Here is a 114,734-nt window from a genome sequence, read left to right on the forward strand (position 1 = left end):
TCTCCTCCTAAATCAGCCATTGCTTTACGAAGTGACGCTAAGTCTACAACCGCTGGAACTCCAGTGAAATCTTGAAGAATAACACGAGATGGTTTGAAAGGAACATCGATATCTTTAATATCTTTTGTTCCCCATTTTGCAAGGTTTTCGACGTGTTCTTTTGTAATAACACGGCCATCTACCTGACGAAGAACAGATTCTAATAATACTTTAATTGAATACGGCAGCTTAGATACGTTACCTAAACCTGCTTCCTCTAAAGCTTGTAAGCGGTAATAATTATATGTGCTGCCATTAAGATCGAATGACGAACGAGCGTTAAAAACGTCTTTTTTAGTCATTGCTTTTACCCCCTTAAAATTCTATGTATAAAGGATTTACTTACCCCATCCTCTATTCCCTTCACCATCTATCTTAATATAATATTATACATAAGTAAATAAAAAGAATGTTATTAATTAACATAAGTTTCACTTATAACCTTTTTCCATCTTCCTTTTATTTTTCTAATAATTCATATTTCATTGATTTTTACGCATGCTAGAAACGGAGGTGATTCAACATGGCTAAACGCAAGTCAAACCACGTCATTCCTGGAGCTAACGCGGCTAGCGCTCAAGGAAAAGGAGCGGGTTATAATGAAGAATTTTCAAATGAACCATTAACCGAACAACAGAAACAAAATAATAAAAAACGCAAAAAAAATCAATAAAACACTCTCTTATTGGATATACTAATCACTAGTTAGAAATGCAAAATCGTTTAACTCCATGAAATCTAACGAGGAGGCGTCATTATATATGACGCTTTTTTCCTGTTCCCATTTCCTGTTTTTGTTAAACCTATTTTTAGAAAGGGGAATTTTTCATCGGATAAATTCCCTGTCACTATCCTACCCTAATAAATGAAAGGGAGGCTTTAACTATGAACAAAAATAGCAGCAAAGACATCAGAAGAAATGCACCAAAAAGCAATTCTGGACAGCCCGAACCGCTAAGCGGATCTCATAAAGTAAAAAACCGTAAGCATTCTCGCCAAAAACACAATAGCGGACATGATATGTAAAACAGCGGCAAGCTCTCTACAGAGCTTGCTTTTTTATGCGTAGAAAAGACAGCTAGTACTTCAAGCTTATTCTTTGCGCAGGAGTTCACTAAGTACATAAACGCGCATATGATAGTAAAGTGAAACAGTTTAAATAATGGAGGAACGCAGAAATGAAAAACAAGCGTCTGCCAGCAGACCAAATATTTGTAAAAGGCTTTCAAGAGTTGTTAGAAGTCATGCTTTCAAATCCCTTTATGAGTTATTTAGATTATGATTCCGTTCGTATAGATTTATTTGAAACAGAACAATCATTTATTGTCGAAGCTGAATTATTAGGGTATCACCCCAAGGATATTATCGTTCAGATACAAGCTGACCACTTACAGCTGACAGCCAAAAAATACTGCATTAGAGAATTTCATGATGAAAAGCAAGGAACGCTTGCAAGAGAACAAATGGAAGAAAGCGTTGAACGTACAATCGACTTTCCATTTCCATTGATGAATAAAAAAATTACCGCTACATTTAGTAACGAAATCCTTGAAATTACGATTTCTAAACATGAGACAAATGAATCTAATCAGCAAATAGTCCCTATTGATTTCCAATAAAGCGGCAGATGTTGTCTCTGTAGCTTTATTGGAAATATTTAATTGTTTATTTAGCACATAGTTTTTTAAGAATGTTCTTCTTTTCAAAACAATGGGATATCTAATTTGTTTTACGGCACACTATTAAAAAAGAGTAAAAGGAGAACGTTTATGCTTCATACTGCTTGGAAAGGTAAAATCAGCTTTGGATTAATTGATATCCCTATTAAACTGCACGGAGCAATTGAAGAAAAAGATGTAAAGCTGCGCACGCTACACTCCGTTTGCCATACACCTATTCATCAAGAAAAACATTGCCAAACGTGTGGACGGGAAGTAGAATCCGATGAACTGGTTAAAGGATACGAAACAGCGACCGGTCAGTTTGTTGTACTTTCACAACAGGAAATTGACAGTGTCAAAGAGCCCTTTGCAGCAAACAAAGCTGTTGAATTGTTACACTTTGTTTCGTTAGATGACATTGATCCCCTGTTTTTTGATAAGCCCTACTATATCTCTCCTGGAGAAACGAGCCTAAAAGCTTATTATACTTTATTAAATGCACTTGAAATAACGAATAAAGTCGGTATTGCCAATGTATTTTTATATTCCAAACAGCAAATTGCAATTATTCGTTCCGTTGGCGGCTCTCTTGTTCTTCACACGATGCATTTTGAAGAAGAGCTTCGTTCAGTCACAGATGTGCCTAACTTATCCAGTACTTCTTCCATTAATGAAAGTGATACACAAGTGACGGTGGAATTAATTGATAAGCTATCTACTTCTTTTAATCCATCTATTTACAAAAACAACTACCGAGACGCCTTACAAAACGTCATTCAACAAAAAATAAATCAAGGCGAAGTTACAAAAGGCAGCGGAAGCGAAGAACGAGATATTCGACATTTAATGGAAATGTTAAAAGTGAGCATAGATCCTTCTACTTTACACCCGACAAAATCAACAGCAGAGAAAAAAACTTCATCCTTAAAAAAGAAAGCATAAAAAAGCTAACGAAGAAATTCGTTAGCTTTCATTTGCAACAGAAGTCTTAGGAACAATAGTTCCATATGACGCCGGTATTTTTAAATATTGCGTTACTTGATCATTTTCTACAAAGACAATAAAGTTATCTTTTTTATCTTTTCCAATACCTTTTGCTTTTGCTTCAGACCACGTGAAGCCCAGCTTTTCATTTACCTCACTGCGAGTCGTTTCCGGTCCAAAAACATATACTTTATCCCATCTAAAATCACATAATTCATTAAAATCAAGGATGGAAGCTTCTTCTTTACTTTGATTTGTTTTTTTAATTTCATTGATTACAGTTTGCTGAAGTTGCGCTTGGTTGCGTTCGCTGTATACCCTGTCAATAAAAAAAGTTGCCAATAGCGCTACTAACGTGAATAGTAGAATCTTTTTCACTTCGTTGTCCTCCTGATACGTTCTCTGCACATGATACGACTTCTTTTCGATACGGTTTTATTCTCTACTATTCTAGAAAATTCAACAGGAAAATACAACTAAAATCTCGAAATGTCATCAAAACATAAAAAACTTAACACTATGTCAACGCATAAAAAAAGACTTGTTCACTTTCTACCTATTCACCTACTCAGCGCTGAAAAAATTTGGTTCTACCGTACAAATAGTTTCAATAAATTCTTCTACTAACCCTTCTTCTCCCGGCAAAAAAGGCAGCGCACCAACTCCAACACGTTCAATACTTTTATAAAAATGATGCTGCTTATAGCCTTCTGCTTTCCCTGGAAACAGCACAATCGCTGTTTGTACCGGTTTTATTCCATTTTCCTCTACAATAGCGTCTCGGTAACGATGCATGATATTAATATCTTCTTCTCTAGGAGAGGGCGTATCGTGATTTGGTTTGATACGATACTTAGCGTCAAAAAGATATACACTTTTTTTATCCCCTTGCTTTACTTCAAGCAGCAAGTCTGGCTTTTGAATAACGGTATGAGTATGATGGTATGCTTTCTGATACCATAGCGTGACTTCTGCTTTCCCCACTTGAAAACGATGATAAGACGGCTGCATCCTGACGTTCAACCCTTGTTCTGTCGTTGTCATGATGTTTTGTTCTATCCGCTTGCCGTAAGTTTGCAACTTCTTTAAAAGACTAACATACGTCCAGTATTCGTAGAGAGTTGCGATATCTTTTAATGAAAGGTGGTAAAACTCTCCGTTAAGAGCCAATCCTCGCGTTAAGAACATAAAGTATCTGCTTGCTTCCCGGTAGCGGGGTGCCGTCCGTAGTGTAGAAGGAAGAGTTGAAGCTTGTAGGGTCTTCACCCGTTGCCAAAACACATTATTTAACAGTCTTTTTAATTCGGTATGATTAGTTTCTAGAGCCGACACCGCTTCTTTTTTTACATATCTATCTTCTATTAATTTGTCAATTAGTGTAGTTAGCTTATGGTACAGCTGCATCATCATCCATTTAACACTTTGATTTTCCAGATTATCATAGGTAGACACATGCCTGGTGCCAATCGCTTTTGTGGGTACTACTTTTATATTTCGATTAATTTTAATCCCCCTGCTTGAAGGTGCAAGATAGGTAGGGTGTGTTCGGACAAATGATATAGCACGGTTATCTTGTTTTTTTATTTGATCTCCTCTCATGAGCTCATGTTCAACTTTCACCGATTGAAACGGCTGATTTTCAATCTGACGCACAGAATGAAGAAAGGGTTTCATATAGTGAGAGAGAACATGATAAAATTCCGTCCATGTTGCTTGCTTAGACCAAACAGATTTTGCTTCAATATATGTTTTACGAAGCATATCGTATGCCAAATCATGAATGTATCCGTTCACTTCATCAACCATGTGTACATAATCTGTCTTGTAGCTCATCTTTGATGGGAAAATTTCAAGAGTAAAGGACAGCTCTTTTTCTCTTTCACTGTAAACATGAAACGTAGAATACCCTACTTCATTTTGAAAGCTTATATTTCCCGTCAAAATGTAGGGAAATCCTACGGTTTGAAAACTTTGTTCAACTGCTTTTGAATCGTGGTTAACAAACAGGCTTGTTTCATTTTTAGAAACAACTGTAATTTGATAGGTTTCATTTTCAAAAAATAAAGGCTCAAGCGGCGGTTTTGAAGTCATCATGCCTTTTATTTGATTTAATACTTTTACATGTGTAATTCCTTTTCCTGTACAAGAAAAAAACATCACTTCTTCTGCAGATTTTATTCTTTTCTTATTTTTCCCTTTTATAACCACCGTACATGTGTCGGTTTCAATTTCAACGTACGGTATTAATCCAAAATGACGTGTATCCGTATACTTCAAAACGTCTCATCATCTCCATTATTTTGCGTGCGCTTTTAGGAAATCTCATTCCATCTGCATTTACGACAGCTGTCTCAAATTCATCATCTAACAGTGTATTTGTACAGTAATAATAAAGGTTTTTTAATAAATCAAATGTGTACCCATCGCTTCCTGAAATACGAGGCAAAACTTTTTGCAAAATCTGAAAATCAAACGCCTGATCAAACGTAAACATCCCGCTTTTCACTGCGTAAATTAAATAAAAGCATATTTCGTCGCGTACGCGGTAACCTATTTGTAAATCGACTTCTATAAGCATCTCGTTGACGGTTAGCAGTTCATTTGTTACTTCGTGAATAAGCTCAGCATGTTCAACATACGCATCTTTTAAGTGAACATATTGACTTTGAATTTGTACATTTTGAATGCTGTGCTGAGATGGATCTCTATCATCTAAAAAATCAAAAGAATCTAGTTGAATCTTATTTAACTCAATGGTGTTGGTACGATCTAACAACTTTTGACTAAACCCATGAGTTGTTTCATCCATATTAATTGTACCTATAATGAGAAGATTAGATGGCAAATAAATATCTCGGAACATCTTATGTCCAGGAAATAACGGAGCCGTTTTGATTTTCCCTTTTGACCAGCTCCTGCTTTCCATCACGCTTAAAATATCGCTAAAATAATGTTCAACTCGAGCTAAGTTCATTTCATCCAATATGGCAACATATGTGTAAGCTGGATGCTGAATGGCTTGCTGCATAATCGACAGAAACGATCCTCTGCGAAAATCTCCTCTTAAATCAATATATCCTAATAAATCTGAACTATCGTGCCAATCGGGTCGAACCGGAATGAGCACTTGTCTTCCATTTTCAATCGTGGCACCGATACTATCTGCTAAGAGCTGAGCAAGCTTTGTTTTTCCTGTCCCGCTCATTCCTGATAAAACAATAAACGGTTTGGTCTTTAAAGCAAAGTAGGCGTTGGCTATATCATGTCGTTCATATGTAAATCCAGATTTCCTAATATACTCATGAATATGGACGATGGCGTCTTTGTCCCCAATCATCTCTTTGCTCATTCCGTATGTTTTTATATACTGTTCATGCATACTTAGCAGTAAATGCAAGTCATCTTGAAGCTGATCATTGCTAGGTAAATCTGCTATATTGTAAGGAAGGTAAAGAGCTACTCTATCCTCAAATCTTTTCGCTTCCATGCTTGTACCAATGACAATATGATTATCTTTCAATACGCGGGCATGTTCAGGAGTAAAAAAACGAATGTCTTTCAGATCAGTTCCTTCTTCTGAGTCTGTTCTCATCATGACTAAGTAAATGCGCTGACCGTCTTCACTGAATAAATACGCTACCTTCACGTCACTCTCTATATTCTTATTCTGAAGGGTCACGTAAGGAAATGTTTCAGCGTGGTGTCCCGATATACGCATTTCTTCTCGATTTATATGCTCCAATCGATAAAGAGAAATCGGAAGCCTGCGTGTAAGCATATTTTCTATTTCATGTTTTACAAGTACGTCTCCACCCATTTGTTTATAATGTTCCGCTACATACAGCAGCCGCTCGCGCAAACTCATCGAATTCTCTCCTTTCTGCCTTCACTGCAGTTTGTAAAAATAAAAAGCATCGTCAGCTGACCACGCAAAAGGTTCATTTCTTTTATTATAGACGCTTTCTTCGTATAGTAAGCTATTTTATAACGTTAGAAAACACTCGATTATTCTTTTCTCTACATATATGTTTATGTTCATTTTAATGAAACATGACAGAAAAGAAAAGCGTTAGGGGCTTAATGAATGAAGAGGCAATGATACGAACAGAAAAATAAGCAGCTTGTGTGCCCAGGGATAAAACACCCATTATGCTACATGATTATTTGACGTCTGATGCTTTTGGCTGAGTAAAGAAAAAAATAAAAATAATAAGCGGCAGGGCGATAAGAAAAATACTCGTCTCTGAAGGCCTTACTGTAGGTATATCCGTTAATGACATCTTAATCAGTCCTTTGTAAATTTTTCAACTAAGTCAGGATTTACATAAAAATGTTTTGATACGGTACGATGAAAAAACTGAGAGGATTGATTCAGTTCACTTAATGCAGGTTCTGTTTTAGGAACGCCAAAAATAGGCCCACTTACGTTAATGGTAAACCTTCCAGAAGAAATAAAGGCGCCCGACACATTAATCTGGTTATTAAGCAGCAAAGCCGCAAGAAACACATCAATCATATCAATAATAATATTAATTCCCACATCTCCGTCTTTTCCTTCTATGCGACTGGTTCCCGTAATAGGTCCGCCTACTGAAATACGAAAAGCTCCGGGTGTCACAAATACTCCTATAATTGTTATTTGGCCAGTTAATAATAATATGGCTGTTACTACATCCAGATTTCGTTGAATGGCAAAGATAAGTTCCCTTTCTTTGTCAAAGCCGCTTTTCCATTCCACATTCTCCACACCCTTAGCACATACTATTCTAAACACGTGTAAATGTTATTCTATTTCTTCTTTTTCCTTTCTCACTCGCGCTCCGAAAAGTGTAAAACAGATTTTACTGCGTCTTCAATTTCTTTATACCCTGTACATCTGCATATATTGGAAGCTAACCATTCCTTTATAATATCGTCACTGCCTGAAGGATGGTGTTTAGAAAGCAAATGAGCATTCATGATAAAACCCGATGTGCAATAACCGCACTGAAAAGCAAAATGTTCAATAAAAGCTTTTTGCATAGGTGAGTTCTTCAGTCCTTCTATAGTCATTATTTCTTTCTCTTCTGCTTCCGCCGCTAACATGAGACAGGATTTCATTGGCCGCTGATTTATCCCTACTGTACAAGCTCCGCAGTCTCCATTTAAACAGCCTGGTTTTGCTCCGGTAAGGCCCAGCTTTTCTCTTAATACGTAAAGCAACGTATCTGCTGTTCGGATATCGATCATTTTTTCTTCCCCATTAACCTTTAGCTTAACTGTTATTCTATACCGTTCATCTCTTAGCACATTACGTTCCTCCCAGCTCTTTGAAAATATCAAACAATAAATTTTTAATCACAAATTTGCGATATCGATCCGATCCTTCTCCATCATTTAAAATTGGAGCAGGTATATACTCAAGAGCAGTTTGAATTCGAGCTTCTAATGGAGTGTCTTTATGGTTTAGCACTTTTTCTATTTCAGCTGATCGAAAAGGAAACGAACATACTCCGCTGAAAGCTACTCGAATGGTTCCTTCTGTTTTTAAAGCGGCTACTGTAACTAGTGGATATCCTGTATCCCACTGCTGGCGCTCTTTTATACTCATATACGGCAGGTCAGCATACTTTGTTTCAACAAACACCTGAACAAGCAGCTCTCCTTTTTCCAGCTGCAAACGCCGCTGAAAAAGATCGTGAATCGAATGGAGGTTTATTCCACTGAGATCTGCCACTGCGAGTTGACTATCCGCTAAAAACAGCGGCAATACGGCTTCTCGATAAAAGATATGCCCACAAATATTTCCTCCTAGGGTTATTTTATTTCGAGCCGTGTGATCAGCCACTTCGCTAGCAGACTTACTTAATAAAGGAAATAAGTTTTTCTCTTCCAGTTCAGTCAATGTTACACCTGCACCAAAAATCATCCAGTCTTCATCAGCTTCTGCTTTTTGAAACTCGGGTATATTTTTTATATCAATGACAGCATGGGTAACAAACAAACCCAATCTGCCCAATGTCAGAATTTCAGTGCCTCCAGCATAATAACGCGGCTGTTTGCCTTGATTCTCTAACTCTTGAAATAAGGCAACTGCTTCTGAAACGGTTGCAGGTTTGTGATATTCAAAGTCAAATGAAATCATCAGCATTCCCTTCTTTCATCCTCCAAATCAATTCTGGAATAAGCGGAAGTTGGTTTAATTCTGTTTCTGCTGCCACCGTTAAGCTGTTTCCTAAAGAAGCCGGCATACCAAGCAGCCCGTGTTCTCCGACTCCTCTAGCTCCGTAGGCCGCATCTAATTGAGGCGTATGAACAAAATCTACTACGTACTCTGGATGCTCTCCGTAGCGAAGAGGACGATATTTCCGAAGCTGAGGGTTTAAAATTCGGCCATTTGAATCAAACCAAAATGTTTCTCTGCCTGCAAACGATAGTCCCATACTCATCGCACCCATGACTTGCCCTCTTGCCATTTTCTCGTTTAACACGGTTCCTATGTCAATAACAGAGACAGCTTTTACAATACGGTATCTATACGTTCTAGGGTTATATTCCACTTCAACTCCTTCAGCTGCTACCGTCCATTCAGGACCGGGACGCCCAGCTCCCGTTTCTTTATCCAAGTAGGTCATCCCTCTTAAAATATAATTGCCTCTCCCTATGATTTGCCCTCCAATTGCATTTCCGTTCGGATATTTATAGCCATACACAATTTCTTTAAAGGCCAAGGAGGTTTCAGGCTCATCCCGTAAAAAAACTTTTTCATTTTTTATTTCGATATCTTCCTCAGAAGCTCGAAATATACAAGAAGCTATCTTTTTTAATTGGTTAATCACATCTTCAGCCGCTTCTAAAACCGCTCTTCCTGCCATAAAAGTGCCTCTGCTAGCCACCGTTTTCCAATGTTCAGGAGTCGTTTGAGTATCTACTTCCATTCGCACATGAATACGTTCCACGCGCATCTGCAATTTTTCAGCCAGTATTTGCGCGAGCACTGTTTTTGTCCCCGTACCTAATTCAATAACGCCAGACATTAAATTCACGCTTCCATCAGGGTTGAATGTTAGAATAACACCTGAACCTGCGTTTGTTTCAATAGTGGAGGTTTTCCAGACGCAGCTAATCCCTTTGGCAGTAATAAGGCCGTTTTCATGAACCGTTCTCTGTCCTTCCTCCCATTTCATTAGCTGCTTCAAGCGACGAATACATTCCGGTAAGTTACCAACGCTGCTAGAAGTTAAACGTACTTGCGTAGGCGTAGTATCGCCCGGCAAAATAGCGTTTTTTTCTCTAAACTCCAAAGGGTCTATACCTGCTTTTTTAGCAAGGATGTCCACCGTGCGCTCGAACGCAAATAATAGTTCCGAGTGGCTAAATCCTCGAAAAGGGGAAGCGTAAGGGTGATTTGTATATACACATAATGAATCACAAAGAATATGTTCAAGACGATAAGGTCCCGTACAGTCAGCTGCTGCAGCTTTACTCAAGTCCGTTCCTTTATCCGCATAAGCACCGCTGTCAAACAAATAAAGAATGTCAGCAGCCTGCAAGAGTCCCTCTTTAGAACAACCTAGCTTGATTTTTGCATCTAGACCTACGTGAGCAGGCGAAGTAAGCATATCTTCTTCTCTTGTGTTCAATATTTTAACCAGCCTTCCACCCACAGCTTTTGAAGCTAGATAAGCAAGCAGCTCCAGCTGGACAGCTGCTTTTCCTCCGTATCCTCCTCCTACTAGCGGTGTTTCAACGATCACTTTTCCCGCTTCAATTTCAAAGTACTCACTGATTAATTTTTTCACCATAAAAGGAGCTTGAGAAGAAGTGATAATTTTAACTAATCCAATCGGAAGGATTTCAGCAGCGGCACTTCTTGTTTCCATTGCCGCGTGATCTGAAGGAGATAGAGAAAATGTTTCTTCAACTATTAACTCACTTTTTTCCCAACCTTCTTCTATATTGCCTTTTCGTATTTTGACTCTGTTAGCTACATTGGTCCCTGGCTCTGGATACACCGTTTCATCATGCTTGTAGATGTGCATATTTTCATGCACCAAAGGAGACTCAGACTTAATTGCTTCGCTAGGAGAATGAACCACAGGTAACGGCTCATATTGAATATGAACAGAACTCGCCGCACGCTCAGCGAGTGCAGGGGTTTCTGCTACTACCAGGACTACGGCTTCTCCGTGATACCGCACTTTTTCAAATGCAAGCGGTCGCTTGTCACGAACTCCTTCTCCGGTTAACGGCAAATGCTCACCCGTCACAACCGCGTGAACACCGGGAGTAGCAATCGCCGCTTGGACGTCTATTGCTTGAATTCTTGCATGTGCGTAAGGGCTGACTACTATTTTGGCGTGCAGGGAGCCTTTAAACATGTAATCATTTGTGTATCGAGCCGTACCCGTTACTTTTTCTAATGCATCTTTTCGAATAACGCTTTTTCCAATGACATCCACTCTTTTCACCTCCATCAATCAAAACAGTCGACGTTTCTCTTTGTATATCTTTTTAATGCGTTCATACGCTTGTTTTGTATCAACATCCATAAAAAGGGAAGCGTCGGTACATTCATAAAACATTCCATTTTCAGGCCCGCTTTGTCTTATGATTTTTCTTGCCCCTTGATCTCCTTGCAACTTATCCAAGCTTGAAAACATTTGTTTTGACAATAAAACCGGTGCTCTGGCAATTCCTTGATAAAAAGATGAAATAAATGGAACGGAAAAATATTTTTCAAAAAGAGAAACAAATGTATCTATCAGCACGATACTTATAAGAGGCTGATCTGCCAGCAGCACAATAATAGCATCAGCGTTTAATTCTTTTGCTTTTTTTAATCCGCACTTTAAAGACGCAGACTGACCTTTTAAAGCGCTACTACAAGAAGTATGACTCCACTTCTGCTGATATGCTTCTGAAAAAAGAATAGGGTCAATCCACTCAAGATGATCTCCTTTCTTTGTTACTACTATCGTATGGTTTACTTTTGAAGAAACCGCTTTTCGTAAAGCTTTACTCCCCAAACATCCATTCCCTAAAGGCAGCAACAGCTTATTGCTGCCCATCCTTTTACTAGCTCCCGCGGCAAGATAAACAGCAACAATATTTAACCCGGACATTTTTATCCCTTTTTTTCATCATACATTCGGAGGTTTTGAATTAATTCAGCCAGAATACTAACGGCAATTTCCTGCGGTCCTACCGGGGAATGAATGCGTGAAGAAATATCAGTATTCAATAATCGAAGTGTTCGCTTTTTAGATCCTAAAACTCCTATATACTTTACAGGGTTTGATTTTAATAGCGAGAGAATTTCTTGATCGCGATAAAAATTATGCGTCATGATCACAACAAAATCATCGCTTTGAATGGACAATTGTTTGTCTACTTCCTCTGGAAATCCAATATGTATTTCCTGTGCTAGCGGAAAATGTTCCTTATTACATAAAGCCGGTCTCCAGTCGCATAAGGTAACAAAAAAACCCGTATTGGCAGCAAGTGATACTAAATATTTTGCATCGGCACCTGCTCCCCAGATAACTAGACGAGGCTTGGGTTTATATAGATGAGCATATGTGAGCAGGGAGCAATTTGAAAATTGAATACCGCTCTTTCTCCCATTCCAATCATCTGTTGCAAAAGATGATTCGTCGCTATTTGCACCAAATGTTTCGCCCGTCTTTTCTACATAAAAAGAGGTTGTTTGAATAAAGTTTTTTTCTAATTTTTTAATATGTAAAACAGGATTTCGGTTATCTAAATGACGTTTTACCCGCAAAAGATTTTGCTTCATCCTCGCAGTTACAGGTTCTAGGAGAATATAGAGGATTCCATTGCAGCCTGCTCCTTGTCCCCATCCTGCATCACCTTCTTCTTTTAAATTATACGTAACGGTTAATACGTGCTCAGTGTGGAACAACTCTTTTACGCGCTCAGCAAGATCTGCTTCTACACAACCAGCGCTTAACATCCCAATGTTCTCCCCATTTTCTTGAAACAGCATGGACGTTCCTTCTTTTAAATATGAGGATCCTTCTACATGAACAATCGTTGCCAACACACTTTTTACTGTTGATGTGTTTACAGCATGTAAAATATCGTGCATTTTTATTATTCCCTCCTTTTCCTGTCGAGGTTTTAAAATCTTTTCACGTTTTACACAGAACTACAATACGCTACAGTAGACCACTTCTACTCTCTGAATGAATCCATGTATTATTCATATTTTCAAAGAAGCTACAATAAGCTTTTAAAGACTTAGAAGAACTGTCGCTTTTTAGAAAGGGGAATAGTATGCTATTCGACTCAACAAAAATCAACCTAGGAAAATTGAACATTCGCAGTGCTGATCAAGCAAGCAGTATTTCTATTGGAAATACGTTAAAAGTTACAAGATATGTCACAGCAAAGAAAAATCAGACCTTCGGACAGCAACACGCTGATCAATGTTTTACAGCAGGATCTGCTCAAAAAACTGTAGATAATGATTATGTGGATGCATTTGCAACAAAAAATGATAAATAAGGAGGAAACCATATGATTTTTTCGCCTATGGTCATTAACTTACAAGCCTTCAAAGTGAACGTTTTGGATAATTCATCTGTTTTAAGCATAGGACCTAATCAGCAGCTTGATGTGTTCGTATCTTATAAACGTAATCAAGGACTGGGAGAATCAAACGGAGATTTTTCTCCGAACGTAACTCCGTTCTCATGGATTATAGACTCAGATGTAAACGATTCAAACTCAGTTAAAAATAGCGTAATTTAAATTTCTTCATCTCCTCTACCTCTACTGCACACAACTAGCAGCATATCTTCATCTATTCGTCTATTAGCATTCAATCAGAAGCCTAATAAATATAACCTGCATCTGAACTGGCTATATTTATTAGGCTTTTTCTATGAAATGGGCACTTTTTGAAAAGATGATGGGCTGTCAATTTGATCTCGATCATCGACACAGCTTCTCGTTCCTATAAAGCCGCTATCATCACCAAAATTTTGCCCAAACCCCTGTGTTTTTTTATCTGAATTATTCCAGTCTGCTAGTAAATTCTGTCCGATATTTACTGCAGACGCATTTTCAAAGGAATTTATTTTTAGCATTAAAATATTAATATTTATAGATGCACCTGCCATTTAAACCACCCCCTTTTCAAACTATATTCAAATTCCATCTTTTTATGATGTGTGGTAAGGAGGAAACCATATGGACTTTGATAAACTTATGCAGTGGATGGAATTTGCTAAAAAATATCAAACAAATGATTTTTGGAACGGTGTTTTTGATCAAACTGCTTTTAACGAATTTATGAAAGAAAATATGGATATGAATGCTCCTGATTCATATCAGGCACCTCAGGCTTCTAAAAGTAATTTTCCACCTGTCGACATTTACGTTACCCCACATGAAATCATTATTATCGCTGACTTGCCCGGCTATCTAAAAGAAAATTTGCACGTTTCTGTTTCAGGCAGCCGGCTTCTATTAAAAGGCTCACCGCACCCTCTTATCACAGGACAGCCGGTTGTACAAGAACGACCTTCTGGAGACTTTAACCGAATTGTTGAATTGCCAGAGCCTACGGATGCGCATCATCTGCGGGCGAAATTTGAAAATGGACTGCTTATTCTTTCTTATCACAGGCAGTTTTTCCAAGAAGAACGTATTCACATTGAATAAGGCTTAGTAGTTTTATGAATGAAATTTAATAGTGCACATAAGCATTTATAAACGCAAAGAATTTAACGTTAATTTCCAAACTGGACCAATATATATTTATTTAACTGTTATTACATCGGAAATAAGCCCAAGATGAGGAGAAGCGAAATGTCTATGAAAGGATTTTTCAACCCCAAACAGACTAACCAACATCTTCACACTGAGCTAGCGGACTTCAAACATCAAATCAAGCGCATTAATACGCTTGAAGTTCACATGAACCGTTTTTTAAAACTCGAACCGCAAATGGGTTCTCTTATAATGCTTAAAAAACAGCTAGAAGCTCAGCCCACGCTTTCCAACGATTCTTCATCTTCACAAAGAAGAGCTCACAAAGAGACAGAACAATCATATACAAAAGACATGCAAGAGACTGCTAGGCAGCTTCATTTTTTAAAAGAAAAAGTAGCGCACTTGGAACAAATTATCTCTACACAAAACCCTCGCGATAAAAAGAAAGAAGCTATGTCTTATCCGGATATAACTAGCTTAGTAGAACAATCTGTAGAGAAAAAAATGGCTCCTTATCTCGAAAAAATGACCGAACTAGATGAAAGAGTTTCAGCATTAGAGCGCAGCATGTCGCTTTTAACTGAAGTACAGGTGGACATGCTAAAACGAACGTCTTCCCTTCAAGAAGAAGTAAAAGCGATTCACCAAAGAGCCGCACTCTTAGAAAATGCTCACCCTACTATTCATATTGATAAATTTTTTCTCGATAAATATGAACAAAACAACAATATTGGTCAAGTTGGCATTAAGGAGCTCAGCGGTGCTTTAAACATCGGAGCTACATACGGAAGTGGAGCTATACCAAAGGATTTCACGGACCAAATCCAAAAAGATATGGAAGAGTTAAAAAACGCTAAATCAGATATTTCTTCTGGTAAAACGAAGCCTGCACAAGAGGAAAAAGAGAATTCTTCTTCCGCTTTCGAAAAAGAAGAAACGTATACGGAAGTTCCTATTTTTGATGAAGATGATCCAAAGGAAGAGTCAGTCTAAAAAAGTCATAAAATTATATCTAGTTATGACTAGAATTTTTGCAAGCTATTCTTTACACTATAGGTAATAACTTCAAAAAAGGAGATATGCTGATGCCAAAGCTTTTATGGAGAATAGGTGCTGTCATGTTGCTAATGTGTGGAGGCTTTATCTTTTTATTTATTGCTGCTTCGCAAATGATGGTTCAGCAATACAAACCTTTTTTTAGACGCGAGAGTGCATAACTCTCGCGTTTTTTTATTGAATAGCATCCTGTTTATGGTAATATATATATCAAAAAGATATATGTGGGGAAAGAAATGAAGGAAAATCAAACAAAATATGCAATTTTAGGACTGCTTACTACTGAATGCAGAACTGGTTATGAAATTAAGCAGTTAATGGATCGAAGTTTAAATCATTTTTGGAAAATCAGTTATGGCCAAATTTATCCCACTTTACAAAAGCTTGTGAATGATGAACTAGCAACGGTCAATTCCGTTGCTCAAACTGATAAACCAGATAAAAAAGAGTATGTAATAACAACTAAAGGAAAAGAAGTTCTGCAAGATTGGCTGCGTGAACCTATTAAGCAGCTCCCTTCAGAAAGAAATGAACTTTTGTTAAAACTCTTTTTTAGTAGTCAGCAAGAAAAGCAGCTCACAATTTCGCAGTTAAAAAACGCTCAGCAGAAATTAACTGAACGTTATCACATGTATTGCGGAATAGAAGACAGCATTTCTAACAGCCCTTCTCCTGACCGAACGTATTGGCTTATTACCCTAGACTACGGTAAACGAACAACGTGTGCTTCGATAGAATGGTGCAAAGATACGATTAATAAATTATATGATGAGGAGGCGCATAATTTATGATTCATTCCAATCGTGTGATGGCTAAGCCCGGTCAGGATTTGGTCGTCTTTGTTATAGGAATGCGTATTAATAAATGGACAGCCGTACACAAATGGTTCCCTGTATTTAAAGCAATGCCTCCTATGATTCGCGAATTGTATGCAAATAAAAACCTTGGCTTTTTATCTTTGCAAGGATCTTTTAATTTAAGAACTATCACGCTGATTCAATATTGGGAGTCAGTTGATCAATTAACCTCCTATGCCAAAGGCCCTCAGCACTTAAAAGCTTGGAACTCTTTTTATAAACAGGCTTCAAAAACGAATGCAGTTGGCATTTATCATGAAACGTACGCCATTTCTGCAGGAAATTACGAATCAGTATATGTGAATATGCCTTCGTTCGGCTTAGCTAAAGCGCTTGGATCTGAAACCATAACAAAGCATACTCAAACTGCCAAAAAACGATTGAATGTTAAAAAGCCGCTTTAACTAAAAGCGGCTTTCGCTATATTTGTTATACATATATTTTCAGCATTTGATTGGCACCTTTTTGAAATTCATACGGGACGTCTGCTATTTCTGTTCCTTTTACTAGAGGCGCAATCTCTTCTAACAGCTGCGGCAAATAGGTAGAAATCTTGCCGCTCAAATTCGTTAAAGGAAACAAACGTACTTCCTCTTTTGTAACGCGTATCAGTTCTTTTAAAGCCTCTAAATGAAACGCATAATCTAACCGGTCGCTGTACATAAATAAAAAGTTTGCACAAAGCGTTAAATCAAATTCGTTCTTTTGAAACGGCAGATTAGGAAGTGCTCCGTACTGATAGGCTTCGGGGTTCTTTTTCATATGAGCGATACAATCTTTTAATGCTCTTTTTCGATGTTCAGTTAAATCATCAATAGACGAAAAATACTTCCACACATACTGCTCCTGTACGTGCTGCATTTGATTCATCGTATGAATTAAATCCAGGCTTCCCTTCTTTTCAAGCTCTTCTGCCGTAAATTTATAGGCAATATCACAGCTAGTAGCCGCCGTACCTTGCTGCAAGGCATGAGCAGTAAAAGAACAGGCTCCGCTAGCACAATCTAACACTTTTTTTCCTTTTAAACGCTTTTCATTCAAATTAAACATAGCTCTATACTCTTCAAACGTTCTGCCGATAAAAACAACTCGGTCAATTCCTAACTTTTTCTCTGCTAAACTCAACTCTACTCAGCTCCTATCTTTTACTTAGACTTCTATTTTACAGAAAATTGGATTAAATTCCAATAGCTTATGTATTAATTAGTTTAATCACCATCTTTTGAAGCACTAAAAACATGCCCCAACACATAACTCCTATCGATAAACTCATAAACAAATGAAGGGAGTTTTTTAAACAAATATAGACGACAGCAAGTAGTAAAATAGTGCTTGGCAGTCCATAAAGAACGCCGAGCGTAAACTGACTGACCACTTCCTTTTTTTCTCCTTGCACGGATAACCATACAATACTTAGTAAGCTCACAATTGGAAGGGCAGCCACAATTCCACCGTATGTCGGAAATCTTTTGGCCATTTCTGTTACCCCTGCAATAATAAGAGCCGACATTAAAATTTTGATGATACTATACATGTTTTGCATGCTCGCTCAATAACTGAAAAGCCTGTTGAATCAGCTGTTTTTCAGATGCTGTCATTTCACGTAAAATAGCTGATACTTTTTCTTCATCCAAGCTTGAATTCCGTTTTAATAGGTCTTTTCCTGCTTCTGTTAAATGCAGAATTACTTTTCTTTCATCATGTATATCTCTATTTTTATATACATACCCTTTATCAATATTTCTCTTTACATGTTCAGATGCTGTATTATGTGAAACGTGTAAATAATCCGCAATTTCTTTTATTCCAACTGAAGATGATTTATCTATATGCTGTAAAAGACGTATTGTTTGGTGTGTAATTTTCTCTTGATGCGTATAGTGCAAATGATAATAAATAGACGTCCAATAGCTGTTTAACTCCTCTACTTTCATGATCCTGCTCCTTTATATCGTATTTTCAGTTATTATCGTATTATACGATATATATTACAGGAACGGCAGCCAGGTTTCAATACTACCTTCTTTTTATCTGGCATCTCACATAATAATACGATTTAACAGTTACACTAATCGTACACACTGTGAAAGGCGGTTGTATGACATTGATTCTTCGACTGTTAAAATGGGTTCCGAATCTATTTACGATTGGAAATTTGCTAAGCGGCGTATTTTCCATAGCCTTTAATATGAATAGCTACGAACGCTTAGCTGCTCTTTTTATTTTTCTAGCCGCTTTTTTCGATTTATTTGACGGCAAAATTGCGAGAAAGCTGAAAGTTAACAGTGAGTTTGGTGTAGAGCTAGATTCTTTGGCTGATATTATAAGCTTTGGCGTAGCGCCTGCAATGCTATTTCATACTCTTTCTCCCCACTCTTGGCTAACCGTACTCGCTTTTATGATTTATCCAAGCATGGGCGCATTAAGATTAGCTAAATTTAGTGCAAATCCAACCATAGGTTATTTTATAGGGCTTCCTATTCCTTTTCCAGCTCTAATTATCGCACTGCTTGGCATGTTTTATTACGTAAACCCTTACCTTATGATTATTTTAGCTATTTTGATGGTTAGCCCTATTCGAGTAATGAAAATTTAGATGCAATAAAAGACAGACAAAATGCCTGTCTTTTATAGTGCTGTCCATTCTTCGCACAGCATTTTATGCTTGAATTTCAGCTCATGTTCTCTTTTTTCAAGCTGAGCTTGTAAAGAAAGCCACTCGCTATTATCAGGTGCTGAGCATAATTTTTCTTCAAGGGACAGTAAAGAATCCAGTACGTCTTCAAGCTGAGCAGCAACTTCTCTTTGCTGTTTTATGTTCATTTTTTTCAACAGTAGTTTTTCATTTTTCTTCATTTTTTTCACCTCTTTCTTTTCTTTACCCAATGTTGAGTGTTTTAGTATAAAAAGTATATGGTTAAAAATATTTCTACTGTAGTAAAGATCCTTTAATGGCTTATTTTATTTTTAATGATTATTTAGAACATAGTTTAATAAGATTATTATATCTGATACAATTAGTAATACTTTTACAAACCGTGATATACTAAAAAAAAGAAAGGATGATGAATAGAGAATTATGCTGCAAAAATTTGGTTTTTCTCAGTATGAAAGTCAAGTATATGAAGCGCTGCTTGCGAATGATGGCCCGCTGGATGCTAGTTCGATTGTTACGTATTCGCATGTTCCAAAAGCAAAAATTTATGAAGTGCTTAATCGTTTAATTGATAAAGGCATTGTAGTAAATACATTGTCCGGGAAAAAGAAACTTTATTCAGCGGTAGCCCTTCAAACCGTCATTCAAAAACTTACTGCTGATTTTGAAAATGACATTAATGAATTAAAAACATATAAAATAAAAAAAACGTTTACAGACGATCATGTTTGGAGTTTAAAAGATAAATCCTCTATTTCTGCTCACATTGAACAATTGATTCATGAAGCGGAATCTTCTATTATTTTATCCGCTTGGAATGATGAGTTGGAACATTACCGCTTATTGCTAGAAGAAAAAGAGAAACAAGGCGTAAACGTCGAGGTCTTAACCATAGGAAACTTGCAGACTGCCCTCAAACATTTACATACATTAAATCCAATAGATGATCATAAAAACCTTGAGCCGTCGCAGTTGATTATTGTTGACGATGCTTACCTTTTATTTGCCGGCATTGAACATGACACATGGAAAGCAATAAAAACCATGTCGCAGCCGCTTGTAAAAGTTTTTGCTGATTTCTTTTATCATGACGTCGCACTTACCCATATTACAAAGAAATATCAAGAGCAGCTTCTTCAAGATTCTGAGATCATGGAGCTGCTTACTCGACTGCGATATTAAAAAGGTTACTAATTCATTAGTAACCTTTTTAATATTACCTATTGAAATCCTCTCTGAAAAAGGTTACTATTCTAGTTGTAACTTTTAGAAGAGGGGGTTTTTTGATGAATAAAAAAGTTTACATACTTGCGATTGCTTCCTTTGTTGTTGGAACGGTCGAATTAATTCTAGGAGGCATCTTAGACTTAATTGCCGATGCATTTCATGTATCATTAGCAAAAGCAGGTTATTTAATCTCTATTTATTCGTTTGTTTATGCCTTGTCTGCGCCGATTTTACTAAATGTGACGGCTAAGATAGAGCGTAAAAAAGTTTATATGTGGACATTATTTATTTTCTTATTGAGCAATGTATTTTCAGCCTACAGTTCGGGCTATTATATGCTACTGATTGGACGTATTCTTGCTGCCGCGAGCGGTTCTTTTATCATTGTATTATCTACCACAATGGCTTCTAGAATGGTAAAATCTGAATATCAAGGCAGAGCAATTGGGGTTGTGTTTATGGGGATTAGCGGCTCACTTGTTTTAGGCATTCCTCTTGGTATTTTGATTGGAAATGCGCTTGGCTGGCGTCAAGTATTTGTTATGATTGCAATTTTGACTGCCATTATTATGATTACCGTTTGGTTTACAATGGAGCGTCTAGCTCCTGCTCCAATTGTACCGTTAAAAACTCAGGTAAAAGCTTTACGCAATAAAAAAATGCTCGCTATTCACCTAGCAACATTATTTGTACTTGCGGGGCACTTAACGCTTTATGCGTACTTCACACCATTTTTACAAGAAACGCTAGGATTAAATACAACGATGGTGACCATTATTTATGGTATTTTCGGTCTTGCTGCAGTGGCAGGAGGAGGACTTGGAGGAGCTGTTTCTGATAGATGGAACCCTTCTTCCTCTGTTATCACCATGGTTGCTCTCTTTTTTGTTAGCATGATTGCTATGCCTTTTGGCGTTCATTTGCCATTTGTTGTTTTCTTGCTTCTTATGATTATTTGGAGTGCGCTCAGCTGGGCGGTCTCACCGGCTCAAAGCAATTTAATTATTCATAGTGCACGCGACACGTCGGACATTTTAATCAGCACCAATGCAGCGATTTCACACGTAGGAATTGCGATCGGCTCCTATGTTGGAGGAATTGTCGTTAATCAATACTCTGTTATTTATAACGGCTGGGTCGGTTCTATTTTTGTTTTGCTTGGTCTTTTCTGCTCTCTTTATGCGGTAACACGAACAGAAAGCACAGCAGATACGCTTCACAGTAAATAAGATTTGATAAAAAAGCGTACACACATGGTGTACGCTTTTTTTGATTATGATTGGTCTCCATGCAGTTCAGCTACAAATTGAGATTCGGACATAACGATAAAACCATGCTTTCTTAACAACGCAGTCGTTACCCCTTCACTGGCTATTTTAACATTTGAAAATGCTCCGTTATATATATGTTCACTTCCACATGAAGGGCTGTTTTCTTTTAGTACAATAACAGTAGCTTTTATCTCTCTTGCGATGCTCAGTGCCTTATAGGCCCCGTCTATGTATATATCTGTCACGTCTTTTCCCGATAGTTCAATAACTCGCGCATTTCCGTTTATTACGTCCATTCCCGTTCCTTTTATAATTTCTGCCGGTTCTCTAGGCGTGTGAAATCCACCTAACAGTTCCGGACACATCATCACCGCTTCTTTATTTTTAATGAGCGCTTCAATTTCCTTAACTAAGGCACTGCTTCCATTATATCTGCAAGCTTGACCTGCTAAACAGGAACTAACCAAAATCACAGAATTTTCCCTCCCATAAAAAAACACTTCTCATTCATCATACAAAGAATGTATGATGAATGGAAGTGTTTACCTTTTATATTTTATTCAAGATCACGCTTTGACTCCTGCTCTTTGTCTCGATCCGTTTTCGCTTCAAATTCAGAGCGAGTCATTACGTCCTCTACATGCATATTTACTTCTACTACTTCTAATCCAGTCATATCGTGAACTGATTTTTTTACGTTATTAACAGTTTCAGAGAAAATGGCTGGAACATTTTTTCTGTATTCGACAATTACTTTTAAATCAAGGGCAACTTGCTTTTCTCCTACTTCAGCGTTAATCCCTTTTGTGATATCTTCAGTGCTGCGGAAGCGATCTGTTAACCCGCTCATAAATCCGCCGCTCATTGATAAAATCCCTTTAATTTCATTAGCTGCAATTCCAGCAATTTTTTTAATGACTTGATCTTCAAATGTTAACGTATTTTGATGTGTGTTTTCCTGAGATTTTACTGCTGTATTTGTTTCATTAACTGCCATAACTAACATCTCCCTTAAATTGATTTTCTATCTTCCTCTAGTAAAGAATTCTACCCAAGCATTTATGTCTAAATGACCGTCTCGCCACTTCCCAATTACATAACCAATTCCCATAAAAGCTACGATTAGCAGCGTGGGACCAAAACCAATTGTTAATAGCAAAATTGCCAACACTAAACCTGCCAGAATACCAAGTACTCGGCCACGGTATGGAATCAATTTATCTGGAGTACCCATTATGTCCCTCCTTCATCACACAACACGCTCTTTCTTTCGTGTTTGTGTATCTGTTAAGTCAATACGGACGGAGTGAACGGGAAGCTCGAGTAAGGCCTCCACGGCGCGTTTTGTTTCAAGCTGCATCTCTTTTCCTAGTGTTGGTAGTCCATCTCGTCCAAACAACGAACAGTTGATATACAGACTAACTTTTTCTTTGCGAGAATGAATAGATGCCTGGACTTCAGGAGAGCGTATTCCCTGAAAGCTTCTAATTGCTCGTAAAGCTGTAGATTCGATCGTTGCTTTAGAAATTGTTATTTTGCCTTCACCAGTTACAATTGCTAAATTCTTTTTAGGCGGTCTGCTAAATATGCCTGTTAAAAGAAAAATAATAAAAATAACAGCTAAAAATGCGCTTATTGACAAAATTGTGTAGTAAAACCACTCCTGATGCTGCCACTTTTCTAACCAGTTTGAAAGGTGAGGAACCCTATAAACCATCAGTGCTAACATACCGGAACAAATCAGTCCTGCAATTCCAATAATTGCGATTAAAAACCGATTAAAATTATTCAATTTTCCACCTCATCTCAACGTGAACTCCTACTGCTTTTTTGTTGTGTGTAAAGGAAAGGCAACGAGATATTCAATAGTTACCTGCAATATTTTTTTGATAAACTTTCTAACTGTAAAACTAAATATAAAAAAAACGACTAGGTTTCCCTAGTCATTTTCCGCGCCTCTATACGTTGTCTTGTGAGCTTTGATGAACTTATTACCGTTTATTAAACCGCCAATTAATAAAATAGCGGCCGTTAAATAAAACCAGACCATTAAAATAATAATACTTCCAAGCTGACCATAGATTTGTGAGTAGCTTCCAAACTGGACATAGTATCCAAATCCGGTAGATACAACTTGCCATCCTAGCGTGGAGAAAACAGCTCCTGGAAGTACATCTTTCCACGTTACTCTTGCACTTGGCATCAGTTTGTAAAAAAGAATGAAAAAGCCTAATAAAAATAATGTCCCAATTCCCCATCTAATTGTCGTCCAGCTTTGAAACCATATATCAGGAACATGGACTTTTGTTAGTACCAAATGGCGAATGACCTCTTCAATAATTGGTACAAATAATGAAATAGCTACCACAACCATAAAACCAAAAGTCAAAATTAAATCATTGATTAAACCGCGCAAAAACGTTTGTTTTCTTTGAATATGATACGCGTCATTTAACGAGCGAACCAAAGATTGTATAGCCATAGATGCGAGCCAAAAAGTCGCCAATAAACTAAAAGATAAAACTTTTTTCCCGCTATTGTTAACTGTTTCAATTGACCGTTCAATTACGTCGTAGGCACTTTTAGGCGTAAATGGTTCAATAAATATCAGCAAATTGTTTGTATCAATTGGAAAGAAACTCAGCAGAGAAAAAAGAAAGATAATAAACGGTACAAAAGATAACAAAAAATAGTAGGCTGTTTGAGCAGCCTGATCAAAGAAACGCTCCGTAAAAAAACGAGCGGCAACGGTCTTAGATGTTTGAATCATAACAGCGTTCTCCTTTACTTTCGCTTCACCCTGTAGTGAAATTCATATTCAATTTTTATGTTCAACATGTATTGGATAAGTTTCGGCTTATAAAGCTTTCCTTTTCCATTATCCGCGGTTAACAAAGAATTTAACCTCTAAAATTATACAGCCGGTTCATAAAGAAGATATTATTATAATTACATCTGCCATTACCACCATATCAATAGATCTTCTTTTTCTTTCATAAAACCGTAAATTCTCTGGGACTGCTTTCCCTTTTTTCTTACATCTTAAACTTTTTTACGCTATGTTAAAAAAGTAAAACATAAGAGCGCCGATCAGCATCAGCATAATCATTGAAACAAAAATAACCAAAGCGTGAGAAGATTGATACGTTTGGCTGTTAATTTTTTTGCGGGTTGAAAAATAATGATAGGTTGAGAAGAGAAGCAAACCTGCACTTGCAGCTAAAGAAAAGATGATAACAGCAATAATAAGAGTATCGGCTGCTTCACTTAATTTTTTTCCGGAATTGAAATGTAGGCCGCCTGCAACAAAGCCAATGCCGAGTGTGGCAATAGACGTTCGAATCCACGCTAAATACGTTCGTTCATTCGCTAAATGCTGCTGAATATGAATGGATTCATTTTCTTTTTTAGTCATTTACATACCACCGTCCTTTTATATGTCTTCTATTATAAATAAATGCTCAAACGAAAATAAATTGAGGACGCTTCACGCCACATTATACCCGAAAAGAACGAATCATTACCATCTTCAAGCGGTCAAAAGAGCTTCTTCATAAACTAAAAAAAGCCAACGGGATAACCCCAGTTGGCTTTTTTGATTTATGAAACATTTTCTTTATCTTGATCATGCTAATATTCCTCGTCCCAATAATCAGCTTTTGGAATTCCTAATTTCTCTGGAGAAAAGATAGCGTCTATCCCTAGTTTTCTCTGCTGGCGATAATCTTTTAAAGTTACTAAAGCAGGCTTAGCTAGAACCTATAAAAGCAATAAACCACATCCGAAAAACTGCTCCTGGACCACCGAATGCAATTGCTGTTGCAATTCCCGCAATATTTCCAACTCCTACGCGCCTTGATAAAGCAAGTGTTAACGCTTGGAAAGACGAAACGCCTGATTCAGAACTTTTTCCATTAAACAATAAAGTAACCATATTTAATAAATAGCCAACATTTGCGGAGACAACGTATATTTTGGACACCTTATCTGACACGTTTTTCGATACAGCGTGAGTTCTTTACATATTCCCTACTGTTACAGCATAAGGTAATGAGTGAACCAAGGGTCACTTTATGTTCTAAGCCGAGCGTAAATACAGCACATCTTTCTATTTTCATTTCACGTTAATAGTTCACTAAGTGAATCATTTTATTTTTAAATATTTCTGATATATGGTATAATTTAAACTGATAAAAAGATGCTGCATGTATGCTAAAAGAGCAGGCCGTATGGTTTCGCTCTTTTGTTGTTTTCACGCCATGCGGCACAACGAAAGAAGGAAATAGAATGGAATTATGGAAACGAAACTTGTACATTTGCTGGTTCGGTTCTTTTTGCACCACAGCCGGGATGAGTTTAGTTATTCCGTTTTTACCGCTTTATATTGAAAAGCTGGGAGTTCACGATACAAGCTCCATCAGCAGATGGGCTGGTATTGCATTTGGAGCTACCTTTTTAATGGCGGCTATTGTTTCTCCTTTATGGGGGAGTTTGGCCGATAAATATGGGCGAAAGCTTATGCTCCTTCGCGCAAGCTTGGGTATGGCAATTGTTATGACTTCTATTGGTTTTGTGCAAAATGTCTATCAGCTTGTCGGACTGCGCTTTTTAATGGGGGCCGTTTCCGGCTTCATCTCTGCAGCCATTACGTTAGTAGCGACTCAAACACCTAAAGAGCACAGCGGTAAAGCATTAGGTACGTTGTCTACGGGGGCTGTATCAGGATCTTTATTAGGACCGCTAGTAGGCGGCTATTTAGGAGATACAATTGGGCTACGCCACGTCTTTTTCGTGACGGGTGCATTTATGTTTTTGTCTTTTTTAATTGTAAATTTAATTCAAGAAGACAAAAAAGAGACGGCGAAAACGACGAAAGAATCTAACATTGGGTTACTGTCTCTTAAGAATTCAAAGGCCGTGATTGGTGTATTTGTTACAACTTTTTTACTGCAGCTTGCGGTTATGGCTATTCAGCCAATCGTTACACTGTATGTAAAACAACTGTCTACTCATACCGATCACCTTGCCCTTATTTCAGGCTTTGTCGTGGCGGCAACAGGAATTTCAAATATTTTAGCTGCATCAAGACTTGGCAAAGTCAGCGATCGCGTGGGTCCTCAAAATGTGCTTCAAATATGCTTGCTTATCGTAGCGGTTATTTGCGGCTTGCAGGCCTTTGTGCATAGTACTTGGCAGCTATTCTTACTTCGTTTTTTACTCGGTTTTGCAATGGGAGGATTATTACCTTCTATTAATTCTTATTTAAAGAAAATTGTACCGGACTCTATTACAGGTAAAATGTTTGGCTATAATCAAACAGCGCAATACTTTGGGAATTTAGCCGGTCCAGTCATTGGCGGACAAATTGCCGGAGCTAAAGGAATTCCTTACGTATTCTTAACAACCAGTGTTCTTCTACTATTGAATGCTGGGTGGGTGTATTATCAGCGCCATCACGGACAACAGCTAGACGGTAAAGCCGCATAAAAAAAACTTCCGTTAAAACGGAAGGTTTTTTTATTACCACAAGGGTTCTTCTTCGCTGCTTACTTCATAAGAAAGTGGCATCATAATAACCGCTGCTATGAAGAAAATAAGCTCCGCGACAACAATGGACGGAAAGGAAAAGTCAAATAGTGAGAGAATAAGCCAAATAATAAGGGGTGCAAATGAGTAGATTGATAATCGCTTTTGGGATTTTGCAGAGATATACTGTTGTTTGTCACAGTGTGGGCATTCTAAAACGTTTCTAAATGTTAACAGTTGTTTAAAGGTTGTCCTCCAGTTCCATTTATGATTACAATTTTGACAGGTGGCCATGGGCATCACGCTCCTAAAAAGATTTATGTACATATAAAGTATACGTACAAGTTGGTAAAGAGTTTCATTTTTATGATTAAAAACGTTTTTACTATTATAACATAAAACAAAATAAAAGGCTTTTTACAGGAAAAAGCCTTTTACTTCAATGTTTATTTAGATACAGCTTCATTCGTTTGAGAAGTTGTTTTTACTTTTATAACCATAATAACAAAAGCTAGCAATCCAAGAATCGCTGCTACGAGAAAAGGAGCTTGAGGCGCTACGGCATTGCCGATAACTCCTGATAATAAAGGAGCAAACGCTGCACCTAACCATCTTAAGAAATTATATCCTCCAGATGTAATTCCTCGTTCATAAGGAGATACTTCCATTACATGACTCGTAAATAATGCATTATTAAGTCCTGATACAAGACCTGCTGCCATGATTAAAACAATGCGCAACCATGTTGCATCAAAGGCAAATAAACAAATTAAAATAAGTGAAAAAACAATTAAGCTGACATGTAACACTTGTTTTGGCTGATATCTTTTTTCTAACTGATGTGCTAAAACCGCTGAGCCATAAGCTAAACATAATCCCCATCCAAAGAAAACAAAGCCAATTTGAAGAGCTCCGATCGATAGAATAAGCGGCGTATAAGCTAACACTGTAAAAAATCCGTAGTAATAAAGCATGCCTGATACAGCGCCTTGAGTAAATGGTTTTAATTTATAAAGTTTAACCATGTCTTTAAAACCTGCTGCTTTACGAGGCTTAGTGCTTGTAGGCTGTTTAACAATCGTTAATACTAAAATAAAGGCGATAAAAATTAAAGCACTTGTACCGAAAAACGGCAATCTCCAAGAAGCATTTCCTAACACGCCTCCTACAAGCGGTCCTCCGGCCATTCCCAAACCAATCGCAGCTTCATATAATCCTACTGCTTTTTTTACTTCACCTGATAATGCAATAAGCAGCGTCATAGCTGTTGCAAAGAAAAACGAATTACCAAGTCCCCATCCTGCTCGGAAAATGGAAAGCTGAGGAATATTGTTAGAAAACCCGCATAGGGCTGCAAAAATCGTCACAATGATAAGTCCTGTTATCATCAAACGCTTGTCTCCTACACGTGATGCTAAGATGCCTGCTGGAATCATCATAATAGCCATCATTAACAAATAGGAAGTAAATAACATTTCTACTTGCCAATGAGAAGCTCCAATTTGCTTAGCAATCTCCGGTAAAATCGGATCTACTACCCCGATTCCCATAAATGCTAAAAAAGTAGCTACTACCGTAATAATTTGACCTAATCGGTTATTTGAATGCTGTCCTTCCACTCTTTCATCTCTCCTTTTGTTTTTTCATGTATTTCCATAGCAGATTCTCGCATTTCTTTTAATTCTGTTTTAAATGCCTGCATTTTAACTACTTTAAATTCAATCATCTTGATTTGATTTTCCAGTAAATTTTCTATTTTAGTTATCTCTTTCGCTGATAATCCTTGCTGCTCACTTCTTTCTTCAATCATTCTTTTGAGCGACATAAACTGCTGCAGCTCCTGTAAAGAAAAACCGAGAACTTCTTTTGCTTCTGCTACTTTTCTTAGTTCTTTTACCTCTTCTTCGGAATAAATCCGTGCATTTCCTTTTGTGCGCTGCGGGGGCAAAATGAGTCCAATCTCTTCATAATACCGAAGAGCACGCTTGGTCAAACCGGTCATTTTCGTCACGTCATCGATTAGATACATGCTTTCCCCTTCACCTCCCTTTAACATTAACGTTAACGTCAACTCTGTATTACTATTATAGATTAACGTTAACGTTAATGTCAATGAAATCAAGACATTTTATGTAAATTTAAAAAATATGTGCACAAAACAACCTATTGATAAATCAATAGGTTACATCAATATGTCATATAGCTGCTGTGCTGTTTCTCCTGTTACTTTACCATATACTCCTCTTCTTTTAGAAGTAAGTTCCGCACTCTCGGAGGTGAATCGTACATTGTATACGACGCCTTCATAATTAAGCTGTACATCTGGGTCAAGAGCGATGCTGTAATCAGCTTTTTTCCATTGAATTTGTTTCATAATTGATTCTACAGTTAAAGCATCTTCTGAACTTAACGTTTTATCTCCTGCTTTTATAGGCTTGCCCTCCCTTTTTTTATTAAATTTTAGTTCAGAATGAGAAAATGAAAATTCAAGTTGATTTTTATCATGCGCTATGAAATCTTGGGGTAGTTCTACATAGCGGACAACTTCTCCTTCGTGTACAAACACAAGCATTTGATTAGCAGCAGATATTTTTTTCATCACCTCTTCACTGACCGGTGCGTTTACAAGTTTTTCTACGTCGGCTTTCTTGCTTTTGTTTGTTAATAAATATCCTTTTTCCCATTTAAAATCACTTAACTTCGATACATCCACTGAGCTTACACCTTTTTTTTCAAATGATTGCTGAATATTCTCCCCCATTTCTTTGTCGTTGGTGACTTGGGCATTAGAACTGCACCCTACTAAACAACAGAAAATAATGCCTATTGCTATAAGAGCCTTCACTTTTGCCTTCCTCCTCTCTACCATTCTTTTAGACAATTCCAACTTCGTACCATTTTAACATATAATTCCTATTTTTTCGTGAAAACAAAGAAAGAATACGCTTACATAATTTCACGCATATAAATTTGATTTATTTATAAGTTTTTTCTGAATATTTTAAGAAAATTTTAATATTTTATTTAGTTCGTTTTTAAACTTTATCTTTAGACTAAAAAATAAGTTAAAAATAAATAACGCAGGAGGAAAACAATGACTTGTCTATCTGAAGTTTTAAAGTTTAATGAAAAATTTGTAACAAATAATCAATTTGAGGCTTTTCAAACATCCAAATTTCCTAACAAAAAAATAGTGATCTTAACTTGTATGGATACACGTTTGTTAGAATTACTTCCTAAAGCCATGGGGCTAAAAAATGGAGATGCAAAAATAGTTAAAAATGCCGGAGCTGTTATCTCCCATCCCTTTGGCAGCGTCATGAGAAGTATATTAGTTGCCGTCTACGCTTTGCAAGCTGATGAAGTATGTGTCATCGGTCATCATGAATGTGGAATGACGGGCATGAAAGCTGAAGCTATTTTAGCCTCTGCTGAACAAAGAGGGATTAGCACGGAACAGATTCGTAATCTAAAATATGCTGGTATTGATTTAGAATCATGGCTGACTGGGTTTGAATGTGTAGAAGATAGTGTCGAAAACAGTGTGGATATGATTCGAAATCACCCTTTATTACCGAAAGACGTGCTTGTTTCTGGAATGGTTATTCATCCCTCAACAGGAAAACTTGACGTCGTTGTAAACGGCTATTCCCAAGGCCGAGCTGAAACCGTAAGCTCATGAAGGAGGATTTTATTGAATGCTAAAAGATAACCGATTTCAAGGCTACTCAGCAGGGCATTTACAAAAAGACATTATCGCCGGTTTGGTTGTTGGGGTCGTTGCTATTCCTTTAGCAATGGCCTTTGCCATCGCTTCTGGTGTAAGACCTGAATACGGAATTTATACAACCATTATCGCAGGGATTATGGTTTCAATATTAGGCGGATCGAAATTTCAAATTGCAGGTCCAACAGGTGCATTTGTTCCGGTGCTGCTTGGAGTTGTCATGCAATATGGTTATGAGAACCTCATTATTGCCGGCTTTATGGCTGGAATTATGATTACGCTTCTCGGAATATTTAAGCTAGGGAAATTTATAAAGTTTATTCCGCGCCCTGTGACGATTGGATTTACAGCAGGAATTGCGATTATTATTTTCTCAGGTCAGATCGCTAACTTTTTAGGATTAAAAGGAATTGCAAAACATGAGGAATTTCATTTAAATATGATTGAAATCCTACGAAAAATTGCAACGATTAACATTTACAGCGTCATCATAGCCGCTATTTGTTTAGCTATAGTGATTACAACGCCAAAGTTTTTACCTAAAATTCCCGGTGCTCTTCTAGGTCTTCTTGTCTCCACACTTGTAGCCATTACACTGTTCCCAGGCAAAGTTGCAACGATCGGCTCTACTTACGGTGCCATTCCAAGTAAACTACCATCTTTTAGCTTCCCAGATTTAACATGGGATAACATTGTGATGCTATTTCCGGCTGCCTGCGTAATTGCAATGCTTGGAGGTATTGAATCTTTACTATCGGCTGTTGTTGCTGATAATATGGCCAAAACCAAGCATAATAGCAATAAAGAGCTTGTGAGCCAAGGAATTGCTAATATCGCTACCTCGCTATTTGGCGGAATTCCAGCAACTGGTGCCATTGCCAGAACAGCTACCAATATCAAAAACGGCGCAGCTTCTCCGTTATCAGGAGTCATACACGGCTTAGTTGTTTTATTGGTCCTTGTGATGCTTGCTCCTTATGCATCAAACATTCCGCTGGCAAGTATGGCACCTATTTTAATGTTTGTGGCTTGGAATATGAGTGAGCGTAAAGAATTTGCGCATATTTTAAAAACCAAGTCAGCTGATTCCTTTGTACTTGTAGCTACGTTTTTATTGACTGTTCTAATGGATTTAACGACAGGCGTTGGAGTAGGTTTACTTTTAGCTATCGTGATGTTTGTGAAACGAATGAGCGGATCGCTGAAGATTTCAAAGGTTCTGGCTGATACATCTGAAAAAGCACACAAACCTGAGGTCATGGAATATACCATGCAAGGATCTCTCTTCTTTGGATCTGCCGAAGTGATAGAAGATTCGTTTGATAACATTGTTGAAGCGAAACCAAAAGTTCTGCTTCTTCGAATGAGCCAAGTATCTTTTATTGATACATCTGGAGAAGCTTTACTATCAAAGGTTGTAGAACGTTTGAAAGATTCACATAGCCAAGTCGTTATTTCTGGGTTACAGCATCAGCCGAAAGAAATGTTAAAGTCAACCGGTCTATATGATAAGATTGGTGAAAAAAATATATTTTCTTCCGAACCACCCGTGAGTAAGATTAAGGCTCGTCATAGAATCGCTACTACGTAATAAAAAAAGCGGTTGGGACAAAAGAATTTTAGCTGAAGGAAAATCCGAACGATGAATCGTTCGGATTTTTTATTGTGATGGTGAACGTAGATTTCATATATGGTTACTTCTAGCTGTTGATTGCAAGGCGAAGACTCCTGCGGGAAAAGAGGACTAGGTGAGACCCCGCAGGAGCGGAAAGCGAAATCTTGCACGGAAATCAACAGCGGTGTAACAAGCAGCCCAGCTCATTCATCTAATTTGTTCGTCTTTAGATTGGATTGATGTAGCTCTGTCTCAATCTCTTTTTTTAAATATTGAACCGATACCCTGCTCCCCAAACCGTTTCTAGGTACTGAGGATCTGCTGGGTTTTCTTCTAACTTTTCTCTTAGTTTTCGAATGTGAACTGTTACGGTTGAAATGTCTCCTGAAGAATCAAATCCCCAAATTTTTTCAAATAGATGTTCTTTACTTAATACTTGATTTGGATGAGAAACGATAAACTTCAGCAAATCGAATTCCTTCGCTGTAAAAAACACTTCTTTGTCATTCACAAATACTCTTCTAGCGAGCGTGTCAATCGCTAAGCCATGAATGCGAATCATGCGCTTTTCCTTCTTATCAGAGAGTCTTTCATATCTCGCTAAATGCGCTTTGACTCTGGCGACCAGCTCCCCAGGGCTGAATGGCTTGGTAATATAGTCATCTGCACCTAGCCCGAGCCCTCTAATTTTATCGATTTCTTCTTTTTTAGCTGAAACTAAAATGATTGGAATATCTTTTGCAGCTCGAATTTGCTTGCACACTTCAAATCCACTCACTTTAGGGAGCATAATATCCAAAATAACCAGATCAAAATGTTCATTTAACGCTTTTTCTAATCCCTTATCACCACTATATTGAACGTCTATTTCAAAATCATTAATTTCTAAATAATCTCTTTGCAATTCAGCAATACTTACTTCATCTTCAATTAACAATATCTTCTTCATGTGTATCACCATTTTCATTCATTTTTTGCAAAGAAAAGAAAATACTTGTTCCTTCGCCAAGTTTACTTAGTGCCCAGATGTCTCCCCCGTGGCGTTCAACGATTTGTTTTGCAATGGCTAGTCCAAGTCCACTTCCTCCAGTATTGCTATTGCGGGACTGTTCTGCTCGATAAAACCGGTCAAAAATATGCGCTAATGCTTCCGGTGAAATCCCTGCGCCGTTATCTTTCACTTCAATAATGAGTTCACTTTCGGTAGCAGAAAGAACGATATCGATTCTTCTTCTTTCTTTATCCATAAATTTAATACTGTTGGTTGTTAAATTTATTAAAACTCTTCGCAGCTGCTCAGCATCTGCCTTTGCATACAGTGTCGTTAGAGAATCATTGGAAAATAAAACATCAATATCATGTTCGCTCATTTCAAACTGAAGCTCTTGCACATAACTTTCCATAAATGCAGAAATATTAAGTTTTTTAAACACAAATGGAATTTCGTGCAAATCCAATTTAGAAAATAAAAACAGCTCATCGATTAACGCATTCATGTCTTTTGCTTTCGTTGAAATCGTTAACAAATATTTAGAAAGCTTATCTGGCGTATTAGCTACTCCATCTTGAATTCCTTCTACATATCCTACAATGGAAGTAATAGGAGTTCGTAAATCGTGTGAAATACTTGAAAGCAGCTGCTTTCGGTTATCTTCATATTGAATTTGCAGTTCAACAGAAGATTTTAGTTTTTGCCTCATTTCTTCAAAAGCTTGCGTTAATTCGCCTATTTCATCCTTTGAATTAGCAGAGATCTCAAAGTGAAGATCACCTTGTTTTATTTTTTCAGCCGCTTCTTTTAATTCACGAATGGGTTTAATAATGCTTCTTGAAACAAGATAGTTTAAAAATCCAATAATCACAATTACTAAAATTAATAGTAGAAAGATTAAAAAAGGGAAAATTCGATTAATAATGCCTACATAAGGGCTGATTTTTCGCAAAACGTAAATGCTTCCTTTTTCTTGATTCGAGAAAGGAAAATCAAGGTTGATATATGTAAAGTACTGCTTGCCTATGCGCAGCATATCCTGCTGATACGAATGATTTCCTTTACTTTTTTGATGCTTTGGCAAGTATTTACGAAGGTTTTCTCCTTTAATGGATTCTGAAGCATATACAATCTCTGTGTTTTTTTGAATCACAATATCAATATTTTCAAATTCATATTTTTTAACCGTCTCCGGCCGCAGCAGCTGTTCTGGTTTTTTTTCACTCAATAACTTTAAATCTAAGAATGCATTTTCTTCTTCTGGCGTTAACAATTTATACTCATAGGAGTGACTGTACAGTTTTCTTACAAAATCGGCGTCTCCAGTAATGGAGAAGAAAATGAGAAAGCCCGATAAAAAAAGCAAAATAATAAAGACAAACACAATACTGATATACGTTAAAATAAAACGCAGCTGAATTGACATTACTTACCCTATGCCCCTTTGGCTTTAACAAAACTATTTGATAGACTAGTAAAGGTGAATAACAAATAGATCGTTAGACATTATACATATAGCAAAAATTAAAACAACAAAACAAATGTATATTCTCACTTTACCGTGATAGAGTGAGAATGAACACCACCTTTTTTACCATTTTATGAATTACTGGAAAATTATGATCTATTTTTCATAATATTCTTAGGCTGAAAGTTATACTATATGCCTTAATATTTTAAAAAAGGAGACTTTTTAATGAAAATTATTAAAGCTACTTCCTCTCACATCCCTTCCGTTGCCCGTTTATACGTAGACAGCTGGCGCATTACATACAAAGGGTTAGTACCTGATGCTTATTTAAAAAACTTGTCTTATAAGCAAAGTGAAGAAAAATGGTCCCTTTTTCTTACCGAGCCTTCTCATTTTATTTTGCTCGCTATTGATGAACGAGAAGAGATTGTCGGCTTTTCAGCAGGTAAGCCTCATTTGTCCCGTGCTGAAATATACGCGCTATACGTTTGCAAGAAAGTGCAAAAACAAGGAATTGGCCATCTTCTATTTTCTCATTCAGTAAAAGAATTTGCTGATCAGCAATATACGTCTATGATTATTTGGGCTATGAAGAAAAATAAGAAAGCCGTTCAGTTTTATAAAAAATCAGGCGGCAAAAAAATCTTGAATCGCACAAGTCAGTTTGGAGAAACTAAAGTTGAAGACGAAGCATACGGTTGGGAACGTCTTCCTTCTATATAAATAAACGAGCACACTAGTGTGCTCGTTTATTTAATAGGAACTCCTACCGAAGAATTTTCTGGAGCTTGAGTTCGTTTTAGAAAAAAAGATAAGACGAGGGCAATCGTTCCAACAATAGCAGCAATAAAAAATGCTTGCTGCAATCCGGAAATCAGTCCATTCACTTGTGCTAAAGCTGTATTTGGTTCATTTACCCCTTTTAAGTAACTCTCTTTTCCAGAAGACATAATACTGACAAATAGCGCAGTTCCAATTGCCCCGGACACTTGTTGTAATGTATTCATTATTGCTGTGCCATGGGGATACAGCTGCTTAGGAAGCTGATTTAACCCGGTAGTCTGTGCAGGCATCATCACCATCGAAATACCAATCAACATCATCACGTGCAGCGCAACAACATAAGCTACACCCGTAGAAGCAGAAAGTTGACTAAAAAATCCAAGAGATAGGATAACGAGCACAAGACCTGGAGTGACTAATGCTTTAGGACCAAACTTATCAAATAGCACTCCTGCCACCGGAGATAACAAACCATTAATTAAGCCACCTGGCAACAGCACAAGACCAGCTGCTACTGATGTTAAAAGCAGCGCCCCCTGGAGATACATAGGAAGCAAAATCAACGTAGAAAATAGCGTCATCATCATAATGGTCAGCATAGCAGCAGCTACTGAAAACATTCGGTAGCGAAAAGCTCGAATATCAAGCATAGGTTCTTTCAAACGCAGCTGACGCCAAATAAAAAAGAGTAGCCCCACCAGTCCAATAATAAGGGAATAAATAACCACAGGATTCCCCCACCCTTCTCCTTCACCTGCTGTGCTGAAGCCATACACGACTCCTCCAAAGCCCAAGCTAGACAGGATTATAGATAAAAAATCTACTTTTGGCTTCGTGAGCTCCGATACATTTTTCAAGTAAACAGCGGCAAATATAATGGAAAAGATGACTAGAGGCACCACTAAAAAGAAAAGCCATCTCCACGTAAATGTATCAATAATAATACCTGAAAGTGTAGGTCCCAGTGCAGGGGCGAACATAATGACTAAACCAATCAGCCCCATGGCTCCTCCTCGCTTTTCCGGGGGGTAAATCGCCAAAATGGTATTCATTAAAACTGGAAGCAACAGCCCTGTACCCAAAGCTTGGATAATTCGCCCAACCAGCAGGATCGAAAAAGTAGGCGCAAAGCCACAAATCAACGTTCCAGCTAAAAATAAAATCATCGCACTTAAGAACATTTGTCGAGTGGTAAACCATTGACAAAGAAGCGCTGTGACAGGGACCAATATACCAATCACAAGCATATACGCTGTTGACAGCCACTGTACGCTAGATGGTTCAAGGCTAAACTCTTTCATTAAATCGTTAAACGCAATGGTCAAAAGCGTTTCATTTAAAATAGCTACAAATGCACCTATTACTAGTGATGAAATAATAGGACCTCGTTTTGTTTCTGTACGACTCATCCACATTCTCCCTTTTCATTTTATTTATATAGATGCTTACATCACCTATACTTATCAACAACTCAGACATTAGACAATTGCTATACAATCATACTCATAACCTTTTAGAATGGCTGCGCTGTTCTAGCTTATGATGACTACACAAAAAGCAGAACGATTACACGCTCTGCTTTTAAGTTCGAGAAGATAATATTATTGAGCCGTCGTCTTTTTATCCGTTGAATGAACTTTGCTACAAAGCTCATTCCAGTACCAAAAACAATTCCCTTGACTCACTATAAAACAATCCAGCCATTTCTGAAAATTCATATGTAATACATGTGCATCTTGAAACGATGCGTTCCGCTTTTTTACTATCATATATGCAGGATGCGCTGATTTTTTGGAGTCAATGATAATCTCTTCTTCTCCAACAGACCCAATTGTCATATAGAGACTCTGACTTTTATAAGCTGTTTCTCTTACATCTTCTAAGCTATAAAGATTCCCTGTTATTTTTTTGTCAGCATCAATGAACAAATTACACCCATTTGTTAGCTGCAAAAACTGCTTGTAGTCTTCAGGGAGTGATACATGCATTTCTTCTTCAAAAACATTCAGTTGGTTCTTGCTTACTCCATCAAAAAAAGTACAAGTGGTTCTGTATACTTCTCCTTCATTTTTACACACTTCTATAACATTATTGTTTTCCCACAGCCGCTTTCGAAGTGAATTTATTATTTTTTCAATCATACTCTTCCTCCAAGCGTTGGATTTAAAACGGTTACATTACATTAATTAAACAATAATGTGCTAATTCCTTCTTTCCTACTAAATTATACGATAAACTTTAGAAATTCATGTTTGAATAACATAGAAAAAAGCAGCGAATATCGCTGCTTTACAGGTTATACAGGTGCTTTTTCTTCCTGTTCAGGATGGTGATCGTAATCAATAAGCGCTTTTGGAAGGCCCGTATATTTAGCCCAATAATAAATCCCAATGGATACGACCGCTATGATAATTAAGTCTACAGGCGTATCGATCAAACCCTTCCCTCCGCCGAACGAACCAATATAAGAAATAAAGAGCATGATGATATAATAAGCAACTAACCACCAAGTTGACTTAATCTGCTGACGAAGACTTACTTCTTTTGTAGGCACATATTTAGCAAAAATCAAGTAAATAACAAACATAACCAATTGAGAAGTTAACAGCCATGAAATAGTCTTCCAGCCTGACCAGTAGACAATAAAGGAAGAAAAAATAAAGGATAATGGACCAATTATACTCATTCCTCTTAATTTAAAAGGCTTTTCCAAATCTTTTGCGTTCACCATAAAGGCCGCTGATGAAATTGGTGCAATCGCGTAAGAAAGAATAAGCGCAACAGAGCATACGTTTACGAGTGCATTCCACGAAGGAAATGGCAGCGTCCAAAAAATCGAAAGTCCTAATGAAAGCCATAGAGATGATCGTGGAATCCCTGTTTTTTTATCCACATGAGCAAACGTTTTAAATAGCGTACCGTTACGAGACCAAGCATAGATAAGTCTAGATGTTGTATTCATAAAAATATTACCGTTACCACCCGGTGATAAAATAGCGTCTAAAATAACAAGTGTTGCTAGCCAGCCAAGGCCAAGAACAACAGCGATGTCTTTAAATGGCAGTGAGAATTTATCTTGAATGCCGGACCAACCGCCTTTAATCATGTCAGATGGAATAGCTCCGATAAATAATACTTGTAGAGCAGTATAAATGAGAGCTGCTAGAATGATACAAATTACAAGAGCAATTGGAATATTACGCTGAGGATTTTTCACCTCTCCAGCTACTGATACAATTGGATGAAGGCCTAAGTAAGCAAACATAACCCCGCCTGTGGCAATGGCGGCCTGGATACCATCAAACCCCCCGGGAGCAAACTCTCCCATCGTAAAGTTTCCTGACTTAAAATAAAATGCCAGCGTTACGATTACCGTAAGCGGTACAAAATATTTAAAAATAGAAATAATAATATTCGATTTCGCAAATGCTTTTACACTCCAGTAATTGAGTAAAAAGAATAAGCAAAGCAACACAAATTGTAGAATCCATCCAGATATCGTCGGTGAATCAGATCCAGATTTTGTTAAACCCGGAAACCAGTAGGCCACATACTGTCTCACTGCTGTTACTTCGATAGCGATTAAGCTAGTGTAAGCTACAATAGTAATAAATGAAATCATATAGCCTACAAGATGACCGTGTGAATAAACAGGATATCGGATAATTCCTCCTGTACGAGGCAAGGCAGCCCCTAGCTCAGCGTATACAAGGCCTATTAATAAAATAATAACTCCACCAATAACCCAAGAAAAACTTCCTGCAGGACCTGCTTGCGTAGCGACATTACTAACGGCAAACAGCCAAGCGGAGCCAAAAATAGCCCCTAATCCAATCAATGTTAAATCTAATAGGGATATCGTCTTTTTAAACGGACCTTTATTATCCATAAGCTTCCTCCTTTGGATGAATCATCACTTTTGTTGTTTTTTTTGACAACATTCATATATATTCGATAATATGTGTCAAAATTTTTATTACTATACCCATTCAAAATTACTTTGAACCCCTTTTCTTTATTTCTACAGATTAATTAACAGAAAATTTTAAAAAATTCACTCTTATGTTCAAGACACACTAAAACTTTTTCTTCTCTTCTTTAATAGGTAAAATACTCAATAAATGAAAGGAGTTAGATAAATGACTTTACCAGAGAATTTGCCTGTTGATTTTACAGCTTACAATCACTTAACATTCCTTCCGCTCGGACGCAAGAATAAATCGATTCGGTCCGTAGGAAGTAAACATACTAAAGGGCTACTTGGACGTTTAAATGACTACTTTGAGCGAGCAATGAATGAGTTATCTCAAGAAGATATAGTCCTTTTTCAAACGTTCTTATATGGAAGTTATAGGGGCGGTTTTCCCGTCGCAATTGATAAAAATGAAGACGTTTATCCTCACTTTTGGAAACCAACTTCATTTCTATGGAAAGAATATAATAAGAATCGCGGCATTCCTATTCATCATGATGAGTTTTATTCTCAAGATTTTACGGTTTTGACTAAAAATGAGTTGGAAAATTATCTTGGAAGCATTATGAAAGATTACATGTTTTGCGCTAGAATACATGATTCTTCAAAAGAAGAATGGATTCAACATATTAATAAGTGTTTCTTCAAACATCCGCTCATTTCCCTTTATCATCGAAATGCAGATGTGATTGAAGCAATTGAACAATCAAAAAAATCACCTTTGCTTTTTATTATGAAAAACCCTGAGCAAATTGCTTTTTGGCGCAATCGGATTGAAATCATTATGAGACCTTTTCGCTCTCTTTCTTCCACCGCCTTTGAGAGAGGATTTTCAGATACGGAAGATACGGTATTAACTGTTCACGGAGAAAACGAGATCATTCGCTTAACTTCAGAAAACAGAGGTCTCACCGTAACATATGATGTCACAAATGATGCCATTTCACTCGATGATGAGTATAATGTAGTGCTAGCAGCCAAACGCTTATCTACAACTCAGCGGCAGTTCGAAGAGATTATAGATGAAAATGAAGAAGTGATTCAAAAACTGCTTGTCTTTTTTAAATGGAAAAGTCTTTTAGAGCATCATGAAGTGCACATCAAAGAAATCCAAGATAAATTGTGCAGCCTAACCACTTATCAACTTAATCAAAGACAAGTTTTACAGGAAAACGATCCCTTTCTTTCCTTCATTCAAAACGTATTACAAGTAAAAACACCGAATGCAAATCTCCAAGTTGGTTCCATTCAATGGTTTTCGCAATGGGATTTTCCAGATGTCACCCTGCTGCAGGAAACAAACAAATTTACATGTTATATGGGTCCAAACGAAATAGAAAAGAAACTGACAGAAATAAGCGCTAAGATAGAAAATGAACTTCATAAGCAGCGTCAGGACCTGCTTTCGACTCCGCTAAAAATCGGTCAAATAACTTTTGATTCAAACCAAATGCTACGGTTATTAACACTTATAGATACCTTAAAGAACACGGAAACTCAGCAGAGTTACGTACAAATTTTAGAAGGCGTTTCTACTAACAGTATTCGTCAAAAAAAGCTCGATAAAATACCCGCATTTGGATTGTTAAATTCCGTAAAGCGCAAGCGCATTGTTACGTATTTACAAGAATTACAAAACTATCAGCTGCTTAAAAAAGAGAAAAAAGGATTCCGCCTCACTCCAAAAGGCGAAGCCATCCGACGTCTATTTGAAGAAGAATCACGGAGAATATGAGATTATATCTCGCGTGATTCTTCTTTTTTGATTTTGAAGACTACTTTCTCTATTAAATGCTTATCATAATTAGAAATCTCCATTCATATAATCATTACTAGATTAGCAAAGTCCTTCATACCTATTAGCCTGATGCTGACATAGAGAGGAGATTTCGCCATTGAAATCTAGTAATCGCGCCAATTTTGTAGTGTTAACATATAAGATGGTTCTTGTTATTTTATCCATTGTTTTAATGACATCATCTATCATTGTTCTAGTGAGTTACTCAGCATTTAAAGAACAGTTCAATTCTTCTATTGTCTATCAAACGTTATCGAGGCATAAAGCAGAAAGCCTTTATTATTTGATGAGCCAGGAAAACCATCATTTTTCAACGGCTTTTGATAAAAATTACTCGCCTCCAGGTCTTTCTTCTACACTGCTAGAGTTATCAACAAGTATTCGAGCAGAAGACGCGAGAAGCTTGTTTGGTTCAGAACTTCCTGGATTCAGTATTTACGACTCCAATATTATCATCGCCGGTGAAGGCACAAATTTCACAAACTTCCCTAGAGAATCTGCACCACCGTTAGATGAAACGCTAAAAGAAAGAAATTCTACTACAAAAGTTCAGCAACCTAAAGAAAACAATGGTACGAATGCTCCAAATAATAATACAACTGGCGGAAAAAAGGTATTTTATATTTATCATACGCACAGCTGGGAATCTTACTTGCCTCTGTTAGGACTTGAAGGTGATCCAGATGCTAATAAAGCAGTAGATAGCAAAACAAATATTAATATGGTCGCAAATATGCTAGGAAAAGATTTAGAGGCTCAGGGAATTGGGGCAGAAGTAGATCAAACCAATATTGGACAGAAATTAAAAGAAAAAGGTTGGAACACCAATCAATCGTACGCCATGTCTCGCACAGTAATTGAAACGGCGATGACTGAGAATAGAGATTTAACTTACTTTATCGATTTGCACCGAGATTCGCTTCGAAAAGATAATACAACCATTAAGATTAACAATAAATCGTATGCAAAAGTTGTGTTTGTTTTAGGGAAAGCGAATCAAAACTTTGAACAAAACTTAAAAATGGCAAAAGCGCTTCATGAAGGTCTTGAAAAGAAATATCCTGGGTTAAGCCGCGGAGTTATTGGCAAAAACAAATCCAGCGGTAACGGTGTATATAATCAAGATGTTTCTAAAAATGCCATTTTAATTGAAGTGGGCGGAGTTGATAATAACTTTGATGAACTAGCCAACACAACAAAAGCACTGTCTGATGTCATTAGCCAATTCTACTGGCAAGCTGAAAAAGTAGATGCCCCTGCTCAATAAAAAAAGCCCTCTTCACTGAGGGCTTTTTAAAATTCAATTCCTTTTACAGCAGGAATTCCTTCATCGTAGTAATGTTTATGAGGCTTCATTTCCGTCACAAGATCTGCTGCTTCCATCACTTCTTTTTTTGCAGAACGTCCAGTGATGACCAAATGCATATGCTCAGGACGCTTTTGAATAAGATCAATCACTTCATGTAGCGGTAGCACATCATCAATAGGAAATTTATCGATAGCTAGTGCGTTATTTAACTCGTCTAAAATAACCACATCATATTCATCTGAAAAGACTTTTTCCTTCGTTAGCGCCCAGGCTTTTTTCAAAGCATCACGATGTTCAGGTGGTGTTTTTGTCCATGTAAAGCCGACTCCTGTTTGAATCATTTCAATTCCCATTCTGTCAAACATCAGCTTTTCGCCATATGTACGCTGAGGAGATTTAATAAATTGAATCATTAATACTTTTTGTCCGCGTCCCGTAGCCCGCAAAGCAAGACCTAAAGCAGCAGTTGTTTTCCCTTTTCCGTCTCCGGTATAAACTAACGTAAGACCACGTTTATCTTTCAATCTAAAAACCTCTTTTTCTTCGAATTTCAGTTTACAGCCATGTTGTTTTTTCTGTAAACGGTGTTCTAGCAGGCTCTTTCATTTTTGTAAGAGACTCTTCATTTGGATAGCCTAGAAATACGTTTCCTACTACGACTTTACCTGAAGGCCTGCCGATAAACTCATACAGCCTCTCGTCTCGAACAAGACCAACGCCTCTTGTTCTCCAAACGAACCCAAGACCTAGTTCTTTAGCTGCTAGCCACATGGAATGAATCGCGCATGAAACCGCATATTTATTGTCTTCGGTGGCTTCTTCATCTCCTTCAACTGTATCAGCTGTTACGACGATATGTACAGGCGTATTTTTCACTGCTTTTAACGAACTTTCTACCAAATGAGGCTTTGTAGGAAAGCGCTCCTTTAAATACGCTTCAGCCAGCGCTTCATACTTCTTTTTTGCTTCTCCTTGAATCACATAGAAGCTCCAAGGCTCTCTCATTCGATCATTTGGAGCCCATGTCGCTGCTTCAAGCAGCTGTTCGATTTTCTCTTGCTCCACTTCGCGTGCTTCATGATCTCGTACCGCTCTTCGTTCTTTTAGCTGTGAGATAATCGTCATATTGTCTCCTCCTTTTAATGTTAAAGCAGAATATTTTCCGCTCTTTCTTCGAACCATTTTATTTTTTCTCTAATTGTCACAACTTCACCTACAAGCACGATGGCAGGATGGGCAATTTCTGCTTTTTGTGCTATTTCTTCGATTGTGGCAAGCGTTCCCGTTACGGTGCGCTGATACTTTGTCGTTCCCCACTGAACAAGCGCTACTGGCGTATGTTTATCTCGTCCGTGGTCCATCAACTGCTTGCATATATGAGGTAAATTTCCAACGCCCATATAAAAGGCAATTGTATCTATTCCTTGAGCGAGCGCTGACCAATTTAAGTAATCTTTTCCTTTTTCTTCTCTTCCATGACCCGTTACAATGGCAAAAGAAGTGGCATGATCTCTGTGTGTAACAGGGATCCCCGCATAAGCTGGAGCTGCAATTCCTGACGTGATACCAGGCACTACTTCATAAGGAATTCCTTGATTAGCAAGCACTTCAGCTTCCTCTGCTCCGCGGCCAAACACAAAAGGATCGCCTCCTTTTAAGCGCGTCACTACTTTTCCTTGAAGTGCTTTTTCAACAAGCAGTTCGTGAATACGATCTTGGATGACTCCGTGCTTGCCCGGTAATTTTCCGCAAAAAATAAGCTCCGCGTCTTTTTTAGCATAGTTTAACAACTGTTCATTGGCTAAGCGGTCATATAAAATAACATCCGCTTCTTGAATACACTCCATTCCATATACGGTTATTAGCTTCGGATCTCCTGGTCCGGCTCCTACTAAATATACTTTTCCAACTGTCACACGGCATCTCTTCTTTCTTTTTTTACCGCTTTACACTGTTCCACCCAGTTTTCTACCATCTTTGTAGAAGAGCCGAAATGAAAGTGCGTATAGCCGGCAATTAAATTATGATTCATATAGCCTTCTTCTTTCATTCCTCGCATCCCTTTTGTATCATAGGCAGGCGAAAACTCTTTCTCTGAATGAAAGGTTGAATAATGAAATTCATGGCCTTTAGCTTGTATATCGCCTTTAAATAAAAAATTCCCCGGCTTTCCCGTCACTTCTCGATATCCTAAAGCAGCTAATTTTGTCTGCATTCTTACTTGTCCGGGAATAAGCCCCACCATTTCATGGCATGTATCATCTGTTGTGACAATACCATCTGTTAAAAACATAAAGCCTCCGCACTCAGCAAGTGTAGGCAGCCCTTTTTGGATGGCTGCTCGAACAGAGTTTTTAACGTCGATTTGCTGAGCCAGCGTTTCAGCAAATTCTTCTGGAAATCCGCCTCCTATATAAAGGCCATCAGCATCTTGTGGAACCGTTTCTCCTTTTAAAGGCGAAAATTCTACAAGCTCTGCTCCGTAAGCTTTTAACAATTCGAAATTTTCTTCATAATAAAAGTTAAAAGCGGCATCTCTCGCCACAGCAATTTTCACTTGAGGTACGGACGGCTTTGTAAAGATGGGATTATTAATTTCTATTTTAGGAGCTAAAGCCAGTTCATATACTTTTTCGATATCAATTGTATCATGAACAAGCTTCCCTAACTGTTCAAAAAACGGTGTTAATTCTCCTCGTTCAATCGACGGAATGAGCCCGAGGTGACGTTCAGGAATCGTAAGATCATCGTTTCTTTTCAAGTAGCCTACTACAGGGATATGACATTCCTGCTCAATCGCTGCCTTAACAAGTTTATAATGCCCTTCACTTCCAACTCGGTTAGCAATCACACCGACAATGTTCGCTTCGGGTAAAAATTGCTGAAACCCTTTTACAATCGCCGCTGCACTTCTAGCCATACTAGCACAATTGACAACTAAAAGGACAGGGCTATTGGTGATTAAGCTGATTTCTGCTGTTGTTCCTTCGTTCGTTAACGGATTTTTCCCATCGAAAAATCCCATAACTCCTTCCATGATGGAAATATCAGCATCTTCACTAGCACGAGCGACAATTTCTCTAACCATATCGTGCTCAAGCATCCAGCTGTCTATATTTCGAGACGTTCGTTCTGTAACAGCCGTATGATACGTTGGATCAATATAATCGGGTCCGCATTTAAACCCTTGAACTCTGTAACCAGCTTGTCTTAATGCTGCCATCAGCCCGATTGTAAGTGTTGTTTTCCCTACGCCACTTCCGGTACCGGCAATGACGAGTCTTCTGTTTGACATGTTGTTCTCTCCTTTAGTCATATGGAATAAGTGCCACTGAAATGGTTACATTCCCTGACTTTTTCTTCACAAGTTCAAGCTTATCAGCACCGCTGTATAACATAGCAGCAGGTTCACTAACGCCATATGCACCTGTATATTTAAAGACAGTATCTGAAGGCTGTTGGATACTTATGCTGTTTAGCTCTTGGGGCGAATAATAGACAAACTCCCAGCCGTACTTAGACGCCACTTCTAGTAGCCCTTCTTCATCTTTCTTTAACTCTATTGTACATAATGCTTTTACACTTTTCATTGAAAACTGAAGTTCAGCAAGCGTTTTTTCAATAACGGTTTCAATTTCAGCTGTACTTGTCCCTCGATTGCATCCCATCCCAATCGCTAATACTTTTGGTCGGTATAGAACACCGTTTTCTAAGATTGCTTCTTCCTCTTTTTTTAAATTACGATGCGTTACGACCAAAGCTGCATGTGGCGATGCTTCAAGAGCTGTCTGAATCGATGAATACGTTTTAATGTTAGCTGGAACAGGGTGCTCATAGTGCCACCAGTCCTTTTCACCTGATTCTTGAACCACTGCTATTTCTTCTTCATTCACCACAGAAGCGCTGACAGGCGTTAGTTTTTCTGCTGATTCCCACACCCATCCAAAGCGCTTACCAAATAAATCAACCGGAATTGTTTTTTGCACATCGGATGCCGTTGTAATAACAGGATGAGCTTCAAGAGCTGCCGCAACTTCACGCGTAAGCTCATTTGCTCCTCCGATATGACCTGATAGCACGCTGATGACATTTTCGCCTTTATCATCAATGACAACAACCGCAGGATCCGTTTTCTTATCTTTTAAAATAGGTGCAATCATACGTACAACTGCTCCCAGTGAGATAATAATAATAAGTCCTTTATACGATTCAAAAAGAGAAGGCAAAAGCATCCGAACGCTTCCTGAAAACAGCTGAATGTTCTGCTCTTGTTCGTCTCCTTTTTCAAACTTGCTCATGTAATACACATCAGACTGCTGAAAAGTGCGGCCTAGATTTCTTGCAATTTCTACGCCGTGCTTCGTGATGGCCACGACGGCATAATCCCCGCGCTGTGTAATGAGAGCTTTTTTTCCTTCTTGGAGTTGAATCATTCCGACTTCACTCCTCTTCGAAAGCCATGGGTAAATGTTTTATCATAAAGTTTTGAGCGATAATCTTTGTCATGAATGTGGGGGTCAAGTGCCCAGCCTGCCAAAATCATCGCCTGCTTGCGAATGCCGTTTGTTCGCATAGCATCATCCAGGTCCTTTACCGTCGTGCGAACAATTTTTTCATCTGGCCACGTTGCTTTATAGACTACTACAACCGGCGTGTCTCCACTCCAACCCGCGCTTATAAATTCTTTCATTACTTTTTTTGTGAGCGTCGCGCTTAAAAATAAAGCAATGGTACATTTATGTTTTGCTAAATCAGTTAATTTTTCAAACTCAGGTACAGGCGTTCTTCCTTCAGCACGAGTTAAAATAACTGTTTGAGTCAAATCTGGAATGGTTAATTCTGCTTCAGCCGCTGCAGCAGCAGCGAATACGGAGCTGACGCCCGGAACGATTTCAATATCAACACCTTCTCTTTTTAAAAGTACCATTTGTTCCATAATGGCTCCGTACATAGCTGGATCTCCGGTATGTACCCTCACAACCATTTTTCCTTCACGCATGCGCTCAAGCATAGTACCGACCATTTCTTCTAAATGCATACCCGCTGTTTTTAACACTTCAGCTCCTGGTTTAGACTTAGCAACTAGCTCTTGACTTACTAGTGAGTCAGCGTACAAGACAACATCTGCTTGCTGAAGTAATTTTAAGCCTTTTACTGTAATTAAATCTGGATCTCCGGGTCCAGCTCCGATTATGTATAACTTCATTTTCGCACCACCATTAGCGTTAAGTATTGTAAATCGGCTCCTTCTAGTTCTGAAGCCTTCCAGATAATTTCTTCATCTGACGTTACTTTTGTCACCACTGACGCTTTTTCAAGCAGATCAAGCTCTTTTAAAAGACCGACCATAAAATCGATGACTTTGGCCACTTTAATAAAAATGACGCAGTCGTTTTCCATTAATACTTTTTTCATTGTTTCATAATCTTCACGAGCAGGAACAATTGCTACGTGTTCATCACCGTCTGCTAACGGAATACCTAAACGAGATGCAGCTCCATTAATGGATGAAATACCAGGAATTACTTGAATCGGAGCTTCAGGGTGACGTTCTTGCATCAGACGCATCATGTGAATAAACGTACTGTAAAGCATAGGGTCGCCCTCTGTGACAAATGCTACATCTTTTCCTTCCTGGAGCTTTTCCCATACTCGTTCTACCGTTTCGGTCCATTTTCTTTCCAAAATAGCAGGATCTTTTGTCATTGGAAACACAAGGCCAAGCATATCTTTTTCATTTGCACTGAAATAGACATCAATAATTTTTTGGGCATAGCTTTTGCTTCCTTTTTGCTTTTTCGGATACGCAATAACGGGTGATTCTTTTAATTTACGAAATGCTTTTACTGTAATAAGTTCTGGATCTCCCGGTCCAACTCCAAGTCCGTACAATGTTCCAATCATATTCATTCTCCTCTTTTGGCTGTAATAATATAAATGGGGTTTAAAGCGTCAAATCGTGTTAAATGTAAAATGGGCTTGCTTCTTGAAATTTGTGCAAGGGTAACAGCAGTCTCAAACCCTCGTTCTTTAAAAGCTTTCATCGCTTCTGCTAAATTTTCAATCGTTACGGCATTTAATACGATGCGCCCTCCTGAATTTAATCGGCTGCAGCAAACATCTAAAATTGTTTCCATGCCTCCTGCTGTACCTCCAATAAACACCGCATCAGGATCAGCAAACTCATTGAGTCCTTCCGGTGCTTTTCCGTGCACAGTGTGGGCATCTACTCGAAATTTCGCTAGATTTTCCCTGCAGTTTTCTAAGTCTGCTTCATTTTTTTCCACGGCAAAAATTTGTCCTTCACGCGCAATTTTAGCCGCTTCAATTGCGACTGAACCCGTACATGTTCCGATATCCCATACGACGCTGTCTCTCTTTAGCTGCAGGGCGCTAATACTAAGTGTACGAACTTCTTTTTTGGTAATAAGTCCCTTGTCCGGCTTGCGTTGAATAAATTCATCGTCCTCTATTCCAAGAGGCCAGACTGAGCTTTTGTCTACCTGCTTTAATATCACGACATTAAGCGGAGAAAAGAGTTGATTCGCCGCCTCTTCCAACGAAAGCAGCTGACAGCGCTCCGTTTCTCCACCTAGGTTCTCTGCCACAAACATCTTGTATTCTGTCATGCCGAATGATAATAAGTAGTTTGCCAGAGCACTAGGAGAATTTTGCTCATCGGTTAGAATTGCCACTTTTTTATAGCCGTCAATGCGCTGAGCCAGCCCTTTTATGCTTCTGCCGTGCACGCTTGTAAAATAAGCGTCTTGCCATCGCTCTTTTAGACGTGAGAATGCAAGCTGAATAGAACTTAAATAAGGATATATTTCAACGTCTAGCTTCGTAGAAAGATAGCTCCCAATTCCGTAAAATAACGGGTCGCCTGAGGCTAACACAACCGCATTTCCTTCTTCGTTTTTTAAACGTTCAACAAGAGGAGAAAGCCCCCCTTCAATAGCTACTTTTTCTCCTTCGAAATCTTGAAAAAAATCAAGGTGACGCTTTCCTCCAATTAGCACATCACTTTCATACACCCACTGTTCATACATAGGAAGCAGACTTAACTTCCCATCGTCACCAATTCCAATAATTTTAATTGCCATGTTGCACCGCCTGTCCTAAAAAATCTCCTTTTAATGTGTAAAGAGACGTATCGACATCGATTCCGTCCCCTACTTCCTTTAATGCTGATAAACAGCAGTACTCGCACAGTTTTTCAAAAAACTGATGATGACCGCTTTGCGTCATTAAATCTCCCACTTGAGAAGCTGTGTTTGCACCTTTTATTTCCTCTACCAGTTCAGCAGAAGCGCCTGACTCAGAAGCTGCCTTTGCTAAAAAATTAAAATCAATGGGTGCACTTTTTGAATGAACCATCATAACGCCTTGCGCGACTTTTGAAAACTTTCCCATCATGCCTACGAGCGACACTTTTTTCATTCCTTGCTTTTTACATTGTTTTAAAGTAAATCCAACAAAATCTCCCATTTCGATAAATGCTTCTTCCGGAAGTTCAGGGAACTGTTTCATTCCATACTTTTCGCTTCGGCCCCCTGTAGTAATGACAACGTGCTCGCAATTACTCGCTTTAGCAACGCTGATTGCCTGCACGATACTTGCTTTATAAGCAGCTGTTGAGAACGGAACGACAATCCCCCGCGTCCCCAGTATCGAAATGCCTCCTAAAATACCTAGACGCGCATTTAATGTCTTTTTCGCCATTTCTTCTCCTTCAGGAACCGAGATGACAATCTTAACGCCTTTTTGTATATTGTATTCAGCTAGAAGCTGTTCAGCCGTTTCTTTTAGCATCTTTCTTGGAACAGGGTTAATGGCTGCCTCACCGACAGGAACTGGGAGGCCGGGCTTTGTCACACGGCCTACTCCCACTCCTCCATCAATGATAGTGTCTGCACCATTACACCACGAAACTTCAGAAATAATCAGCGCTCCGTGCGTGGCATCGGGATCGTCTCCAGCATCTTTAATAATGCTAGCTACAGCGCTGCTTGTGCGATACTCGCATTCTTCAAGATGAAACGTAGCAAAGCGGCCGACAGGTAAGTAAATCGTTGACTCATCTTGCACTTCTCCTGAAATTAGCGTAAGCAGAGCTGCTCTCGTAGCTGCCGTTGCACAAGCGCCCGTCGTATAGCCTTCTCTGAGTTTCTTAGGTTCTTTTGGTACTTCCTTCATGCGTTACACCTGATCTGCAAGAATTGAAATTGCATTTAATGCAGCAACCGTTACCGTACTGCCGCCTTTTCGCCCGATGTTTGTAATAAACGGCACGTCAAGTTTTGCAAGTTCTTCTTTAGATTCAGCTGCTGAAACAAATCCTACCGGCAGACCAATAACAAGCCCAGGCTTCGCTTCTCCTTCTTTAATCAAACGAATTAATTCAAGTAAAGCTGTGGGTGCGTTCCCAATTGCAAAAATTCCTCCGTCTGCTTCTTTGATGGCTTTTCGCATAGAAATAATTGCACGCGTTGTATTTAAGCGCTTTGCTTCTTCCATTACGTCCGGATCTGAAATATAAACTTTGATTTCACCGCCGTGTTTTTCAATTCGCTGCTTGTTTGTTCCTACTTGCACCATTTGTACATCTGCAACCACTTGCTTGCCGCTGCGAATGGCTTTAATTCCTGCTTGAATCGCATCCGGATGAAACAACATGCTGCGTCCAAGCTCAAAGTCTGCAGACGCATGAATTACGCGCTGAACAATTGGGTACTGTTCGTCTGTAAACGGATGAGGCCCAAGCTCTTCTGTAATCATTTCAAAACTTTTTCCTTCAATTTGCTGAGGCTGAACAGTTAACGGTTTAAATTCTGTACGAAAATCCATCTCAATCAACTCCTAGTTTGGTTTACTAAAGCATGAACCACTTCTTCAAACGTGGAATACACGGTCCCATACTCAATTTTCGGTCGCCCAATCATAATAATATCTAAGCCTAACTCTTTAGCTGCTTCCACTTTTTCATCCACAGATCCAACTTTTCCGCTTTCTTTTGTGACCATGACTGTCACTCCGTATTGCTTATACAGCGCTCGATCAAACTCTTTTGTAAACGGCCCTTGAATAGCAATAATATTTTTTTGCGGAAATCCTAATTGCTGGCACTTTTCCATATTATCCAGCCTTGGAAGCATACGAGCAACAAGCCGTACATCTGAAAGAGGAAGCAGCTTTTCTGTAAAAACCTGCAGCGTCTTGCTGCCTGTTGTCAGCATAATAACTCCTTTTTTCTCAGCTGCTACTTCTGCTGCTTCTTCATACGTAGAAACCATCGTCATATTATCATAGGTAAAAGCCTGCGAAGCCCGCTCATAGCGTATGTAAGGAATCGCTGTTTCAGCAGCCGCGCCAATAGCATTTTTAGATGCTTCTTCCGCAAAGGGATGACTTGCATCCACAATAGCTTTTACACTATGTTCGTTTACAAAATCCATCATATCTTCTTTTGTGAGACGTCCAATTTTCACTTTCACTTCTGCACGCTGTAATTCGATAGCTGCGTTTTCGGTTACAACCGTTGCCGTAACCTCATGACCTGCTTTTTTCACTTGCACGGCTAATGCACGTGCATCGCTAGTTCCGGCTAACAATAAAATCATTTTAGCTCGCCGACCTTATCTTCACGGTGGTCATGGTCATGATGGTGATGATGGTGATCGTGGTGATGGTGTCCGTGATCATGGTCATGATCGTGATGATGGTGGTGATCAATATGCTCCATAATGCCGAGGCGATATTGACACGTATCGCAGTTCATTTTCACTTCACCTTCTAATCCTTCTTCAGCACGTTCTTTTAAAATTGTCTGCAGTTTTGGATGAAAACCGAAATAGCCGGCTAGCTTAAACTCAATGTTTTCATGCTGCATTTTATACTGCTTCACCATTTCTTCCAAACGCTTAATTAGTACTCCTGTAAATAAGAAATACGGGAGAATAACCACTTTTTTAGCGCCCAATTTCAAACATCGCTCCACGCCTTCATCAATCAATGGAGCGGTCACGCCCATAAAAGAAGTTTCGACGATTTTATAATTTGTTTTTTCCCAAAGAAGGCGCGTAATTTTATATAAATCACTGTTTGCATCAGGATCACTTCCTCCTCGCCCTAAGACAATAACAGCCGTGTCTTCAGCTGGAGTTTCTAAATTCTCTCCTGATTCTTGTAATCTCGTTTTTAAAATTTCAAGGGCTTCTTCATGAACGCCAATGGGACGTCCGTATACGAAGTTTACGTGTGGATATTTTTCCTTAGCTTCATCTATAGCCGCCGGAATATGTATTTTAGAGTGGCCAGCAGGCAAGAGCATAATTGGAATTACAACTACATCTTGTGCTCCTTTTGCCACACATGTATCAATACCTTGACTTACATTTGGGCGTTCAAATTCTAGAAAACACGTTTCTACTAAAATAGATGCGTCCCAATCATGCTTCATAGTCGAAATAAATTCGCGAATTTGATCGTTCCCTTCAGGATCTCTGCTTCCATGACCGACAAATAAAACTGATTTCATATAATGCCCTCCCATTTTTTAATCTCCACACGGAGCTGGTTCTACTTTTATTTTTGGTGTTATATCTTGATAGTCGAATCCATAAACGTTCTTCACACGCTTAAAGAATTTATGAAATCGCTCATTAGGATGACCTTTTTCTTTATATTCATGGATAATGTTCTCCACTATTTCAACAATGTCATCCGCCGCTATGCCTTCCGCCACAATTTGACCTGAATGCGCATTGCGTCCAACCGTTTTAGCTCCTAAAAATAAATCAAACGCACCTTTTCTATAGACAATACCGATATCTTCTTGAACAGCACCATAACAGGCCATACCGCATCCATTAATACCAAGCTTTAGCTCTTTTGGCATGTCCATTCCCCCGAGGCGTTTTTGTAATTCTTCCGTATGTGGAATAGCATCGCTTTTTTCTCCGTCACAAAAATCACACGCTTTGATTGTGAAGACGTCTCCGACCGGAGATAGTAAAAAGGAAGCTGCTTGGAGCTTTTTAATAATCACATCTGGCTGAGCCGTTGGAATTTGCAGTTTGATTTGATGGTCAGGTGTATACTCCATCGTACCTTTTTCACCAACAACTTCTGCTAGTGTTGTCATTTGAACAGGCGTGAATTTCTTATTTGCAAGTCCTGGACTAACCGCCACTTCGAAAATAGACTGTATTGGCTGGTGTACGACCGCAGAAGTGGTTTCACCTAAAATTGCTTGAAGCGCTTCTTCTGCAAGAGCTCGTGAAGTTGCTTTTTCTTCTCTTGTGTTCTGAACTGCTTCAATAGCTGAAGCTGTTTGCTTTACAGTCTCTTCTTGATCGAGAGCCCATGGTTCTGCTTCTTTTCGAAGTCGCTGATGCGGTCTTAGCGGCTGCTCCGTTTGGTTGAGGGTATATTTCCGCTGATATCCTCGCGGTGTAATCATTAAATCGTCGTAAAAGAACGTAGATGAATTTCCGACAACAACGGTAGTCAGCATTCCAATCTCATGGTTTAACATGTCTTTTAAGTTGGTCATTACGACTTCTTCACGGTCACGATAAGCGCTTTTAACAAGACCAACAGGCGTATCAGGGGAACGGTACTTTAATAGAATCCTTTGCGCTTCAACAATTTGTCTTGTTCGTCTTCCGCTTTTTGGGTTGTAAAAAGCCACTACAAAATCTGCTTGTGCAGCTGCTTCAATTCTTCTTTCGATTAGCTCCCAAGGCGTAAGGTGGTCACTTAAACTAATCGTACAAGCATCATGCATCACGGGCGCTCCAAGGAGAGATGCGCATGAATTAATAGCCGAAATGCCAGGAATTACTTCCAGCTCTACGCCCGTTTCTTTTTTCCAGCCCTTTTCAATCAACACTTCATACACAAGGCCTGCCATTCCGTATACTCCTGCATCTCCGCTTGAAATGACAGCTACGGTTTTGCCTGCTTCAGCTTGCTTTACAGCTTCTTGTGCACGGCTTACTTCTTCGGTCATTCCCGTACTAATAATTTGCTGATTCGTTAACAGTCCTTGAATTAATTCCACATAGGTTTTATAACCAATGATCATATCACTTTCTTGAATGGCTTCTCTTGCTCGCTGTGTAATATGTTCAAAGCTTCCTGGCCCAAATCCAATAACTAACAGTTTACCTTTCATGCTAGCTCCTCCTTTATGCGTTACTTTTTACTTTGTCAATTCCTTCTATGGAGTCACTGTTTTCCGGAGAAACGAAACCATTTTGATCATATTCATAAATAAGCGATTCCTTTATACTGCAACCTCCTGCTAAATGCTCTTCGACAATTCGGTGAGCCACGGTTTCAGTGACCTGCTTGTACCAATCTCCTGAAGGGTACACAATAGCTACAGGAGCATCTTTGCATCGTCCGTTACAGCGCGTACGCGTTGTATGAACCCTTTCATCCAAATCCAGTTCCGTCACTTTATTTCGAATAGCTTGCGTGGCTTCTTCTCCACCTTTTCTCATACAGCTGCTTCCATTACAAATCAATACGTGATGTTTTGTTCCATTTAAGTTCCACGTCGTCACACTCATTCGCTCCTTTACTAAAAAAAGCGACTCTATCAATGATAGAGGCGCAGAAAATTCAAACTAAGTTTTTGCACTTCCACCTATATCCCGTAGGGTAAGCTTCGCATTAGAAAAAGGCTGGTTTCCTGACTTCGATTCATCACTTGATTGCGCCTTCCCCAATACAGTGGCATATGCAATCAGCTCCTCTTCACAGTGGCGGGTACCGCGCTGGCTTCACACCAGACTTCCCATTTAACGCAATGTGAACATTGCGCACCTTTTTTGCACGATATGTAGTTTTACGCTACGAGAAAAACCCGCTTCGCTAATATGCGAGCGGGTAAAACGTCAGAATAAGAGTGTACACGAATGCCACTTTAAACCAACGTCTCCCTTCCCGCTCCCCGGAGAAATAGAAACTTCACAATAAAGACAGGTCTCCTGACTTGTGTATCATTCTACTTGAGAACCTTCCCGTGATTTTTTCACAGTGGTTATACTCGTTCGTCCACACTTACAGTTGCGGGGACAGTACTGGCATTTCACCAGTTTCCCTATTAAGCCTTCTTGGCATCTTTACTGTTGCTGTTTGATATATATGAACCTTTTAAACTATCAGAATAATAGAAGTAACTACCATATCATAGCGTACATTTTTTTTTATTTCAACTCTATTCTTTTCGGAAGATACAAGCATCTATAAAAAAACAAGAGCATAAAATCAGCTCTTGTTTTTTCATTATATAGCTACTAATGTTAAATGAGGATCATTATAATACACGACTTCTGAAAGAACTTTACAGCCATTTGTTTTAGCAAAAGCTTCTCTCGCCTGTTTTTCAGTTTCAAATTCAAACATTTTCATTTCTTTTCCAGCATATACCGTCAGTACCCACATGAAAAGATTCGCCTCCGATTATTGTAGTGATCGCTATATCCACATTATGCCGAAACCATTTCCTTTTGAAAACCCATTCTACAAAACTTGTCACAAGAAACTTTTAAAAATTTAAAAACATTTTAACTTCTGTAAATGAACAAAATGTACAAAAGGTTTAAGCAGTATTATACCTCTTTAAAAAAGGTGCTTTTTTAACCAACTGTTGCTTCACCATTAAAAAAATATATAGTATTTATTTTAAAAAAAGAAGCTGGACAGCCGGCTTCTTTTTTAGGAAAGGAAAGTACAGACATCACAATCCCGTCCTGCTCTTTATTTTGCATAAAAATACACTAATTAAATATTCCTTTCTTAAAGCAGAACCATGTTCGACTGCACATAGTGATAAAGAAGCTTATACGTATGGTTCAATGAATCTTGATGCGTTCTCTCAAACGCATGAGAAGAATCAATTCCTGGACCAATTAAGCCGTGTACGATATCGTGTCCGGCACGAATAGCAGCAGAAGCATCTGATCCGTAAAACGGATAAATATCTAATTTGTACTGAATATCATGCTGCTTAGCTAGCTCCACCAAATGCTTTCTCAAACCGTAATGATAAGGGCCACTTGAATCTTTTACACAAATAGACACGGTGTATTCATCGGTAGATTGTCCATCTCCCATAGCACCCATATCAACCGCTAAGTATTCTACTGTTTGGGGCGTAATGTTAGAATTTCCTCCATACCCTATTTCTTCATTGTTTGAAATAAGAAAGTGCGTGGTGTATGGCAATTCTATTTGTTCTTCTTGAATCGTTTTCATGAGCTGAAGCAATAAAGCTACGCTTGCTTTATCATCAAGATGCCGAGATTTAATAAAACCGCTTTTTGTTATTTCTACACGAGGATCAAACGAAACAAAATCGCCGACTTCAATTCCAAGGGCGCGAACATCTTCTGCACTATGTACTTTTTCATCCATTCGAATTTCTATATTTTCTTGATTTCGCTCAGCTTTTCCTGCATCTTTATACACATGAACAGATGTTTGATGCATAAGGATGGTTCCTGTAAATACTTCTCCTGATGAAGTTTCAATTTCACAATATTCTCCTTCAATAGAATTGTAGCGAAATCCTCCAATCAAGTCGATTTTCAGACGTCCACTCGGTTTGATTTCTTTTATCATAGCACCTAATGTATCGACATGAGCCGTCAGCATGCGGTGGTGATCTGTATCTTTACCGGGAATAGTAACGACTAAGCCTCCTTTTCGATTGCGATACGTTTGAATATTTAGCTCTTTTACATAGTCTTCGACAAATGAAATCACCTTTTCTGTATTTCCAGAAGGACTGGGAATCGAAACAAGCTTTTTAATTAACTGAACAGTTTCCGTCATTATGACACTTCCTTTGTCTCTCATTTCTTTTATTTTACCATATGTTTCAAAAAAGATAACAGGCAGCTCCAAACAAAAAAGCCGGGCAGCTGCCCGGCTTTTTTGTTTTAAACTATGTTTGATTTCTTTAATTCATTTGTATAATTTAATGATTTTTGCTTATCAAACTCGCCTTCAGACTTCGACATTACAATTGCAGCTAAAGCATTTCCTACTACGTTAACCGTAGTACGCATCATATCAAGAATGCGGTCAATTCCTGCAATAAATGCCATGCCTTCAAGAGGGAAGCCCATGGATTCAAGTGTAGCAAGTACAACTACAAACGATGCCCCCGGCACGCCAGCCATTCCTTTTGACGTTAACATTAGGACAAGAAGGAGCTGAATTTGATCCATAATGGAAAGGTCGATGCCGTACATTTGAGCAATAAACAGCGATGCCAGCGCCTGATAAATGGTTGAACCATCTAAGTTAAACGTGTAGCCTGTTGGAATGACGAACGATGTAACCGACTTAGAACAACCGAAGTCTTCCATCTTTTTGATAAGAGAAGGTAAAACAGCTTCTGAACTTGCCGTTGTAAAAGCAAGAAGCAGCTCGTCTTTTAACACTTTTATCAGCGTAAACATGCTTGTTCCAGCCATTTTAGCAATAATTCCAAGAACCACAAGCACAAAGAAAATCATGGTGAAGTAAACGGCGAACACTAATTTTCCTAATGGAATAAGTGATCCGACACCAAACTTTATAATATTAACGCCAATAAGCGCAAATACACCTACTGGAGCAAATTTCATCACCAAATTAGTTACCCAAAACATTGCATCCAAGACGCCTTCAAAAAAGGCTAAAACAGGTTTTCCTCTCTCTCCAATCGAAGCTACGCCTACACCAAACAGTACGGAAAATAAAATGATTGGCAAAAGATCGCCTTCTGCTACCGATTGAAAGACATTTGTCGGAACAATATGAAGAAGCTCCTGAGCAATCCCTGTACTTTCAGACGTTTTTGCCGTTGCCTCATATTGAGAAATATCGCTTTTTTCAATATGTCCCATATCAACCCCTGCACCAGGGTGAAATAAGTTGGCGGCAATAATTCCCACTACAATAGCAATCGTTGTAACAATTTCAAAATAAAGAATTGTTTTTCCGCCAAGCTTACCTAATTTTTTGATGTCGCCTACTCCTGCGACCGCTACGATTAATGCTGAAATCACGATCGGTACGACAATCATCTTAATTAAATGAATAAATATGTCTCCAACTGGCTGTAAAATAGAAATGGCCGTATCGCTTCCGTAAAAGATAGCACCTACAGCTACGCCTAAAATCAGTCCAATTAGAATCTGAGTTGCTAGACCTAACCTTTTCACTTTCTTGCTCCTTTCGCACAGTTAACTTCATCCATCGAGCATATGCGGTTCCACGAACCGTGTATAAATATACACCCTTACAGCATCTTATGTAAACAGCTCTTTACTAAAAGAATGTAAGACCGCACATACGAATTTTTAAAAGTCACGGTTCTGTTTTATCATATCAAATAATTGTTGTATACTGAGATTTTTTCGCTAAGTATTTTTCTATTTTTGCTATTTCAGCGAATAAATTAAAAAAATAAAATTTTATATTGAAATATGCATTTTAGGTTAGTATAATACGATACATGTTTATTTTTATTATTCGAATATAAAATTCTGAAAATTTTAATTATTCATCACAATAATAAAAAGCATTTATAATTTTGGAGGTTTTAACGTGTCAAACAAAGTTCCTTTTTCATTTATAGTGGTTATTGGCTTTATGCTTTTTGCCCTATTCTTCGGTGCAGGTAATTTAATTTTCCCTGCAATGTTAGGTCAGTCTGCCGGAAGTAATATTTGGTCAGCAAATGCTGGATTTTTAGTAACGGGTGTAGGTCTGCCTCTTCTAGGCGTTCTCGCATTTGGTTTTTCCGGAAAAGAAGATCTGCAGTCTTTAGCTAGTCGCGTACACCCAGCTTTCGGTATTATCTTTACTACGATTTTATACTTGGCGATCGGACCGCTTTTTGCAATGCCAAGAACGGGAAGTGTTTCGTTTGAAATTGGCGTTAAGCCTTTTTTATCAGAAAATTCAGGTCACCTTCCCCTTATCATTTTCACGGTAATTTTCTTTACTATTACGTGCTTTTTTTCGCTAAATCCTGCGAAAATTGTCGATTTAGTAGGAAAAGTTTTAACACCTATTAAATTAACGTTTATTGGAATATTGGTAGTTGTAGCCGTTGTGAACCCAATTGGAAAATTTGAAGCACCAAGTGAAGCTTATACAACACACGCATTTTTTAAAGGCTTCCAAGAAGGCTACTTAACGATGGATACACTAGCATCATTTGTTTTTGGAATTATTATTATTAATGCAATTAAAGAAAAAGGAGCAAAAACTAACCGACAAATTATCACAATTTGTGCAAAAGCTACGGCTATCGCTGCCATTATTTTAGCTCTTATTTATAGTGCATTGTCCTATATGGGTGCTTCAAGCGTATCAGAGCTTGGACGTCTTGATAACGGAGGTACGGTTTTGGCTGAAGTATCAAATTACTACTTTGGCTCTTACGGAGGAATTCTTTTAGGTCTGATGATTACCGTTGCTTGTTTAACAACAAGTGTAGGCCTTGTAACATCTTGTTCTTCCTTTTTCCATAAGCTGTTTCCAAATGTTTCTTATAAGTTGATTGCTGTCATTTTATCAGCATTCAGCGCCGTTGTAGCAAACTTTGGTTTAACGGAATTAATCGCTATTTCGGTTCCGGTCTTAACAGCTATTTATCCGTTAGCTATTGTATTAATTGCTTTAACATTCTTACATCCTTTATTTAAAGGACGTTCCGAAGTCTACCAAGTAAGCCTTCTGTTCACGTTTATCGTTAGTTTATTTGACGGCTTAAATGCTGCTGGATTCAAAATTGCGGCAGTAAACGATCTGTTTACATCAATTTTACCTATGTATGGAGTGGGTCTCGGCTGGGTAGTTCCTGCTATTGTAGGAGGATTAATCGGTCTTGGTATTACCTTCTTTCGTACAAATGATAATACGAACAGAAACGCTTCAAGAAAATTGATTAAATAAAAAGAGGGTGCACTCGCATCCTCTTTTTTTTATGGCGTTTTATGAATAAGGAGTTTTTTTCTCCATTAACTTCACTTCTTCTCTTAACACATGTTTTTCATATAGATATTTATCCGTTCGTTGAAAATTATGTTTATCAGCTTTTTCTTTTTCAGATGTGGTCAGAAGCACTCGACTATCAGAAGCATCTGATACTCCAAACGTTGCATTTTGATAAGTAGCATACGGAGCTACAAAGAACACTTCTTCAACAGATTCTCTAGGAACTTCTTTTGTGAAAGTCGTGTCATTGTATGGAATGAATCCATTTGCTACGTCGCCTTTATCATAACTAATCAGCTTTACACAGCCGTTTTCCGTTTCATAACATTCGTAGTCTCGTTCATTATATGCTGCAAACAAACCCTTTCGAATCATAAAAAACAGTCCTTTACATTGGTTTAGCAACGACTGGTACAAATTGTTTTTCTTCCGCCACATAGGTAGCTAAAAGTACTTCTTCCCCATTTACCACTTGGTATAGTTCCGCTCCGTTTGCTGGTGGATAATAGTTATCAAATTTGAACTCTGGAACGGTTTCCCCGTTTCGAGATCCTGTAAACCCATTAAGCGTACATGGAGGTCCATCTGTTGTTTTCCCTCCGAACACAGTTCCGTAGGGAATATCAACGTGGCTTACCGCTTGCGATTTAAATTTGATTACACCGTACGTCGATCCTTCTTCAGGAAACGGCCTTTTGCCTGAACCATCGGTATAATCTAAACGTAAGCTTTCAACAAAATCTTTGTACGAAGTAATATCATGAACATCTTCAGCTTTAGCTACGTACCCTCCCACTGCTGTATAAGATCCATCTACATACTTTTCAATATCTTTAGCAGGGATCGTTTTTTGCAGCAGCGTATCTTTTGTAATGGGAGAAACAGAGTCACGAATAGCCTTCATTACTTCTATTTCATGAGAAGTTAATGTTTTAACATCCTTTAATTTTAGTTCATTAAACTCTTTTTTTGTAAGATTAACGCGCTTCAGCACTTCATTAATTTTTTGATCAAAATCTTCTAAGCTTTCTAAATCTGAAGCCGTATAATGAGCATCAACTATTCTTACATCTTTATGTACTTTTTTAACTTCATTTAATTCATACTGTTCTACTTCATCAGCCGTTTTAAACGTTTCAACGCTTGAAATGGTTGCGCCATTCGTATCAGCTACAACGTAACCGTCTTCAGCTTTGATCACGTATCCGACTTCTCCGTTACCTAACGTAATTAAGTCTGACTGTTGAAGAGCGGCTTTCTCTTTTTCTTTTTGAAATTCCTTATCTGTCATTCCCTTAGTAACGAGAGCTTTAAGTTCTGACGTGTCTTTACTGTCTTTTTGATTTGCTTCTACTTTCTCAGCTGTAACTGATGAAGTTTCTGTATTAGATGAAGAATGACTAACCGTTCCAACTACAAAAATAAGACCAAACACAATCCCTATGCCATACAAAAATTTACTTGTTTTATGAGCTCTAAATAAAATCCCTAACACAATACAAACAATACCTGCAATCAAGCTATCTACTAATAATAGATGTCCCAACCAAACCCCTCCTCTTTAATTCTTGTTTATGTTAAAAAAATCCATAAAAGAAGTCAATACAATTAATGTAAATAAAGTTTTAAATAGGAATATATTCATAATTATTACTAATTAATCCCTTTTAGTAGGTCTCAAAAATAAAACACACCATCTAAAATAGATGGTGTGTGAAGTATAGTAAGTAATTAAGAAATTTGTTTAAGTTCTGATGAGAGTTTTAAAAACTCTTCTTTATTTTTCATCAATAGCGTGCGGTCGATTTCTTCTTTTAGCTGTGCTTTACGAAATTCTGCAATCGCCTTGTCTAAAATCATCTCAGCGAATAATGCATCAAGCACCTTTCCGTTGGATTTTTGCGGTGAATTAAGTAAATTCTTTTTCATAAGAAATCAACTCCTTGGCTTTTTTATAATATAACACAAATATTCTGACTTTTCAATCATTTAAACCAAGTATTTTAAATCTATTTTTTTCCACATAAAAAGGCCGCCCTTTTGTTATAAAGCGCGGCCTTTTATTACGAATCTGCGGCTTCTTCTTTTACTTCCGCATAGTAGTTTTCATATTCAATAAATTCAGGAGCTTGATGAGCTGCCATGATACCGTGGTAGCTGATATCTAAGCCTACTTCTTCTTCTTCTTCCGTAGATCGAAGCGGAACCACCAAGGAAATAACCTTTAACCCTATCCACGTCGTAACAAATCCCCAAGCGCATAGAGCGATTAACCCAAGAAGTTGAACACCAAGTAACGTCCAGCCTCCTCCTGTAAACACACCGCCGTCTGTAGAAAACAAACCCACAGCCAACGTGCCCCATATTCCCGAAGCAGCGTGTACAGGAAAAGCTCCTACAGGATCGTCAATTTGACGTGCTTCGAGCCAATTTGTAGCTGCCATCATTAATAAGCCAGATACAGCTCCAATAAAAATAGCAGATGGTGTGTTAACAAAAGCGCACCCGGCCGTAATGCCAACCAGTCCGGCAAGCGATCCATTTATCACAGAAGGTGCATCTGAACGGTTGTAGCGAAATAAAGTATAAAATAAAGTAGCTGCTCCGCCTGCTGCTGCTGATAACATTGTGACAATAGCAATGTGACCAATTCTAACGTCAGTGGCACTTAGCGTACTTCCTGCATTAAACCCGAACCATCCAAACCATAATAAAAAAGCACCCACTGATGCAAGCGGCAGATTGCTGGGAAGAGAAACAGAACTAATTCCATTTTTCGTGAACTTCCCTTTTCTCGGTCCAATCATTATTGCAGCTGCTAACGCTGAAAAACCGCCTAGAGCATGGATAACTGCCGAACCGGCAAAATCAAGCATCCCTAACTTACTAATCCATCCGCCTCCCCAAATCCAGTGGCCGGCTATAGGATAAATAAATGTAGTCATCAAAATCGCATATAAAAGGTATGCACGGAAATTAATTCGTTCTGCTACCGCTCCAGAAACGATAGAAATGACCGCAATAACAAACGCACATTGAAACAACCAAAATGTTTCAAGCCCAATTGGAATGTCAAGGTGCGATAAATCACCTGATAGCGCAAAACCGCTTTTACCGACAACTCCACCTAAATCATCTCCGTACATTAATCCAAAACCAATTAAATAGAAACAAAGCGTTCCTATTGTAATATCAGCGAATACTTTCATAATAATATTCACGCTATTTTTATAGCGGACAAAACCTGCCTCTAGCAAGGCAAAGCCGCCTTCCATTAACAAAATCATCGCGGCTGTTAACACAACCCACGTCGTATTTATACCTAAACTTAGTTCATTAACACTCATATCCCAACGCCTCCACTGCTTTTTAATCGTTTTATTTCTTGTACAATAGCAGGCGAAAGCGTAATTTCACTTGTTTCTTCATTTTCTGCTTTTATTAATTCAAGAACTTCATGAAGTTCTCGCATTTGTGCTTTAAGGTGATCAATTTTTTTAAAGCGTTCCTTTACGTATACCATATATTCGACCGCTTGATGATGACTTAAAGGACGCCCGGTAAAAAATTTTCGAAACGGTGATAGTGATTGATACCAAGCTTCTTCAGCACGTTTCTTCTCTTCGTATTTACTAATTTTCGTTTTTATATCTTCTATTTCTTGTGCTTTAGCTTCTTTTAACTTCATTATAAATTCAATTAATTTTAATTGAGGCAATGTAATGACCACATTATGATAAAGTTCATCCACTATAACCATGTTATATCTCCTTACATAAGATGTTATATTTTGATTATATGTAGAACACTATAGTAAGTCAATGTAATTTTTTGAAAACTCTTTAAATAGTAAATGCGCCCTATCTTTTTAATACTTATAGAATATTAAGTTCGTATGTGTTGAAATATGACGTTATTTGTTTTATCGTAGGAAGAGGAATCATGTTAGTTCCCTAGTTTAATTTTATTTACCTAGGCAATTATTCGCTTTATTTTTTATAAACTTTTATTAAACAAAGGGTTACGAGGTTCTTCGCTTATTTTTTCAACGAAATGAGTTGATTTTATCTCGTATTAAAATTAAAATAGAATTATGTGCAAGATTTCACAACTTCACAATGTAGTTTGAAAGTCTAGCAGATAACTAGGAACTACATATGCAACAGTATCCAGCAAAGGAGGACTTTTCATGTCTCAATCAACTATTCAAAAATCAGCTGCAGAGGAAAATGCTGCTGTACAAACAGAAGCGGCAGTTAACAAAGGTCAAGCGGATGTGTTAGATCAATTGTTAAAGCCTGAAGTACAAGAAGCTCTTACTGTTCTTGTAGATAATTTACCAAAATTATCTGAAATGGTAACGGTGCTTACAAAAACTTACGACGTTGCGCAATCATTATTAACTGACGACGTATTAAAAGAAGATCTACTTGGTGGAGTAAAAGAATTTATCGAGCCAGTAGAAGGAACAGTAAAAGGTCTTGCAGCTACTGCAATCGAAGCAAACGATCGTGCAGAAGCAAATGCTTCTAATTCAATCGGTTTATTCGGTTTATTACGCATGCTTAAAGATCCACAAGCTCAAAAACTATTCCGCTTTGCACAAGCGTATTTAGACATTACAAACGAAAAACAAAAATAATTTTCATTAAAAAGTGTGGACGGAGGATCGACTATGTCAAAACATATTTTAATTTTAGGCGGCGGTTACGGTGGTTTATTAACTGCAATGACAGCTCGCCAACACCTAAGTGCGGATGAAGCAAAAATTACAGTAGTGAACCGTTTTGCTACTCACCAAATCATTACAGAATTACACCGTCTAGCTGTAGGCGGCGTTTCTGAACAAGCGGTAGCTTTACCACTTGATAAATTACTTAAAAACTACAACGTTGATTTAAAAATTGCAACGGTAAAAGAAATCTCACCAGATCAACGTGAAGTATCTCTTGAAGATGGTACAAAATTAAGCTACGACTACCTTGTTACAGCTTTAGGTAGTGAAACTGCTTACTTCGGTATCCCTGGTTTAGAAGAGCACAGCTTCGTTCTTAAATCAGTAAATGATGCAAACCGTTTACGTGCACACGTAGAAGCTTGTATCGCTGAATACAGCAAAACAAAAAATAAAGCTGACGGTACAATCGTAGTTGGCGGCGGCGGATTAACAGGTATCGAACTTGTTGGTGAATACGCTGACTTAATGCCAAGCCTATGTCTAAAACACGGTGTTGATCCAAAAGAAATTTCTCTATACTGTGTAGAAGCAGCTCCTACAGTTCTTCCAGGCTTCCCTGCTGAATTAGTAGAGCGCGCTCAATCAAGCTTAACAAAACGTGGCGTTACATTCGTTACTGGTACACCTGTAACAAAAATGGATGCTACAACTGTTGAACTTAAAGACGGCAGCAAAATTGAAACAAAAACAATGGTATGGACTGGCGGAGTTCAAGGTAACTCTGTAGTTGCTAACTCAGGTATCGAAGTAAACCGCGGTCGTGCACTTGTAAATGAATTCTTACAATCTACATCTCATAAAGATGTATTCCTTGCTGGTGACTCAGCAGTTGTAATGGGTCCAGAAGGTCGCCCTTACCCACCTACTGCTCAATTAGCTTGGCAAATGGGTGAAGTTGTAGGCGTGAACTTAGCAGTAGCTATTCGCGGCGGAGCAATGGAATCATTCGTTCCTGTCTTCTCTGGTACACTAGGAAGTCTTGGACGCAAAGATGCAATTGGTACAATCGGCGGAAACAAAACGCAATTAAAAGGTTTACCAGCATCACTTATGAAAGAAGCAAGTAACGTTCGTTACTTATCTCATATCAAAGGATTATTCGCATTAGCTTATTAATCCGTCTTAAAACGAAAGAGGAATTCTCCTCTTTCGTTTTTTTATTTACATAAGCCAAGAAATAAGAAGCGGCAGCGTAACCAACGATAAAATAGCACTAATGACAAAAGCAGATGCCGTTTCGTTTTCCAAGCTTTCAAACCGCAAAGCAATCATCGCAGCTACAGCAGACCCAGGAAAAGCTACCAGTAAAATAGCTTTTGTCACTTCATCTGAAGACAACCCTATCCATACTGCAATTCCAAGCATAACGATGGGTTGAACCGCTACTTTTAAGACAGCGATCCCAAGCGCACCTTTACTGAAGTTAATTTTTCCAATTCCAATCGTTACTCCTACCGCAAATAAAGCCGCTCCCGATGTGATACTTCCGATTTGATCAAGCATATCCTGTAAAAGTTTAGGTGACTGAAAGCCGCAAAGCGTTAAAATTACTCCAATTAACGGTACACATGCCAAAGGCTCAGATAAACCATGCAAAATGGAATGAACCGTTACTTTAAATAAACTTGTTTTCTCTCCCCCTTCTTTTCGTCCCCGTTGTCCAACGGTTCCTAAAATCGTTGCCAGCGGATCTAAAATCGCATTTACAACAATTCCGGTTATGGCAATTGGAATCGCTACTGCGCCTGCACCGAACAATCCTCCGAGTACTGGAATGCCCATAAAAGCAAACGTTGGCTGAGCTGAGTTTAGGGCAAACATAGAAGAGGCAGTTAACGTATACTTCCCTGCATACTTCACGATGAGCAATATAATGAGATAAAACCCGACGATTCCCAAAATCAGCGCTACTAAAAACGGCCATTCGTCTATGAGTGTTTTTCTTGGTGTTGTCGTTACACCTACAAATAAGTGTGCAGGAAGCGCAAACTTCGTTACTAATGTGTTGAGCCCCTTAGACGTTTGCTTATCAAATTTTTTAAAATGCCCTGCTAAATAACCAAGCAAAATGACAAAAAAGATAGGCGCGAGAATGAGAAAAATTTGACCTATGCTCATTTATCATTCACCTCATTCATTTTTTGCCTTAACCGGTTTATAAACAGGCTGCCATACCGCTGCTTCTACAAGTTCATTTACATTTTGCTCGGTAACAGTTGCTACGTTATCTTTTACAGCAGCATCGGCAACTGCTACAGCAACCGCCTTTGATACTTTTTGAAGATCTTTAATGTTGGGAAGAAGCGTATCTCCTTTTGTGTCTGTTTCTGCTATACGCGCTACTGCATTGGCTGCTTCTGCAAACATAGATTCAGTAAACTTTTGAGCGCGAACCACAATTGCACCTAAACCAAGACCAGGAAACACAAACGCATTATTAGCCTGTCCGATTTCATAAGTGTGTCCGTTATATTCAACGGGTTCAAATGGACTTCCCGTTGCAATAAGGGCTTTTCCTTCCGTCCATTTTATAATATTTTCCGGAACAGCTTCAGCAAGTTTAGTTGGGTTTGAAAGCGGCATAATCACCGGGCGCTCTACATGTTTTGCCATTTCTTTAATAATTTCTTCGGTAAAAGCATCCGTGACGCCTGACGTTCCAATTAAAATCGTTGGCTTCACTTGCTTGACAAGCTCCAACAGTGAAATTTTATTTTCATCGTCTTTTTCCCATTCTTTAATCTCTTCATTTTGGCGAACATATGGCTGTTGAAAAGGAGCTAAATCTTCCATATCTTCGGTTAACAGACCTCTGTAATCATATGCCCAAAAACGATCATATGCTTCTTCTTCAGACAGCCCTTCAAGCATCATCGCACTATGAATACGATCAGCATTCCCAATTCCAGCAGATCCCGGTCCAAATACAACAACCCGCTGATCTTTTAAAGGCGTTCCTGTAATACGCACGGCTGTTAAAACGGCTGCAAGAGTAATTACTCCCGTTCCTTGAATATCATCATTAAACGTTAAAATTTTATCGCCGTATTCTTTCATAATGTGACGCGCGTTAATATTCCCAAGATCCTCCCAATGAAGAAGCGCTTTAGGAAACTTGGTCGTTATTTCTTTTACAAATTGAGCAATAAAGCGATTATAGTCTTCTCCTTTTACTCGTTCATGACGATTTCCTAAATACAAAGGATCTTCAAGAAGCTTTTTGTTATTGGTCCCCATGTCAAGAACAACAGGCAGTACGCGGCTTGGGTCAATTCCTGCTGCAGCTGTGTAGACCGCTAACTTTCCAACTGCAATATTTATTCCTCCTACACCCCAGTCCCCGATGCCGAGAATACTTTCTGAATCCGTTACAACAAGCAAATCAATATCTTCGCTGTCGAGTCCTAAGTTTTCAATCGCATCACTTAATCGATCCGCTTCATTTACAGATAAATATAGTCCGTCAGGTCGATGGTATTCATGGCTGTATTCTTGGATGGATTGACCTACAGTAGGCGTGTAAATAATAGGAAGCATTTCACTTAAATGATCGGTTAATAAACGATAAAATAAGACGACGTTCCGGTTATGTAGATCATTCAACGAATTATTTTTTTGAAGATCATTCGGTGCTTTTTTGAACTGCTCATATGCTCTTTTCACCTGTTCTTCTAACGTTAAAACCGTTGGAGGAAGAAGTCCCTGCAGATGAAGGTTTTCTCTTTCTTCTTCAGTAAAAGCAGAACCTTTATTTAAATAAGAAGTGGATAAAACTGATTTTCCTTTTAGTGAAGTTGAAATTGCCCCATCTTTTTCTACTTTATATGCTCTCATGTTTTTTTACCTCTTTTCCTAAACAATTAGATAGGGTTAGGTTCAGCAAAGAGATATATTTTTAACCATTTATTTTTAATGAAAACACAAAAAGAGATTGAGACATAACTATATCAACCTAATTTAAAGACGAACAAACGGGATAAATGAGCTAGTATGGATCACTTGTTACAACACTTTTGATTTCCGTGCATGACTTCGCTTTCTTCGGGAGTCTTCGCCTTGCCCTCCAATCCACAGCTAGAAGCAACTACATACATAAAACCTGCGTTCACTCTAACAATAAAAAAATCCGAACGATTCATCGTTCGGATCTTCCTTAAACGAAAATACGTTTTTCCCCGCCTCGTTTTTTATACCACGCTATAGTCTTCTTGCTCACTTTCTGAGTAATTAGGTGGCTGTATATGTGAAGGCACAAGACACTCATAGCTTTCCCCTTCTAGCCTACCCTCTAGCTCTTGTTTAGCTTGACTAATCAGCTCTTGATTTTCTATCATTTCAATCGCCGTAGCCGCGATGGCCTTTCCAGCCAATAACATCGCATTATGAGCATACTCCGTTTTCCCTTGAGCAACAGCTTGCCATGTATGAAACGGCGTAGCATAAGCCCACGTTGCGGTCACACACTGTGCAGTTGGAACATTCCAGCTAACGTCTGCGACATCAGTTGATCCTGTCATAAAGGAAACATTTTTAGACATAGGAGCAATTTGGTTGAAGACTGGATGATTCGCTAAAGCTTTGTCTAGCAGTGAACCCACTTGTTTTTTTGCTGTTTCTTTATCTTCAGCGGATGTAGACTCGTAAATAGCTTTGGCAAAAGCTATTTCTTCTTGTTTCACTTCAGCCAAATTTATCTGCATCATTTGCTTATGCATAAGCTGCTCCATTGTTTGATTTGGAATTAGATTAGCGCAGGCTCCTTGAATTTCCTGTTCCATTTGTGTTTCAGTCATTAAAGCCGCTCCCTTTGCAATTTTCACAACCCGTTCATAAAGTTCTTTTACTTGAGATGACTTTGGAGCACGAATTAAGTACATGACTTCGGCTTCTGCTTGAACAACATTAGGAGAGATGCCTCCGCTGTTTGTAATGGCATAGTGTACGCGCGCTTCATCTATCATATGCTCACGCATATAATTCACGCCAATATTCATCAACTCTACAGCGTCTAAAGCGCTTCTGCCAAGATGAGGACTAGCAGCTGCATGACTGCTTCTTCCTTTAAATTTAAAAGTTGCTTGCATAACCGCATTCGATGACGTATGCATAACACCATTAACGGTAGCCGGATGCCATGAAAACGCGACGTCTACATCTTGAAAAAATCCTTCTCGTACCATATACGTCTTTCCGTAACCACTTTCTTCGGCTGGACATCCATAGTATCGAACGGTCCCCGGAACATTTTTTTCTTTTAAATATTCTTTGACAGCAAGTGCAGCTGCTAGTGAGCCTACTCCAAGTAGGTTATGTCCACACCCATGGCCATTTCCGTTTTTTTTGACTGGATCTGCTGCTGCGCACTTATCTTTTTGACTCAGCCCTGTAAGCGCATCGTATTCACCGAGAATAGCGATGATCGGATAACCGTGCCCGTAGCTTCCAATAAAACCTGTTTCAAGGTTGGCGATATGTGTACGAAGCGTAAACTCTTCTTTTTCTAACATGTCGCAGATCAGCTGTGCCGACTTATACTCTTCAAACCTTGTTTCTGCATATTCCCATATTTGATCACTGATTTGAGTTAGCTCGTTTCGCTTTTTTTCAATAAGTTTTTCGACTTCTTTTATAATATCCATGAAACCCTCTCCTTTTTTCTTCATTATTTAACAGCGTTTTGTGTTTCCAATACCACTTTTGCAGGTCGAATCGAAAACAACGAAATAGCACAGACAAGAGCGCAGATAATTAATAAAGCAAATGCTGCATTATACGACCCGCCAAACGATTGTACTAAAAAGCCAATGAGCATCGGTGTTAATACGCCGGCTGCTTGAGCTCCTGTATTAATAAAACCATTTGCTGAACCGACCACTGATTCAGGCAACATTTTTAAAGGAGCTGAAGCGATTAAAATCACATTAAACGAAAACAGTAAAGTGACTGCACTTTGAAAAACGATAAACATGCCTACGCTAGGTGAAATGGCCATTAAGCAAAGAAAAACGCCCATCAGTAAGCCAAACACCGCCGCTATCGTCTTGTCTTTTCCATCCGGAAGCTTGTCTAAAACAAAGCCGCTAACAAACATCCCGATAATACCTACAAATGCTGGGATAGCGGAAAGAAAACCAATGTCCGTTAAATTTAAATGTCGTACTTCGGCTAGATATGTAGGCATCCACGACATGAGTCCCCAGTTAATGGCGTAAATACTGAAGTATGCAATAAATAAATTCCAAATCATCGGAGTTTTGACAATTTCTTTTAATGTCATCTGCTTAGCTGGAATAGCAGATACCTCTCTTTTTCCTCTCTGCTGCTTTTCTTTTAATAAAAATACAAACAGTATCGTAATAACGAGCCCGATGGCTCCTATGATATAAAAGATACTTCTCCAGCTTATCGTTTGCATCAGCTGCGTCGCTAGAATCGGTGTAACCACGCCCATAATCGTACCTGACGATAACAAAAAGGACATGGCTCTACTGCGTTCTTGCTGAGGAAACCACCCTGCGATTCCTTTTGATGCAGATGGAAAATAGCTCCCTTCCCCTAATCCAAATAAAAAGCGAATGATAATGATAGAAGCAAAAGACCAGGCCATTCCGGTAAAAACCGTAAACAAAGACCATAAAAGCACGGCAATTGTAATGACTTTTTTAAATCCAAAGCGATCTGCTAGCCATCCACCAGGTATTTGCATCAGTGCATAGCCTGCAAAGAAACTGCTTAAAATGATGCCTGTAGAAGAGGCATTAAGATGTAAATCTTTTGAAATATCTAAAATAGCGTAATTAATAATAAAACGATCTAAGTTTCCAAGCGACCAGCCTAAAAATAATAAAAATAAAATGACGTATTTCCAGTTCGACCTTGCTAGCATAAATGCGCTCATCTCCTTTTTATTCCATTTAATGTAATGTTTTGTAACAAATCGATTCGTTATATAAATATTAAAAAATTCTGACTATTTTTTCAATGTGTATTTCTATATAATAAGAACTATAACTATGTATTTTTTTACATTAAGTAGTCTATAAGGGGTTGTTAACATGAGTGATTTATTAGCTAATATGAAAGGTTATCTTACATCCATTATCAAAAACAGTTCTTATCAAATTTGGGCAAGTATTGATTCTGCAAATTTTAACGTGATTTTTTCCAGTTCTTCATGCTCATCCCTGACTTATACTCCTCCCACTAGCCTACATAACGGCAGTGATTCCTTTCAAAAGCATACGACATATGAAGAGTTCGAAGAATTTTACTTATCCTTTCCAAATCGCTATGCGTTTGTTGTTCGCATATTTTCTAAGCATGACTGGACACCCCAACAAATAAAACAGCTATCGGCTAACTTTTCTCCTTATGTACTGCAAAAAAAGCTAGAGCGGCATGAGCACATTTTGAACGTGCTTATGAAAAGCATTAAGGAAATCTCACTTTTACAAGACTCTGATTATCTATTAACAAGGATTCTGGAAAATGCTCTTTCAGTTATTTCTGTTGCGGATATGGGCGTGCTGTGGATGTTTGATTCTTCCACTCAATTTCTTTTGCCTCGCGCCTGGTCCGGGGGGCCAAATAATAAAATTCAAAACATGAAAATGAAAGTTGGCGAAGGAATTATCGGAAAGACATTTCAGCATAATAAAAGCTATATGTATACGAACTTAAAGGATATATTACGCGATTCTTCTACTATGACTGACGACAATATTCATTATCTTAATCAGTCCTATACGTTTACAAACATTCAATCTATTATTTCTGTCCCAATTTGTATGGAAGAACAAACGGTATGCGTACTCATTATTTATCAAAACGGTACAACCCCTCTTTTAAATGAAGAGGATAAAGAATTGTTAGAAAGCTTTTCCGATCAAGTATCGATTGCTCTCTTAAACTCAGCGCTTTTTGAAGATGTAAAAAACCAAAATGAACTTTTAATACGCCGCGATCAAATTCATCGCACATTCATGAATGTTTCACTTCAAAGTAAAGGAATTGAACCAATCCTTACGGAATTACGCCGAATGGTTACGTCTCCTGTGACCATTGTAGATTTTGTTGATAATAAAACCTATGGCTCTTTAAAGTTCCTTGATGTAGATGCAAAAACAGCTGAATTTCACACGCATTTTCTTTTGCATACAAAACCTTGCTTTTATACTATTGAGGCAAACAATCAGACGCACAGTGTTTACATTCAACCGATACACGGCATTGACACGCTCTTAGGGTTAGTTATTATACAGGCAAATCAAGGAGATCTTTCCTCTCTAAATCAAGTGGCACTTGAGCAAAGCAGCTCTGTTATTGCACTAGAAATGCTGAAAAAACAAACGTTGGTCGATTTATTTTACAAGCGAACGCATGAATTATTTAGTGAATACTTATCATGTTATGACACCACTTTGCTATATCAAAAAGCAAATGAGTTAAACGTTGATACAAAAAAGCATATTCTAGTCGCTATCATTACCATTCGTTCACAGGCTGATCTCCAACTCTTAAACTTACATCTTCATCGCCTTGTGTCTGACATCAAATCTGTTTTTACTTCAAAAGCGCCGGTCGTATACGGATTCGACACCAAAGTAACCCTTGTATTTACGCTTGATCCTCATGAAGAACACCGTGCTATTATCAAACAATTAGAAGATTTACTCTCAAAATGGCGTTACTACAATGAATGTCATGTAAAAATAGGGATTGGAAATCGTTATTCTCACTTTACCCAAATAGGAAAAAGTTATAGTGAAGCTGAAAAAGCTATCTCTTACCTTCTGTCTCAGCAGCAAGATGGATGCATATTGTATGAGGAAATAGGGATTAACCGGCTATTTATTAATCAATCGAAAGAAGAAGTAAAAACCTTTATTGATGAAGTATTTGTTCCTCTTAAAAACAATCACTTGAATGATGAACCTTTAGAGCAAACACTAGAAGCGTACTTTGATAATAACCGTTCTGCTTCACTTACAGCTAAGCAGCTTCATATTCATGTTAATACACTCTATCAGCGGTTGAAAAAAATTGAAGAAAAAATGAACATATCATTTACAAACAGTGAACACCTATTAAAAGTTCAGCTAGCATGCTATTTGAAAAAATTTCACTACAGCTAAAAAACCGATTCTTATTTTTAAGAATCGGTTTTTTCAGTAGAAAGAACAGCCTCAATTGATTGCTTCCAGCGGCTTAGTACCTCTTTAGAATCATGAAGCTGAAATTGAATTCCTGATGTTAAAACTGCATATTTTGCGTAATCTTCTTTAACAGCCGCTACTTCTCCCGTAAATAACTCATAGCCTCGTAACACAGAAGCTTCTTTTTTCAGCAAAAGTTTAATATAATAAGCTTTTCCTTCCATAACTAATGTAACGGTTGCCTTATGATTCTGTATCATGTTTGTTGAAGACGTTGTATCTTTCCATACTAACAGCTTGACGCGTGAAGAGCTAATAGCTACCAGCTCTCCTGCGCTAATCATTGCTATATGTGGAAAACCCTCGGATGTCACTGTAGATAGCAGCATCGCATCATGCTGTTTTCTTTCTAAGTCTTTTCCATTTAAAAATACACGCACGGCTTTTGGCAGCGCTGCTTTATTCATTTTACTTACCACCTTTGCTTATTAAGATCGGGGTGGCACAGGAGGCACGTGCGTTGCTAGCGGTACGTCTTTTGGATTGACTTTAAATGGTCGAGGGTATTTTTCAGGATTGGTGATTGTCTCAGGTTCAGAAGAACGCCAGGTAAACAAACACACGTCGCATAAATAAATTTCCCAGGCTCCTTCAACTGGTGATTTAGACACTAAGTTCGCTTGTTTTACTTCACATCTCGGACAAGTATGCATGTCGATTCCTCCTTGTTTATCTTTGCATCATATTTGTTAAGATTTTTTCCCATTTTTCAGTTTCAAGTGGTGTATCTAAAGGCTGAGAATAGTGACCTCTTGTTTCCGGTGCAACCGGTGTTGTAGCATCCAAAATCATTTTATCTGTAATACCAGCCGGCTCAGATCCTGGATCAAGTGGAAGAACTGAGAGATTAGGCACTGTTATAACATCATGTTTTGGGTGCATTTTTGTTGATAGCGCCCACATGACTTGCGGTAAATTAAACGGATCCACGTCTTCATCTACTAAAATAACTAGCTTGCAATATCCTAATCCATGCGGCGTAGTCAATGCCCTCATACCAACAGCCTTAGCAAATCCTCCGTATCGGCTTTTTGTTGAAACGATAGCAACGAGACCATGAGTATACATCGCGTTCACAGCTTCAATCTCTTCAGGATATGCTTCTTTTAGCTGCTGATATAAAGGAACGCTTGTATTGATTCCAATTAAATAATCTGTTTCTGTCCAAGGCATACCGATATATAAACTTTCAAAAATAGGATCTTTACGATGGTATACGCGATTGATTTTGATAACAGGCATGCTTCTGCCACCGGAGTAATGACCTGTAAATTCACCAAAAGGACCTTCATACTCGCGTTCACCAGCTAAGATCTCTCCCTCTAAAATCACTTCTGCTCCCCACGGTACATCTAAATCAGAAAGCTGAGACTTCACAATTCTGTACGGCTCACCTTGAATAGCTCCTGCCATTTCATATTCTGATTGATCGTAATGAAGCGGCGTAGCGGCTGCTGTGACAATCGCAGGTTCACATCCTAAAGCAATTGATACAGGGAGGTTTTCACCTTTTTCTTCGGCTTGTTTCAAGTGAATGGCAATATCATGCTGTGGCACGGGCTGAATGCCTAGACGGTCTTTCCCTTTGACCTGCATACGATATATACCTACGTTTTGTTTGCCGAAATTCTCCTTATCATGCTGATCACGAGAAATGACGCACGCTTTATCTAGATAATAGCCGCCGTCTCCTTGATTTAAGCGAAACAATGGCAAAAGGTCGAATAAGTTGATATCATCTTTAATTTCACACTCATGAAATGGCGCTGTTTCTTCCCTTTTCACTTTGACAGGAAATTTTTCATATCTCCGAGCAAACTCAAAGAACTGTTCTTTTACAGGAGTTGATTTAGGCAGTCCCATCATTAACGCGTGATTTGACCAGGAACCCATTACGTTTAGAGCTACCTTTGCATTGTTGTAACCATAAATATTGGTAAATAATAATCCCGGCGTTTGGTCTCCTAAATTACTGATGGCTTGACCTGCTGAACCTAAATCTGGATCAGGCTGCACTTCATCTGTAACCGTCAGTAGCTGCCCTTCTTTATGTAGCGTATTAAGGAAATCTCTAAAGTCTTTATAAGCCATGTTTATTTTCCTCCTTGTGATAAATGTTTAATTCCATTCCATCTTTTTGCCTCAGGAAGCTCAATTCCTAATTGATCTAACGTTCGAACAGCAATATGGGTGACAATATCCTCAATCGTCTCAGGCTTGTTATAAAATGCCGGCATAGGAGGCACGAGGATAGCTCCCATTTTTGAAAGATCCAGCATGTTTTCTAAATGAATCGTATTCAAAGGCGTTTCTCGAGGAAGTAGCACCAGTGGCTTTCTTTCTTTTAGCATCACATCTGCCGTTCTCGCTATTAAGTTATCTGCTAGTCCCATTCGAATAGATGCTAATGTTTTCATGCTGCAAGGACTAACAATCATTCCATCTATGCGAAAAGAACCGCTCGAAATTTTTGCTGCTTGGTCTTGATATGAATAACAATAATCTGCTAGCACTTCTACTTGCTGAACGCTATAGGGTGTTTCCAGCTTAATTGTGGCATGAGCCCAAGGCGACATGACTAAATGCGTTTCAACAGAAGCCTTCTTCAAAAGCTCTAAAATTCGAATACCTAAAATAGCTCCCGTGGCTCCTGTGATTCCTACAGCTATTTTCATTTCTCTTCCTCCTCTCTGCTTTGGTTACACATTTAACTTTACACTCATTTTCCATACAATTAAAATATTGATAAAATATATAATAATACCTTTAAAGTATGGAGTTGAATACAGTGGAATTAAGACAGTTGCATTATTTTATTGTCATAGCTGAAGAATTAAATGTGACCAAAGCAGCAAAGCGCCTGCATATGGCTCAGCCTCCTTTAAGCAGGCAGCTAAAACAGCTCGAAAATGAGCTAGGTCTTTTGCTTTTTGAACGAAATAATAACAAGCGCTTATTGTTAACGGTAGAAGGAGAGCTTTTTTTAAAACGAGCGAAAGAAATTGTGCAAAGGGTCGAAAAATCAGTATTAGAAGTACAGGAATGTAAAAACGTAACAAATGAAAAACTTGAAATCGGATGTACAATCTACTGTGCATCAACGGTTCTCGATAAGCTAACTCTTATTCAAAAACAGTATCCAAACAGCACATTTAATATCTATGAAAACGAACCAGCTCACTTAAACGAATTATTAACGGAAGGAAAAATTGATGTAGCAGTGACTACTACTGACTTACCTTATAAACATGTCAAAACAAAAACACTTGCACCAGATGTTTTTGTTGTAGCCGTTCCCAAAGAAAGTGGTTATGCAAAAGAAAAGATTTCAGTCGCTGAAATTGCTTCTCTCCCTCTTATTCTTCTTCGCTCAAACCGGGAAATAAGCATATATAATCGCATTGTGAAGGAATTTGAAAAGATGGGTATAACACCTAACATTTTATGCGAATGCCATGATTCAGCGATGCTTCTTAATTTAGTATGTCGTGGCCTTGGTGCTGCCATTGTTCCTTATTCAATGCTTTCCTCTTTTTCACTAGAACATATTAAAATTTTAAACATAGAAGATAATCCATTTGTAATTGAGCCTTTAGTTACGTGGCGTACCGACAGTTATCTTCCCAAAATCGCCCAAGAATTTTTAAAGCTTTTTTAAATATAAATGCACAAAAAAAGGCTTTGCTAAAATAGCAAAGCCTTTTTTTATTTTATATTGATATATGTGACTACATTAACCAAGAAATTAACAGCGGTAATGTAACAAGTGACATAATGGCACTAAGTACGAATGCTGAAGCTGTTTCACCAGCTAGGCTGTCAAAGCGAACTGAAATCATCGCTGCTACAGCTGAACCTGGGAACGCTACTAATAATACTAATTTTACGATGTCAGCTGATGATAGACCCATTGCTGTTGCAATTCCTAACATTACAAGCGGCTGAATAGCCACTTTTAAAATCGCAATACCAAATGCCGCTGGGCTAAATTGAATTTTACGAATACCAATTGTTACCCCAACTGCGAATAGTGCCGCACCAGATGTAATTGAACCGATTTGGTCTAAGCTGCTTGATAGTAAATCTGGAGCTTGGAAGCCACATAATACTAATACTACTGCGATTAACGGAACACAGGCTAATGGTTCAGAAAGACCGTGTAAGATTGATTTAATCGTTACTTTAAATAAGCTTTCTTCTGAATCGCCTTCACTTCTTTCACGTTGTCCAACCGTACCAATAATAGTTGCTAAAGGATCAAGCATAGCATTTACTACGATACCAGTAATGGCGATTGGAATTGCTACTACATCCGCCCCAAACAAGCTACCTAATACTGGAATACCCATAAACGCAAACGTTGGCTGCGTAGAGTTTAAAGAGAACATAGACGCGCCTGTTAATGAGTATTTAAATACATATTTTGCAACAAGTAAGAAAAGAACATAAAATCCAATAATACCAAGAACTAATGCTAGTAAAAACGGCCATTTTTCAATAAGCGTTTGTTTTGATGTTGTTGTAATACCAACAAATAAATGTGCAGGTAACGCAAATTTTGTTACAAGCGTATTTAACCCTTTAGATGTCGTTGCATCAAACTTTTTAAAATACCCTGCTAAATAACCTAGCAAAATAACAAAAAAGATTGGGGTTAAAATAATAAAGATTTGACTAATTTCCATTTTTGAACACTCCATTGTTTAGATTAAAATCAATCATATAATTTTGCTTTCTTAGAAAGATAATTATTTTCTAAGGCTTGTCTATGGATATTGTTTACGTCAGGCCATTCATCTCCCCTTTTGCTAAACATCTCTACAAATATGAAGTAACGTATAATGGTTCATGAAAACGCATGGACTTTGTTTTTCTGCAATCATTTATTTACTTCGAGGCTGTTCATTTAGTTAACATCAAATCACAAAAAACTTGTCATACAATACAGTAACTATACAACCTTAGCAAAAACTTGTCATACAATCATGTTGTTGGCTTACTTAAGCTGAAAAAAAACACCTTCAAATGAAAGATGCTTAATCTTGTGACGAAAGAAAGCTACTTCTGATTGATGAGGAAGAATCTCTAAGAGTTTGAAACTCTCAGTTAAAAAGTTCCATAATTTCACAAAATTTTTACAAACAATCTTACTTATTTGTATATTGCTTTCTGTGACGAATTTATGAACATGTTTTAACTTAACATTTGTAGGGCAATTATTCAATTACATTGCTTAAAATTTTAATGAAAAAAATATTTTAATCCTGCTTTTTTTATACAAAAAGGATTTTAATAGTTATAAAGGCCTATATATTATCGGTTAAAAAGAAGATGATTCATCTATCACCTTCTTTCGCTCACTTTATTTAATAATTACATTTAGATCATAACGTTACTTTATTTTAGCATCAATAATGGAAAAATTGTGTTCTTCTGAAAACCACGTTTTAATTTTTTCTTTTGCTTTCAGTTTAACACCTTCATCAATGTACATGGCAACTTGAATCAATGCAAGCCCCAGAGCTCCTAAATCATCTGTAAATCCAACTCCTGCTGCAAAGTCCGGAATTAAATCTAGAGGAAGAATAAAATAACCTAACGCTCCTATAATGACTGCTTTTGCTTTTGGCGGAATATCAGGTTTTTGCAGCGTGTAGTATAAAAGCAATACGGCATAAACAACGTTTGCTCCCGCTTTTTTACCAAACTTTTTAAGCTTGTCCCAAAATTTTTCTTCCGAATAATATTTGGCTGTTTCCTCTGTACGAACGGGTACAATTTCTTGTTTCTCTTCCATATCGATCACCCTTTCATCACCATATGTACTTATTATAAACGATTATCTCTACCGAATTCCATTGAGAGCTTAAACTCCATAAACCTGCACAAAGCAGGCTTATGAATTTTTTAATGAGTAATGCTTCATAACGATGGTAACTAAGTCATTCAGCGCTGTTTCACTTTTAGAATGATTTTCAAACTGCTGAATGAGATCCATATGTTCAAGGAGCACTTCGTAATTACCCGTCATCTTTCTCAGAACTTCATATGCGGAACTATTCAAATCCACTTGTATTTTCAAATCCTCCAGCTGTACTAGATACTCGTTCCAGCGCTGGTCTTGTTCTAGTAGCAGCCATACAATTTCTTTTATCGCCTTCCGCACATTGGACTCCATCTTTTCATCTCCTTTGATACACAGATATAACAAAGTCTATGAAAAAAACGAGCTTTCTCATTCCCGTATTAAACAAAAAGAGTTCCTTTTATTTTATAACAAGCCCGCTTAAGAGTTCTTCCCATACTTTATCATGGCGCAGCACGTCCATTGAAAAAATAGGTGCATGTAAGACACACGTATAAGGCAAGTCCCAGTTAGCTTCGGACAAAAGTTCTTTTTCACTGTTTGTCAGCAGCAGTATATAGAAATCGTTTTTGACCATTCCCTTTAAGATATGCTCTAATTCTTTCGCTTCTTCATACGTTCCACCCATACGAATAAACAATATACAAGAACTGGTCTCCATCGACGTTAAAAACCGCTCCGTTCTCCGCTCATATTTTTCTTTGACTTCATTATATGAAAGCCAGTTATTCTCTGTATTAATAGACGACGGAAAATCATGAGCAGAATCAATTTGATACACCTTATCACGCAGTCTAAGCGTGGAACCATCTCCGAAAGAACTTATATAGGTTAAGTGTTCATATACAAATAAGTCTTTACAGCGATTTTTCAACAGCTGATTGACACGAGAAAGAGAAACGCTAATACACCAATCAATCACGCCGGCTTGTTTTCGCAAAGAATATTTTTTCATGTATATCCCTGGAAAACAGTTATAGCCTAAACTGTATATCATATCGTACTGCTTGCTTTTTAGTTCATTTAAAGTAACCATATTCACCCTCCCTTCTCCTATAAAATATGACAGCTTTTTATAGAAAGAGGCGGCTTCTGCCTTATACCGTACAAGCTTTTTGCTTCTTAAAAGCTTGTGTAAATAAAGAGCAATAACTTAAAGGAAAATAACCGAAGCAAAATATTTTGGAACTCGAAAGATTATTGTTAAAATACTTGTATTCCATTGAAATAACAAGGCCTATGAAGTCTTTAAAGAAAGAAGATGAAATTGATGAGTAAAGCATTAAAAGATATTCCGATTTCCGTATTGGATCTTTCTCCTGTAGTTGAAGGAGGAACTGTATCTGACTCACTTAGAAATACATTAGATTTAGCTCAGCATGCTGAAAAATGGGGGTATAACCGCTATTGGCTAGCTGAACATCATAATATGACAGGTATCGCAAGCTCCGCTACATCTGTTGTAATTGGTCATGTAGCTGCAGGCACGTCACGTATTCGCGTAGGCTCTGGAGGTATTATGCTTCCTAACCATTCTCCGCTTGTTATTGCTGAGCATTTTGGAACGCTTGAATCACTATTTCCAGGACGTATTGATTTAGGCTTAGGAAGAGCGCCAGGGACAGATCAGCTGACAGCGCAGGCGCTGCGACGCGACCGCAGAAGCGACGGCAGTGACTTCCCAGAACAGCTAGCTGAACTGCAAGAATACTTTAAACCTGCTTCAGAGAGTCAGATGCGCGTTAAAGCCGTTCCCGGTCAAGGTTTAAATATTCCGATTTGGCTGCTTGGCTCAAGCGGTTTTAGCGCACAGCTGTCTGCACAGCTAGGCTTGCCATTTTCATTTGCAAGTCACTTCTCACCTAATAATACAATGACAGCTCTTAACATGTATCGCCGTTATTTTAAGCCGTCCGACGTGTTAGAGAAACCATATGCAATGTTAGGTGTAAACGTAATCGCTGCTGATACAGATAGAGAAGCTGAACGTTTGGCTACTTCTATGCAGCAGCAGTTCCTAAATTTAATTCGAAACACACCGGGTAAACTAAAAGCTCCTGTGGATAATATGGATGAACTATGGACTGACTTTGAAAAAGCTTCTCTTCAACAGCAGCTGGGCTCTTCTATTGTCGGAAGCCCTGAGACGATTAAAGTCAAGCTTGAACAGTTTATTGAAGAAACAGAAGCAGATGAATTGATGATTAACGCTCAAATTTACGATCACAAAGCTCGCCTTCGTTCGTACGAAATTGTTTCTCAGCTGTTCAAATAATAAAAAGGCCGGACACGTCCGGCCTTTTTATTTGCTTTCTGCTGCTTCAAGAAGTAAATCTGCAAGATGAACGGCCCTTACACTTTCTTCTACTCCTTCTCTGACTACCCCTAGCTTCATTTGAATGAGACAGCCCGGGTTTGCTGTTACAATCGTATGTGCATGCGTTTCTTTCACTTTTTCCATTTTGTAATCCAAAATTTGCATAGACATCTCTTGTTCCGTTAAGTTATAAATACCGGCTGAGCCGCAGCAATGATCCGCATTTTCCATTTCATTAAACACCGTTCCGTTAATCGCTTGGATTAATTTTCTCGGTGCGCTGGACGTTTTCATCACGTTTCTTAAATGACACGAGTCTTGATACGTAATAATTTGACTTGGCAGCGATAACTTTTGTTTTTCCACAAACTGCTGCTGCAACAGAATCTCTGAAAAATCTTTGACTTTGGCAGAAAAAGCCGCTGCTCTTTCTTTCCATTCCGGTTCCTCTTTTAATAAATGATCGTATTCTACTAACAGCGCACCGCAGCCTCCTGCATTAAGAACAATATCATCCGCTTGAATGGATTCAAACGCCATAATATTTTGCTTAGCTAACTTCTTTGCCTGATCTTTTTCTCCTCCGTGCGCATGCAGCGCGCCACAGCATGTCTGCACCTCTGGTATGACGACCTTACACCCCGCTTTTTGTAAAAGTGCAATCGTCGCGTTGTTTGTTTCCATAAACATCGTATCCATTAAACACCCTGTAAAAAAAGCAACCGTACGCTCTCTTGTTCCTTCTGCTTCAAATAAAAAAGGACGTTTCTTCATTTCTTTTTTTGTTAGCACAGGCGGAAGCGTTTTTTCCATTTGCGCTAGATTACCAGGAAGGACGTTTAGTATGTTTGTTTTTTGAACAGCTTTTTGCAAGCCGCTTCTTTGATAGAAAGCAAGCAGAGAATGTACATTTTTTAATCGTTCTTTATGCGGAAAAAGCTGTTCAAACACCATATGCCTGAGCGCTTTTACCGGCCATTTATGTCTTTTCTTCTGCTGAATAATATCACGCGCTTCTTCTAATAAGTGTCCGTACTTCACACCCGAAGGACAAACAGGTTCACACGCTCGGCAGCCAAGGCAAAGGTTCAATTGCTTTTCAACGGATTCATCAGGTTCAATAAGTCCATCTACCACTCCTTTCATCAAAGCAATTCTCCCGCGCGGTGACGCTGCTTCATATTGATTCGTTTGGCCATACGTCGGACAGCTTGGCAAACAAAAACCGCATCTCATACAATTCATTAGCTCATCATAATCTAACCGTTCTTTGAACGCTTGCTGAATGTCTTTTGTTGTCGTCATGAACGAACCACCACTCTTTTTCTCGTGTCTTTAGCAAAAATTTTCCCTGGATTCATAATTCCTTGCGGGTCCAAAGCATACTTAATTGCTTTCATCGCAGCTACTCCTTCTCCGCCCATCTTCAATGCCAAATACGGTGCTTTCATTTCTCCCACTCCGTGTTCACCTGTAATCGTTCCTCCAAGCTCAAAGGCTTTATGAAAAATTGCTTCAAAAGCTTGTTCGACGCGGTGAAGCTCTTCTTTGTCACGCGCATCTGTTAAACAAGTCGGATGCAGATTTCCGTCTCCCGCATGACCAAACGTACAGATCTTAACGTTATATGTTACAGCAATTTCATTAATCGCTTTGACCATTTCACTAATTTTAGACCGCGGGACGGTTGCGTCTTCTAAAATCGTCGTTGGCTTCATCCGTGCTAAAGCAGAAAGGGCTGATCTTCTTGCTGTACTTAAAGCTTCTGCTTCTGCTTGCGAAGCCGCTACTTTTACCGATACAGCATTCCCTTCGCTGCAGATGCGTGAAATCATTTCAATATCCCGACTCACTACTTCTGGCGGTCCGTCTTGTTCAATCAACAAGACAGCGTTTACATCTGTTGGGAGACCAACTTGTGCAAAATCTTCTACTACCTCGCACGTCGGCTGATCTAAAAATTCAAGCGTAGCTGGGATAATTTTATGTGCAATAATAGCTGAAACGGTCTTAGCAGCTGCATCCATGTCTTCAAACAGTGCGAGCAGGGTTTGTTTTGTTTCAGGTATTGGAATGAGCTTTAAAATTGCTTCTGTCACAACGCCAAGCGTTCCTTCAGAACCGACAAACAAGTTCGTTAAATCGTATCCAGCTACGTCTTTAGCCAGCTTGCCTCCCGTCTTAATGCAGTCGCCGTTTGCAAGAACTACTTCAAGACCAAGAACGTAATCTTTTGTTACGCCGTATTTTAAGCCTCGTAATCCTCCTGAGCATTCACTGATGTTTCCTCCGATAGTTGATATTTTCATAGAGCTTGGATCAGGAGGGTAAAATAAACCTTTTGCCTCTACAGCGTTAATTAAATCTAAGGTTATAACACCTGGCTGCACGGTAGCGGTTAAATTTTCTTCATCAATTTCCAAAATTTTATTCATTCGATTAAATGTAAGAACAATTCCGCCTTGCGTTGGACACGTTCCTGCGCTTAAATTTGTACCTGAACCTCTTGGAACAATAGGAACATGATCTTCGTTGCATATTGTTAAAATTCTTTTCACTTGTTCTTTGTTTTCAGGCATAATAACCGCATCAGGAAGCGACTGAAAGTTAGGTGTCGCGTCATAAGAGTACACGAGTCTTGCTTCACTGCTATCTTGAAAATTGGCTGATCCTACAACTTCAACGAGCTTTGCTTTTGTTCGTTCATTAAGCATAACGTTCCTCCTTATATATCTCTTAATCTTATTATAGTTGCAGAAGCAACGAGGGACTATGGATAAAAAACTAAAAAAAAGCGCTTTAAAAACTCATTTTTTGTATGTTTATCTAACGAAGGGCGCACTTTACTCTAATAGAGACAGCGCAAGGTAAAAAAGCGTGAGACCCTTTACGCTTTTTGGATCAATGTCTGTTAGTTCTTTCATTTGCTTCAGGCGGTAATGAAGCGTATTGATATGAATATGTAAATCAAACGCCGTTTTTTTTAACGATTGATCGTTGGCTAAATAGCATTTCAGCGTTTCGAGAAGCTCTTTTTCTTTTTGAATGGAAGAAAGCACTCGACTCAAGAATTCCTTTTTTACAGGTTCAGAAACGTCTTCTAAAATCATGTCCATCAGCAGCTCCTCATAAAAAACAACGGTTTGACGTTTTGAAGCCACTTTAAGCGCTTTTTTCGCTTCTTCATATGAAGCATGCAAATTGAATTGCTCCGCTGGCTTTCCTACGCCAATGGTTATCGTAACTTGATTATTTGCTTGAATATACTGCTGACATTTTTTTAATTCCTTTTTAAATCCTTGCCTTGCCTTTTCACCTACAGCCTCTTTAAGTAAAAGCAAGCGATCGTATCCCCAATTTGCGATATAATCTCCTTCACCTTTATGACTTTCAAACCAGTAGCGAATCATTTCTTGTACCTGCTGCTGCTTATTTTTCGAAAGAGATGAGTCAATTTGAAACAGCGTGCAGCCATAAGCACTGTCTACTTGTACTCCTAAAATATGGCCTCGTTCAATAAATTCTGCATCTACTTGCTGGCTATAAATCCATTCACGAAAAAAAGCTTCCACTCCTTTATTTTCCCATTCCTTCGTTTCTATGTAGTATGCTTCGCGAATAATTAACTCTGTTAATCTTCGAATAATGTCTGCAAAAGGCTCAACAGCTTCTGGAGTACCTGTGATGCCAATAACGCCAATAATGTCTCCTTGATAACTGATGGGCAAGTTAATGCCAGGCTTAACTCCTTTTAAATCTGCTGCTTCTTTTTTGAAGATATATAGTTTTTGCTTTTTTTGCATCACGTTCCACGCGCCTTCATGAAAAAAACCAACCCGCTTTTCTTCTGTAGACGCAATAATAATTCCGCGTGTATCCGTTACAATCACATGTTCTTTCATCACCAGCTGCACTTCTTTTATAATTTTCTTCGATAGTTCAGACACTAGCTGCACGTTGTTTACACCTCACCTATCATCAATTAAAAGAGCTGAAAGAATTGTTTTCTCTCAGCCCGCTTTTTTTATTATGCGTTCACTTTTTCAGCTTTTTTTAGCACTTTAAAAAATTCTTTCATAAATTTAGGTAAATCCGGCCAAGCTTGTCCGGTTACTAAGTTTCTGTCTACGTGAAGCGTCTGTTCAACAAATACAGCACCCGCCGCTTCTACTTCTGGTCGGCAAGCAGGATACGCTGTCACTTCTCTGTCCTGTAGATACTCTCTAACCGTCGTTAACACGAGCTGACCATGACAAATAACGCCTAAAGGTTTATTTTCTTTTAAAAAATGCGCGGCAATTTCCTGAACTTTTGTGTTCATTCGAATGTATTCAGGCGCCCGTCCTCCAGGAATAATAAGTCCATCATAATCAGCGGGATCAACTTCATCGACAGAAGCGTGAGAATCAATTTTATATCCCGTTTTCTCTGTGAATGTTTCCATTTCTGGAAGGAAATCATGGACAACCGTTTGGAGCTTCTTTTTCACGGGAGAAGCAATGGTACACTGAATATCTTCTTCTAAACAGCGATAATACGGATAAAAAACTTCTAAAGCCTCCACGGCATCTCCTGTTAAAATTAAGACACGTTTACTCATCTTTTATCACCTTTTCTTTCTTAATGTCGTCATTTACTTCTTCTCTCAAGCTGCTTTCCATTCCTGCTTTTCCCCCTATGAATAATAAAAAAAAGCAGGGCCTTCATTCCTTATCAGGAATGTCAGCCTTGCTTTTTATCTTGTAATCTTTTTAATTCAGCTGTTAATTCAATAAACCAAGCTTTGTCTTTCGTTAGCAGCGCGAGATCAATTAATGAAAGAATTTGCTCTTCGTGCGCCGTTTTTTGAAGGGGAAGCTTCTCTATTTTTTCGTCCATCATGCCAATGGTTGTGCCGACCATTTTTTCATCATCACTTTTCACAACGTTGATTAGTGCTGCTTTTTTAGACGGATTAATCGTTTTAATATATCCATATATAAGTTCACCGTCGCGAGACTTTCCTTTGACCCAGTCGCCTACTTTTAAATTTCCTTCAAATAGCTTCACAGTCATTCTCCTTTCTTCATAAACATGCTAAGAATTAATGTAACGGCATATAGTATTGCAGAAAGTAGTGTAATCATAATACTTACAGTTTAGAAAGTCAAAGAATCTGTTTTATAGCCAAAAGCTTGATATACAACTAAATCACTGCAACAATAAAAAAATCCGAACGATTCATCGTTCGGATCTTTCTTCAACTAAACTCAGCCTCTTTATTTGTTATACGAGTCCAGTTAAGCTGTAGATTCCAATGATTAAGAAACATGCAAGCGTTTTTATAACAGTGATGGCAAAAATATCTCGGTAAGACTGCTTGTGGGTTAACCCGGTAATAGCAAGCAGGGTAATAACGGCTCCGTTATGAGGAAGCGTATCCATACCGCCTGATGCCATCGCTACAACTCTGTGCATAACTTCAGGAGGAATGTTGTATTGATTAATAGCTTCTACATACTTATCTCCCATCGCACTAAGCGCAATTCCCATACCTCCAGAAGCAGAGCCTGTAATACCGGCTAAAATATTTGTCGTAACGGCTCCATTGACAAGCGGATTTGTAAACGTATGTGAAATACCGTCACGAACGGTTGCAAAGCCAGGAAGAGATGAAATAACGCCACCAAAGCCGTACTCAGCTCCCGTGTTCATCGCAGCGAGAAGCGCTCCGCCAATACTTGCGTTAAGACCCGCTTGGAAACCGGTGGTCACTCTCTTCCAGTCATACGCAATCGTTGCAATAATTCCAATAACAAGTGCCAACTCCACTGACCAAATACCGACAACTGCGGTTAAATCTACTTTTCCGAACGCTTCAAGGCCAATTTTGGCAAAATCAAAACCGTCTGGATACCATTTTGGAATAGAAACAGTAAAAAATTTGTTTGCAACCCCTACAAGCACGAGCGGAACAAATGCAAGAATCTGTCTTGCTACGCTAGGTTCATAGTTAGGTTCTGTAGAAGGCACAGACTCTTTTTCTAGCTCTGCAGCAGCCGCTAGTTCGTTATTAAATCCGTAGTAGCCTTCTCCAGCTTTTCTTGCTTTTTTGCTTCGGCTTTCTAAATACCAAAGACCTAAGCTAAAGACAATAACCGATCCGATAATCCCCAGTGTCGGAGCAGCATAGATGTCTGTTTTAAAAAAAGTCGTTGGAATAACGTTTTGAATTTGCGGTGTACCCGGAAGTGCATCCATGGTAAACGAAATAGCTCCTAATGCAATCGTTCCCGGTACTAATCGTTTTGGAATATTCGCTTCGCGGAATAAGTTAGCCGCAAACGGATAAACTGCAAACGCAACAACGAATAAACTTACTCCGCTGTAGGTTAAGATTGCCCCCATTAAAACAATAGCCAAGATGGCGCGTTTAGCCCCTACTACTTTGACAATTGTTTTCGCAATCGACTCAGCCACTCCAGACATTTCAACCATCTTTCCGAAGACTGCTCCTAATAGAAAGACAGGGAAGTAGTTTTTAATAAACCCAACCATTTTCTCCATAAAAACGTTTGAGAAAAATGGGAGTGCATAGCTTGGTTCCGTTAAAATAACAGCTAGCAGCGCACAAAGTGGAGCAAACAAAATAACTGAAAATCCGCGGTAAGCAACCAGCATCAAAAGCCCCAGAGACAGCAAAATAATCAGCAAATCCATAACGTTTCCCCTTTCATCCCTCATTCAATTTGTCTTGAATTTATCTTATTTTTTATAAATTGCAGACTCAAACTCATATTCATAGCACGTGTAATACAGCTGGATAATTTCTTCTGCCGTCGGTACAACCGGATGGTTAGCAGGACTTCCGCTTTGAATCGCATCCGCTGCCATTTTCTCAACCGCCGCGTAAAATAGCTGACGATCAATGCCCCACGATTGAAGATTAGGAACCTCTAAGTCGATACAAAGCTGCTTGATGGCTTCAATTAACACATCTGCTCCTTCTTTTTTTGTATATGATACGTTCGGGAAAAGAGCTTGCCCTATTTCACCTAAACGATCGATTGAAGCCTCTTTTGTATAGTCCAAAACCGCAGGCAGGAGCATCGCATTAGAAATACCGTGCGGCACATGGAATAACGCGCCAATAGGTCGTGACATACCGTGCACTAGAGCAACGGATGAATTTGAAAACGCCATTCCCGCCAGCATAGAAGCATAGGCCATTTCGTTTCTTGCTTGAACATTTTCTCCATTTCTGTACACAAGACGGATATTTTTCATGATTAACTCAATTGCTTGAAGCGCAAGTGAATCTGTAAACGGATGTGCTTTTTTAGACAAATACGCTTCCACTGCATGACTGAGTGCATCAATTCCTGTAGCTGCCGTCACGTGTTTTGGACATGATAGAGTTAATAACGGATCAACAATGGCTGTATCAGGCAATAATTGAGGCCTTGCGAGCATCATTTTTACATCGTACGCCGTGTCTGTAATAACCGTCGCTTTAGTCACTTCTGAGCCTGTTCCAGCAGTCGTAGGCACGGCAACCAAAGGAAGAGGGCTATCTTGAAAATCTTGTTGACTTTGAAAATACGTTCGTAGATGCCCTTCATTTGTCATCATAATGGCAACCGCTTTTCCAGTATCGATACAGCTGCCTCCCCCTAAGGCAATAACCACATCGCACTGCTCCGTTTTACATATAACAAGCGCTTCATCTAGATGAATATCCGTCGGCTCTGAATTCACGCCTGTATACACGGCACAGTCCATGCCAGCCTCTGCTAAGTAACGACGGCAAGCTTCTACATTGCCTGCTTTCACCATAACGCCATCACTTATAAGCAATGCCTTTGTCCCAAGCAGTGCAGCCTGTTCTCCAATTTTAGAAAATGATCCTCCTCCATATAAAACCGTGCGTGGTACAAGTAGTTCATAAATTCCCACTGTTTTTCCCCCTTTGTTATCTCGCTGACAATCTCTCCTTCCGTATTTTCATGCTGACTTATGTAAGCGATTTCATTTATTTGTGCAAAAAACCAACATGAACTTCGTTTTTCTCCCCTATTTATTCTCTTTTTGTATACCCCTTTCCTCTTTCATTCTAAAATTTCATCTTATATTTTTCAATCTTTTTTTGTAACTTTTAAAAAATTACAAAAAAAGCCAGAGGTATTCTCTGACTTTACCATTTAAATAAACTTTTGAACAGTATTATTTCGATTTAATTTATAAATAGACAGCAGGAAAAAAACGAGTGCAAAAGCTAGTAAAATGCTGATATTTAACCATAGGCTGCTTAAAGCAGCTCCTTGTTGAACACTTTTTAACGTGCTTAATACCCACGTTTGAGGAAGAAAATCGGCTATTTTCTGCATCACATCCGGCATAAATTCAGGCGGGAAAAAGCACCCTGAGAGCAAACAAGTTGGCGTAATAATAAGCGTTTGAAGACCGTTCGCTGCTTTTGAGCTTTCTGTAAAAGCAATAATTACAAGAGACAAGCCGATGGCTACTAGACCAAACAGAACTAAAATGAAAAACAGCTGCCACACGGGAATGTTCATATCTACGTGAAAAAGAGTCGTAATACAAACAAGTGTAATCATTACTTGCAGAGTTAATAAAATCATGTTTGTAATAACATTGGATATCACGTATTGCCTTGCGCTAACTGGCGAAGCTAATAGTCTAAAATACGTGCGCTGCTCTTTTTCTTTTGTGATAAGAGCCGATAGATTCACCGCAGAAAAAAGCATAAACATAATTAAATACCCAATTGTCTGCTTGACAATGTTTTGATCGGTTCCTTTGTCTTCAAGGGCATGCGTAGAGACGTGGAATGGCGCTTTTTGATAATTCTCATACATTTGTTTAAACGCAGCATCGTCGCCTTCAGCAGCTTGATTCAGCGCAGAAATATTATCAATATATTGATACAAATAAGACTTAATAAAGCTCGTTACTTCTGCTCCTTTTATTGAAGTGATTGTAATATGATCTGGTTTGTTCGCTTTGACGCTGTCAGAAAACCCTTTTTCAAAGGTAATAACAGCATCAACTTTCTTTGACATAATCTCATGATCCACTTCTTTGTCAGTGAGCATTTTAACATTTGTTTTATGCAGCCCTTTTAAAAACTGAACGGTATCTTTTGTAATATCCGTTGAGTCGTGATTGACAACTCCGATATTCACCGAAGTCCCTCCTGCATTTCCATAAATAAGAACGGACATTAAAACCCCTGCAATAGGCAAACCAATAACAAGCACAAGCGTCCTTTTGTTTCTAAGCAGCATATTTCTTAGCATATTTGTTACAAGCCAAATGATATTTTTCATGTTATAACCCCTCTCTTTTTCTCAAAAGCACAATTGCTATGCCCAAGAATAAAATAGAGAAGCCTACATTCAACCCAATAACTGAAAGAGAAGCGCCGATATCATTTGTATAAATCAATTTAATAAGTCCATTATTCATCCAGGTTAAAGGTGATACATTGACGAAGCCCTCTCCAGATCCATTTTGAAAATAGGTTCCTCCCACAATACACGACACTTGAATAACAACCATAATAATTGCTCTTGACGCCGCTTCTGTCTTCGTAAGGTAGCTAACTCCTAATCCAAAGCTAATGGCAAAAAGAATTTGAGATACTAACATCAGCAGTACTAGGAGTAAATGATCTCCCCAGTTGGCATCAAAAAAATATTTAGTCGACATAATGACGACTAATACACAAATGGCGTGAACCAAAACAGTACCTAAAATTTTCCCGACAAAAATTTCAGCGGTTTTAATCGGCGCGGCTACTAATCGACTAGCTGTATTTCGCATACGCTCTCCTCTAATTAAATAACTCGCTGAGATAGATCCGTACAAAACAATCATAGTTGTCATTGAAATGGCGTAGTAGTCTATTGAATTTGGCTGTTTTTGAGAATGAAGAGATGTTTCTTGAATATAGTCATGCTTAGACTCACGGAGCAGATTCTCCACTTGCTGAGGATTTACTTTTGCTACTTCCATAGCCACGTTATACTTATCAACAAACGTGCTTAACATACCTTGCACCATGTTAAATTCAATGCTGTTTTCACCATTTCCGTAGAGATCAATGCCTTGGTCTTTCACTTCTACATAAGCTGTATAGCGCTGTTCTTTTACTTCTTTTTTTCCATCCTGATTTTTTTTCAGCACTTTAAAATGAATGCCCGATTTTTCTGCATGGGCAGCAAACTGCTTAAAAGCAGCAGATTCCTCATTACTTGTGTCGATTTTATAGAGAACGTAACTGTCGTCTATCTTCATATCGTTATTAAAGGCTTGAGACAAAGCTGTTCCTAAAATAAGGACAAGAGCTAGCGGAAAGAGAATCATAAAGATAAATGCACGCTTATCCCGCAGATCACTTTTCATTTCTTTCAAAGCAATTGCAATAATATTCATTCCTCATTCCTCCTTTCTTTTATAAATCTCTTAGACTGCGCCCTGTGAGCGTCAGAAAGACCGTCTCTAAATTTGGGGCTTGTTCTTTAACTGCTTTAATTTCGATATGATGCGTCATTAAATAATGAATGACTTTGTTCAAGTTATTCACTTCGGCGCTTGAATTAATTTTAATGATTCCATCTTCATGCGTAACGGCTGTTACGCCTGGAATGTCTTTTAGACCGCTGCAATCTATATCATCCGCTTCTTTTATTTCAATCCAAATATCTTTTGTATCGGTGATAATAGCTTTTAGCTGCTCTTTTGTTCCTTCAGCAATAATTTTGCCGTGATCAATAATCGCAATCTTTGTACATACCTCTTCTACTTCTTCCATATAGTGACTCGTATAAATGATTGTGCTTCCCATTTCATTTAGCTTTTTTACAGATGTTAAAATATAATTTCGCGACTGAGGATCAATGCCAACCGTCGGTTCATCCATAATGATAAGCTTTGGGCGATGAGCAATTGCGCATGCGATATTTAACCTTCTTTTCATTCCTCCTGAAAAGCTTTTCGGATTCTCCTTTTGTTTATCTAAAAGCCCTACAAACGCTAAAGCTTCTTCGACTCGTTCGTTAAGAAGTGCCCCTCTTAATCCGTAGAGGCCTGCAAAAAACTTCACATTTTCATAGGCTGTCAAATCTTCATAAATCGCTAAGTCCTGCGGAACAATTCCAATGTTCATCTTTACGAAATTTCGGTGTTTCTTTATATTTTTTCCAAGTACTTCAATATCGCCGCTGTTGCTTTGAAGCAGACTAGCTACCATATGAATCGTTGTGCTTTTTCCTGCTCCGTTTGTTCCTAAAAAGCCGAATATATCTCCTTCTTCTACTTGTAAAGACAAATTATCTACCGCAATAAAATCTCCAAATTTCTTTGTTAATTTTTGAATTGATAATACGTTCATCATTTCACCTCTAGTGTGTTGGTATATCCTTATTTTATGAAAAAAAGGCAAACTTACGTCAGTGCATAAGTTCACCTTTTTCACATGAGAAATCTCATTATTTACGTATGAAGTTTCTCACCTATCGGCAGCAGTGTTGTAACAGAAAATCCGTTTGCCCCATCAACGATCACCGTTCCGTTAATGGAAGCGGCTCGCTCTTCCATTCCTGCTATGCCAAGGCCTTTTTGAAACAAGTGAGCCCCTTTTCCATTGTCTTTGACTTCTACTTTAACCATTTTATTTAGTACATGAAGCTCAATGGCAATCATCGTTGCTTCTGCATATTTCAAGGCATTCGTAATAGCTTCCGTTATATTTTCATGGATAATTTTCCACTGAAGAGGGGTGATAAGATCCAAATTCCCTTTGTATACAAGAGGCATTGCGATACTATGTTTGGCCTCAAATTCCCCAATAAATAATTTAAGCCTGCTGATTCCTATTTGCTCAGCGGGAGGCTTTATACTTTTTAACGTTAACCTAATTTCTTCAATGCCTTCTTTCGAAATCGTAATCGCATTTTGAAGAAGAGACAGCGCTTTTTCTTCATCTTGCTTCATTACGTGCTTTGCTGCCTCCATTTGAATAAGCGCTCCTGTCATTGAATGCCCAATCTTATCATGAATTTCCTGCGATAATCGATTTCGCTCTTCTAATTTTGAAGCATATTGAGACTGTCTCACATACTCTTTATTTTCATTCACGTGCTTTTGCAGCTTTTGCATACTTACTCTCATTTCATCGAGCTTTTGTTCATAATTGATTGTTCGCTTTTGATAGAGAGCTGCTCCTGTATAAATAAAGAAAGTAAACGCAGCGACTAAAACATACAGAGCGCTAATATCAGAAGGAACAAGCAGCACTGGAAGCAAAACAACAAGCAGCACCATCCATTTTTTTGCGACTGATTCTCCAATAAGCTCACAAAGGTTTAGCGGCAAAAGAAGAAAAAACAAAGGATGAAGTTTATACGCACAATATAGAATAAGGACAATTGAAATAGCAATAAGCATGCGCTTGATCACGCTCTTTTTCATAATGGACGCTGCAATATTAACACAGCTGTAAAGAAGCAGTGCTAACACAATAGCTGAAATCGAGTGTACATAATTAAACTGAATGTACGTAATAGCCAAAAACAGTATAAGGATGAGCTTAGTCATCATTAATCCGACTTCCATAGCGCTACTTCCCTTTACCGGTTAAATAATAAATAGCAATTTGAGTGCGGTGCTCAAGTCCCGTTTTACTTAAAATCGAACTAATATAGTTTGCTACGGTACCTTCTGAAATAAAAAGCGTTTTAGAAATTTCTTTATTTGAAAGCCCCTTGGCAATCAGCGTCATAATGCTTGTTTCACGCTCTGTAAACTGTGTCATATCCGCTTTTGACTCGCGCTCAGTTGCAGCGTTTAAACTTGATTTAATCTTATCAAGCACAACATCTTGCAGCACGGTATGTCCGTTGAACACACTTTTGATTGCGTCTCGAATGCGCTCTGGCTCTGTATTTTTTAACAAGTAGCCTTTAGCCCCGTTTTTTACAGCATCAATAATGTATTCATCGTCATCAAACGTAGTTAAAATAAGCGGCTTTGCTTTCGTTGACTCTGAAATAAGCTTTGTAGCCTCTACGCCGTCCATAACAGGCATTCTTACATCTAACAATGCAATATCGACGGAATGATTCTTGCAATATTGAACGGCTTCCTGACCATCTTTTAAAGTAGCGACAACGTCGAATTCCTCGTATGTATTTAATATAATTTTCATTCCTTCTCGAATAAACGAATTATCATCTGCAATAATAATATGGATTTTCATTTCTGTAAGTGATAATACCTCACCTTTTTTCACATCCTTCTTTAACATCCATCCGCATGCTTCTCATTTATTGTATCCATAATAAACCAAAAGTTCAATGCGATCTTTCGCAGTCTTTCTAAGCACTAAAAAAGAGCAAACCTCCGCAGGTTTACTCTTTTTCACCATTACTTCTGGGCTAACTTGATCACTGTTTCTAAAAGTACATTTACACCTTTTTCGCATTCTTCCCAAGGAGTGAACTCTTCTTCACAATGACTTTTTCCGTTTACGCTCGGAATAAAAATCATAGCCGTCGGAATATAGCTAGCTAAAAACTGGGCATCATGTCCAGCTCCGCTAACCATTCGCTTATAGGAATACCCAAGCGAACGAACGGATTCTTCCACTTCATCGCAAACGGTTTTATCGAACCACACGGTATCTCGTCCCCAAAGCTTGGTCACCCGCACTTCGCAGCCTTCTAGCAGCTCCGCTTGATCAGGCAGTGATTGAATAATTTTTTCCACAGATGCAATGACATCTTCATCCGTATGTCTCGCTTCAAGCGAAAAAATAACTTTATTTGGAATCACGGTATGAATATTAGGCAGTACATTCATGCGCCCCATTGTATAGACCAAATTTGAATCTAATCTACCGAGCTCATGACGAGCTTCAGCAATTAAATTATTGGTTGCAAAAAGAGCATCTTTTCGCATGTCCATCGGCGTCGTCCCGGCGTGGTCTGACTCCCCGGTAACTTCAATTTCATAACATACCATGCCGAGCACGCACTCCACTACACCGATTGATTTGGCTTCTCGTTCTAAAATAGGCCCTTGCTCAATATGTAATTCTACAAATGCCGATGCTTCAGTAAGACGGTTACTCGTATCGCCTTCATATCCGCATGATTGAAGAGCTTGCTCAAACGTCACGCCGTCAACATCCGTCTTCTTCATCATAACGTCTTTTTGAAATTTGCCCGATAAAATACCTGAAGCCATCATAGAAGGCTCAAAACGTGCTCCTTCTTCATTCGTAAAGTTAACAATGGTAATCGGCACCTTCGGCTTAATATTATGTTCAACCAGCGTTCTTACTAACTCTAATCCTGCAACTACACCGAGGATTCCGTCAAACCTTCCGCCTTTTTTTACGCTGTCCATGTGTGAGCCAATCACAACAGGCGGCTTATCTTCTAGTCCTTCAAGCGTGGCGTAAATACATCCAAGATCATCAATTTTAATATCCATTCCAAGGTCACGGCAGCATGAACAAAAATAGTCTCGTGCTAAGCGGTCTTCTTCTGACAGCGCTAAGCGGGTTACACCGTTATTAGGTGTTCGTCCATAATCGGCAAATCGTTCAAGCGTATTTTTTAACCTTTCTCCATTCACTGCTACTTTTTGTCGTTGCAACTCAACCACTCTCCTCATTATTTGGTTATAAAGTGCGTCTAAGGTGCGGGGTTAATGAATATCATTCATTATGACATAAAATAGGCGATATCACTTGAAGTCTGTTAGAACCCCTTCCATTGTTTTTATAATGAAAGTACGCAGCTTGCCTTATGTATCTATTAGCTTCAAAACGTAAATTTCCTGCTTTTTTCTATGAATAATGCACGCGTTATTTATGCATTTTTATTATAAAAATAGCGATAGGTTTTTTTCAAAAAAAAGAGAATTAGTTACTATACTAACTCTCCTCTACATACTTACTTTTTATTTGCTTTCTTCGCAATCGCAATCATTGTAGCCAAAACACCAACTGTAATAATCACAATAGCAATTACAGCAGTGGTAATAATAATTCCTGATGTTACTTCTGAAACACCCATTAGTCTACGTTCTCCTTTTGTGCCTGACCTATTTATCTACATCAGCATAGTGGTCGGTTTATTCCTATTATATACGAACTTGTAAAGCGACGAAATATGTGACACATAATTGACATACTGTTTATATGTTTTCTTTTAATTCTACGTTTTATTTAAGAAAATACGGGAATAATTCAAACATATATAAGAAATACTCTTTATTTCTTTAAAGAAGTATTGTAATATAAATGTAACAATTGTAATATTAACAGCATGAATGTTACATATATTTCAATGAATGAGTAGGAGGGAAATGGAAATGAAAAAAATTGGAATAATCTTAGCATCACTTGCTCTTTTCTTTTCACTAAGCACAGGAGTTACAGCTCAAGCAGCATCACAAAATCTATCAACGACTAATGCGGTAAAAATTGCAGCAAACGCAAGCAACCATTTCTGGAATGCACTTCATGGATCTAAAGGTAATCTATGTACTCAAAAAACATTTAATTATAAAGGCACTCAGTACTCATATCTTTGTCAAGATTTTAATACAAAAGGCAAACTAGTAAGCTACTTATCTGAAACTTTTACAAACAGTGCTATTCAAAAAGGATTAACAAATTATCGCTACATCACATATAACGGAAAGCTTGCTCGTCCTGTCGGTGACGGATTCAGCATGCTAGAGTGGAACAAAGCAAAAGCAAAACTAACTTATCAGCGTGCCGATGTTCGCTCTTATCAATTTACGGTTCCAACAGTTGACGGAGGAAGTGTAAAACGCACCGTTACATTTTATAAATCTGGTTCACAGTGGAAAGTGAATAAGTTTGATGCTGTACTATAAGCAATATAAAAAACAAGGTCTTCTCAGGCCTTGTTTTTTTATGTTCTCTCTTCCGCTCTTTATTAAAGAAGTTTCACTTTATTTTCACCAACTCCCCTTATAGTATGGAGACACACTACTACTTATTCGATACATTGTCATCGGAGGATTTTATATGAACATACTACAAAAAAGAACGGCTTTTATCGTAATGGCTGCTTTTCTTTTAGCATTTGTTTTCAGTATCGTTTCACTATCACACTACAAAGGAGAAGAACATTTATTTTCGATTCAAGAAAGTCATCAGTTAAAAAAGATTACTAATGGTATATCTGCTCCTGATAATAATTCGAGGGATCATCGTCTTCCTTCAGGAAACGGTCCCGCTTCATCTAGCAATTCCGAAGAACACGTAACGCCTTTTCATAATCTATCTATGGATAACGGTCCCGGAAGTCAAGGAGCTAATAAAGACTATGAAACGCCGCTAGCTCTTTATACGGTGGGCTTTTTTATAGCAGCAGCTTTCGTTTACGGATTATTAAAGAAAAAGAAATGGCATCATTCGATAGAGCATTCTCGCGTTATTTTATGGTCATTACTTGGCACTGGACTATTTATCCGGATTGCGCTGATTCCGTGGGTAGGCTCTCATATGGATGCATCTCTTTTCAAAAACTGGGCATCGGTTGCGGCTAATCATTTTTCAAATTTCTACGCTAAAAGCGGAAGCGATTATCCGCCGTTTTATATTTATATCTTGTTTATAGTTGGGAAAGTTGGCAGTTTACCGGATTTTCAGCAGTATTTTTCGCTGTTGATTAAAATCCCGCCTATTTTAGCAGATGTCGTCACATCTTATTTACTCTATCGTTTAGCTCGTAAATACTTGGCACCTTCTTTTGCATATCTGTTAGCAATTGGGTATTTATTTAATCCGGCCATTTTAGTTAATTCAACGTTTTGGGGACAAGTCGATTCATTTTTCACTTTGTTTATTGTCCTAGCGATTGTAATGATTACGGAAAAAAGAATTTACGCGTCGGCCGTTATTTTTACAGCAGCGGTCTTAATGAAGCCGCAGGCGATTATTATCCTGCCTATTTTGTTTTTCGAACTCATTCGCCTAAAGCAAGTGAAACATTTCTTCGGCATTGCTTTAACGGCGGCTTTTACTGCCGCAGCGATTTTATTGCCTTTTTCAATTGGAAAAAGTCCAACGTGGATTATTGATTTATTTTCATCAACCATTGGAGAATATCCGTATGCCTCTGTTAACGCCTATAACTTCTTTAGTTTAATAGGCGCAAACTATAAAGACAGCTCTGCAACGCTGCTGTTTTTCAGCTATCACACGTGGGGACTTATTTTCATCGTCATGACAACTGTTTTTTCATGGCTTATTTATATAAAAGGGCGCAGCTTTAAATACGCCGCTCTTGCAGCGCTTATTCAAATTTCCGGGGTATTTACGTTTTCTTCAAGCATGCATGAACGCTACTTATTTCCAGCAGCAGCTCTTGCTTTGCTCGCTTATATTTATTTAGAAGACAAAAACTTGCTTTACTTATCCCTTGGATTTAGCATCAGTATTTTTATGAACACTTTTTTTGTTTTATACGGTGACAGCAGCATGCAAAACAGCACGTCCTATCCGTTTTCTATGTTTGCTACGTCTATGCTGAACGTTTTGCTTGTTGTTTATTTATTAAAAGTTGCTTGGAATTTAGTCCAAAAAAGTACGGTTTTAAAAACCGCATAATACAAAAAGCTCAGTGAGTATGATTGATCACTGAGCTTTTTTACATAACAAGCGACATGCCTGGCGCGTCTTCTTCTCTTTCTTGAAACCCTAATTTTTTATAAAAATGATGCTTTCCTTTTGCTGCAAACAGCTGAATCGATTCAATTCCGCTTTCTTGGCACTTCGTCAACAGTTCTTGAATAATTTGCTTTCCAAGCCCTTTGTTTTGGTATGTGGGATCCACCATCACGTCGCAAATAAGCGCTTGGTAAATTCCGTCTGAAATCATACGACCGAATGCAATTAATCGTTCATTATCATAAATACCGACTCTAAACCAGCTGTTGGCCGCGGCTTCAAACAGCTGTTCTTTTGTATAATTGCCTTTTTTATTTTTATGTAATCCGCTCGCTTCATGCAAAGCAGCAAACTGCTCAAATGGCGGAATCTCTTTTTTTATTACTAAAGACACATTCATTCTCCTCTCAATACCGTTTCTCCTTATATTATATTTATACATCAAAAAGAATAATAATTCAACATTTTTATCTAGTTATCATGTTACCCTTTCTCCAAATAAAAAAACTGCCAAACGGCAGTTTTTTAGGCTTGTATTGATTTTTTTCGTTTTTTAAGATCAATTCCTGCAATGATAAGCAAAATGACTCCAATAGCAATCATGATTTTACTCACTGTTTCTAACCACGTCGGTGCGCTTCCAGCAAGTAAAATGGCAAATCCAATGATATAAATCGGAAACCCCGCGAGAGCCCAAGGGGATTTTATCTTCGCTTTCTTCATATGTACAATCTCCTCTTTCTTTACAGATTCTATGTAGGCTGTATATGATGAGTTTATCAGAAAAAATTGGAAACAACAAAGGAGACGAACGCATGCATACGCTGCCTCAAACGTTTTGTGATACCGTTACTCACCTTCACTCTCATAAAGGCCAAAAGTGGCTCACTGATTTTCCTCAGCTGATTCGCTACTGTCAACAGCGCTGGCGTATCAACATTCACAGCCACTTTCCTCTTTCTTATCACTTTGTTGCTCCTGCGCGTAAAGCAGATGGAAGCGAACTAGTTGTCAAATTTTTTGTAGAGCCTTCAGAGTTGCTTCATGAGCAAGAAACACTGACAGCACTAGCTGGTGAGAACACGGTAAAAATAGTAAACAGCGATGCTGAAAAAGGCATTTTACTGCTCGAAAAGCTATCTCCCGGATACTCGCTTTCCTCTTTATCAACTAAAGACGAAGCTGCGTTAATCGCTGCTCGGCTCATGAAATCTCTATGGCGCATGCCGCACTCAGACTCCACTATCGAAACAGCTGTTAAAAGAGAGAAACACCTTCAAAAATATGTAGAAGCGTATCCAAACGGTATTGATTTTCTTTCTTCTGAAACGCTTCAACACGCACTAGCCATTTTCTCTGAATTAAACCGCACTTCTCAGCAGCTTTTTCTGCTTCACGGCGACTTGCATCATGATAACATCTTACAGTCTGGTGAGGCGTGGAAAATAATCGATCCAAAAGGGTTAATCGGGGAAAAAGAGTACGAAATCATTCCTTTTCTTTTAAATCATCTGCCTAAGACAAACGTGGCAGAGGTGGTTGACCATCGAATCAATATATTTGTAAAAGAACTGAACGTAAGCAAAAAACGAATCTTACTGTGGGGATACGCTCATTCTGTATTAGCGACGTGCTGGTTAATAGAAGACCGCCACCAAGACGCTGCTTCTTTTTTACGTGCCATAGAAGCATTTCAGCACTTATATGAGCACTATTATGGGCATAAAAAATAAGAGCCGAATTTCGGCTCTTATTTTTTGCATTTCTCTGCTACAAGCTCATATGATTTTAATCGGTCAGCCGGATCGTGCGTAATGGTAACAAGCATTAGTTCATCCGCTCCGTAGCGTGCTTGAACTTCTTGAAGACGGACGTGTACTTCTTCTGGATTTCCGATAATCATGGCTTCTTTCATCTTCTTCATTTTTTTCTCTTCTTCTTCCGTAAGCGGATAGCTAGCCGCTTCTTCAATAGAAGGTACACCTTTTGCTTCCATTTTATCCTGCTGAATTTTCCATACAAGTGAGCTCGTTGCGATGCGATGCGCTTGCTCGGTTGTTTCAGCGCAAATGACCGATACAGTGATAATCGCATAAGGCTGATCTCCGTTTCGTCTCGGCTGAAATGCCTGCTTGTACCCATTAATAATAGCTGAACCGTCTTGTTCACTCATAAACTGTCCAAACGTATAAGCCATTCCGTTTCTAGCGGCGAGCTCGGCACTTTTTTTACTTGTGCCAAGCAGCCAAGGTTCGGGAGAGACAGGCGGCAGCGGCGAAGCTGAAAGCTTTGCATACTCATGTTCAGCCGGAAATTTATCGTCTAAAAACTGCAAAAGCTCTTCAACAAGTTCAGGCATTTTAAATACTTGCTGTAAAAAATTATCCGACAGCGCATTTGCTGCTTCAGCCGATCCTCCCGGCGCGCGCCCAATTCCTAAATCAATGCGCCCCGGAAACAGCGTTGCCAGCATGTTATAAGTTTCCGCTACTTTATACGGTTTGTAGTGAGGCAGCAGCACCGCTCCCGATCCAATTCGAATAGTGTTTGTCTGTGCGCCGATATAGCCAAGCATCACTTCAGGAGCCGAACAGGCAAGTCCAGACAAATCATGATGCTCTGCAATCCAGTAGCGCTCATAGCCAAGCTTGTCGCCAGCCTTGGCTAGCTGCATTGATGCTTCTAACGCTTCAGCTGGCGTCTGATGGGATGAAACGGGAGATTGGTCGAGTATACTTACTTTCATCACGCATCTGCTCCTTATTCGTTCACTTCAATTAAACTTAATGAAAAATCCCCTACCTGTCCTTTTTCATATAAATTTGTAAAAGACGTGGAGTACTGATGAATCGTTCCTTGGAAATCTAGATCTTCTTCGGGCACGTTTACATGAAAAGTACCTTTATATAACAGTGTAGTAATATCATGATATTCCTCACTTGTCACTTTAAAATCAACTGAAATTTTTGTTTTGCCTTTTACAATCTCTTGTTCGTAGCTGTAAATTTGAATAGGCGTATCATTTAATACAATTTCTTGTACCACGTTAAATCGTCTCCTTTTTTAGTGCGTATGAAAAATAATAGCACTTGAGGAAGCCATGAGCAAATAAAAGAGCTTCTTTTTGCTCATGCAAAAAAAGCATGGCTTTCTGCCATGCTTTTAGTTCAAAAACGATCTTATACGCGCTTTGTACGCGTGCGTTTGAATACGAAATAAAGAACAATAATAACAAATGCCGCAACCACAAACGGAAGCGTATATTTGCTTGCTACGTCTTCAATGTTCGCCCAGTTCTCGCCCAGCTTTCCGCCTAAGTAAATAAATAAAATCGACCAAGGAATCATCGCTAACACGGTTAAAAAAGTAAATTTCCAAAACGACATTTTAGCAATACCTGCAGGGATCGAAATCGCATGTCGAACAACCGGTACAAAACGCGCGGAAAAAACAACACCTGCGCCGTATTTATTAAACCAGTTTTCCGCAAGATCAATATGCTTATCATGAATGAATAAGTACTTGCCGTATTTTTGAAGAAACGGACGTCCTCCGTAGGCCCCAATCCAATATAAAAACCACTGTGCAATCGTTCCGCCAATAATTCCGGCAATGACTGCTCCAGGAAAACTAATCATACCTTGAGAAATCATATACCCTCCGTAGGCTAGTACAATTTCACTTGGAATGATTTCAATCATTAAGCCGAGCGCAATACCTAAATAGCCAAGGCTCGTTAGAAAATCCAAAATACTCGTAATAAATGAACTCACCTTTAATCACCTTACTCATTCTTTAATAATTTTACACTACTACTATATTCCAACCATCAGTATAAAAGGAAACTATGAACTCATTATGAACAGCTTACTTCCCTGCTGATTGCCGGTACCTTTTCCGCAGCTCATGCGTATGCAGATCTGCTAGGCGGACCGGAACCGGAAGCTTACTTTCTCTTAAAATAAAATGCATCATGAGCTGATACGACATGTCCAAATCAATATAGTTTCCGCATGACAGAAAAATAGGCTTTACTCCTTTTACTGTCCTTACTACTCTACCATAAACTTCGCCATCAATCACAATATCTTTATAAGCGCCTGCTGTATCGTCAGGCATAACGTAATCATGTCCATTGATTTTTAGATAGCTTTTCCCAATTCCAACGGTAGGTTTATTGAGAAAAAACGAAGCATGTGTGGCTACTCCCATGTGCTCATAGTGCAAATATCCGTTGCCATCAAATAAAAACACGTCGGGCTCTACTTGAAGTTTTTTAGCCGCTTCAAGAATTAAAGGAAGCTCTCGAAAAGCTAGAAACCCCGGAAGATAAGGAACGGTTACTTCTCCTACACTGTGCACTTTTTCCACAACGTTTTTCGTTTGATAATCAACCACTACAATGCTGCACGCTCCGTAAGATACGCCGTTTTCTTCCCAATACGCAACATCAACACCAGCACAGTTATGTATATGCGCCATTTTGACGCGTGATGTTAAATCAATTTGTGCTTTTAGCTCTTGCTGAAGCGTCCGGCACTCCTCTTTTGTTTGCATCGTAAACGTATGTATGTACTGAATATCCATGTTCCATTCCTTTCATTGACTGACTCACCTATTATACAACTATTTTCTAAGAAATTCCTATTCTTTTTTTACACCTTTTATTATAGCGCTGTTTCCTTAATATTTACTTAAAATCACTATTCTTTTACGCATTTTTTGTAAACATCACCATGAAAAAGTCCCTATTTTTCTTTACGAAATGTCAACGCTTTCTACATACTTTCTCTATATCAGCATCACATTTTTTCGTTATGCTATTTCTATACCAACGCATAGGAGAGAAACGTGATGAAAAAATATTTAGCTGGTCTAAGCGCAGTCGCCTTGTTATGCTGTACAATCGCCTCTTCTGCTTCCGCACGCACGGAAGAAAAACTTACGAACATCGCGCACCGAGGGGCCTCTGCTTACGCACCTGAAAATACAATGGCTGCTTTTCATCAAGCGCTAGAAATGAATGCGGATTACATTGAACTCGACGTGCAGCAAAGCAAAGACGGTGTACTCGTTATTATGCATGACCGTACCGTAGACCGAACAACAAACGGAAGCGGCCACATTCGGCAGTTAACGTACGCTGAGCTTCAGCGCTTGGATGCAGGAAGCTGGAAAGATGATTCTTTTGCAAATGAAAAAATCCCAGCTCTTTCACAAGTGTTAGATGAATTTCAAGGGAAAATCGGTATATTGATAGAGTTAAAAGCCCCGGAACTTTATCCTGGAATTGAAAGAAAAGTAGCTTTTGAAATCAACAAGCGACAGCTCGATCACGTCATCATTCAATCTTTTAACGTTTCATCCATGAAAAAAATGCATGAGCTTCTCCCAAACGTTCCTATAGGCATACTAACTTCTTCAGAGCGAGATGCAAATCCAAACTCAATCCAGCAATTCGCCACCTTTGCCACTTACTTTAACCCGTCTTATGATATATTAACGCCTGCTCTCATCCACCAAGTCCATTCTGCCGGAATGAAAATATCACCGTGGTCTGGAAACAAGCGGCTTCCGGCTTCATTTTTGTGGAAAACAAAAAGCGACGGAGTGATTACGAATTATCCGGATGAAGTGAATTGGGTGCAAACATCAACAAAAATAGGGAAGACCATTCACGCAAGCTCCGCGAGTCACACTGCTCGCTTAGTTGGCGTGAAAAAATAATAGCAGCTTTCTTTAATAAAGAGCTCTTATAACCCTTCTCTTCTGTATAACTCTGACTTTCGATTATTCAAATAGTTCAAAATTTCCTTTGAACTTGCCGAAGATGATAGGTCTATGTCAACAATCGCAAGGTCCTCATTATTAAGAGATTTAAACACACAGTGCCCATTAGGATTAATAACTTCACTTTCACCAAAATAGACATAGTCGTCTTCTAATCCAACTTTATTAGCAGCTGCAATAAAAATATGATTTTCTAAAGCTCTTGACCTCAAATAAATGTGCTGATGATGCTCGTAAGGAATCATGTTCGCACAAAGAACAAAGACAACTTCAGCTCCTTTTAACGCTAGAATTCGCGCCACTTCAGGGAATTCCATATCATATGTAATCATTACTCCAAACTTTCCTTGAGGTGTATCAAAGACCGGTATACTATCTCCAGAAGTAAAATATGAATTTTCATGATCAAAAAGGTGAATTTTACGATAAGTTCCTACTATCTCACCTTCCTTATTAATAAATACAGCGGAATTATATATTTTAAAGTGATGCCTTTCTGGAAAACCAAGAATAACTCCTATTTGTAATTCTTTCGCATACTTTTTTACTTTCGTGATTAATTCTCCTTCTACTGATTCAGCTAATTCCTCCACTTGTTCATTTAACAAAAAACCAGTCAAAAATAATTCAGGGAATAACACAAAATCCGCACCTTGATCTTTAGCCGCTTCCATCGTTCCAAAAACTCTCTTTAAATTTTTATTTTTATCATGCAAATTGCTTCTAAGCTGGGCTAATGCAATTTTTAATAGACGCATCCCTTCACCTCTTTAAAAACCTTCTTTTTTGTATACTTTTAACTTTTTTGAAATAGTAGACTGGTCAACCTGCAATACTTCTGCTACTTTGTAAGTACTTTTGTATTCACTGTAAGCTTTTAAGATTAATTCTTTTTCTACTTGTCTTTTAGCTTCTTTCAAAGATATTGGTGCTTTAGGAGAAAATGACCAAACGTTTTCACGTATACTTTTTTCTTCTAGCACTTCCTTTTCAGTCATATTTGTTACGACAATTCTTTCTATCGTGTTTTCCAATTCCCTTATGTTTCCTGGCCATCTATATTGGATAAGTTCTTGTTTTACTTCATCATTAACTTCTTTTTGAAGATGATATTTTGTATTGTATTTAAACAGAAAATGATCAATTAAGATATGTATGTCCTTTTCTCGCTCTCTAAGAGGCGGTATAGTGAGCGGTACGACATTAAGCCTATAGAACAAATCTTCACGAAATAACTTTTTCTCAACAAGTTCCTGTAGATTTTTATTTGTTGCAGCAATTACTCGCACATCTACTTTCTTTTCCTCTGTACTTCCTACTTTCCGCACCGCGTTTTCTTGCAAAACACCTAGCAGCTTTGCTTGTAGGTTTAAAGGAAATTCCGCAATTTCATCTAGAAAAATTGTTCCTTTATGAGCAGCTTCAAATAAGCCGACCTTTCCTCCTTTTTTTCCGCCTGTAAAAGTTCCTTCTTCATACCCAAATAGCTCTGATTCGATTAAACTTTCTGGAATAGCACCACAATTAACAGAAATAAAAGGCTGCTTTGAACGTGTACTAGTTCTATGAATAAATTTAGCAATTTGACTTTTTCCCACTCCCGATTCACCTAGTAGAAGAACAGTAGAGCCTACATGAGCAATTGTTTTAATAATTTTACCAATTCGTTTCATAGCAGGTGATTCCATAATCAACTCATCAGTTTTATACTGATCTTCATTGGAATAAGGGTTAAACATACTTTGTGATATATTCGCTAATGTCACGATTTGATTTATGTAAGAGTTCGCTTGGACAAGGTGGAGAGTAAACAGATAGGTTCTTCCCTCATAGGTGCTTAATAACTGAGTAGAGTCACTTGGAGCAGCAGTAAAGACCTTTTTCCACTGAACTTCTTCAAATAACATATTTTCTTGAAACAACGATAAGTGACTGGTTTGTTTATTATTGATAGATACGGTATCAATACGTCCTTCATGATTTATGATGACTACTATTGATTCACAGGTACCTATTGAAGAATTCCTCATTATGCATTTCCCCCTTTCTATTATTACTAATGAAAAATCGCATCATTGATGATAAAAATCATTATCTTAGCTTTTCAAATAACTATATAAGCAGAATATGACTTATTTTCTTTTTCTCCTTATTAGTATAATGAAAAAATTCATCTTTTTAAAGGTTAAAAATCAGAATTGACTGAAAAAATACGTTGGCACACTTCTTGCTTGTATTTATAGTGAAAACTATTATGAGGAGGTATTTTACAGTGAATATTACAATTGCTCAGTTTTGTCCTGTACTAGGCAATAAAAAAGAAAACATTCGAAAAATAAATGACTGTATTAAGCAAGCTGTAAGCGAACAGGCTGACCTTATTGTCTTCCCAGAACTTTGTTTAACAGGCTATTTTATTTGGGATGATATTAAGGAGCTAGCTGAATCCGTCAGTGGTGAAAGCTTACAGCTTTTACAACAAAGCTGCAGGGATCACAGCATCCACGCCGTTATATCTTTTCCTGAAGTAACAGCTAACGGGCATTATCATATTACATCTGCTCTTATAGATGATACCGGAACTGTAATTGGTACGTATCAAAAAACACATCTTTTTGACAGGGAAGCTGAAATCTTCCGCCCAGGCAACACTTTACCTGTTTTCAAAACCAAATTTGGAACCATTGGATTAATGATTTGCTATGACCTTGAATTCCCTGAAGTGGCCCGAACTTTAAAAATAAAAGGAGCTGATTTACTCATCATCCCGCTTGCTAACATGAGCCCTTACGAACATTATCAAATAACCTATTTAAAAAGCCGCGCTATGGAAAATGAACTTCCAATTGCTCTATGCAATCGAATAGGCTCTGAAGAAGATACATTCTTTTTTGGACATAGCGCAGTCGTCAACAGGAAAGGAAAAGTTCTTTTAAAAATGGGTAGCAAGGAACAAATATCGACAGTAGCTATTTCTTTAGAGGAATCAAAAGATCAGAAGCTTAATTACCTTATGCACAGAAGAGCGGATTTGTACAAATAGATATAGGAAGATTAAAAACAATTTTTAAGGGAGGCGCAAAGATGGAAACAAAAAGAAACCAAGCAGTTCCAACTTTGAAGTTGTCACATATTGTTTTGTTTGGAATTGCTTATATGACTCCAATGATTGTATTTGGTATTTATGGCTTGTTGGCTGAAACCACCCATGGACTAGTTTCCACTGCTTATATAGTGGCTTTAGCTGCTATGCTATTTACGGCTTATAGCTACGGTAAAATGACTAAAGCTTTTCCTATTGCAGGGTCTGCTTATACTTATACAAGAAAATCTATAAATCCATATGTCGGATTTATGATTGGATGGGCTGTTTTACTAGACTATCTGTTTCTTCCTATGGTTATTTGGCTTATAGGAGCCGTTTATTTACATACAGCCTTTCCTAGTATTCCTCTTTGGACATTTGTACTAGCCTTTATTTTTATTACAACTGTCATCAATATGATTGGCTTAAAAGCGGCGGCGAACGTCAATACATTAATGATGGTTTTTCAATTGCTCGTAGTCGGTATTTTTATTTCACTAAGTATTATATACCTTATAAAAGGTTCATCACCCTTTGCGCTCTTTAGTTTTAACCCATTCTTGAACGAGCATCTTACATTTTCGTTTGTAGCTGCTGGCGCTTCCATTGCTTGTTATTCTTTTTTAGGATTTGATGCTGTTACAACTCTATCTGAAGAAACCATTAATCCTGAAAAAACAATGCCAAAAGCTATCTTTCTTATTACACTAATTGGAGGCATCATTTTTATTGGAGCTTCTTATTTTCTACAGCTTGTTCATCCTGACTATACATCTTTTAAAAATATTGATTCAGCAGCATTTGAAATTGCCGTACAAATCGGCGGCAATTTATTTAGCTCTATTTTTCTAGCTGGATTAATTATTGCTCAATTCGCATCTGGCTTATCTGCTCAAACAAGCGGAGCCCGTTTATTATTTGCAATGGGAAGAGACGGCGTACTTCCCGCTAAGATATTTGGTTATCTTCATCGAAAGTCGAAAACACCCCTATTGAATATTTTACTCATAGGAGGCATTTCATTGCTGGCCGTTAAGCTTGATGTAAGTACATCTACTTCTTTTATTAATTTTGGAGCATTTTTAACATTTATTTTTGTAAATCTATCGGTCATTTTTCACTATTACTTCACGTTAAAAAATGAAAGAAAAAATAGGTTTCTTCTGTACTTTCTTATACCAGCTATTGGGGCAGTCCTTGATTTCTATCTCTTTATTAATCTAGATAAACACGCCTTAGTGCTAGGAAGCATCTGGACTGCCATAGGACTTGTGTACTTAACTTTTCTTACAAAAGGATTTAAGCTTTCTCCTCCAGAAATGGACTTCGATGAAGAGGAAATAATGAAATCTTCCTCTCTTGTACATCAAAAAGCTGTTGAAAAGACATTATAACTTTTTTTAAAAAAAGAGATGCTATTTACAGCATCTCTTTCTCATGTCAGTCTTGACTACTCGAATTTCTTCCTCCACTAAAAATATCTTCATCGTTTTCATTTAATACTGCCTTCACTTTATCTCTTTCAAAAATCACCATATATTCATATGGTAAAGCTAAAACTTGAATAAGTGATGGACGAATCTTTAATAATTGATAAGCATAAAAAGCCTCAAGTTCTTCTGTATCATCTTCTTCATTTACCGGTCCTATGTACCAGCCAGAACCTCCTCGTTCAGCTCCACCGCTTCTTTGTAAGTAAATACTATCTACTTCTAGTATATTTTTAGCTACCACAACTTTATCACTAAAGCTCACATCTTCACCATTTCCCATGTTTAACTTGCGCAAAAAGTGAACTTGTTCCAACTGCACCCATAGAGCAAGCGTTAGATCTTCTGTATAATCCTCAAAGGGATTCCGTGAATAGTCCGGTGAAAGAATGTAGTACTCTTCACCTTTTATAGAAACAATAAAGTTTGACCATCCTATTTGTATCGAAAAACCGTCAGTCCATTTTTCTCTTTTTATCGTTTCAAAGATATTAAACAGGCTCTCAACCTGCATTTTTAATTCATGTTCTACTTGAACTACGACTACTTTATTACCTATATTTTTAATGAATTTCTCCAATTATTCTACCCTTTCTTTTTTCACTGATTTTGTTGCCAAACATATTGCGTTTGGACAGTACGTAAGGTTTCTTTCTATAGCTTATACCCATAAAAATACTTTTGTCCTTTTTCCCAGTCTTTAATGGAAAGGCTATCGATATACTCAATAATCTTTTTATAATTGCTTGCATTCATAATTGTGCTGTAATCTCCAGGCACTTTTTCACCAGTCAAAATGGATAATAAAGATGGAATCAATTCCATTTTTAATGTTTCTTCGTTATTTGCTGCAATCATCGCTCTTTGGACTAATTTTTTTGCTAAGTCTCCGGGAAAAGCTAAATTTTGTTGAAAGTAATAACTTTCTGTATCATTCTCATTGCAATACTCAAAATAAAAGTTGCCTATTTCGTCGACAGTCGCCTCTTCTCCAATTTTTTCTTCATAGTCAAGGAAAAAATCAAGCGAATCCTTTATGATGATAGCCGTATCGTCAATTTCATCCCAATCTTCAAGTAAAGCCAATAAGTAAGGAATTACTTCAAGAGAAAGTGATGTTATCGATGCTGATGCAAACGTATTGAATGTTTCTTCAGTACCTTTACTCAGAAATCGCAGATTGTTTAAATCTCTTAAGTCGTCATGTGTTGCGATAGCTAAAAATATCCTTGTACATAAATTCAAAATCGCTTCATCTTTAGTCCCGTTCATTAATTGAATTAATAGCGGTTTTTGAGTAAAATCCCCTATTTTATATAACTCTATTAAATTAAATAAAATTTCGCTTTCTGTATGAGCTTTCAATATATGTTCTTTCATTTCAGCTTGAGATAAAGTTGTTTTTTCGCCAAACCATATACTATTCATAAGGTTTCTTGTCTTTTCCATCATTACACCTGCTTTCGTTAAGTAAATTATCTATTTCAACTTTCCCTTTAAATATTCAGAAATTTCTGTTTGTCCTCTTTCAAGCGAAAACGTGTAAGCATCCATCTCCTTCATGTTTTCACCAGAGTATTTAATCGATATATTGATATAATTTTCAACTAACAGTTTAACCATCTCAAAATGACCACTATATATGGCAGCAAACAGCGGATTTCTATCTGGTTCACTGATATCAATTTCAACATTGTGGTTAATAAGGTACTTAGCAATATCTACATAACCTTTTGCAGCTGCTCTTTCTAAGGCATTGGTAGAAAACGTCCCTCCTTGTGCACTAACATCTATTCCAGCATGAATAAGGTATTGTACGATTTCTAAATGACCATGAGCTGTTGCTACATGTAGCCATGTGCCAAAAGGTGTTATCCATGTTAACATTTCTGGCTCTTTCTCAAGTAAGTCTCTTACCTTATTTAATTGACCATTTTTTATAGCACCTCTAATAGCTTTTGTCATTTGAGTTGTTTCCATTTTTCGTTTCTCCTCTAATTTTCTACCTTATAAAATCTTCCCCAATATACTTCAGCACTTCCATTATATCGTCTATACCTATGTCTGGTGTGACGCGCTGTAGTGTGGAGAGCTTGTTATCTATAGCAATTGTTAATTTTCTTTCCTACTCGATTCATTACTCATTTATGTACTTCTACTAGTCTTCAATACTATAATTTTGTTTGATTTTATGTAAAAGAGCCATCACTTTCTTTATCATGTGCATGCTCCTCAATATATACCTGACAAACTTTTTTCAAATAATTTAAAAACGTTTCATAATCAACAATAACACTTTTGTCAGTGTCACCCGTACCGTCTAGAAATTCAATACCGTTTTCAACATAGCCCTCTTCCCACGGCTCTAAGTCGTCTGAAAATGTACAAATGTAGTACTCATTTCCATAACCAATTCCCTCTGAAAAATAGTGTAATACTTTTAAAAATTCTTTATCTGTCAAAACGCTATAAAAACTTATCATGGGAGACAACGTACAATCTATATCATGAAATACTTCTACGATTTTCTTCATTCGTATCCCTCCTTCTATAATCGATTGGATAAAAATTTAATATTTCCTCACTAGCTTAATCTCTATACCCAGTATAACTTAATACACTTCTCGCTCTGCTGTTTATGATATCATTACGATTAGCTTGAGGTATCTCACTAATTTCTTTGTATACAAAAACACACTGCTTTTCATTCAGAAAGTCAGTGTGTTTCATTGTAATCTTACTAATCACTCCTCAAACCCTATGACTAACCACTCATCCATAACATCCCAAAAGTTAACACCGTAGTCTGGCTGATCATTTGTAAACCAAAGTGTAGCATTACCATTACTGCAGTTTTCCAAATCGACAGCTACATAACCTCCCATTCCACTTTCAAAGAAACTAAATGTTGTAGTCAAATTAATCTCTAATGGTTGTTCTAGATCATCAATAATTCCCCATTCATCGTCATCGAAGAATGTAACATGATTTAATGATACTAACCCCATTGCTCTGCTTGAAAAATAATAAAAGCCGTTATGTAGATTCTCATAGAAACTTCTCAATTTTCCAGGTACATCTTGCCAAACATTTCTTAAAGCAGGATTCTTTATATTACTAGTAGGTAAGCCACCTTCATAATACATACAATCACCTTGAGAATCCTTTATACTATACAAAATTGCATATCTACCATTATCTAAGATTAATTCAACATCCAACAAATTTTCTGACAGATATAGTATGGTGTTGCTCAACTCTTTACTGAAAAAACTTTCCCATATACCTAAGGTTTTTTTCACTCTAATATCCTTATCTTCTTCGCTAACAATCTCTAACCATTGATTTGGTATTTCTTCTTTTTTAATACTCTTTACTTTATTAAAAGGTACCAGTTCTACTTCTTTTCTATATTGTCTTAAAAAAGATATTTTTTCCATCCTTTATTACTCCTTATTAAATTCATTAATATGAAATACTCTCCATCATTTTCATGTTCTACGTTCACCACTGATTAATGAAGCATACCTAAAAATTCTTTAAACGTATCTGCAACATGGTAAGTGATTGGTTCAAGTTCAGCAGAATTTTCATGATCCCATACACAAACTCTAGGATTATCTCTTGAGTCTCTATAATCTAAACATACCAAATCTCCTGCAAATAAAACTCGATTGGTAATAAAATTACCAATTAAGATTTTTTGTATCAATAGTTGTGACTGTAAAACTAATTTCAAGATTCTACTTTTTCAGTCATCTTTCGCTTTAAATATTCAGCAATATCTGTCTGCCCAAACTTCCTAGCATATTCATAGGCATTCATATTTTTAATATTTTCTCC

Annotated in this window: 126 protein-coding genes, 1 pseudogene and 2 riboswitches (2 of these 129 running past the window's edge); of the genes and pseudogenes, 32 read left to right on the forward strand and 95 right to left on the reverse strand. The window is 38.2% G+C overall.

Annotated features, from left to right (window positions below):
* A protein-coding gene (gene acnA / locus LIS78_RS13435) for an aconitate hydratase AcnA (protein ID WP_195783057.1) crosses the window boundary here: on the reverse strand, positions 1 to 341 show its 5' portion. It extends 2,380 nt beyond the left edge of the window; 341 of the gene's 2,721 nt are visible here — the first part of the coding sequence; the start codon lies at positions 339 to 341; the stop codon falls past the left edge of the window.
* A 221-nt stretch (positions 342 to 562) separates the two neighbouring features.
* Here acnA and sspO point away from each other — a divergent pair, with 221 nt between their 5' ends.
* The 4 genes from sspO to ku all read left to right on the forward strand — a co-directional run bounded on the left by sspO (position 563) and on the right by ku (position 2,642).
* Entirely contained in the window at positions 563 to 712 is a 150-nt protein-coding gene (sspO, locus tag LIS78_RS13440; RefSeq protein WP_013083371.1) for a small acid-soluble spore protein SspO, read from the forward strand.
* A 212-nt stretch (positions 713 to 924) separates the two neighbouring features.
* Positions 925 to 1,065, forward strand: a complete 141-nt coding sequence (locus tag LIS78_RS13445; RefSeq protein WP_013057256.1) for a small acid-soluble spore protein P — start codon at positions 925 to 927, stop codon at positions 1,063 to 1,065.
* A 152-nt stretch (positions 1,066 to 1,217) separates the two neighbouring features.
* Positions 1,218 to 1,658: an Hsp20/alpha crystallin family protein gene (locus LIS78_RS13450; protein ID WP_195783056.1), complete on the forward strand. Its 441-nt coding sequence runs from the start codon at positions 1,218 to 1,220 to the stop codon at positions 1,656 to 1,658.
* Positions 1,659 to 1,808: 150 nt separating this feature from the next.
* Positions 1,809 to 2,642, forward strand: coding sequence for a non-homologous end joining protein Ku (ku, locus tag LIS78_RS13455; RefSeq protein WP_195783055.1), 834 nt, complete (start codon positions 1,809 to 1,811; stop codon positions 2,640 to 2,642).
* Positions 2,643 to 2,663: 21 nt separating this feature from the next.
* On the opposite strand, the gene LIS78_RS13460 is transcribed toward ku, so the two are convergent.
* From LIS78_RS13460 to LIS78_RS13500, 9 genes are all read right to left on the reverse strand, one after another.
* On the reverse strand, positions 2,664 to 3,062 hold the full coding sequence (locus LIS78_RS13460) for a hypothetical protein (protein ID WP_057236291.1): 399 nt from the start codon (positions 3,060 to 3,062) through the stop codon (positions 2,664 to 2,666).
* A gap of 186 nt (positions 3,063 to 3,248) precedes the next feature.
* Positions 3,249 to 4,961 carry a DUF2357 domain-containing protein gene (locus LIS78_RS13465; protein WP_252283761.1) on the reverse strand — a complete coding sequence of 571 codons (1,713 nt, stop codon included), beginning with the start codon at positions 4,959 to 4,961 and terminating at the stop codon, positions 3,249 to 3,251.
* Complete coding sequence (locus LIS78_RS13470; protein ID WP_252283762.1) at positions 4,915 to 6,549, reverse strand: MrcB family domain-containing protein; 1,635 nt, start codon at positions 6,547 to 6,549, stop codon at positions 4,915 to 4,917. Before LIS78_RS13470 ends, LIS78_RS13465 begins: the two co-directional genes overlap by 47 nt.
* Before the next feature lie 420 nt (positions 6,550 to 6,969).
* Complete coding sequence (locus tag LIS78_RS13475; protein WP_116071951.1) at positions 6,970 to 7,458, reverse strand: hypothetical protein; 489 nt, start codon at positions 7,456 to 7,458, stop codon at positions 6,970 to 6,972.
* Positions 7,459 to 7,493: 35 nt separating this feature from the next.
* The gene (locus tag LIS78_RS13480; RefSeq protein ID WP_195783052.1) at positions 7,494 to 7,973 is read right to left on the reverse strand and encodes a (2Fe-2S)-binding protein; all 480 of its coding nucleotides are present in this window, start codon (positions 7,971 to 7,973) and stop codon (positions 7,494 to 7,496) included.
* A gap of 1 nt (position 7,974) precedes the next feature.
* Positions 7,975 to 8,808, reverse strand: coding sequence for an FAD binding domain-containing protein (locus LIS78_RS13485; RefSeq protein WP_252283763.1), 834 nt, complete (start codon positions 8,806 to 8,808; stop codon positions 7,975 to 7,977).
* Entirely contained in the window at positions 8,795 to 11,125 is a 2,331-nt protein-coding gene (locus tag LIS78_RS13490) for a xanthine dehydrogenase family protein molybdopterin-binding subunit (RefSeq protein WP_252283764.1), read from the reverse strand. Before LIS78_RS13490 ends, LIS78_RS13485 begins: the two co-directional genes overlap by 14 nt.
* Before the next feature lie 18 nt (positions 11,126 to 11,143).
* Positions 11,144 to 11,788: an NTP transferase domain-containing protein gene (locus tag LIS78_RS13495; protein ID WP_195783049.1), complete on the reverse strand. Its 645-nt coding sequence runs from the start codon at positions 11,786 to 11,788 to the stop codon at positions 11,144 to 11,146.
* A gap of 2 nt (positions 11,789 to 11,790) precedes the next feature.
* A complete protein-coding gene (locus LIS78_RS13500) occupies positions 11,791 to 12,774 on the reverse strand; it encodes an XdhC family protein (protein WP_252283765.1) in 984 nt (327 codons plus the stop codon).
* Between the two features lie 188 nt (positions 12,775 to 12,962).
* Between LIS78_RS13500 and LIS78_RS13505 the strand changes: the two genes are divergently transcribed.
* Positions 12,963 to 13,193 carry a hypothetical protein gene (locus LIS78_RS13505; RefSeq protein ID WP_195783047.1) on the forward strand — a complete coding sequence of 77 codons (231 nt, stop codon included), beginning with the start codon at positions 12,963 to 12,965 and terminating at the stop codon, positions 13,191 to 13,193.
* 12 nt (positions 13,194 to 13,205) lie between these two features.
* Positions 13,206 to 13,439, forward strand: coding sequence for a hypothetical protein (locus tag LIS78_RS13510; protein ID WP_013057270.1), 234 nt, complete (start codon positions 13,206 to 13,208; stop codon positions 13,437 to 13,439).
* 131 nt (positions 13,440 to 13,570) lie between these two features.
* On the opposite strand, the gene LIS78_RS13515 is transcribed toward LIS78_RS13510, so the two are convergent.
* Entirely contained in the window at positions 13,571 to 13,810 is a 240-nt protein-coding gene (locus LIS78_RS13515; RefSeq protein WP_013057271.1) for a hypothetical protein, read from the reverse strand.
* A gap of 70 nt (positions 13,811 to 13,880) precedes the next feature.
* On the opposite strand from LIS78_RS13515, the gene LIS78_RS13520 reads away from it, so the two are divergent.
* The 5 genes from LIS78_RS13520 (at position 13,881) to LIS78_RS13535 (ending at position 16,722) form a co-directional block, all read left to right on the forward strand.
* The gene (locus tag LIS78_RS13520; RefSeq protein ID WP_057245041.1) at positions 13,881 to 14,354 is read left to right on the forward strand and encodes an Hsp20/alpha crystallin family protein; all 474 of its coding nucleotides are present in this window, start codon (positions 13,881 to 13,883) and stop codon (positions 14,352 to 14,354) included.
* A gap of 147 nt (positions 14,355 to 14,501) precedes the next feature.
* Positions 14,502 to 15,398: a hypothetical protein gene (locus tag LIS78_RS13525; protein WP_063671706.1), complete on the forward strand. Its 897-nt coding sequence runs from the start codon at positions 14,502 to 14,504 to the stop codon at positions 15,396 to 15,398.
* A 92-nt stretch (positions 15,399 to 15,490) separates the two neighbouring features.
* Complete coding sequence (locus tag LIS78_RS31395; RefSeq protein WP_013057274.1) at positions 15,491 to 15,622, forward strand: hypothetical protein; 132 nt, start codon at positions 15,491 to 15,493, stop codon at positions 15,620 to 15,622.
* Between the two features lie 75 nt (positions 15,623 to 15,697).
* A complete protein-coding gene (locus LIS78_RS13530; RefSeq protein WP_116516081.1) occupies positions 15,698 to 16,252 on the forward strand; it encodes a PadR family transcriptional regulator in 555 nt (184 codons plus the stop codon).
* The gene (locus LIS78_RS13535) at positions 16,249 to 16,722 is read left to right on the forward strand and encodes a DUF4188 domain-containing protein (protein WP_063671710.1); all 474 of its coding nucleotides are present in this window, start codon (positions 16,249 to 16,251) and stop codon (positions 16,720 to 16,722) included. The genes LIS78_RS13530 and LIS78_RS13535 overlap by 4 nt, the downstream gene beginning before the upstream one ends.
* Positions 16,723 to 16,747: 25 nt before the next feature.
* On the opposite strand, the gene LIS78_RS13540 is transcribed toward LIS78_RS13535, so the two are convergent.
* The 3 genes from LIS78_RS13540 to LIS78_RS13550 form a co-directional block, all read right to left on the reverse strand.
* The gene (locus LIS78_RS13540; RefSeq protein WP_195783045.1) at positions 16,748 to 17,443 is read right to left on the reverse strand and encodes an SAM-dependent methyltransferase; all 696 of its coding nucleotides are present in this window, start codon (positions 17,441 to 17,443) and stop codon (positions 16,748 to 16,750) included.
* Positions 17,444 to 17,510: 67 nt separating this feature from the next.
* Complete coding sequence (locus tag LIS78_RS13545; RefSeq protein WP_063671715.1) at positions 17,511 to 17,852, reverse strand: DUF3147 family protein; 342 nt, start codon at positions 17,850 to 17,852, stop codon at positions 17,511 to 17,513.
* A complete protein-coding gene (locus LIS78_RS13550) occupies positions 17,845 to 18,252 on the reverse strand; it encodes a MarR family winged helix-turn-helix transcriptional regulator (RefSeq protein WP_252283766.1) in 408 nt (135 codons plus the stop codon). Before LIS78_RS13550 ends, LIS78_RS13545 begins: the two co-directional genes overlap by 8 nt.
* Positions 18,253 to 18,422: 170 nt before the next feature.
* On the opposite strand from LIS78_RS13550, the gene pssA reads away from it, so the two are divergent.
* On the forward strand, positions 18,423 to 18,914 hold the full coding sequence (gene pssA / locus LIS78_RS13555; RefSeq protein ID WP_170959531.1) for a CDP-diacylglycerol--serine O-phosphatidyltransferase: 492 nt from the start codon (positions 18,423 to 18,425) through the stop codon (positions 18,912 to 18,914).
* 32 nt (positions 18,915 to 18,946) lie between these two features.
* On the opposite strand, the gene LIS78_RS13560 is transcribed toward pssA, so the two are convergent.
* Positions 18,947 to 19,174 (reverse strand): hypothetical protein, encoded by a 228-nt coding sequence (locus LIS78_RS13560; protein WP_016764339.1) that lies wholly within the window; start codon positions 19,172 to 19,174, stop codon positions 18,947 to 18,949.
* A gap of 223 nt (positions 19,175 to 19,397) precedes the next feature.
* On the opposite strand from LIS78_RS13560, the gene LIS78_RS13565 reads away from it, so the two are divergent.
* Positions 19,398 to 20,156, forward strand: a complete 759-nt coding sequence (locus LIS78_RS13565) for a TrmB family transcriptional regulator (RefSeq protein ID WP_252283768.1) — start codon at positions 19,398 to 19,400, stop codon at positions 20,154 to 20,156.
* Between the two features lie 104 nt (positions 20,157 to 20,260).
* A complete protein-coding gene (locus tag LIS78_RS13570; RefSeq protein ID WP_063671724.1) occupies positions 20,261 to 21,430 on the forward strand; it encodes an MFS transporter in 1,170 nt (389 codons plus the stop codon).
* Between the two features lie 44 nt (positions 21,431 to 21,474).
* Here the strand turns inward: LIS78_RS13570 and LIS78_RS13575 are convergent, their stop codons facing one another.
* From LIS78_RS13575 to LIS78_RS13605, 7 genes and pseudogenes are all read right to left on the reverse strand, one after another.
* Positions 21,475 to 21,945 (reverse strand): 2-thiouracil desulfurase family protein, encoded by a 471-nt coding sequence (locus LIS78_RS13575; RefSeq protein WP_252283769.1) that lies wholly within the window; start codon positions 21,943 to 21,945, stop codon positions 21,475 to 21,477.
* 83 nt (positions 21,946 to 22,028) lie between these two features.
* Positions 22,029 to 22,469: an Asp23/Gls24 family envelope stress response protein gene (locus LIS78_RS13580; RefSeq protein WP_195783044.1), complete on the reverse strand. Its 441-nt coding sequence runs from the start codon at positions 22,467 to 22,469 to the stop codon at positions 22,029 to 22,031.
* Between the two features lie 27 nt (positions 22,470 to 22,496).
* The gene (locus tag LIS78_RS13585) at positions 22,497 to 22,706 is read right to left on the reverse strand and encodes a DUF2273 domain-containing protein (RefSeq protein ID WP_063671729.1); all 210 of its coding nucleotides are present in this window, start codon (positions 22,704 to 22,706) and stop codon (positions 22,497 to 22,499) included.
* Positions 22,707 to 22,721: 15 nt separating this feature from the next.
* Positions 22,722 to 23,264 (reverse strand): alkaline shock response membrane anchor protein AmaP, encoded by a 543-nt coding sequence (gene amaP, locus LIS78_RS13590; protein WP_098524982.1) that lies wholly within the window; start codon positions 23,262 to 23,264, stop codon positions 22,722 to 22,724.
* A gap of 147 nt (positions 23,265 to 23,411) precedes the next feature.
* Complete coding sequence (locus LIS78_RS13595) at positions 23,412 to 24,242, reverse strand: YihY/virulence factor BrkB family protein (RefSeq protein WP_063671733.1); 831 nt, start codon at positions 24,240 to 24,242, stop codon at positions 23,412 to 23,414.
* A gap of 282 nt (positions 24,243 to 24,524) precedes the next feature.
* Positions 24,525 to 24,887: a YidH family protein gene (locus tag LIS78_RS13600; RefSeq protein ID WP_252283770.1), complete on the reverse strand. Its 363-nt coding sequence runs from the start codon at positions 24,885 to 24,887 to the stop codon at positions 24,525 to 24,527.
* Between the two features lie 336 nt (positions 24,888 to 25,223).
* Positions 25,224 to 25,391, reverse strand: a pseudogene (locus tag LIS78_RS13605) (alanine:cation symporter family protein); the annotation flags it as partial.
* Between the two features lie 368 nt (positions 25,392 to 25,759).
* Here LIS78_RS13605 and LIS78_RS13610 point away from each other — a divergent pair.
* Complete coding sequence (locus tag LIS78_RS13610) at positions 25,760 to 26,959, forward strand: multidrug efflux MFS transporter (RefSeq protein WP_025751713.1); 1,200 nt, start codon at positions 25,760 to 25,762, stop codon at positions 26,957 to 26,959.
* 33 nt (positions 26,960 to 26,992) lie between these two features.
* Here the strand turns inward: LIS78_RS13610 and LIS78_RS13615 are convergent, their stop codons facing one another.
* From LIS78_RS13615 to LIS78_RS13630, 4 genes are all read right to left on the reverse strand, one after another.
* Positions 26,993 to 27,292 carry a TIGR04104 family putative zinc finger protein gene (locus tag LIS78_RS13615; RefSeq protein ID WP_028413131.1) on the reverse strand — a complete coding sequence of 100 codons (300 nt, stop codon included), beginning with the start codon at positions 27,290 to 27,292 and terminating at the stop codon, positions 26,993 to 26,995.
* A gap of 152 nt (positions 27,293 to 27,444) precedes the next feature.
* Complete coding sequence (locus LIS78_RS13620) at positions 27,445 to 28,617, reverse strand: MFS transporter (RefSeq protein WP_286676923.1); 1,173 nt, start codon at positions 28,615 to 28,617, stop codon at positions 27,445 to 27,447.
* Positions 28,587 to 29,027, reverse strand: a complete 441-nt coding sequence (locus tag LIS78_RS13625; protein ID WP_251531184.1) for a MerR family transcriptional regulator — start codon at positions 29,025 to 29,027, stop codon at positions 28,587 to 28,589. Before LIS78_RS13625 ends, LIS78_RS13620 begins: the two co-directional genes overlap by 31 nt.
* 153 nt (positions 29,028 to 29,180) lie before the next feature.
* Positions 29,181 to 29,843 carry a hypothetical protein gene (locus LIS78_RS13630; RefSeq protein ID WP_252283771.1) on the reverse strand — a complete coding sequence of 221 codons (663 nt, stop codon included), beginning with the start codon at positions 29,841 to 29,843 and terminating at the stop codon, positions 29,181 to 29,183.
* A 249-nt stretch (positions 29,844 to 30,092) separates the two neighbouring features.
* Between LIS78_RS13630 and LIS78_RS13635 the strand changes: the two genes are divergently transcribed.
* Together LIS78_RS13635 and LIS78_RS13640 are read left to right on the forward strand one after the other, a co-directional pair.
* A complete protein-coding gene (locus LIS78_RS13635) occupies positions 30,093 to 30,680 on the forward strand; it encodes a beta-class carbonic anhydrase (protein ID WP_252283772.1) in 588 nt (195 codons plus the stop codon).
* A gap of 16 nt (positions 30,681 to 30,696) precedes the next feature.
* A complete protein-coding gene (locus LIS78_RS13640) occupies positions 30,697 to 32,316 on the forward strand; it encodes a SulP family inorganic anion transporter (RefSeq protein ID WP_252283773.1) in 1,620 nt (539 codons plus the stop codon).
* A gap of 289 nt (positions 32,317 to 32,605) precedes the next feature.
* On the opposite strand, the gene LIS78_RS13645 is transcribed toward LIS78_RS13640, so the two are convergent.
* Positions 32,606 to 33,289: a response regulator transcription factor gene (locus LIS78_RS13645; protein ID WP_252283774.1), complete on the reverse strand. Its 684-nt coding sequence runs from the start codon at positions 33,287 to 33,289 to the stop codon at positions 32,606 to 32,608.
* Positions 33,267 to 34,757: a sensor histidine kinase gene (locus tag LIS78_RS13650; protein ID WP_013057297.1), complete on the reverse strand. Its 1,491-nt coding sequence runs from the start codon at positions 34,755 to 34,757 to the stop codon at positions 33,267 to 33,269. The genes LIS78_RS13645 and LIS78_RS13650 overlap by 23 nt, the downstream gene beginning before the upstream one ends.
* 270 nt (positions 34,758 to 35,027) lie before the next feature.
* On the opposite strand from LIS78_RS13650, the gene LIS78_RS13655 reads away from it, so the two are divergent.
* Positions 35,028 to 35,525 carry a GNAT family N-acetyltransferase gene (locus LIS78_RS13655; protein ID WP_252283775.1) on the forward strand — a complete coding sequence of 166 codons (498 nt, stop codon included), beginning with the start codon at positions 35,028 to 35,030 and terminating at the stop codon, positions 35,523 to 35,525.
* 26 nt (positions 35,526 to 35,551) lie between these two features.
* Here LIS78_RS13655 and LIS78_RS13660 read toward each other — a convergent pair whose 3' ends face one another.
* From LIS78_RS13660 to LIS78_RS13670, 3 genes are all read right to left on the reverse strand, one after another.
* Positions 35,552 to 36,994 carry an MDR family MFS transporter gene (locus LIS78_RS13660; RefSeq protein WP_252283776.1) on the reverse strand — a complete coding sequence of 481 codons (1,443 nt, stop codon included), beginning with the start codon at positions 36,992 to 36,994 and terminating at the stop codon, positions 35,552 to 35,554.
* A gap of 192 nt (positions 36,995 to 37,186) precedes the next feature.
* The gene (locus tag LIS78_RS13665; RefSeq protein ID WP_252283777.1) at positions 37,187 to 37,726 is read right to left on the reverse strand and encodes an SMI1/KNR4 family protein; all 540 of its coding nucleotides are present in this window, start codon (positions 37,724 to 37,726) and stop codon (positions 37,187 to 37,189) included.
* Positions 37,727 to 37,881: 155 nt separating this feature from the next.
* Positions 37,882 to 39,474, reverse strand: coding sequence for an APC family permease (locus LIS78_RS13670; protein WP_252283779.1), 1,593 nt, complete (start codon positions 39,472 to 39,474; stop codon positions 37,882 to 37,884).
* Positions 39,475 to 39,724: 250 nt separating this feature from the next.
* Here LIS78_RS13670 and LIS78_RS13675 point away from each other — a divergent pair, with 250 nt between their 5' ends.
* A complete protein-coding gene (locus LIS78_RS13675) occupies positions 39,725 to 41,293 on the forward strand; it encodes an RQC-minor-2 family DNA-binding protein (RefSeq protein ID WP_252283780.1) in 1,569 nt (522 codons plus the stop codon).
* 160 nt (positions 41,294 to 41,453) lie between these two features.
* Positions 41,454 to 42,623 (forward strand): stage II sporulation protein P, encoded by a 1,170-nt coding sequence (spoIIP, locus tag LIS78_RS13680; protein WP_195783033.1) that lies wholly within the window; start codon positions 41,454 to 41,456, stop codon positions 42,621 to 42,623.
* A gap of 26 nt (positions 42,624 to 42,649) precedes the next feature.
* On the opposite strand, the gene cobO is transcribed toward spoIIP, so the two are convergent.
* The 17 genes from cobO to LIS78_RS13765 all read right to left on the reverse strand — a co-directional run bounded on the left by cobO (position 42,650) and on the right by LIS78_RS13765 (position 58,891).
* On the reverse strand, positions 42,650 to 43,189 hold the full coding sequence (cobO, locus tag LIS78_RS13685; RefSeq protein WP_229754595.1) for a cob(I)yrinic acid a,c-diamide adenosyltransferase: 540 nt from the start codon (positions 43,187 to 43,189) through the stop codon (positions 42,650 to 42,652).
* A gap of 31 nt (positions 43,190 to 43,220) precedes the next feature.
* Positions 43,221 to 43,790: a nitroreductase family protein gene (locus tag LIS78_RS13690; RefSeq protein WP_252283781.1), complete on the reverse strand. Its 570-nt coding sequence runs from the start codon at positions 43,788 to 43,790 to the stop codon at positions 43,221 to 43,223.
* A 20-nt stretch (positions 43,791 to 43,810) separates the two neighbouring features.
* Entirely contained in the window at positions 43,811 to 44,581 is a 771-nt protein-coding gene (gene cobA, locus LIS78_RS13695) for a uroporphyrinogen-III C-methyltransferase (protein ID WP_195783031.1), read from the reverse strand.
* Positions 44,578 to 45,960 carry a cobyrinic acid a,c-diamide synthase CobB gene (locus LIS78_RS13700; protein ID WP_195783030.1) on the reverse strand — a complete coding sequence of 461 codons (1,383 nt, stop codon included), beginning with the start codon at positions 45,958 to 45,960 and terminating at the stop codon, positions 44,578 to 44,580. The genes cobA and LIS78_RS13700 overlap by 4 nt, the downstream gene beginning before the upstream one ends.
* 13 nt (positions 45,961 to 45,973) lie before the next feature.
* Positions 45,974 to 47,098: a cobalt-precorrin 5A hydrolase gene (locus tag LIS78_RS13705; protein WP_252283782.1), complete on the reverse strand. Its 1,125-nt coding sequence runs from the start codon at positions 47,096 to 47,098 to the stop codon at positions 45,974 to 45,976.
* Positions 47,095 to 47,871, reverse strand: a complete 777-nt coding sequence (cobM, locus tag LIS78_RS13710; RefSeq protein ID WP_252283783.1) for a precorrin-4 C(11)-methyltransferase — start codon at positions 47,869 to 47,871, stop codon at positions 47,095 to 47,097. Before cobM ends, LIS78_RS13705 begins: the two co-directional genes overlap by 4 nt.
* Positions 47,868 to 48,569, reverse strand: a complete 702-nt coding sequence (gene cobI / locus LIS78_RS13715; RefSeq protein ID WP_013057310.1) for a precorrin-2 C(20)-methyltransferase — start codon at positions 48,567 to 48,569, stop codon at positions 47,868 to 47,870. The genes cobM and cobI overlap by 4 nt, the downstream gene beginning before the upstream one ends.
* Before the next feature lie 2 nt (positions 48,570 to 48,571).
* Positions 48,572 to 49,768, reverse strand: coding sequence for a precorrin-6y C5,15-methyltransferase (decarboxylating) subunit CbiE (gene cbiE, locus LIS78_RS13720; RefSeq protein WP_252283784.1), 1,197 nt, complete (start codon positions 49,766 to 49,768; stop codon positions 48,572 to 48,574).
* Positions 49,758 to 50,861 carry a cobalt-precorrin-5B (C(1))-methyltransferase gene (locus tag LIS78_RS13725; RefSeq protein WP_252283786.1) on the reverse strand — a complete coding sequence of 368 codons (1,104 nt, stop codon included), beginning with the start codon at positions 50,859 to 50,861 and terminating at the stop codon, positions 49,758 to 49,760. Before LIS78_RS13725 ends, cbiE begins: the two co-directional genes overlap by 11 nt.
* A gap of 3 nt (positions 50,862 to 50,864) precedes the next feature.
* Entirely contained in the window at positions 50,865 to 51,512 is a 648-nt protein-coding gene (locus LIS78_RS13730; protein ID WP_013083415.1) for a precorrin-8X methylmutase, read from the reverse strand.
* 5 nt (positions 51,513 to 51,517) lie between these two features.
* Entirely contained in the window at positions 51,518 to 52,285 is a 768-nt protein-coding gene (gene cobK, locus LIS78_RS13735; protein ID WP_195783026.1) for a precorrin-6A reductase, read from the reverse strand.
* The gene (locus tag LIS78_RS13740; protein ID WP_252283787.1) at positions 52,282 to 53,202 is read right to left on the reverse strand and encodes a sirohydrochlorin chelatase; all 921 of its coding nucleotides are present in this window, start codon (positions 53,200 to 53,202) and stop codon (positions 52,282 to 52,284) included. The genes cobK and LIS78_RS13740 overlap by 4 nt, the downstream gene beginning before the upstream one ends.
* 18 nt (positions 53,203 to 53,220) lie before the next feature.
* Positions 53,221 to 54,843, reverse strand: a complete 1,623-nt coding sequence (gene cobJ / locus LIS78_RS13745) for a precorrin-3B C(17)-methyltransferase (protein ID WP_195783024.1) — start codon at positions 54,841 to 54,843, stop codon at positions 53,221 to 53,223.
* Positions 54,844 to 54,856: 13 nt separating this feature from the next.
* Positions 54,857 to 55,237 carry a (2Fe-2S) ferredoxin domain-containing protein gene (locus LIS78_RS13750; protein ID WP_195783023.1) on the reverse strand — a complete coding sequence of 127 codons (381 nt, stop codon included), beginning with the start codon at positions 55,235 to 55,237 and terminating at the stop codon, positions 54,857 to 54,859.
* Between the two features lie 101 nt (positions 55,238 to 55,338).
* Positions 55,339 to 55,518, reverse strand: a riboswitch (cobalamin riboswitch).
* Positions 55,519 to 55,636: 118 nt separating this feature from the next.
* A riboswitch (cobalamin riboswitch) is annotated at positions 55,637 to 55,815 on the reverse strand.
* A 146-nt stretch (positions 55,816 to 55,961) separates the two neighbouring features.
* Positions 55,962 to 56,120, reverse strand: coding sequence for a hypothetical protein (locus LIS78_RS13755; RefSeq protein WP_013057318.1), 159 nt, complete (start codon positions 56,118 to 56,120; stop codon positions 55,962 to 55,964).
* A 354-nt stretch (positions 56,121 to 56,474) separates the two neighbouring features.
* Positions 56,475 to 57,512: a M42 family metallopeptidase gene (locus LIS78_RS13760; protein WP_252283788.1), complete on the reverse strand. Its 1,038-nt coding sequence runs from the start codon at positions 57,510 to 57,512 to the stop codon at positions 56,475 to 56,477.
* A 107-nt stretch (positions 57,513 to 57,619) separates the two neighbouring features.
* Positions 57,620 to 58,891: a cation:dicarboxylate symporter family transporter gene (locus LIS78_RS13765; protein ID WP_195783021.1), complete on the reverse strand. Its 1,272-nt coding sequence runs from the start codon at positions 58,889 to 58,891 to the stop codon at positions 57,620 to 57,622.
* A 385-nt stretch (positions 58,892 to 59,276) separates the two neighbouring features.
* Between LIS78_RS13765 and brnQ the strand changes: the two genes are divergently transcribed.
* The gene (gene brnQ / locus LIS78_RS13770; protein ID WP_252283789.1) at positions 59,277 to 60,632 is read left to right on the forward strand and encodes a branched-chain amino acid transport system II carrier protein; all 1,356 of its coding nucleotides are present in this window, start codon (positions 59,277 to 59,279) and stop codon (positions 60,630 to 60,632) included.
* A 39-nt stretch (positions 60,633 to 60,671) separates the two neighbouring features.
* On the opposite strand, the gene LIS78_RS13775 is transcribed toward brnQ, so the two are convergent.
* From LIS78_RS13775 to LIS78_RS13795, 5 genes are all read right to left on the reverse strand, one after another.
* Positions 60,672 to 61,049 (reverse strand): UCP033725 family protein, encoded by a 378-nt coding sequence (locus LIS78_RS13775; RefSeq protein ID WP_252283791.1) that lies wholly within the window; start codon positions 61,047 to 61,049, stop codon positions 60,672 to 60,674.
* Between the two features lie 13 nt (positions 61,050 to 61,062).
* Positions 61,063 to 62,220, reverse strand: a complete 1,158-nt coding sequence (locus LIS78_RS13780; RefSeq protein ID WP_252283792.1) for a hypothetical protein — start codon at positions 62,218 to 62,220, stop codon at positions 61,063 to 61,065.
* Between the two features lie 185 nt (positions 62,221 to 62,405).
* Positions 62,406 to 62,603, reverse strand: a complete 198-nt coding sequence (locus LIS78_RS13785; protein ID WP_013057324.1) for an IDEAL domain-containing protein — start codon at positions 62,601 to 62,603, stop codon at positions 62,406 to 62,408.
* Positions 62,604 to 62,737: 134 nt separating this feature from the next.
* Positions 62,738 to 64,021, reverse strand: a complete 1,284-nt coding sequence (locus LIS78_RS13790; RefSeq protein ID WP_252283793.1) for an ammonium transporter — start codon at positions 64,019 to 64,021, stop codon at positions 62,738 to 62,740.
* Entirely contained in the window at positions 64,018 to 64,434 is a 417-nt protein-coding gene (locus LIS78_RS13795) for a hypothetical protein (protein WP_252283794.1), read from the reverse strand. The genes LIS78_RS13790 and LIS78_RS13795 overlap by 4 nt, the downstream gene beginning before the upstream one ends.
* Before the next feature lie 429 nt (positions 64,435 to 64,863).
* Here LIS78_RS13795 and LIS78_RS13800 point away from each other — a divergent pair, with 429 nt between their 5' ends.
* On the forward strand, positions 64,864 to 65,316 hold the full coding sequence (locus LIS78_RS13800; RefSeq protein WP_013057327.1) for a DUF1641 domain-containing protein: 453 nt from the start codon (positions 64,864 to 64,866) through the stop codon (positions 65,314 to 65,316).
* A 33-nt stretch (positions 65,317 to 65,349) separates the two neighbouring features.
* Positions 65,350 to 66,528, forward strand: coding sequence for an NAD(P)/FAD-dependent oxidoreductase (locus LIS78_RS13805; RefSeq protein ID WP_013057328.1), 1,179 nt, complete (start codon positions 65,350 to 65,352; stop codon positions 66,526 to 66,528).
* 45 nt (positions 66,529 to 66,573) lie between these two features.
* Here the strand turns inward: LIS78_RS13805 and LIS78_RS13810 are convergent, their stop codons facing one another.
* From LIS78_RS13810 to LIS78_RS13830, 5 genes are all read right to left on the reverse strand, one after another.
* Positions 66,574 to 67,530, reverse strand: a complete 957-nt coding sequence (locus tag LIS78_RS13810) for an AEC family transporter (protein WP_195783017.1) — start codon at positions 67,528 to 67,530, stop codon at positions 66,574 to 66,576.
* Positions 67,531 to 67,542: 12 nt separating this feature from the next.
* Entirely contained in the window at positions 67,543 to 69,246 is a 1,704-nt protein-coding gene (locus tag LIS78_RS13815) for an NAD-dependent malic enzyme (protein WP_252283796.1), read from the reverse strand.
* A 161-nt stretch (positions 69,247 to 69,407) separates the two neighbouring features.
* Positions 69,408 to 69,551 (reverse strand): hypothetical protein, encoded by a 144-nt coding sequence (locus LIS78_RS13820; RefSeq protein WP_252283797.1) that lies wholly within the window; start codon positions 69,549 to 69,551, stop codon positions 69,408 to 69,410.
* Between the two features lie 48 nt (positions 69,552 to 69,599).
* On the reverse strand, positions 69,600 to 71,051 hold the full coding sequence (locus LIS78_RS13825; protein WP_252283798.1) for a M20 family metallopeptidase: 1,452 nt from the start codon (positions 71,049 to 71,051) through the stop codon (positions 69,600 to 69,602).
* A 23-nt stretch (positions 71,052 to 71,074) separates the two neighbouring features.
* Positions 71,075 to 72,298, reverse strand: coding sequence for an MFS transporter (locus LIS78_RS13830; RefSeq protein ID WP_209149848.1), 1,224 nt, complete (start codon positions 72,296 to 72,298; stop codon positions 71,075 to 71,077).
* A gap of 169 nt (positions 72,299 to 72,467) precedes the next feature.
* Between LIS78_RS13830 and LIS78_RS13835 the strand changes: the two genes are divergently transcribed.
* Complete coding sequence (locus LIS78_RS13835; RefSeq protein ID WP_252283800.1) at positions 72,468 to 74,546, forward strand: helix-turn-helix domain-containing protein; 2,079 nt, start codon at positions 72,468 to 72,470, stop codon at positions 74,544 to 74,546.
* Between the two features lie 17 nt (positions 74,547 to 74,563).
* Here the strand turns inward: LIS78_RS13835 and LIS78_RS13840 are convergent, their stop codons facing one another.
* From LIS78_RS13840 to LIS78_RS13855, 4 genes are read right to left on the reverse strand one after another with little or no spacing between them, the layout of a single operon-like run.
* Complete coding sequence (locus tag LIS78_RS13840) at positions 74,564 to 75,034, reverse strand: hypothetical protein (protein ID WP_252283801.1); 471 nt, start codon at positions 75,032 to 75,034, stop codon at positions 74,564 to 74,566.
* Positions 75,035 to 75,055: 21 nt separating this feature from the next.
* The gene (locus LIS78_RS13845) at positions 75,056 to 75,280 is read right to left on the reverse strand and encodes a non-oxidative hydroxyarylic acid decarboxylases subunit D (protein WP_252283802.1); all 225 of its coding nucleotides are present in this window, start codon (positions 75,278 to 75,280) and stop codon (positions 75,056 to 75,058) included.
* A 16-nt stretch (positions 75,281 to 75,296) separates the two neighbouring features.
* Positions 75,297 to 76,718 carry a non-oxidative hydroxyarylic acid decarboxylases subunit C gene (locus LIS78_RS13850; protein WP_252283803.1) on the reverse strand — a complete coding sequence of 474 codons (1,422 nt, stop codon included), beginning with the start codon at positions 76,716 to 76,718 and terminating at the stop codon, positions 75,297 to 75,299.
* A 2-nt stretch (positions 76,719 to 76,720) separates the two neighbouring features.
* Entirely contained in the window at positions 76,721 to 77,302 is a 582-nt protein-coding gene (locus LIS78_RS13855; protein WP_252283804.1) for a non-oxidative hydroxyarylic acid decarboxylases subunit B, read from the reverse strand.
* Between the two features lie 113 nt (positions 77,303 to 77,415).
* Between LIS78_RS13855 and LIS78_RS13860 the strand changes: the two genes are divergently transcribed.
* The gene (locus tag LIS78_RS13860) at positions 77,416 to 78,285 is read left to right on the forward strand and encodes a LysR family transcriptional regulator (protein ID WP_029322153.1); all 870 of its coding nucleotides are present in this window, start codon (positions 77,416 to 77,418) and stop codon (positions 78,283 to 78,285) included.
* Positions 78,286 to 78,355: 70 nt separating this feature from the next.
* Here LIS78_RS13860 and LIS78_RS13865 read toward each other — a convergent pair whose 3' ends face one another.
* From LIS78_RS13865 to LIS78_RS13880, 4 genes are all read right to left on the reverse strand, one after another.
* Entirely contained in the window at positions 78,356 to 79,312 is a 957-nt protein-coding gene (locus LIS78_RS13865; RefSeq protein ID WP_057245090.1) for an AEC family transporter, read from the reverse strand.
* Between the two features lie 707 nt (positions 79,313 to 80,019).
* Entirely contained in the window at positions 80,020 to 80,424 is a 405-nt protein-coding gene (locus LIS78_RS13870) for a YkvA family protein (RefSeq protein WP_013057340.1), read from the reverse strand.
* 99 nt (positions 80,425 to 80,523) lie between these two features.
* Complete coding sequence (locus tag LIS78_RS13875) at positions 80,524 to 80,805, reverse strand: hypothetical protein (RefSeq protein ID WP_013083437.1); 282 nt, start codon at positions 80,803 to 80,805, stop codon at positions 80,524 to 80,526.
* A gap of 88 nt (positions 80,806 to 80,893) precedes the next feature.
* Positions 80,894 to 81,529, reverse strand: a complete 636-nt coding sequence (locus LIS78_RS13880) for a DUF1796 family putative cysteine peptidase (protein WP_252285344.1) — start codon at positions 81,527 to 81,529, stop codon at positions 80,894 to 80,896.
* A gap of 234 nt (positions 81,530 to 81,763) precedes the next feature.
* On the opposite strand from LIS78_RS13880, the gene LIS78_RS13885 reads away from it, so the two are divergent.
* The gene (locus LIS78_RS13885) at positions 81,764 to 82,768 is read left to right on the forward strand and encodes an LLM class flavin-dependent oxidoreductase (RefSeq protein WP_074680799.1); all 1,005 of its coding nucleotides are present in this window, start codon (positions 81,764 to 81,766) and stop codon (positions 82,766 to 82,768) included.
* A 27-nt stretch (positions 82,769 to 82,795) separates the two neighbouring features.
* On the opposite strand, the gene LIS78_RS13890 is transcribed toward LIS78_RS13885, so the two are convergent.
* The 14 genes from LIS78_RS13890 to LIS78_RS31400 form a co-directional block, all read right to left on the reverse strand.
* Entirely contained in the window at positions 82,796 to 84,115 is a 1,320-nt protein-coding gene (locus LIS78_RS13890; RefSeq protein WP_252283805.1) for a (Fe-S)-binding protein, read from the reverse strand.
* Positions 84,112 to 85,524 (reverse strand): glycolate oxidase subunit GlcD, encoded by a 1,413-nt coding sequence (glcD, locus tag LIS78_RS13895; protein WP_252283806.1) that lies wholly within the window; start codon positions 85,522 to 85,524, stop codon positions 84,112 to 84,114. The genes LIS78_RS13890 and glcD overlap by 4 nt, the downstream gene beginning before the upstream one ends.
* A 129-nt stretch (positions 85,525 to 85,653) precedes the next feature.
* Positions 85,654 to 86,766, reverse strand: a complete 1,113-nt coding sequence (locus tag LIS78_RS13900; protein ID WP_252283808.1) for a CdaR family transcriptional regulator — start codon at positions 86,764 to 86,766, stop codon at positions 85,654 to 85,656.
* 71 nt (positions 86,767 to 86,837) lie between these two features.
* Positions 86,838 to 87,410, reverse strand: a complete 573-nt coding sequence (locus LIS78_RS13905; protein WP_116071821.1) for a DJ-1/PfpI family protein — start codon at positions 87,408 to 87,410, stop codon at positions 86,838 to 86,840.
* Positions 87,411 to 87,532: 122 nt separating this feature from the next.
* Positions 87,533 to 87,859 (reverse strand): IDEAL domain-containing protein, encoded by a 327-nt coding sequence (locus LIS78_RS13910; protein ID WP_057236107.1) that lies wholly within the window; start codon positions 87,857 to 87,859, stop codon positions 87,533 to 87,535.
* A gap of 216 nt (positions 87,860 to 88,075) precedes the next feature.
* Positions 88,076 to 89,509: a GntP family permease gene (locus LIS78_RS13915; protein ID WP_195783006.1), complete on the reverse strand. Its 1,434-nt coding sequence runs from the start codon at positions 89,507 to 89,509 to the stop codon at positions 88,076 to 88,078.
* 45 nt (positions 89,510 to 89,554) lie between these two features.
* A complete protein-coding gene (locus LIS78_RS13920; RefSeq protein ID WP_252283809.1) occupies positions 89,555 to 90,745 on the reverse strand; it encodes an iron-containing alcohol dehydrogenase in 1,191 nt (396 codons plus the stop codon).
* Positions 90,746 to 90,990: 245 nt separating this feature from the next.
* Positions 90,991 to 92,139 (reverse strand): ABC transporter permease, encoded by a 1,149-nt coding sequence (locus LIS78_RS13925; RefSeq protein WP_252283811.1) that lies wholly within the window; start codon positions 92,137 to 92,139, stop codon positions 90,991 to 90,993.
* Between the two features lies 1 nt (position 92,140).
* Entirely contained in the window at positions 92,141 to 93,247 is a 1,107-nt protein-coding gene (locus tag LIS78_RS13930; RefSeq protein WP_252283812.1) for an ABC transporter permease, read from the reverse strand.
* A 19-nt stretch (positions 93,248 to 93,266) separates the two neighbouring features.
* Positions 93,267 to 94,205, reverse strand: coding sequence for an ABC transporter ATP-binding protein (locus LIS78_RS13935; protein WP_252283813.1), 939 nt, complete (start codon positions 94,203 to 94,205; stop codon positions 93,267 to 93,269).
* Between the two features lie 101 nt (positions 94,206 to 94,306).
* Complete coding sequence (locus LIS78_RS13940) at positions 94,307 to 95,428, reverse strand: sensor histidine kinase (protein WP_252283814.1); 1,122 nt, start codon at positions 95,426 to 95,428, stop codon at positions 94,307 to 94,309.
* Positions 95,429 to 95,432: 4 nt separating this feature from the next.
* Complete coding sequence (locus tag LIS78_RS13945; protein ID WP_252285345.1) at positions 95,433 to 96,071, reverse strand: response regulator; 639 nt, start codon at positions 96,069 to 96,071, stop codon at positions 95,433 to 95,435.
* Positions 96,072 to 96,238: 167 nt separating this feature from the next.
* A complete protein-coding gene (locus LIS78_RS13950) occupies positions 96,239 to 97,474 on the reverse strand; it encodes a Zn-dependent hydrolase (RefSeq protein WP_252283815.1) in 1,236 nt (411 codons plus the stop codon).
* Positions 97,475 to 97,773: 299 nt separating this feature from the next.
* A complete protein-coding gene (locus LIS78_RS31400; protein WP_013057357.1) occupies positions 97,774 to 97,896 on the reverse strand; it encodes a hypothetical protein in 123 nt (40 codons plus the stop codon).
* 292 nt (positions 97,897 to 98,188) lie between these two features.
* On the opposite strand from LIS78_RS31400, the gene LIS78_RS13955 reads away from it, so the two are divergent.
* Complete coding sequence (locus tag LIS78_RS13955) at positions 98,189 to 98,725, forward strand: DL-endopeptidase inhibitor IseA (protein ID WP_350495067.1); 537 nt, start codon at positions 98,189 to 98,191, stop codon at positions 98,723 to 98,725.
* Between the two features lie 154 nt (positions 98,726 to 98,879).
* On the forward strand, positions 98,880 to 100,466 hold the full coding sequence (locus LIS78_RS13960) for a glycosyltransferase family 39 protein (RefSeq protein WP_252283818.1): 1,587 nt from the start codon (positions 98,880 to 98,882) through the stop codon (positions 100,464 to 100,466).
* A 40-nt stretch (positions 100,467 to 100,506) separates the two neighbouring features.
* Here LIS78_RS13960 and LIS78_RS13965 read toward each other — a convergent pair whose 3' ends face one another.
* Positions 100,507 to 100,920 (reverse strand): GNAT family N-acetyltransferase, encoded by a 414-nt coding sequence (locus tag LIS78_RS13965; protein ID WP_252283819.1) that lies wholly within the window; start codon positions 100,918 to 100,920, stop codon positions 100,507 to 100,509.
* A 131-nt stretch (positions 100,921 to 101,051) separates the two neighbouring features.
* Positions 101,052 to 101,249 (reverse strand): hypothetical protein, encoded by a 198-nt coding sequence (locus tag LIS78_RS13970; RefSeq protein WP_209149854.1) that lies wholly within the window; start codon positions 101,247 to 101,249, stop codon positions 101,052 to 101,054.
* 47 nt (positions 101,250 to 101,296) lie between these two features.
* On the opposite strand from LIS78_RS13970, the gene LIS78_RS13975 reads away from it, so the two are divergent.
* Positions 101,297 to 102,259 carry an aminoglycoside phosphotransferase family protein gene (locus LIS78_RS13975; protein WP_252283820.1) on the forward strand — a complete coding sequence of 321 codons (963 nt, stop codon included), beginning with the start codon at positions 101,297 to 101,299 and terminating at the stop codon, positions 102,257 to 102,259.
* 17 nt (positions 102,260 to 102,276) lie between these two features.
* Here LIS78_RS13975 and LIS78_RS13980 read toward each other — a convergent pair whose 3' ends face one another.
* The 4 genes from LIS78_RS13980 to LIS78_RS13995 all read right to left on the reverse strand — a co-directional run bounded on the left by LIS78_RS13980 (position 102,277) and on the right by LIS78_RS13995 (position 105,113).
* Entirely contained in the window at positions 102,277 to 103,272 is a 996-nt protein-coding gene (locus tag LIS78_RS13980; protein WP_252283821.1) for an LLM class flavin-dependent oxidoreductase, read from the reverse strand.
* Between the two features lie 14 nt (positions 103,273 to 103,286).
* On the reverse strand, positions 103,287 to 103,571 hold the full coding sequence (locus tag LIS78_RS13985) for a DUF3219 family protein (protein ID WP_251393264.1): 285 nt from the start codon (positions 103,569 to 103,571) through the stop codon (positions 103,287 to 103,289).
* A gap of 134 nt (positions 103,572 to 103,705) precedes the next feature.
* On the reverse strand, positions 103,706 to 104,299 hold the full coding sequence (gene uptA / locus LIS78_RS13990) for an undecaprenyl phosphate transporter UptA (RefSeq protein ID WP_252283822.1): 594 nt from the start codon (positions 104,297 to 104,299) through the stop codon (positions 103,706 to 103,708).
* A 94-nt stretch (positions 104,300 to 104,393) separates the two neighbouring features.
* Positions 104,394 to 105,113 carry an endonuclease V gene (locus LIS78_RS13995; RefSeq protein ID WP_252283823.1) on the reverse strand — a complete coding sequence of 240 codons (720 nt, stop codon included), beginning with the start codon at positions 105,111 to 105,113 and terminating at the stop codon, positions 104,394 to 104,396.
* A gap of 267 nt (positions 105,114 to 105,380) precedes the next feature.
* On the opposite strand from LIS78_RS13995, the gene LIS78_RS14000 reads away from it, so the two are divergent.
* A complete protein-coding gene (locus LIS78_RS14000; RefSeq protein WP_252283824.1) occupies positions 105,381 to 106,253 on the forward strand; it encodes a glycerophosphodiester phosphodiesterase in 873 nt (290 codons plus the stop codon).
* Positions 106,254 to 106,279: 26 nt separating this feature from the next.
* Here LIS78_RS14000 and LIS78_RS14005 read toward each other — a convergent pair whose 3' ends face one another.
* Positions 106,280 to 107,074, reverse strand: coding sequence for a carbon-nitrogen hydrolase family protein (locus LIS78_RS14005; RefSeq protein WP_252283825.1), 795 nt, complete (start codon positions 107,072 to 107,074; stop codon positions 106,280 to 106,282).
* Between the two features lie 12 nt (positions 107,075 to 107,086).
* Complete coding sequence (locus LIS78_RS14010) at positions 107,087 to 108,346, reverse strand: sigma-54 interaction domain-containing protein (protein WP_252283826.1); 1,260 nt, start codon at positions 108,344 to 108,346, stop codon at positions 107,087 to 107,089.
* A 242-nt stretch (positions 108,347 to 108,588) separates the two neighbouring features.
* On the opposite strand from LIS78_RS14010, the gene LIS78_RS14015 reads away from it, so the two are divergent.
* Complete coding sequence (locus LIS78_RS14015) at positions 108,589 to 109,359, forward strand: carbon-nitrogen hydrolase family protein (RefSeq protein ID WP_252283827.1); 771 nt, start codon at positions 108,589 to 108,591, stop codon at positions 109,357 to 109,359.
* Positions 109,360 to 109,400: 41 nt separating this feature from the next.
* Complete coding sequence (locus tag LIS78_RS14020) at positions 109,401 to 110,795, forward strand: APC family permease (RefSeq protein ID WP_252283828.1); 1,395 nt, start codon at positions 109,401 to 109,403, stop codon at positions 110,793 to 110,795.
* Between the two features lie 46 nt (positions 110,796 to 110,841).
* On the opposite strand, the gene LIS78_RS14025 is transcribed toward LIS78_RS14020, so the two are convergent.
* From LIS78_RS14025 to LIS78_RS14055, 7 genes are all read right to left on the reverse strand, one after another.
* Positions 110,842 to 111,471, reverse strand: a complete 630-nt coding sequence (locus LIS78_RS14025) for an immunity protein Imm33 domain-containing protein (protein ID WP_252283829.1) — start codon at positions 111,469 to 111,471, stop codon at positions 110,842 to 110,844.
* 74 nt (positions 111,472 to 111,545) lie between these two features.
* The gene (gene imm47 / locus LIS78_RS14030; protein WP_252283830.1) at positions 111,546 to 112,340 is read right to left on the reverse strand and encodes an Imm47 family immunity protein; all 795 of its coding nucleotides are present in this window, start codon (positions 112,338 to 112,340) and stop codon (positions 111,546 to 111,548) included.
* Between the two features lie 30 nt (positions 112,341 to 112,370).
* Complete coding sequence (locus tag LIS78_RS14035; RefSeq protein ID WP_252283831.1) at positions 112,371 to 112,871, reverse strand: ankyrin repeat domain-containing protein; 501 nt, start codon at positions 112,869 to 112,871, stop codon at positions 112,371 to 112,373.
* A 209-nt stretch (positions 112,872 to 113,080) separates the two neighbouring features.
* Positions 113,081 to 113,425 carry a ribonuclease toxin immunity protein CdiI gene (gene cdiI, locus LIS78_RS14040; RefSeq protein WP_252283832.1) on the reverse strand — a complete coding sequence of 115 codons (345 nt, stop codon included), beginning with the start codon at positions 113,423 to 113,425 and terminating at the stop codon, positions 113,081 to 113,083.
* Between the two features lie 210 nt (positions 113,426 to 113,635).
* Positions 113,636 to 114,331, reverse strand: a complete 696-nt coding sequence (locus tag LIS78_RS14045; RefSeq protein WP_252283833.1) for an SMI1/KNR4 family protein — start codon at positions 114,329 to 114,331, stop codon at positions 113,636 to 113,638.
* Between the two features lie 74 nt (positions 114,332 to 114,405).
* Positions 114,406 to 114,630 carry an SMI1/KNR4 family protein gene (locus LIS78_RS14050; RefSeq protein ID WP_252283834.1) on the reverse strand — a complete coding sequence of 75 codons (225 nt, stop codon included), beginning with the start codon at positions 114,628 to 114,630 and terminating at the stop codon, positions 114,406 to 114,408.
* Positions 114,627 to 114,734 carry the end of an ankyrin repeat domain-containing protein gene (locus LIS78_RS14055; protein ID WP_252283835.1) on the reverse strand. The gene runs 408 nt beyond the window's last position, so the window shows 108 of its 516 coding nt (coding positions 409-516); the start codon falls outside the window, past its right edge; the stop codon is at positions 114,627 to 114,629. The genes LIS78_RS14050 and LIS78_RS14055 overlap by 4 nt, the downstream gene beginning before the upstream one ends.

This window comes from Priestia megaterium (assembly GCF_023824195.1).
Lineage (GTDB): Bacteria > Bacillota > Bacilli > Bacillales > Bacillaceae_H > Priestia > Priestia megaterium_D.

What these genes read in the sequence shown, in the direction of transcription:
- LIS78_RS13595 (WP_063671733.1), bottom strand. Translation starts at nt 24,242, where the DNA reads ATGATTCAAACATCTAAGACCGTTGCCGCTCGTTTTTTTACGGAGCGT.
- LIS78_RS13800 (WP_013057327.1), top strand. Translation starts at nt 64,864, where the DNA reads ATGTCTCAATCAACTATTCAAAAATCAGCTGCAGAGGAAAATGCTGCT.
- LIS78_RS13530 (WP_116516081.1), top strand. Translation starts at nt 15,698, where the DNA reads ATGAAGGAAAATCAAACAAAATATGCAATTTTAGGACTGCTTACTACT.
- LIS78_RS13785 (WP_013057324.1), bottom strand. Translation starts at nt 62,603, where the DNA reads ATGAAAAAGAATTTACTTAATTCACCGCAAAAATCCAACGGAAAGGTG.
- LIS78_RS13670 (WP_252283779.1), bottom strand. Translation starts at nt 39,474, where the DNA reads ATGGATAATAAAGGTCCGTTTAAAAAGACGATATCCCTATTAGATTTA.
- LIS78_RS13550 (WP_252283766.1), bottom strand. Translation starts at nt 18,252, where the DNA reads ATGAAAGTAGAGGAGTTAAACAGCTATTGGACGTCTATTTATTATCAT.
- cobI (WP_013057310.1), bottom strand. Translation starts at nt 48,569, where the DNA reads ATGATTGGAACATTGTACGGACTTGGAGTTGGACCGGGAGATCCAGAA.
- LIS78_RS13600 (WP_252283770.1), bottom strand. Translation starts at nt 24,887, where the DNA reads ATGACTAAAAAAGAAAATGAATCCATTCATATTCAGCAGCATTTAGCG.
- LIS78_RS13870 (WP_013057340.1), bottom strand. Translation starts at nt 80,424, where the DNA reads ATGGAAGAGAAACAAGAAATTGTACCCGTTCGTACAGAGGAAACAGCC.
- LIS78_RS13885 (WP_074680799.1), top strand. Translation starts at nt 81,764, where the DNA reads ATGAGTAAAGCATTAAAAGATATTCCGATTTCCGTATTGGATCTTTCT.
- LIS78_RS13740 (WP_252283787.1), bottom strand. Translation starts at nt 53,202, where the DNA reads ATGAAATCAGTTTTATTTGTCGGTCATGGAAGCAGAGATCCTGAAGGG.
- LIS78_RS13760 (WP_252283788.1), bottom strand. Translation starts at nt 57,512, where the DNA reads ATGACGGAAACTGTTCAGTTAATTAAAAAGCTTGTTTCGATTCCCAGT.
- LIS78_RS13825 (WP_252283798.1), bottom strand. Translation starts at nt 71,051, where the DNA reads ATGGATATTATAAAAGAAGTCGAAAAACTTATTGAAAAAAAGCGAAAC.
- LIS78_RS13545 (WP_063671715.1), bottom strand. Translation starts at nt 17,852, where the DNA reads ATGTATAGTATCATCAAAATTTTAATGTCGGCTCTTATTATTGCAGGG.
- LIS78_RS13960 (WP_252283818.1), top strand. Translation starts at nt 98,880, where the DNA reads ATGAACATACTACAAAAAAGAACGGCTTTTATCGTAATGGCTGCTTTT.
- LIS78_RS13515 (WP_013057271.1), bottom strand. Translation starts at nt 13,810, where the DNA reads ATGGCAGGTGCATCTATAAATATTAATATTTTAATGCTAAAAATAAAT.
- LIS78_RS14010 (WP_252283826.1), bottom strand. Translation starts at nt 108,346, where the DNA reads ATGAGGAATTCTTCAATAGGTACCTGTGAATCAATAGTAGTCATCATA.
- LIS78_RS14035 (WP_252283831.1), bottom strand. Translation starts at nt 112,871, where the DNA reads ATGGAAACAACTCAAATGACAAAAGCTATTAGAGGTGCTATAAAAAAT.
- LIS78_RS13640 (WP_252283773.1), top strand. Translation starts at nt 30,697, where the DNA reads ATGCTAAAAGATAACCGATTTCAAGGCTACTCAGCAGGGCATTTACAA.
- LIS78_RS13835 (WP_252283800.1), top strand. Translation starts at nt 72,468, where the DNA reads ATGAGTGATTTATTAGCTAATATGAAAGGTTATCTTACATCCATTATC.
- LIS78_RS13585 (WP_063671729.1), bottom strand. Translation starts at nt 22,706, where the DNA reads ATGGGTACTCCAGATAAATTGATTCCATACCGTGGCCGAGTACTTGGT.
- LIS78_RS13930 (WP_252283812.1), bottom strand. Translation starts at nt 93,247, where the DNA reads ATGAATATTATTGCAATTGCTTTGAAAGAAATGAAAAGTGATCTGCGG.
- LIS78_RS31395 (WP_013057274.1), top strand. Translation starts at nt 15,491, where the DNA reads ATGCCAAAGCTTTTATGGAGAATAGGTGCTGTCATGTTGCTAATGTGT.
- LIS78_RS13470 (WP_252283762.1), bottom strand. Translation starts at nt 6,549, where the DNA reads ATGAGTTTGCGCGAGCGGCTGCTGTATGTAGCGGAACATTATAAACAA.
- LIS78_RS14005 (WP_252283825.1), bottom strand. Translation starts at nt 107,074, where the DNA reads ATGCGTCTATTAAAAATTGCATTAGCCCAGCTTAGAAGCAATTTGCAT.
- LIS78_RS13880 (WP_252285344.1), bottom strand. Translation starts at nt 81,529, where the DNA reads ATGGTTACTTTAAATGAACTAAAAAGCAAGCAGTACGATATGATATAC.
- LIS78_RS13705 (WP_252283782.1), bottom strand. Translation starts at nt 47,098, where the DNA reads ATGATTCAACTCCAAGAAGGAAAAAAAGCTCTCATTACACAGCGCGGG.
- LIS78_RS13775 (WP_252283791.1), bottom strand. Translation starts at nt 61,049, where the DNA reads ATGATTCGAAAGGGTTTGTTTGCAGCATATAATGAACGAGACTACGAA.
- cobK (WP_195783026.1), bottom strand. Translation starts at nt 52,285, where the DNA reads ATGATTTTATTGTTAGCCGGAACTAGCGATGCACGTGCATTAGCCGTG.
- LIS78_RS13970 (WP_209149854.1), bottom strand. Translation starts at nt 101,249, where the DNA reads ATGAAGAAAGCGAAGATAAAATCCCCTTGGGCTCTCGCGGGGTTTCCG.
- LIS78_RS13955 (WP_350495067.1), top strand. Translation starts at nt 98,189, where the DNA reads ATGGAAATGAAAAAAATTGGAATAATCTTAGCATCACTTGCTCTTTTC.
- LIS78_RS13975 (WP_252283820.1), top strand. Translation starts at nt 101,297, where the DNA reads ATGAGTTTATCAGAAAAAATTGGAAACAACAAAGGAGACGAACGCATG.
- glcD (WP_252283806.1), bottom strand. Translation starts at nt 85,524, where the DNA reads ATGCTTAATGAACGAACAAAAGCAAAGCTCGTTGAAGTTGTAGGATCA.
- cobM (WP_252283783.1), bottom strand. Translation starts at nt 47,871, where the DNA reads ATGAAGTTATACATAATCGGAGCTGGACCCGGAGATCCAGATTTAATT.
- LIS78_RS14045 (WP_252283833.1), bottom strand. Translation starts at nt 114,331, where the DNA reads ATGGAAAAAATATCTTTTTTAAGACAATATAGAAAAGAAGTAGAACTG.
- LIS78_RS13510 (WP_013057270.1), top strand. Translation starts at nt 13,206, where the DNA reads ATGATTTTTTCGCCTATGGTCATTAACTTACAAGCCTTCAAAGTGAAC.
- LIS78_RS13905 (WP_116071821.1), bottom strand. Translation starts at nt 87,410, where the DNA reads ATGAGTAAACGTGTCTTAATTTTAACAGGAGATGCCGTGGAGGCTTTA.
- LIS78_RS13675 (WP_252283780.1), top strand. Translation starts at nt 39,725, where the DNA reads ATGACTTTACCAGAGAATTTGCCTGTTGATTTTACAGCTTACAATCAC.
- LIS78_RS13690 (WP_252283781.1), bottom strand. Translation starts at nt 43,790, where the DNA reads ATGACGATTATCTCACAGCTAAAAGAACGAAGAGCGGTACGAGATCAT.
- LIS78_RS13995 (WP_252283823.1), bottom strand. Translation starts at nt 105,113, where the DNA reads ATGGATATTCAGTACATACATACGTTTACGATGCAAACAAAAGAGGAG.
- LIS78_RS13535 (WP_063671710.1), top strand. Translation starts at nt 16,249, where the DNA reads ATGATTCATTCCAATCGTGTGATGGCTAAGCCCGGTCAGGATTTGGTC.
- LIS78_RS13730 (WP_013083415.1), bottom strand. Translation starts at nt 51,512, where the DNA reads ATGGATTTTCGTACAGAATTTAAACCGTTAACTGTTCAGCCTCAGCAA.
- LIS78_RS13865 (WP_057245090.1), bottom strand. Translation starts at nt 79,312, where the DNA reads ATGGAAATTAGTCAAATCTTTATTATTTTAACCCCAATCTTTTTTGTT.
- LIS78_RS13925 (WP_252283811.1), bottom strand. Translation starts at nt 92,139, where the DNA reads ATGAAAAATATCATTTGGCTTGTAACAAATATGCTAAGAAATATGCTG.
- LIS78_RS13855 (WP_252283804.1), bottom strand. Translation starts at nt 77,302, where the DNA reads ATGAAAATAGCTGTAGGAATCACAGGAGCCACGGGAGCTATTTTAGGT.
- LIS78_RS13845 (WP_252283802.1), bottom strand. Translation starts at nt 75,280, where the DNA reads ATGCATACTTGTCCGAGATGTGAAGTAAAACAAGCGAACTTAGTGTCT.
- sspO (WP_013083371.1), top strand. Translation starts at nt 563, where the DNA reads ATGGCTAAACGCAAGTCAAACCACGTCATTCCTGGAGCTAACGCGGCT.
- LIS78_RS13660 (WP_252283776.1), bottom strand. Translation starts at nt 36,994, where the DNA reads ATGAGTCGTACAGAAACAAAACGAGGTCCTATTATTTCATCACTAGTA.
- LIS78_RS13570 (WP_063671724.1), top strand. Translation starts at nt 20,261, where the DNA reads ATGAATAAAAAAGTTTACATACTTGCGATTGCTTCCTTTGTTGTTGGA.
- LIS78_RS13580 (WP_195783044.1), bottom strand. Translation starts at nt 22,469, where the DNA reads ATGGCAGTTAATGAAACAAATACAGCAGTAAAATCTCAGGAAAACACA.
- LIS78_RS13940 (WP_252283814.1), bottom strand. Translation starts at nt 95,428, where the DNA reads ATGGAAGTCGGATTAATGATGACTAAGCTCATCCTTATACTGTTTTTG.
- LIS78_RS13830 (WP_209149848.1), bottom strand. Translation starts at nt 72,298, where the DNA reads ATGCTAGCAAGGTCGAACTGGAAATACGTCATTTTATTTTTATTATTT.
- LIS78_RS13980 (WP_252283821.1), bottom strand. Translation starts at nt 103,272, where the DNA reads ATGAAAGTAAGTATACTCGACCAATCTCCCGTTTCATCCCATCAGACG.
- LIS78_RS13615 (WP_028413131.1), bottom strand. Translation starts at nt 27,292, where the DNA reads ATGGCCACCTGTCAAAATTGTAATCATAAATGGAACTGGAGGACAACC.
- LIS78_RS13565 (WP_252283768.1), top strand. Translation starts at nt 19,398, where the DNA reads ATGCTGCAAAAATTTGGTTTTTCTCAGTATGAAAGTCAAGTATATGAA.
- LIS78_RS13445 (WP_013057256.1), top strand. Translation starts at nt 925, where the DNA reads ATGAACAAAAATAGCAGCAAAGACATCAGAAGAAATGCACCAAAAAGC.
- LIS78_RS13805 (WP_013057328.1), top strand. Translation starts at nt 65,350, where the DNA reads ATGTCAAAACATATTTTAATTTTAGGCGGCGGTTACGGTGGTTTATTA.
- LIS78_RS13485 (WP_252283763.1), bottom strand. Translation starts at nt 8,808, where the DNA reads ATGATTTCATTTGACTTTGAATATCACAAACCTGCAACCGTTTCAGAA.
- cbiE (WP_252283784.1), bottom strand. Translation starts at nt 49,768, where the DNA reads ATGGCAATTAAAATTATTGGAATTGGTGACGATGGGAAGTTAAGTCTG.
- LIS78_RS14000 (WP_252283824.1), top strand. Translation starts at nt 105,381, where the DNA reads ATGAAAAAATATTTAGCTGGTCTAAGCGCAGTCGCCTTGTTATGCTGT.
- LIS78_RS13610 (WP_025751713.1), top strand. Translation starts at nt 25,760, where the DNA reads ATGGAATTATGGAAACGAAACTTGTACATTTGCTGGTTCGGTTCTTTT.
- LIS78_RS13655 (WP_252283775.1), top strand. Translation starts at nt 35,028, where the DNA reads ATGAAAATTATTAAAGCTACTTCCTCTCACATCCCTTCCGTTGCCCGT.
- cdiI (WP_252283832.1), bottom strand. Translation starts at nt 113,425, where the DNA reads ATGAAGAAAATCGTAGAAGTATTTCATGATATAGATTGTACGTTGTCT.
- LIS78_RS13840 (WP_252283801.1), bottom strand. Translation starts at nt 75,034, where the DNA reads ATGAATAAAGCAGCGCTGCCAAAAGCCGTGCGTGTATTTTTAAATGGA.
- LIS78_RS31400 (WP_013057357.1), bottom strand. Translation starts at nt 97,896, where the DNA reads ATGGGTGTTTCAGAAGTAACATCAGGAATTATTATTACCACTGCTGTA.
- LIS78_RS13815 (WP_252283796.1), bottom strand. Translation starts at nt 69,246, where the DNA reads ATGAGAGCATATAAAGTAGAAAAAGATGGGGCAATTTCAACTTCACTA.
- LIS78_RS13450 (WP_195783056.1), top strand. Translation starts at nt 1,218, where the DNA reads ATGAAAAACAAGCGTCTGCCAGCAGACCAAATATTTGTAAAAGGCTTT.
- LIS78_RS13810 (WP_195783017.1), bottom strand. Translation starts at nt 67,530, where the DNA reads ATGAGCATAGGTCAAATTTTTCTCATTCTCGCGCCTATCTTTTTTGTC.
- LIS78_RS13945 (WP_252285345.1), bottom strand. Translation starts at nt 96,071, where the DNA reads ATGAAAATCCATATTATTATTGCAGATGATAATTCGTTTATTCGAGAA.
- LIS78_RS13850 (WP_252283803.1), bottom strand. Translation starts at nt 76,718, where the DNA reads ATGGCTTATAAAGACTTTAGAGATTTCCTTAATACGCTACATAAAGAA.
- LIS78_RS13500 (WP_252283765.1), bottom strand. Translation starts at nt 12,774, where the DNA reads ATGCACGATATTTTACATGCTGTAAACACATCAACAGTAAAAAGTGTG.
- LIS78_RS13820 (WP_252283797.1), bottom strand. Translation starts at nt 69,551, where the DNA reads ATGAATCGTTCGGATTTTTTTATTGTTAGAGTGAACGCAGGTTTTATG.
- LIS78_RS13890 (WP_252283805.1), bottom strand. Translation starts at nt 84,115, where the DNA reads ATGACGACAACAAAAGACATTCAGCAAGCGTTCAAAGAACGGTTAGAT.
- LIS78_RS13935 (WP_252283813.1), bottom strand. Translation starts at nt 94,205, where the DNA reads ATGAACGTATTATCAATTCAAAAATTAACAAAGAAATTTGGAGATTTT.
- LIS78_RS13725 (WP_252283786.1), bottom strand. Translation starts at nt 50,861, where the DNA reads ATGAAGGAAGTACCAAAAGAACCTAAGAAACTCAGAGAAGGCTATACG.
- LIS78_RS13915 (WP_195783006.1), bottom strand. Translation starts at nt 89,509, where the DNA reads ATGGATTTGCTGATTATTTTGCTGTCTCTGGGGCTTTTGATGCTGGTT.
- LIS78_RS13700 (WP_195783030.1), bottom strand. Translation starts at nt 45,960, where the DNA reads ATGTCAAACAGAAGACTCGTCATTGCCGGTACCGGAAGTGGCGTAGGG.
- LIS78_RS13665 (WP_252283777.1), bottom strand. Translation starts at nt 37,726, where the DNA reads ATGATTGAAAAAATAATAAATTCACTTCGAAAGCGGCTGTGGGAAAAC.
- LIS78_RS13795 (WP_252283794.1), bottom strand. Translation starts at nt 64,434, where the DNA reads ATGGTTATAGTGGATGAACTTTATCATAATGTGGTCATTACATTGCCT.
- LIS78_RS13495 (WP_195783049.1), bottom strand. Translation starts at nt 11,788, where the DNA reads ATGTCCGGGTTAAATATTGTTGCTGTTTATCTTGCCGCGGGAGCTAGT.
- LIS78_RS13875 (WP_013083437.1), bottom strand. Translation starts at nt 80,805, where the DNA reads ATGGAGTCCAATGTGCGGAAGGCGATAAAAGAAATTGTATGGCTGCTA.
- LIS78_RS14020 (WP_252283828.1), top strand. Translation starts at nt 109,401, where the DNA reads ATGGAAACAAAAAGAAACCAAGCAGTTCCAACTTTGAAGTTGTCACAT.
- LIS78_RS13505 (WP_195783047.1), top strand. Translation starts at nt 12,963, where the DNA reads ATGCTATTCGACTCAACAAAAATCAACCTAGGAAAATTGAACATTCGC.
- LIS78_RS13625 (WP_251531184.1), bottom strand. Translation starts at nt 29,027, where the DNA reads ATGTATCTAATCGATGACGTGACGAAAATGACCGGTTTGACCAAGCGT.
- LIS78_RS13525 (WP_063671706.1), top strand. Translation starts at nt 14,502, where the DNA reads ATGTCTATGAAAGGATTTTTCAACCCCAAACAGACTAACCAACATCTT.
- LIS78_RS13790 (WP_252283793.1), bottom strand. Translation starts at nt 64,021, where the DNA reads ATGAGTGTTAATGAACTAAGTTTAGGTATAAATACGACGTGGGTTGTG.
- ku (WP_195783055.1), top strand. Translation starts at nt 1,809, where the DNA reads ATGCTTCATACTGCTTGGAAAGGTAAAATCAGCTTTGGATTAATTGAT.
- LIS78_RS13520 (WP_057245041.1), top strand. Translation starts at nt 13,881, where the DNA reads ATGGACTTTGATAAACTTATGCAGTGGATGGAATTTGCTAAAAAATAT.
- cobJ (WP_195783024.1), bottom strand. Translation starts at nt 54,843, where the DNA reads ATGAAAGGTAAACTGTTAGTTATTGGATTTGGGCCAGGAAGCTTTGAA.
- LIS78_RS13755 (WP_013057318.1), bottom strand. Translation starts at nt 56,120, where the DNA reads ATGTGGGTACTGACGGTATATGCTGGAAAAGAAATGAAAATGTTTGAA.
- LIS78_RS13645 (WP_252283774.1), bottom strand. Translation starts at nt 33,289, where the DNA reads ATGAAGAAGATATTGTTAATTGAAGATGAAGTAAGTATTGCTGAATTG.
- LIS78_RS13635 (WP_252283772.1), top strand. Translation starts at nt 30,093, where the DNA reads ATGACTTGTCTATCTGAAGTTTTAAAGTTTAATGAAAAATTTGTAACA.
- LIS78_RS13560 (WP_016764339.1), bottom strand. Translation starts at nt 19,174, where the DNA reads ATGAAGAAAAATGAAAAACTACTGTTGAAAAAAATGAACATAAAACAG.
- LIS78_RS13650 (WP_013057297.1), bottom strand. Translation starts at nt 34,757, where the DNA reads ATGTCAATTCAGCTGCGTTTTATTTTAACGTATATCAGTATTGTGTTT.
- imm47 (WP_252283830.1), bottom strand. Translation starts at nt 112,340, where the DNA reads ATGGAAAAGACAAGAAACCTTATGAATAGTATATGGTTTGGCGAAAAA.